The sequence below is a fragment of the Ruminiclostridium cellobioparum subsp. termitidis CT1112 genome (assembly GCF_000350485.1).
Classification (GTDB): domain Bacteria; phylum Bacillota; class Clostridia; order Acetivibrionales; family DSM-1351; genus Ruminiclostridium; species Ruminiclostridium termitidis.
The window spans coordinates 1-115343 of record NZ_AORV01000022.1 but is presented as its reverse complement, the minus strand read 5'-3'; the positions used below and the strand labels follow the sequence as shown (position 1 = coordinate 115343).

The following is a 115343-nucleotide window of genomic DNA, read 5'->3' as shown; positions in this document are numbered from 1 at the left end:
AATTGCGGGAGGGAATTGTGTCATTTTGAAGCCTTCCGAATATTCGGTACATACCAGCCGCCTGTTAAGCAGAATTATAGGTGAAAGTTTTGATGAGAGGCATATTACAGTGCTTGAGGGAGGGACTGAAGTCAACCGCCAGCTGCTTCAGGAAAGCTTTGACTATATATTTTTTACCGGAAGTGCAAGTGTGGGAAGGATAGTCATGGAGGCTGCAGCCAAACAGCTGATACCTGTCACACTGGAACTGGGAGGTAAAAGTCCCTGCATAGTAGACCGGGATGCCAAGGTTGACATAGCTGCCAGAAGAATAATATGGGGTAAATGCCTGAACAGCGGACAGACTTGTGTGGCACCTGATTACCTTTATGTTCACCGGGAGGTAAAAAAGGAATTAATTGAAGCCATGAAAAGGTATATAACCGAATTTTACGGAGAGGACCCCTGCAATAACGGGGAATACCCCAGGATCATAAATGAAAGGCACTTTAACAGGTTAAGAACACTTATGGACAGGGGAACAATACTTGCGGGGGGAAATGTTAATACCGGTACCTTACAAATATCACCCACTATAATTGACCATGTGACCTGGGAGGATCCTGTCATGCAGGAAGAAATATTCGGGCCGGTGCTGCCTGTCCTCGAATATGACAGTATATCCGAAGTTACGGCTGAGATTAACAGGCATCCCAAACCGTTGGCGCTATACCTTTTTACAAAGAACAGGCCGGTGGAGGAGGAGGTCTTAAGAAATGTTTCCTTTGGAGGAGGCTGCGTTAATGATACAATCATACACCTTGCTTCCTCACACCTGCCGTTTGGAGGGGCAGGTGCCAGCGGGATAGGCGGTTATCACGGAAAATGGAGCTTTGATACCTTTACCCGTCAAAAAAGCATATTGAAAAAGTCTACATTGTTTGATATTAAGCTCAGATATGCACCGTATGGAAACAAACTGAAGCTGCTTAAAAAGATCATGAGATAAAGGTAACCTTTGTGGCGGCTGTCTTGTCCAGAAATCCCTTAACTGCTGCATTTGCCTGTTCAGGTCTTTCGAGAGGCAATAAATGTCCTGCGTTCTGAATCAGTTTAAATTCGGCTTCTGCTCCACCGGCAATGGCCAGCTTTACGGCTCTGTCCATTTCATACTGTTTCACCAGAACGCTGTCGGCTCCTCTTAACCAAAGAGAGGGGCATTTGATTTGCGGGATCCGGTCCAAAAGGTTCCATTTCAGGCGGAAAGGTCCTATGCAGTGCAGTAACCAGTCGTCCATGTCATTTTCTCGGTAAATGTATTTACCTTTAACCTCATCACGGATTATGGAAGTTAATCTTTCAGGGTCAGTAGGTTTTGAACCACCTGTAAACAGGGATTCGACAATCTTCTTCATATAGGAATGGTCCTGTTTCATATACTTTTGGCTAAGCCTCCTGAGCATCCCCGGAAAATTTATATATAGCCAGGTTATGAATTCCATATCTACTTTGTCACCCAGTCCGCCAGGCTCGAATAGCACCATTGAATTTACCTTGTCCGGATATAATGCTGCATATCCGATGCTGAGTCCTCCACCCATGGAAAGCCCCACAAGACTGAAGGAGCTAATCTGCAACTGTTCAAAGGTACAATTCAGAATATCCATCAGCCTTGAGTGATCCATACTTCCTTCCCAGGGTCTCGATTTACCGTGCCGTGGTATATCCAGCGCGTATAAATGATAATATGCACTTAAGAAGGGGAACATCTGATCCCATATAAACCTGGATTCATCATACATAGAGCCATGCAGCATCACAACAACCGGTCTATCAGAACGGCCGGCTTCGTAGACCGACATGGGCCCGCCGCAAATATTTAATTCATGATGCTTCAGCCCGGGTACGTTCTCAATCCCGCCGGTTAATTCTTTTGTTTCCAAAGTGTCATTCATTTTTTACACCTGTCCTTCCTTCTTTTTGGTCATAGCTTTTGCTCCTGTCCTTGAGAAGCAGTTCAAGAATGTCTATCCACTTCTCAAAGCCCTGTTCAAGATTGTCCGGATCGGTCTCAGCCTTATATAACTTTTCCTCAAGATATCCCAGTGAGACCCAGAAGATGATTTGCTTCGCCGCTGCCGGTGAAATATCTTCTCTTAATCCCTTAAAATTACCGATTTCATTCAGTAGGTCACTATAATCTGTTTCACTGTTCTTCATGTTTATTTGAATGTTTATCTGTGATTTTTCGTAATTTTCATACTCCTTTTTCACAAGCTCCCTGACGAACGGGTCGGTGTCGAAAGCAGCAGTATATGAGAACCTGTAAATCCACGGATATACCTTGAATAAGGAGAGTCTGAGCCTGGCGCTTCGTCTCATGAATGAAAACATGTCAGTATCGCTCCCTTTCTCTGAACGTGCAATCCCATCTGCTTCGCGAATACTGTCCGATGCAAGCCTGAAGATTTTTATATAAAGGTTTTCTTTATTGGAGAAGTACTTGAACAGCACACTTTTCGATATCCCAGCCGCCTCGGCTATATCTTTCATGGATGCTTTCTTATAACCGTGTTTGGCAAATACTTCACAGGCAGCACTAATAATTTTATTCTGTTTTTCCTTTTCAAGATTATCAAATGCCATAACAACATCTTCCTTTTGATAGTTATAATTTATCCGTGACCGAATCGGTCACGGATAAATTATAACACAGCGAATCTGTATTGTAAATATTTGTTCTATTAACGGCAAAGGCAGACAACCAAAATCTGCTGTCTGCCTCGCCAAACGCCGCGGTTCATATCATATCCCTATAGACCGCTGATTGTTATCTGAATCTTGGTATATCATCCAAATCCTCCATATCGGGATTGTTTGGATCTGCACTCAGATATTCTCCGCCGTTCTTTCCCCTGACGACATTGTAGCCCTCCAGGTTGCCCTGTTTCGCCATCAGAACCGCATAATTAAAAGAGCAGGTGTTACCGTTTTCAAACATAACATCGGTAATAATCCCGTCATCATTTCTTCTGACCCTGGTAATTCTGGTTCCCAGTCTCATACGGTTTCTCCTTTCTCAAATAATTAATTTATCAAAAGAACTGCATTATTAGTTTTTCATTATAATAAAACATTAAACTGACAAAAATATGAACGACATAAAATTATCAGCATGGATTGTTTATATAATTGCTTCAAATTTTAATAAATGGTAAAATTAAGTAAATTGTCAGGCAAAAGCATGAATTACCATAAATAAATAGTTATGTATCAAGGGGGAGCTTATATGTATTTGAGGGATAATAGCAGTTTTTTTACAGGTACATCTTTATTAGTGATATTCAGTTCACTGATGTACCTGTGTATAATAGCAATGATTGTTGTTGGTTTTGTTTTTCTGGTTAAATTCCTTCGGGCCGGCACAAAAGCATTTAACCTGTATGTCCAAAACAATGCACAAACCAATGAAAGAAAGCAGCAGCAACCATAGAAATATTGAGGTATTATAAATATTTTTATGGCATTAAAGGAACAATTTTCTTCATGCGTCAGTCTAATTCTACATAGCTGGCTTAATATCAAACATATAAGAAGGAGGTTGATTATGAAGATAAGAGTTTCAGGAATTATACTGGCAGGCGCAATATTATTGTCAGGTTCGTCTGCATTTGCACAAACAATGGTCGAAAAAGATACCACGGTTAAGATTGATTTCAATGATATAAAAACTCACTGGTCAGGAGGAGCGATACAATATCTTATGAAGAAGGACGCAATACCTTTCAGCCAGGATAAGCTGGTTCTGGGAAAAGCTGTGTCGAGGAGCGAGTTTGCAGTGATGCTCCGCAATGGGCTGGATATCAAAATTGAATATTTTAAGGAGCCTGATATCAAGGATTACTTTGATGATATCAGGCAGGATGCACCATATGCATCGGCAGTGATTGATCTTGTAACAGCAGGTATCTTTGAGGGAAAGGGAAGTTTCAAGCCAGACGCGTCAATAACGCGGGAAGAGATGGTGCATTACATCATGCAGGCATACAGGTACAAGATGGGTGACAGATATGCACTGATTAATATAAGCCCGGCAAGCTTCAAGGATGTTGATGCCATTACTCCGGAATATGGCGGGGATGTTGCCAGAGCGCAGCACTACAAGCTTATTGCGGGAACCGGCAACAATATGTTCCAGCCTAAAAAAGCGGCAACCCGTGCAGAAACTGCTGTTGTTATTGATAAACTGATAAAGCTTCTGGCTGTACAAAACCGGCATGTAATCATCAGTCCTGACGCAACAGTAACAAATGATTCCATAGAAATGAAGCTTAATATAACAAATAATTCTGAAAAGGATATAATTTTAAATCATTCATCAGGTCAGAAATTTGACTTTGCACTGCTTGATGCAGACAGGAATGTCATCTACAGGTGGTCTGCCGACAAAATGTTTACAATGGCGCTGACAAGTACAAGGATTGAACCCGGTAAAACTCTTGAATTCAGTGATACATTATCAGGAGATGCGTATGCTGCTGTCAAGGATAAGGTTGTTTACTTGAAGGCTTATCTTATAGGAAGCTCCGATTCCTTCAGCATTGATGACAATGGATATGAAATAAAGGTAAAGTAAATCATTGAATTAAATGAAGAGTTGATTTATATTATAGAATATACACTATAAATTCTATAATAGATCAACTCTTTTTATGTCAGTGGTAATTTGCCGGTTCTATACTATTTTGGAATGGATATCAGAGCCGTCTTTGTCGTGCGAACAATTCAATGACTTTTCTTTCTTTTTTATGGATTCACTATTAAAAATTTTAAAATTTATAAAGGACAGAATTTCATCCTTATCCTTTGAGTTAAGTTTCCTATAGCATTTTAACATTTCGTTCTCATCCTGAGACAATTCTTTTAATGAATTAGCAGACACATTACCGGAAATGTCCATCCGGTCCAGATTATTGAGAAGTTCTTCCTGCTGCGCAGGAGACAGGGTTTGAATTTTTTCAAGTACGCTGATTTGCTGGCTGCTGAGAGGTTCACTTAAAATAGTCTTTTTCTTAAGCAGTCCTTCATTATATTTTTCTCCGGCACCATCCTTTAACCACATTTCATTGACGCAAAATTGGGAGATTATATTTTTAATTACAGATTCAGTTAATCTTCTATTGTTTTTTTCCAGCATCGACACAGCAGAATCTTTTAACCCGATCCTTTCCCCGAATTTTTCCTGGGTTAATGCGTGATCCTTTCTAATCTCCTTAATTCTACTTCCGATATCTGACATAGGATATTTCCCTCCATAATTCCACAGAGTGAATTTTAATGTTGTAATATTTATCATAACCTGTCATAAAATGATTAAAATTGGTTGACAATTCCACATAGTGAGAATATAATAAGGATAGATAAATATATCATAGCATTAATCAATATATCACAATAAGCTAATTCCCACCACAAAAATAGATGTCCGGTTTATAAATTTCCCTTCTTAAAACCGCATCGAAAAATCAGTGCACTGACATTGTATAGTTTATGAACGAAATATTGTTTAAAAAGTTATTTCAGCTTATATTGGAGGTAAAGAATGAGCACAAAAAATAAGTTGAAGGCAAATATTAACGGAAAACAAATAAAGATCAGACTTATAGAGCTGGGAATGTCTCAGGTGGATCTTGCGCGGGCTACGGGAGCCAGCAAGCACTATATAAATCACATAATAAGCGGTTACAGATCCGGCTACAAATACAGAGAAGCAATTGAAAAAGTCTTAGGGATAAAATCCGAATGATGACAATATAATACAGTGATTTAAAAGATAAATATAAATCCGGAGAGACCGTATTAAAATGTAAAATTACGGGCTTATTTAGGAGGGTAATAATGATTTCTTTATCAGCAATTGAGTCATGCAAGATATTGGCTGATGTTTTGTCTCTTATGATCCCTGGAGGAGTTGCATTTTGTATAATTGAGGAGGATACAATTACCTGGTCATTAAAACCTGATACATTTAAATTAAATGTATTCAAAGTCGGTCAAAAGGTCACAGTTAGCCGTTCAACCCTACATACCCCGAATATTCCAGCCGGTATTTACGGTAAAAGATTATCCATTGTATCCGTACCTATTATTAATGATACGGATAATTCCAACAGTTCATTTTCAATCGCATTTCCTGGGCGGCATCCGATTGCGGCGGCTTTTGGAGACTTTGCACCAATTTTGACCGAAATGTTTCCGGAAGGATCATTCATATATATGTCTGAACTGGAGAGGATTGCGCACCGGCGGCCATCCTCAAGGTTTGATATGCCAGGACTGACAGTCGGGCATATTTGGGACGAAACTGATGTTACTTACAAGGTTGTTAAATTAAAGCAGCCCATCCTGGCAGAATTGGATTCATCAAAATATGGAATTCCGGTCTTTGCAGCCGCTTATCCATTGAACGATGAGGAGGAGGATGGTGATGAGGTAGCAGCAACACTTGGAATTATAGCTCCCAAAAAAACCTCCTGTACACTGCGGGATATGTCCGGCAATACCGAAAGCGGATTGTACGGAATTTCGGCGGCAGCAATACAGGAACTTGCGGCTTCGGCGTCAGAAATACAATCGAATGAACGGGACCCAAACGCTAATATTAAAAAGGTAAGGGGTATGGTGGCTATGGCAGAAGAGCTGAACAAAATTTCTAAAATTGTATGATAATCCAGGATATAAAAGCTCTCCGGACAAATAATATTTGTAAGGGGAGCTTTTACGTGGTGCAATTTTTGTAAACAAATGAATTGAAATATATTCCGCGTAATAGTAATATTAATAGGTAACTATTGGGATTAATATTTCAGGAGGATTTTTTTAGTGAATAATATTGAGGAGCTCGAAGTAAATAAAAAATATCCGGGTCCTGTGGCAGCAGGTATATTTTTCTCTCTTACCACATTGTTTCTGACATACGGAGGAGGACTTCTCACCTTTAAAAATAATTATCTGAACAGCGGGATCGGTGAACTGGTATTTGTACTGCTGCCTGTTCTGATTTTTTTGAAAGCAGGCAGGTATAACCTCAAGGACACCTTGAAGCTTAAAAGGACAAAGCCTGTCAACTACCTGATAGTTGTATTCCTTATGATATTCGGCCTGCCGGTGGTGGGAGTGCTCAATGCAATAGTTCTGGGATTGATAAGGCTGATATTTGGCAGGATTCTGCCGGTACCGCAGATGGATATACCAAACGTTCCTACTCTTTTTATAGCGATACTGGTTATCGGTGTTTCGGCAGCCGTGTGTGAAGAAACCCTGTTCAGGGGAATGATCAGTAAGGGTTATGAGAAGCTTGGGCCTGCAGGTTCGCTTATTTTGACCTCCATTTTGTTCGGTATACTGCATAGGGACTTGCAGAAAGGTGTCAGCACCATTCTCCTGGGTGCCCTTATCGGATTTATAGTATACAGAACCAGAAGCATTTACGCCGGCATGACTGCTCACTTTATCAACAATTCAATCGCCGTTTTGCTCACATATGCCTCCGGAAAGCTGGTAAAAAGCATGGATAGCATGGGTGTGCAACAAATCGAAAACTTTGATTTTTCAAACATACCCACCATATCCATAGTAATTGCAGGGGTATTTTATGGGATATTGTTTTTAGGCTGTCTGGGAGGTTTTATAGGATTAATGTACGCCTTTCTCAAAACCACCGAAGGAAATTTCAAAACTCCTTCCCACCTGACGCAGCTTATAAATAACCGTACGGATACGGAAAATGCAGCATACCTCCAACCCTATGAGAAAAAAGGTCTCGGTATTGCTGCAATTATAAGTGTACTGCCGGGTGTACTTTTGATATTCCTGACATTCACAGGGCAAGTACTTGAGCTTATGAATGTTAAAACCGGGATGGTGTATGAGCTGCTGAGAGTTCTTCGGCTGATATAACCTACCGTCCTGCAGGCAAGCCGAAAATCCTTCCCGCTGCGGCAATTTTCCCTTTTGATGGATTCAGGCGTTAAGGCTCCTGATATCTCTTCCGGCCAGCACAAGTCTGTCAAAATGCCCCATGATTCTTGAAGTAATGCGCTCGGTATAGAGATCAAAGAGCTTTTTGGGGCCCAGGTTTGTGGAAATAATGGTTTTGCACGGAGTTATTCCGTTATTGGCCTGACGGGTGTTGAGTATATTGAGCAGCTCGGCATATCTGGCATCACTTAGTGTCTCTGTTCCCAGATCGTCAATAATTAAAAGCTCAACATTAAATATACTCTGGTATTTATCGTCATTATAATTGTCTTCTCTATAAGCCATCATTTTGTGTTCCGTTATAATATCAAATAAAACCGGTGCTGTAACATAGAGCACTGTTCTTCCCTGGTTCAGAAGCTCCCTTGCAATACAAAGAGACAGAAAGGTTTTGCCCACTCCGGTACGGCCGCTGAAAAAAAGGTTTTTATAATCAGGATTATCGATATTCCTGGTGAATTCCAAACAGGTCCTTTTTATACTGATAATATTTTCCCTCGGGGAGACGGCTATTCCATATCTCTCCTGGTCTGTTTCCTCAGGGTATAGTTCTTCGTCAAAGTTTTCAAAACTTTCATTACCATTAAGACTTATATTTGAAATCGCAAACAAATGATTAATTATCTGCTGTTTATAGCAGGAACACCTTTGAGAACCGGATGTGCCGGTAATATAACCCGTATCGCTGCACTTTTCGCATTCATACCGGGGCTTAAAGAATTCGGGACTGATATTGTTTGCCGCAAGAATGCTGTTTTTTTCATCCGAAAGTGCTTTAAGGGTTTGTTCCAATTCGGATAGAAGTTCTGAAGCAGAACCATTTGATGTTAAAATCAGCCGGTTGTACTTTAACCCCATAAAACTGATCTGATTATCAATTTCCAGTAACCGGGGTATTTTTGCGTACAGTTCGGCTTTCCTCTGTTGGGCAAGGTCTGCCGACACCTTCTGTCTTCTTTCATATTCTCTTGCAATAATATTATGTATGTCTCTATTCATATAGACTCCTCTGGATTCAAGGTTCTTTAGGATTTATTGGTATTGGTAAAAAAGTTATCATAATAATCATCGTTATATTTCCGCTGCTCAAAGTTGTCTCTTTGCGATTCTTTTGGAAGCTGCTTCTGCGAAATTTGATTGTTTTTACTGTTTTGATACTGCGTCTTGACGCTTGCTTCGTAGCCCAGAATCTCCTGTGCATTCAGGAGTCCCAGCTCATGCCATTTTGTCAGCAGGTTGTCGAGGAATCTGAAGTCGGGATTAGTCTTGCCAACCGTTTTTTTCAATGCGATTTCAATAACATCCATGTCATATTTGTAATCAATGACCCACTTCTCCACGAACTCATTTTCGTATTCGGTCAGTGCCCTTCTCAGACGCAGTTTTTTAATGATGGTGCCCTTGATACCCCTGACCTGGGACATTTCTTCAAAATATTTTTCAAGATCAAAAAAGTTTTGAATACCCCGTCTGTGCCAGTTGGAGGCCACTGCCTCTATGTAGCTTTTATGGAAGGTGTTGTTGTCATGGCAGTATTTGAAGAGAGTATACATTACATCTTCATCGAATTTATATATGGTAAACCAGTTATCTATGGTCAGGTACCAGTTGGGAGGCATAAGCCCTTGAAAGAACTTGGAGTTGATAGCTGAGAGGGTATTATTCCTGCTCTTGTTCTTTTCAAAGTTTTCATTAGCCTGCTCGGGACTGGATACGGTTTTAAGGCGGTAGATCCGTTTGGTCTCGATATCCTTTAGGTCTGTCAGCTTTATCTTGTCTTCCACCCAGCTGATAACCTCAAGATTATCCAGACTTGTAAGTGCGGCTTTTACTTCCTCAAGAGAAAGATTAAGAGTTTTGGCCAATTCGTCAGTAGTGGCCTTTTTATTGTGCTTGCACAAAAAAAGCATGTAAATATACACCTTTATACAGGTGCTGTCCATAGAAGGCATATACTGGCTGATAAAAATATCTGACACAGCCGTGTCAGAATATAAAAGTGATTTTGAATCCTCAAAAAACATTTAATCTCCCATCTGCGTAAAACAAAATTGTTTTGGGCGCTGTCCCCGTTTATTTCTACTTTTTGGTATTCATTATCTTAAAGATTAAAAGATAAAAGCGATATAAATCATTATATCATAGATAGAAAAAATTTGTTCTGCAGTATCATTAAAAAACGGTATAAAGCCACATAAATGAATATCCAGATAAATTTTTTTATCATGTTTATTATATTAAAGCAAGGGTATAACTATATCATGAAGTTTTACGAAAAAGATAGCCGGAGGTATACATGATTAGTGACAGAATAAATAAACTATTAAATGAACAAGTACAGAAAGAATTTTTCTCAGCATATTTATATTTGGGAATGGAAGCTTATTTTTCAAGCTTGAACCTTGACGGTTTTGCCAACTTCTTCAGGATACAGGTACAGGAAGAACGGGATCACGCTATGAAATTCTTTGATTATATAAATCAAAAGGGCGGTAAAGTAGAACTTCTGCAAATAAACGCTCCTGAATCAAATTTCGAATCTGCCGAAGAAATTTTTGCACTGACCCTGGGACATGAACAATTTGTGACTCAGTCAATCTATAATATTGTTAATGCGGCCCTGGAAGAGAAGGACCACGCAACAAACACCTTCCTGCAGTGGTTTGTCACAGAGCAGGTGGAAGAAGAAGCAACAATGGAGAAATACCTGAAAAAGCTCCAATTGATAAAAAATGATCCAAACGGGTTGTTTATGCTGGACGCCGAGCTTGCACAGAGAGTGTACACTCCTCCCGCAGCAGGAACCATTTAAACCATTATAACACCAAAACATTTTTCAAAACCGGTTTTTTTAACCCGGCCGCAAGCCTATAGCAGCTTTAATGTCTGGCGATTGATTTATCTTGAATCATTCGCGGTGACTAATGAGTTTCACGGTTGTTAATATGCCAGAGCACTATATATCAGCAATCGCCAGACATTAGAGCTGCAGGGGCTGCGGTTTTGCGTACAGGAATTACAGCTGTTCGGGAATAAATTAAAATGTCCGTCTGAATATTAGTTTCAGACGGATTTTTTATTTTTTGAACAAAGTTTCAGCCGGAATAATTCCACTTCTAATATCATGTCCACCTTCAGGGATAATTTTTTACACAAGCTTTACACAGAATAAAAGAAATAATAAATTTTTCTTAGTATAATATGGAAATAATATAGTATAAAGACAAGAACAATAAATTCTGTTGAAGGTTTTCAGAAAGGACGGATGTGATGAAGAGAGCAGGTAAAAGGTGTCTGGCACTATTTCTGGTGCTGGCGGTTTGTCTATCGGTATTTCCCGCGGAGCTGCTTGCTGCCCGGGAGGGAAATAATGTAGTAATCAATCAGGCCTACGGAGGAGGAGGTAATTCCGGAGCCACCTATAAAAATGATTTTATTGAGTTGTACAATCCGACTAATACTGATATTGTCCTGGATGGATGGTCGGTTCAGTACACTTCAGCAACGGGCACTAACTGGCAAACCAGCTCCACAGCATGCACTTTACTCAGCGGGACCATTAAAGCCAAAGGGTATTATCTCATTCAGGAAGCTAATGGTACCGGTGGCACAACAGACTTGCCTGCCCCCGATGCCACGGGAAGTATCGCCATGGGTGCTACAGGTTTCAAAGTGGCATTATCCAGATCAACCGTGGCCATTACGGGAAAGGATGATTCCAATGTAGTAGACTTTGTCGGTGCCGGAGCTGCAAATGCATTTGAGGGTTCGGCACCCACACCGGCTCCCACAAACACCCTGGCCATTATAAGAGCAATTGACGGAATTGATACTGACGACAATAGTAGGGACTTTATAACTTCTGTGCCAAATCCCAGAAACTCCGCCAGCGGAGAGCCTATAGATGAAACAAGGGTTGCGGCGCCCAAGGCCTCCATACCCGAGGGGGCTGTGGTTTCGGGCACCCGGGTGGCACTCACAAGTACCACTAGCGGGGCTGCCATATATTATACTGTTGATGAAAGCATACCGGTTACCACAGGCAGTGGGATAAGCGTGAAGTACTCAGCCCCGATTGCCATTGACGCCGATGTTACCATCACGGCTGTTGCTGTGGATGAAAGCGGTGTACTGGAAGACAGTGAAATTGTCACATTTACATATACAATCAAGGAGGCTTCAAATGTTGACGATCCTATCCCCGATAACAGTTTTCCGGCGGGTTCAAAAAACATAAATGAAGTAACAGGTATTGCCGATTCACCTGCAACAACCGTTACAGTGGTAGGGCAGCTCGCTTACCGGTTTGGCAATTATGATAGTACCGACAGCGCAATTCTCCAGGATGTAATTAACGGGGAAATAGTTGCACTCCAGGTTTATAACTCACTGGATGGTTTCGCCATAGGTGATGTGGTCAAGGTGACGGGGACAAAGGGAAGCTATGGATCAGTTCCCCAGCTTACCGGTGTAACGGCAGGTGTTTTGGTAACTGCTGCAAAGGATACCGCAAGTATTCCACCCCAGGAGTATGAGTCAATCAACGCACTGAAAGCCGAAAAAAACAGCCTTGTTTCTGAAGTGGTCTTACTGAAAGATGTTACTTTGGGAACATATAACAGCAACGGATCTACAAATATTACCGATAAAAACAATGTAACCTTTCCAATTTACCGCGCAGCCACATATCCCATTGGAGTGACGGCAGGAGATAAGGTTGACCTGCTTGCCGTACTTTCAAAATACAATACCACAGACCAGCTCCGTGCCGGTGCTCCCGGTTCCAACGGAGACAGAGCTGTTTACAGCGTTACAAACGACACGAAGCCGCCGGTTATTACACTGCCCTCCACCCTGGCAAATGCCAGGACAGGTGCGGCGTATACTATTTCAGCAGATGTGCAGGACAACAAGGGTGTGGGCAGTGTTACTGTCAGCTATACCCTTGGTGCCGATACGCATGCTGATATGGTAATGTCTAAAAATCCAACCACAGGAAAGTACGAGTTCACTATCCCTGCAGAACAAATTACAGCTGTAATCAGCAGCTTCACTTTTATTATAAAAGCCACTGATGTAAGCGGCTTAAATGCTGAATCTCCGGTAACTGCCGTTACCGTTGAAAATCTGCCCAGAATTATCAATGTAGTACCGGCAGCCGGAAGTGCCACGGGAAATGAAAAGAGGCCCGAGATTTCAGTAACTTTCGAAAATGCCGATGATATCAGTGCCACATTAACACTTATAGATAAAACAGGTGCCGAAATATTAAAGGATGCTGCTATGACCGTCTCGGGAAGCAAGGCGGGGTATAAACCGGCTGCAGACCTTGCTGACGGAAAATATACCGCAGCTGTGAACATAACTAGGACAAGCGATAATGCCAAAACAGAGAAAACCTGGAGCTTCAATGTGGGCGAGTCGGCCTTGAAGGCATACTTCGGGCAGCTGCATTCCCATACGGCAGAGTACTCTGACGGCGCGGGCACACTGCAGAACGGTCTGGATTATATTAGAAACATACCTAAAAATGATAATGTACAGTTTGTGGCCTTTACCGATCATTCCAATTACTTTGATACCACCTCCGCAGCCAATCCTGAAGCTGCGTTGGGGGACATATCAAAGGCAACGCCTGAAAGCCGTGCAAGGTGGGAGACTTATACCGGCACCATGCGTTCCTTTAATGAACAAAACAACGGAGTACTGGCCATACCTGGCTTTGAAATGACCTGGTCAGGCGGACCGGGACATATTAATACTTTTAACACTGAGGGTATTGTCAGCCGGAATAATGCAACCTTGAATAAAAAAGACGGCAATGCAGGTATGAAGTCATATTATGAACTGCTTAAGAATAACCCTGCCAGTATTTCACAGTTCAACCATCCCGGAACTACTTTCGGAACCTTTGCAGACTTTGCATACCTGGATCAGGGAATTGATGAACGTATCAACATGATTGAAGTAGGTAACGGAGAGGGGGCTGTTGGCAGCGGCGGGTATTTCCCCTCTTACGAATACTATATTCAGGCACTTGATAAGGGCTGGCACGTGGCACCAACCAATAATCAGGACAATCACAAGGGCAATTGGGGCAATTCAAATAATGCCCGTTCGGTTGTCATTACTGATGATTTCTCAGAGGCCGGTCTGCTGCAAGGCATAAATAATATGTCCATGTATTCGACTGAGGATAAGAACCTGAACATTATGTATACTGTCAATGATCAGCTCATGGGCTCAATCATAAATGAAGTACCGGAATCCCTGCATATTCAGGCCAGCATAAATGACCCTGATGACTCAAGTATCGGTACTGTTGAGGTTGTGGTAAACGGCGGAAGGGTTATTGAGCAAAGAAAATTTAACAGCAGCAGCGGAGAACTTGATATCAATATCGCTCCTGAATATTCGTACTACTTCCTCAGAGTAATCCAGCCGGATAAGGATATTGCGGTAACGGCACCCGTATGGGTTGGAGAAGTGTCAAAGATAGGGATAACCGGAGTTACCACGGATACCATCATGCCGGTCAAAGGTGAGAAAATGACTTTTGAAACCAGGCTGTACAATTATGAGAACTCCCCGTTAAAGATTGAAAAAATGGAATACAGCATCACTCATCTTAACAATACCCAGGTGATTGATACAGTAACAGGCATAGCCGATATACCTGCTAAAACCGATGCCTCAAGCTACATGTTTGATTATATCCCAGACCTGCTGGGTATTGTCACTCTGACCGTCAGGGTTCAGGCCACGCTGGGGGGGACGGCATATAATTTTGAAATTAAAAAAGAATTTGAAGTGCTTGATCCGTCAAGTATTGTTCCTATTGCAATCGACGGCGGTCACAGCAACTTCTATGTCACCGGCAATTACAACGACAGTGACAAGGCTTTTATAGAGATGTGCAACAGAAGCGGCATTCGTGTGGTAAGACTGGGCAAGGGTGAACTTACATACGATAATCTTAAGGATAAAAAGCTGCTGGTTTTGACTGTCCCGTTTGCGTCTTTCGGAACTCCGGTAACAGAATTTTTGTATACCGATGCTGAAATAGAGGCAATAAAACAGTATGCCGGCAATGGGGGCAATATCATAGTATGCTCAAAGTCGGACAGGGGTGATCCAACGGGGGCAGGAGAACAGGCTGCTGTCATTTCAAATGAGATACTGGAGGCAATCGGTGCAAAGGCGCGGGTTGAACAAGGTATAGTCGTTGATCCTGACAGGGCCTCCAATGAGTCCTACCGTATAACTTTGGGCGGTGAGACGGCGGAAGACCAGAAGGTCTTCAACTACCAGGCAATGTCTGCAGATGTTCTGGCGTCGGCATTTCTTAAAGATGTGAAGGAGGCAACCAATAATACCTTCAGTGCCTACAACAGCGCACCTATTGCTGCAAACGGTGCAACTCCGCTGGTACAGGGCTTCCCTGGCACCACATGGGGAACCAGGTTTGAAGATCTGCTGGGTTCGGCTCAGAAATACGCACCAAAACCCGGAGCGGCCAGGATAACCCCCGAAGGGCAGACATACCTTATGACGGCTGAGACCCTTCCCGGAGGGGGATTTGCCATAGTGGCAGGGGTTACTTTCTTCTCAACCTTTGAAGTCAAAATTGATCTGGATAATGTTACACAGAAGCAGAACAGCAACTATCAGCTGGTTCAGAATATCATTGACAGCATAAAGCCTTCACCTGCCGTCACAGACATTGATGCGGTGCATAGAGCTCCGGAAGGGCAGCGTTTTGTTATAGAAGGCATTGTGACCTCCAACGCCTCGGGCTATGACCGGGATACCGCTTTCTTTGACTGCATCTATGTTCAGGATTCCACAGGAGGTATAAATGTATTCCCTGTATCAGGAGACATCAGAGCAGGCCAGACTGTACGAATTACAGGGTACACCAGCTCGTATCTCGGAGAACGTCAGCTGCAGGCCGGTATAACAGAGGTAGTGGACAGTACCGTTAAGGCTTTGCCTGAACCGAGAAAAATTACCGCAAAAGAGGCAAATGAAGGCACGTACCTGGGAAGCCTGGTCAGGATAGAGGGGACGGTCGCGGGTATCTCAACTTCAAACAATGCGGTTGAAAGCATTATGGTGCATGACGGCAGCGGAACAGACGCACGTATATTTATTGACGGGTATATTACCAGCAGTAAAACTATTAACAACCTGTCTGTAGGAGCAAAAATTTCAGCAGTTGGTTTATCCTCACATGATACTCTTGGCTACCGGATCCGCATCAGAAACAGGGATGACATTATCTGCACAGCGCAGAACAACGGTGGCAACGATGGTGGTAATAACGGCAATAACAATGGCAACGGCAATAATGGCAGTAACAGCGGCAACAGCAGCAATAACAACAACAGCAGTAATAGCAGCAACAACAGTAACAATAACAGCAATCTACCGGTGTTTGATACTTCTGATAAAAGCAGTGTGAAGTTTACACCCGAAGTTACCGTTAACAATGGTGCAGCAAATGTCTCATTAAATGATAAAGATACCCAAGCACTTATTAATACGGCAATACAGAATAAAAAACCGGAAATTGTTATTTCTCCAAGGTATAAGGGAGAAGCGGGTGAGTTAAGGGTGACATTGCCGGTGCATTCTCTGTCGGCCTTGGCCGGTCAGGATAAAATTGCTCTGACGGTTAACTCGGATGCTATTGCCTCAGTGAGGATTACAAATGCAGCAATCAAGGAAATCAGCAAGCTGGAAGGAACAAATATGACTGTTTCCCTCCAGCGGATGCAAGACAGGTCTGTAAATATTGACATAGCCGTTGACAACAAATCTCTGAGCAGGCTCAGCGGAAAAATCACTGCCAGTATTCCGGTATCCAGGCCGGCTGACGGATTGGTTGCAGTTCTGGTAAACAAGGATGGAAGTGAGAGTATCCTTCCTAAATCCGTTTTAACCGGCCAGGGCATGACTCTGCTGCTGGAAGGCTCTGTCACAATCAGGCTGAAAGACAACTCAAAGACATTTACAGATGTTCCTTCAGGTTCTGATGCGGCTGGAGATATTGCCTTCGTTACCTCCCGTAATTTATTTACAGGTACCGGTCCAAATCTGTTCAGTCCGGATAAAAAAATGACCAGGAGTATGCTTGCAGCCGTATTGTACAATCTCGAGAGCAAGCCTGCAAGTGCCGGAATACTCGGCTTTGACGATGTGAAAGCAGATGCCTGGTATGGAGAGCCGCTGGCATGGGCGGTAGAGAAGGGCATTACAGCCGGTGCCGGCAACAATATGTATGAGCCCGACCGGGAGATCACCCGTTCCGAGCTTGCCTGCATGCTCTACAAATATGCCATGGCAGTGGGAATTGATACGGGTAACCCGGCGGATACAAAGTCTTTTGCCGATGGCAGGACCGTACCTGCATGGGCAGCCGATGCAGTGGGCTGGACACTTGGAGCAAAGCTGTTTAATGCCGATGACAACAATCAAATAAATCCAAACGCAAAGGTTTCACGTGCAGAGGTGGCCGGTATTCTCCGGCACCTGGTGGAGCTCAGTGTGAAATAATACAATCAAGCAGGATTTTATAAATATAAATCCGGTGAGGCTGTCGGTAAATTTTCAGACAGCCTTACCGGAAGGTGGGGGCAGAACTTGCGGAAGAATTATAAAGAGGCAGAGTATAAACATAATGTAAAAACTCCTGATAAGATATCGAAGATTTCCCAAAGGGGTATTATTATCAGAGTGCTGGTTTTAATATTGTTTTTGGGCATTTTTATCACTGCTGCAGTAATTATTAACCGGCCTGACCCGACGGATGTTCCAAGCAGTGCAAGCCGGTTTGTGTTTGTGCCGGCACGCGTAACAGATGTACTCTATGATGATGCCGAACCGGATTATGTTAGATCTGAAGGGAGAAGGCTGGGAAAGCAGGAATTGAAAATTGAAATCCTGGGGGGAGTACATAAAGGGGAAATACTGCAATTAACAAATTATCTCAGTGCACTGGCAAATGTGGATGTCCATACCGGCGACCGTATTATTGTCAGGATAGATACAAACGAAAAAGGAATGCTATATGCCGTCATGTACAACTATGACCGGAGTATGGTACTGGGTGTGTTCATCCTTGTATTCATGCTGCTTCTTGTGGCCATTGGCGGAAAGAAGGGTGCAAAAGCGTTATTGGGGCTGATCTTTACATTGGTTTGCATATGGTTTATATTAATGCCCTTGATGATGAGAGGATTTAATTCCATACTTATTACCAGTGTAATTGCAGTGGTAACAACAACCGTGTCGCTGCTTTTGCTGGACGGCTTTACACGAAAGGCTGTTTCGGCTGTTCTTGGCTGTACTGCAGGGGTTGCAGCAGCAGGGATCATTGCAGCTTTAGTCGGATACCTTACCCCATTCAACGGATTTAATATGAGTGATGCAGAAAGCTTGATACTTAATGTCACGGATAAGGGAATGAAGATAAGCGGGCTGCTGGTGAGCGGAGTCCTGATAGCCGCATTGGGTGCCGTAATGGATGTTGCCATGTCTATTGCCTCGTCGGTCAATGAACTGTACATGTTAAATCATGATTTGTCCCTGGGAAAACTGTTTGTATCAGGTATGAATATCGGCCGTGATGCCATGGGTACTATGGCAAATACTTTGATTCTGGCATTTGTGGGATCATCCCTGAACACACTTATTTTGACCAGGGCCTATGATATTCCGTTTATTCAGCTGATTAATTCGGATTATATCGGTGTGGAGGTTATTCAAGGAGTTGCCGGTTCCATTGGAATCATTCTTACTGTGCCCCTGGTGGCTTTTATCAGTTCATGGCTCATGACCCGGAGAAGTTAAAAACAAGAACCCCCCTGCAGACGACGGGTCCGACCCGAATCTACAGGGGGTTATCATATTTTATTTATCCCAATAGTTCACTTTCAGCTTAATAAAATGAATTACAATTATTTAAATGATGCCCAGTTAAAGAGTACAAAACCGAGTTTTGTATTTACTATTCCCTGTAAATCCTTTGATATTACAACAGGTTCGGTGTAGAAATAGAGAGGAGCTATAGGAGCATCCTCCATAAGGATTTTCTCAGCATCGTGGAATAGCTGTATACGTTTTGCAGTGTCGGTTTCTTTTCTTGCTGCCGATATCTTTTCGTCATATTGCTTATTGCTGTACTTGGCGTTGTTCTGTCCGTTTCCGGTGGTAAACATATCCATAAAGGTTGACGGATCCATGTAGTCACCTAACCAACCGTTTCTGTTTATATTGTAAACACCGTCTTTTCTTGACTGCTGGAATACGTTCCATTCCTGAGCGAGGATTTCAACCTCAACACCGAGGTTTTCCTTCCACATCTGCTGTAAAGCTTCAGCTACAGGTTCATGTCCTGAACCGGAATTCAAACCGAAAGTGATTTTCGGCAAGCCTTTTCCGCCGGGGTAGCCTGCCTCGGCAAGTAATTTTTTAGCCTCAGCAACGTTCTTTTCATAATCTTCAGGTTTGGTTGATATAAATTCGCCTGAAGTTGTACGGAAGTCAGGCTCCTGTTTTACGTCTGCGATACCGTAAGGTACAAAGGCTGAAGCAGGAGTTTCTCCTCCTTTTTTAACCTTTTCAACAAGGTAATTACGGTCAATTGCCAGTGAGAAGGCTTTTCTTACCTTTGGATTATCAAAGGGAGCCTTGCTGTTTACAAGGTCAATGTAGTAGGTTCCAAGCAACGGAAGAATTTTAAGGTTTCCGGCGTCTTTTTCAGCTGCCAGTTCATCGGTTGGTATATTTTTTGCATATGCTACCTGACCATTCTTAAATGCACTCAGTATGGCATTCTGGTCATTCATAAGATACCACTCGATTTTAGGAGCGACTATGGAATCCTTACCCCAGTAAGTGTCACTTTTTTCAAAGGTGATCTTGGAGTCATGCTCCCAGCTTGTGAGCTTGTAAGGACCGTTTCCTACATAGGTTGCAGGATCAAGAGCCCATTTGCTTGCATTATTTGCTACGATATCCTCTCTCTGCGGAACCAGTGCAGGGAAGGCAACTATTTCGGTAAAGAACGGGCATGCATTCTCAAGAGTTACCTCAAGAGTTTTATCGTCAAGTGCCTTTACTCCCAATGTGTCCATATCGGCTTCGCCGGCATTGATCTTTTCGCCGTTTTTGATAAAGTATACATAGTAGGCGTAATCTGCTGCAGTATCCTTATTTACGGTTCTTTTCCAGGAATAGATAAAATCATTGGCAGTTACATCTTTACCGTCGGACCATTTTGCATCCTTACGGATATGGAAGGTCCAGACAAGACCGTCGGTGCTGGTTTCCCATTTCTCCGCGGCACCGGCTACAATTGTTCCGTCCTTGCCGATGGTGGTTAAACCTTCAAATGCGCATAAAATATAATTTCCGCCGTCGACTGCATTATTAAGGGACGGATCAAGTGTCTTAGGCTCGGAAGCTATGGTTGCGCTGATAGCCTTTCCGCCGGTGTTCGCCGCGCTTCCGCAGCCGGCGAATACTGTTATAATGGCTGCTAGTGTAAGAATTAGTGCTAATATTCTCTTCATTAATTATTCTCCCTATTATTTTGAATTTTAGTGCGATTACTGGCTCTAACTATTAATTAAGTCCATTATTACAATAAAAATATTCTTCTCTTGAATAAAAGGATATATACCTTTTTTGTTTTAATCCAATGTCGACCTCATCGGATTGCTGAAGAACTTTTATCATCTTGCAATATGGAAAACCTGCACAACTCAAAGTTTGCCTGTAAAGTGACAGGCCACATAATGACCGTTTCCGTAGTCTTTGAATTCGGGTACCTGCTTTGCACAGATATCTTTTGCGTAAGGGCATCTGGTTCTGAATTTGCAGCCTGAAGGAGGATTTACAGGTGAAGGTATTTCACCCTTCAGTATTATCCTGTTTCTTTTCTTTGCAATTTCAGGATCGGGCTCCGGTATAGCAGTGAGCAGTGCCTGAGTGTATGGATGAAGAGGATTCTTATACAATTCCTCGGATTCAACCAGTTCGACAATGTGCCCCAGATACATGACTCCCACCCTGTCGCAGGTATGTCTTACAACTCCAAGGTCGTGAGAGATAAACAGGTATGTCAGATTCAATCTTTCCTGCATCTCTTCAAGAGTATTTATGATCTGCGCTCTTATTGACACGTCAAGTGCCGAAACAGGCTCATCACAGACTATGAATTCGGGCTCTACGGCTATGGCGCGTGCTATACCGATTCTTTGACGCTGACCGCCTGAAAATTCATGGGGATAACGCGAAGAATGTTCGGTATTCAGACCGACCAGCCTTAAGAGTTCTCTTATTTTATCGGCCCTGTCCTTTTTTGAAGTTGCAAGCTTGTGTATGTCCAGTGCTTCACCCACAATATCGGATACTGTCATACGGGGATCAAGGGATGCATACGGATCCTGGAAAATGTACTGCATTTTCTTTCTGTAGGGCAGCAGTTTGCCCTTTTGGAGTTTTGTTATATCCACCCCTGAAAACTTGATCTGTCCGGAAGTAGGATCGTAAACCCGGAGTATGGAGCGGCCGAGGGTGGTTTTACCCGAACCCGACTCACCCACTAGACCCAGAGTTTCCCCTTTGTATATATTGAAGGTAACGTCGTCAACCGCTTTGACGGAGGCTTTTTCCCCTAATTTATTCCTTATGTTGAAATATTGCTTTAGATTATTAACTTCTATAAGAACTTTTTTATCTTCAGCAGAAGTTCCGGTTTCCTTAGCCATTCTTTTTTACCTCCGCATTATTATTTGCTCTACGGTCATAAAGCCAGCAGGCAGTTCTATGCCCGTCCTCCTCAACATGTTCTGCCGGCATGTGGTTTATACAAACCTTAAGGCAGTTTTCACATCTGGGGGCAAACGCACAGCCCTTCGGAAGATTGAGAAGATCAATAGGATTTCCTTTAATAGGAACCAGTTTTTCACCCTTCTTGTTCAGGTCGGGCAGAGAACGTATCAAACCCTTTGTATAAGGGTGGCGCGGATTGTGGAAAATACTGTACACCGTGCCCTGCTCAACAATTTTTCCTCCGTACATGACTATTACATCATCAGCCATATCGGCCACTATTCCAAGATCATGGGTTATAAGCACTATGGCCATGCCGGTTTTTTTCTGGATATCCTTCAGCAGTTCAAGTATCTGAGCCTGTATGGTAACATCAAGCGCAGTTGTGGGCTCGTCTGCTATAAGCAGCTTGGGAGCACCTGCAAGAGCCATGGCTATCATTGCCCTTTGGCGCATACCTCCTGAAAATTCATGTGGATATTGGGAAAGACGTTTTTCGGGCTCATTTATACCCACCAGGGACAACAGCTCTATGGACCTTTTCTTTACTTCTTCCTTTGAAATCTTTCCGTATTTGTGGTAAAGGGATTCGGCTATCTGATTTCCGATAGTAAATACAGGATTCAGACAGGTCATTGGATCCTGAAAAATCATTGCTACTTCGTTACCGGAAAAATTCTGTCTTTCAGCTTTCTTCATTGCTGAAACATCCTTGCCGTCGAAAGTAATGCTGCCCCCAACCATTTTACCGGGCTTGTCTATAAGCCCCATGATTGAATAGGAGGAAACACTTTTTCCGGAACCCGATTCACCAACGATACCCAATACCTTACCGGGTTCAAGGGTGTAACTTACACCGTTAACGGCTTTAACCTCACCGGCCGGTGTAAAAAACGAAACTTTTAAATCATTTATTTTAAGCAATTCTTTACTCATTAGTTAACCTCCCAAGCCATGTTATGGCTTTGAGCCGCTGAGCGGCCTAAAAACAGTAATTGTAATTCTCCCAAAGCTATTTCTTCATTCTTGGATCCAGTGCATCTCTGAGCCCGTCCCCAAAAAGATTCATGGACAATATGATGATACTTATGGTTGCAGCCGGGAAAATAAGCATGTAGGGATATGAATATATACCCTTCAGCGCCGCCTGTGACAGGGACCCCAGTGAAGCCATGGGTATGGATACACCAAGACCTATGAAACTTAAAAATGATTCCACGAATATGGCTTCAGGTATTTTTAGGGTTGCAACAACAATTATTTGACCGATACAGTTAGGAATCAAATGTTTTAATATGATATCCTTACTGCCGGCGCCAAGCACCTTTGCAGCCAGGACATATTCCTGCTCTTTTAAAGCCAGGATTTGTCCGCGGACTATTCTGGCCATATCAACCCAGTAGAGCAGTGCCAGAACAAAGAATATACTTATCAAACCGACTCCCAGGCCTTTGAGAAAACCGGGAGCATTTGCGGAGGACAGGAATTTGTCTATGGGGTTTTTAAGAACTACCTGGAGCAGTATAACGATCAAAATTGTAGGTATGGAATAAACTATATCAACAATTCTCATCATTACAATATCGACCCAGCCTCCGAGAAAACCGGAAATTGCGCCGTACAGTATGCCTATTATGGATATCATTATAGCGGCAACAACACCGACAGAAATAGAGATCCTGGCACCGATCATGGTTCTGGTGAACAAATCTCTTCCAAGGCTGTCGGTACCAAAAATATGCTGGGCATTCGGAGATAAATTCTCACTGCCTTTATTAATCTGGTCATATGCATATGGTGAAAGCATTGGACCTATGATGGCTGCCAATATAACCAGCAATATAACGATCAGTGAACCCATGGCAACCTTGTTGGTCCTGAGCCTTTTCCAGGCATCCTTCCAATACCCCACCGACGGCCGCATAACTTCGACCGTTGCCTTTTCACTCTCTGTGGCAGGCATAAACAATTTATTATCTAAAATTTCGGATTTATTCATCTCTTTCTCCATTCCGCTGCCCCGCAGCAATATTTTGTAATGAAACCCTGCTTATTTTGTAATATTGATTCTCGGATCAACGAATCTGTATATTATATCCACCAAGAAGTTCATAAAAATAAGCACCGCACCGAAGAAGATGGTTACACCCATTACTGTCGGATAATCTTTTGCGGTAATACTGGTTACAAAAGAACTTCCCAATCCGGGAATGGAAAATATGGATTCTATTACGAAGGAACCTGTTAGCACACCTGCAACCATTGGGCCGGCATAGGTGACAACCGGCAGAATTCCATTTCTCAAGCCATGTTTAAAAATAACCATCCTGTCGGAGAGCCCTTTGGCACGTGCAGTCCTGATATAGTCCTGATTAATGACATCCAGCATTGATGAACGCATAAGTCTTGTAATAAAGCTCAGCGGGAAAAAGGAGAGCGCAAAGCCGGGCAGGATATAGCTGGACAGGGTATCCAGATGACTTACCGTCGGGAACAAATGAAATTTGACCCCGAATACCACCATGCTTACCGTGGCTACAACAAAGCTGGGAACAGCTATACCTATAGTTACGATCAGCATTATTGCCCTGTCGGTTCCCGTATTTTTCTTTAGTGCACTGATAGTACCAAGTACAGTACCCACAAGGATGGCAATGGCACTGGAAAAGAGCCCGAGTTTAAGAGAATATGGGAACTTTCTCACTATTATGTCCTTTACATCCTGTCCTGCCAGAGTGATTGATTCGCCAAAGTCTCCGGTAAGGACATTTTTTGCGTATTTTTCGTATTGAACCAGGATTGGCTTATCCAAACCATATTTTGCTTCAAGGTTTGCCAGAATTTCAGGAGTTAATTTTTTATCTCCCAGGAATGGGCTGCCTGGTGTTAAATGCATCAAGAAAAAAGTTAATGTAAACATAATCCATAATGTCAATAATGAAACCAACAATCTCTTAAGTATATATTTTGCCATGTGACCTCCTAGCTGCGACCCTTTTAACGCAGTTTCAAAAAAATAAGCTTGCATTTATCTATATATTTAGCAAACCGATTAAGTTATACTCTTCCATTTTGACACAGTAAAACAATCAGTCCGAATATTAAATGTGACGACAATGTCACCTGAGAGTTAAACAGTAAACTGACGTTGTTGTAGAAAAAAGAAAAAATAGTATTATATTGTCGAATTATACTACAAAATAGATAACGATTCAATATTATATTAATCCCAATAAGTCTGTCAAATACTGCATATATGCGGATTATATGGTTTGGTAGAATATCACCAAAATTCGACAATTAATTTTATGTAAATCGCCCATTATCGAGGAGACACGTTGATTGTTTACCATAATGAATCAATAGTGAACAATTAAATCATAAGGGCAGCCGGGTATGGGATGGTAAAAAAAACATTAGTAAAGTAAAGATTTTATAATAAAACGGGATATCTATCGAAAGCATATATGCAGGTTTATTAGTAACAGAAGGGGAAAGCCGGGTTTTCTCACAGGTTGATATATTTTTTTGCTGCCTGCAGGCATGTAAAAAATGTGTAACAAACCTAAAAACTGTCATGTAGTAATTGCTTCCGGAATTATATAACATTAAATCACTGGACACCGACATATTCAAAGAAATGATAAGGAGCTTTCAGTATGAAAACAAACCCGGCACAATTATCTGTACAAAATTCAATACAAAGCAACCGGAAAAGTGAATTAAAAAGTAAGATTAAGCGGCAGAGAGCAGTACTTTTGCTGCTCATTCCGGGAGTAGTCTGGTACCTCATATTCAAATATGCCCCCATGGCAGGAGCTATTGCGGCTTTTACCGATTATGGGACAAGGGCCGACATTTCCTTTACAGGCCTGGAGAATTTTAAGCAGTTATTCGGTTCGCCCGGCTTCTGGGGAGCCTTCAGAAATACTCTTCTGATAAGCCTGTACAATTTGCTGTTCTATTTTCCGCTGCCCATAATACTTGCGCTTTTAATGAATGAAATAGTAATAACCAGGATCAAGCGGGCAATTCAGTTTGTAGTTTACATACCCCACTTTTTCTCCTGGGTTGTAATAGGCGCTATTTTTTCCATGGTGCTGTCCCCAAGCAATGGTTTTGTAAATCAAATCATCTCGGCTTTCGGTCTGGAGCCCCAGTACTTTATGGTTGATCCCAAATGGTTCAGATCTGTTCTGGTAAGCTCCTATATATGGAGAGATGTGGGTTACGGAACGATTATATATATTGCTACCATATCCTCCATTGACGAGCAGCTGTACGATGCGGCTACTGTGGACGGTTCGGGCTACTGGGGAAAATTGCTGTATGTCACTCTGCCCTCCCTGAAGAGTACCATAGCCACCGTACTGCTTTTGACGGTAGCACGTATACTTCTCATATTCGAACAGGTTCTGGTTATGTATGTCCCGCCGGTTTACAGTGTCAGCGAGGTCTTAACCACATACTCCTTTACCGAAGGACTGCTGAACGGAAATATCGGCTACGCAACGGCAGTAAGTTTATTTACTGCGGTTATAAGCGCCATTCTGGTCATTGGCTGCAATAAGGCAAGCAAGAAATTCCTTGATGAAAGCATTCTATAACAATAAATTACATTGGAGGTGAGAGCTGTGAAAAATGTTGGCCTGGGAAGAAGAATATTTGTGTTGGGAAACGGTTTGTTTTTAATTCTGGTAAGCCTGATAGTTTTAATACCTCTGCTGCTTGTTGTTTCTACGTCAATTTCCCCGGATGAGGTTGTAGCCAGGCAGGGATATGTGCTAATACCCAAAGCCATTACTTTTGCAAACTATTCTGCAATTTTTAACAGCGGATATATGCCCGCCTTCTATAATTCGCTGTTTGTTACAATCAGTGCAACCCTTTTCTCAATGGGTATGACACTTGTAATGGGGTATGCACTGGCTCAGAAAGATTTAATATTTAAAAATTTCCTGTTGAGATTCGTAGTTGCAACCATGGTACTGGATGCGGGAATCATCCCCTTCTACCTTGTAGTTAATAAACTTGGGATGATAGACAGCTATCTCTCTTTGATAATTCCTTCGGCAATTTCCACCTACAACCTGATCCTCATGAAAAATTATATGGCCTCCATTCCCGAAAGCCTGATAGAATCAGCAAGACTGGATGGCTGCACCGAGCTGGGGATTTTGATAAAAATAGTCATCCCCGTTTCAATTCCCATTATAGCGGCAGTGACCCTGTTTTACGCTGTATCTCACTGGAATATCTATCTGAACGTTGTTATGTTCATAAACAGCACCAGTAAGTATACTCTTCAAATACTGCTGCGGCAGTTGATATTCCAGTCGGAATCGGCTATTTCATCGGCATCGGCACTAAATAACTTCAAAATGGCCGTAATGATAATGACCATGCTGCCGGTACTTATACTCTACCCTTTCATACAGAGGTATTTCATATCGGGCATTATGCTTGGATCTGTAAAGGGCTGAGCCAGTACCCGGTACATGGATTGAACAGGGAGAAACAAATGATAGAAGCAAATGTAATTTTTCCAAAACCGGCAAAAAACCGTGGGACTATTTGTCCATTGGTTTTTGATATATAATTTAATAGAAAGGGGTAGAACAAATGGCTAAAATCAGAAAAGTAATTGCGCTGATAATGGTTGCTGTAATGGCAGTGGTAATGTTTGCCGGCTGCGGAGGAGAGAGTGGACAGGCGGGAGCGGGCGACAGCACCAAGGCTGCCGTCGGCACGGCTGCGGTGTCGTCAAATCAACAGATGGATGTTCCCAAGGAAAAGGTCAAATTATCCTTCTTCCTTTCACAGACAGGATGGGGAGGAGAGGCCGTTGATCCTGAACTGATGGCCGAGGTTGAAAAGGTCATTGAGGATAGGACAAATACCGATCTGGAAGTAATCGCACCTCCTCAGAGCAGTTACAATGACAAACTGAATGTTGTTCTTGCTTCAGGGGATATACCTGATATATTTGCGGTAAGAAAAGCAATGGACAATATTCATGTCATGGCATCAAGAGGTTATACAATGCCATTGGATGATCTGATCAAGCAGGCGCCCGAAATAACTTCACTGGTTGACCAGACATACCTGGATTACCTGAAGGCTGACGGAAAGCTGCAGGGAGTGCCCATGTATGTGCCTCTCTCCAAGTTCATATGGATGAGAAAAGACGTAATGGATGCAAACGGAGTAAAACTTTCCGAGACACCTACCACCGACGAATTCTATAATGAGATGAAGAAGCTTGTGGGAAAGGGAGTTATACCGTTTACTTTTGCCAAGTTCCTCGACAATCTTCCCTTCTTCTTTAATCCGTTTGGTGCATATTACGGAATAGGGGAAAAGGACGGCAAGTATATTGACGGGTTCAATACGCCTGAAGCAAAGGAAGCGCTTGCATATGTTGCAAAACTCTATAAGGAAAAGATATGGGATCAGGAATTTCTGACGAATGAGAATACAACAATAAGAGAGAACCTTTTCTCAGGAAAAGCCGCGTCAACACTGGACTATTATAATAGATACATATACTTTATCACGGAGGCCGAAAATGTAAAGGCAGCCACCGAATTTGTACCCATTTATGAGCTGAAAGGGCCAAAAGGCCAGGGCGGCAATCTGTACGAAGCAATTCAGGACGCCCTCTGCATATCTTCAAAATCAAAGAACCCCGACAGAGCACTTGATGTACTTAAGTACTACGTTTATTCCGAAGAGGGTGTCAAGCTCAGGTGCCTTGGGGTTGAAGGCAAACACTACACTCTGGAAAACAATGTGATAACACCCACTGAAAAAGCTAAGAACTCAGGTTATAAATGCGATGTAAATCAGTTCTATCTGTATTATCCCAAGATAACCGATTTTGGCTTTAAGTGGTCCGAAACAATAGAAAAGCTAATACCTCAGCAGGTTAAATTCAATGATGAGACAAACAGGCACCTCGGACCCAAGTACTCTATTCCCAGCAACAAGTCGGATCTCTATAACAAGAATCTGAGCGGATATAAGAAGAAAATTGATGAAATATCCTCTAAGATCATAATGGGATCATGTTCGGTTGATGAGGGATACAAGGAATATGAGGCCTTCTGGAAGAGCATCAACGGGGATGGGATGCTTGCAGAGCTGAATAAATAAGCAGATAGTAAACAGCAAACAAAATAAGACAAATATAAAAATAAAACAAAGTAAAAATAAAACAAGCAAAAAATAGAATAAGCAAACAAAAGTCAGCAGATTCAGAAGAGGGCTAACATTCTGAGTCTGCCGGCTTTTTGGCTGTATGGAAAAAAGTACATTGTTTCAGGCAGGAGGAACTGCAAATGAGAGAAGATCCCAACAGCAGTCAGACCAACACAAACTTTAAAATCTTTGCAACAGAGAAAAAAATCATAGTGTATTTTTTTCTTATTGTCATAGTAATATTTTTTATGTTCAATTCTCTCTTTTACAGGTTGTACGCTTCAAATATAAGGCAGATAGTTATTCAGGAAAGCAGGAGCAATGTCAAGAAAACAGTGGAGTATACCGACATGATTGTGGAAGGCATGGAGTATACCGCAGATGTTATTCAGAACAACCAGCTGATCCAGCAGCAGGTTGACCCGTCCCAGCGGAGCAGCACACCCAGCTACCGCATTAATCCCGATATAATAAGCACTCTTCAGAGCATAGTTACCAATTCGGTCAAAAGTGCCGCCTCAATCGATTTGTATCTGAATGTAAATAATAAACTGTATACCAGTGATTATGGGGTATTTTCCTATTTGAACACTGAAAAAAAGAATTATTTCTATAAACTGCAAATTCAGGATGGCAGATTTGTTCTCACCAATAAATACAGGCAGAATATCAACTTTATAAAGGATAGGAATTATGAACAGATTACCTTTGTAAGACCTATTTATGTATTGTCCAACGGGAACAGGGCCGGTACGCTTGCCGTCAACTTTGACAAATATTATCTGAGCAATATTATAAAAAGTGATTCCGAGGCCGGATCAATGATACTGGACAGCGAAGGGAATATTGTTGCCTCTTCGGTGCCTGAAGGCAAGGGCTATCCGCAGAATATAGAGAAGGAAATAAAAAAGCTGGTGAAGGCTGAAAAGGGAGAAGGTCTGCAAAAGGTTTCAAATGGCGAATACATTATTGTGTATGATACTTCCCAATACACCGGCTGGAAATTTGTTAATTTTGTGCCTGCAAACACGACCATGAAACAGATGGCACAGCTAAGAGACTATATTCTGGTTCTGTTTCTTATAATGAATGTAATTACCGCCTCACTGTTTATTGTGCTGATGTCGGGTAAGATATACAGAAAGCTCAAAAAGCTGATTTATGCAATGAAGGAGGTTGAAAAGGGTAATTTCGGCATTAATATAGAACACCATGAAAAGGATGAATTCGGGTATATGTATACCAGCTTCAATAACATGGTGGGCAGGATAAAAAATCTTTTCGGGGAGCTTTACGAGCAGAAACTGCTGCAAAAGGATGCCGAGCTGAAGCTGCTGCAATCAAAAATCAATCCCCATTTTATCTATAATATTTTTGATAACATGAACTGGCTTATCCAGCTGGAAAGATATCAGGAACTGGAGGTGCTGGTAGGTTCGGTATCGGATTATTTCAAGAAGAGTCTCAATGCAGGGCGGGATTTCATATCTGTCGCCGATATGCTGGAACAGTTGAAAAGCTACGTTCAGATACAGAGGATAAGGTTCAGCAACAGGTTTACCTGTGAGTTTGATTTTGATGATGAAATAATTGATATGAATATTCCAAATTTTATGATGCAGCCGCTGCTTGAAAATGCGATCTGTCATGGTATAGAGCCCAAAGCTGAGGAAAGCCGTATCCAGGTCAAGGGTGTAAGAATAGAAGACAGGGTATTTTTTACGGTAGAGGATGACGGAGTTGGCATTGATCAGGAAAACATTCAAAAAATTATTGTGTTTCTTGAAAGCATGGAGGCCGAGAGTGGCAACTACTTTGCCCTTGCAAATATAAACAAGAGAATAAAGCTGTATTACGGAGCCGAGTATGGCCTGACTGTGAGAAGTACCAGGGGAGCCGGTACAAAGGTGACCATTATAATTCCGTTCAAAAAAATATCAGAAAACTATTAAAGGCCGGGAGGACTTGTCATGTTGAAAATGCTGATTGCAGATGATGAGCAGATCATTGTTGAGGGGATCAGGGAGAGCATAGATTGGAAAAGCTTTGATATCAGCATTGCCGGAACTGCGAAAAACGGGGTGGAAGCCCTGGATATGGCAATAAAGCTGCATCCTGAGATAATAATTACAGACATAAAGATGCCGGGCCTGAACGGACTTGAGCTTGTAAAGGAAATCAGGAAGCTGAACCCCTGTGTAAAAATAATCCTCATCAGTGCTTACGAGCAATTTGATTTTGCCAGGGAGGCCATTGAGCTTGGGGTTTGCTCATATATAACAAAGCCGCTCAAGAAGCAGAAAATCATTGAAGAAGTGATCAAGCTCCGTGACCTGATCCTTCAGGAAAAAACCGAAAAAGAGAAAAACAATAAATATGAGGAATTATATCTTTCAAACCTTCCCATACTCAGGGAACATTACCTGAACAGCCTCATTATCGGAAAAACAAGACTTACGGGGGACTATGGAAAACAATTCACCACCTATGATATAGACATTGATGAAAATGATGTGGGAGTATTTGTCTGTTCAATTGACAATATAGAGGATACCTCAGAGGAATTCTTCGAAAAAAGTGTACAGATCATCCATCTCAGGATATCTGAAATGATACAGGAGCTCATACCTCCGGAATACAGGAAAACTATATTTCAGAGCTATAATAACGAGGTTGTTACCATATTCAACGCCTCCTCCGACCATGCCGCAACCATAAAGGATATTGCGCTGACAGCCGAGACTATAAAGAATACTCTGAAGAGGGAAATAGATATATCGGTCAGTGCCGGCATAGGCAGGATATACCCGCAGTTGAAGGAGGTTGCCGAATCCTATCAGGAAGCGGTCAAAGCTCTCAACTACAGGCTGGTATATGGCAACAACGCAGTTTTGTATATAGACAATGTTGAAATAAAGAATACAAAGCGGGAATATATGATTCCTGATTTAGGTGATATCCTGACTTCAGTCCAGAATATTCTGTGGACCGGCAAGGAGGAAGAGGTCCGGAAACTTGTCAGTAACCGGATAGATGGCCTGCTGAAAGGAAAGAGCATCCCCTATTACTACGTTCAGCAGGTATACTGCCAGCTTCTTTCCACCTTGCTGAGAACTACCTATGAAATCAATATTTTGCCGGAGCAGCTTTACGGCACTCCCGTGCATTTATATGGAGAAATTTTTAAAAAGCAGACCATGGAAGAGATGAAGGACTGGTACTGTGATCTTGCTTCAAGGGTCTGCAGTATCATTAACGAGAGAAAAACAGCCAGATCGGGGTATGTTATAAAGATGGTCGTAGACTATATTAAAGAGCACTGCAACAAGGATATTTCCCTTGGAGAGGTGGCCGAGCACGTAAATCTGAATCCCTCCTACCTGAGCAGAATATTCAAGGAAGAGACAGGAACCCAGTTTGTGGAGTACGTGCGAAAGGTAAAAATGGAAATGGCAAAGGAACTGCTCAGGAACACAAACAAAAAAATATACGGAATATGTGAGGAACTGGGCTATCAGAACGTACAGTATTTCTCAACAATTTTCAAGAATACCACAGGAATGACACCCCTTGAATTCAAGAAGACAGGGAAGTGTCAGGAACTTTAGATATCATTAAATGGAAAGTGATGGTGACAGTATGAGATTGGGTGTCAGGGCACATGACTTCGGAAAACAGCCGGTTGAAGAGCTGGCAAAAAAAATAGGCGGCAAGGGTTTCAGCAGTATACAACTGGCGCTTAACAAAGCAATAGACGGGATAGATTATGATAATGGCAGACTTAGTCCCGGACTGGCCAATCATATTTACAGGGCTTTTGACAGGTATGATATTCAGATTGCAGTACTGGGATGCTACATAAACCCCGTACATCCTGACTCTGATATCCGCAGAAGCCAGCTGGACAGGTTTAAGGAACATATAAGATATGCAAGGGACTTCGGCAGCAGTATTGTCGCAACCGAGACAGGTTCACTGAATGCAGATTTTTCCTACAATCCTGAAAACCATGGGGAGAGGGATTTTAAAATGCTGCTGGAAAGCCTGAAGGAACTGGCGGAGGAGGCTGAAAAATTCGGTGTGATTGTGGGATTGGAAGGTGTAAGCCATTATACCATGAACAATACTGAAAAAATTGCAAGGACACTGGACCAACTTGGCTCAAACAACGTACAGGTGGTATTTGACCCCGTTAACCTCCTGACGGCCGATAATTATCGCAGGCAGGAGGAAGTGGTGGAGGAAGCCTTCCGGCTTTTTGGGAACCGAATGGCAGCCTTTCATGCAAAGGACTTCGTTGCAGAGGGTGATAAACTGAAGGTTGTCCAGGCAGGGGAAGGTTCCTTCAACTATGAATATACCTTCGGGCTTTTAAAGGAAAGGAAGCCGTTTATTGATATCCTCATGGAAAATGCAAGGCTGGATATTATGGACAGAGGAATGGAGTTTTTAAGGGAAAGGTACTATCTGCCGTCTCCTGCTTAACCAGAGCAGGCTGGCTGTAACTGTCCAGCCTGCAGTTTGAAAAGGTGACCCCTTCTGCTGAGTTCAGCTGGTAGACAGGGCCTTCAACTCCCCTTACCGACACATTGTTAAAGCTTATATTTTTTACGTTGGCACAAAATACTCCCATTTTTAAGGTTTCTCCAACGCCCTCCATCATGGCAGGTACTCCGGGAACGGCATTTTCCGCCATGGATATGCTGATGCTGTCAAAGGTTATATCCTCTATGGGCATTTCGGGAAGCCCGTAAAGGAAGGCGGCGGCAGCGTGGACATTGACAGCTGTGATGCCGCTGAAATGAATACTCCTGAATGCGGGAGTCTCAGCTGTAACAGGATGGCTTTCCCTGTCCCGGACTTTTTTTTCCTTGCCGCCTTCTCCGCAAAAGTAGAACTGATGCATTACGATGGGACACATAACGTCTTTCATTATCAGGTTGCTCACTCTTATATCGCAGACGGTTCCTCCGCGGCCCCTGCGTGTTTTCAAACGGATGCCCCGGTCGGTGCCCTCAAATATGCAGTTGGATATAACAACATTTCTTATTCCCCCGCTCATTTCACTTCCGATGACGACACCGCCATGGCCGTGGAGCAGTGTGCAGTTGGTCACGCAGACATTTTCACAGGGTATCAGATATTTCCCGTTCTCAACACCGGACTTTATGGCAATACAATCATCCCCAACATCCACCTGGCAGTTTGAAATCCGCACATTTTTGCAGGAATCGGGGTTTATTCCGTCGGTGTTTGGAGAATTGGGAGGATTAACTATCGAGATATTGTCTATGGTAATGTTCCGGCACCGGACAGGATTTACCGTCCAGGCGGGAGAATTGACCAGCAGCACTTTTTCCAGGAGGATTCTGCTGCAGTCCTCAAAATATAAAAGGCGTGGACGGGGATGTAAAAGTTTTCCATCCAGATGGCTTTTCCACCAGAAGCCTCCCTGACCGTCTATTGTTCCGGTGCCTGTTATACATATGTTTTGGGCAGCCCGGGCATAAATCATGGGCATATAGCCCGGCCTTTCGGTGCCCTCCCATCTGACCTCCCTCAAAGGGTAGTCCTCTATCCTGACGCTGAATAATACTCTGGAACCGGCCTCAAGATGAAGGGTCACATTGCTTTTCAACTCAATGGGGCCGGTGAGAAAGGTCCCGGCCGGAACATATACGGTTCCCCCTCCATGCTGCGTACATTTTTCAACGGCAGCAAAAAATGCCTTTGTACACAGCTCTGCACCGCCGGAAACGGCACCAAAATCAATTATATTATTAAAACCGGTTGAGCTTGTCATATCAAATTTTTCCTCCTCAGCTTCTCAATTTCCGTTAAGGCCAGCATCAAAGGGCCATAGCCCTTGTAATCGTTTTCGACCACAGGTTCGCTTATATAATAGGCAAAGGAGCCGTCTCTGTAGGGATTGCCGCCCAGGCCCGCAACACTGCAAACATTTTTGAGGTTCATGCAGCCAAGGTCATCAATGTAGGTCAAGTGCCGGAGTACACCATTATAAGCCTTAAGCAGGGGTGTTTTGAATGTGCCGTCCAGATAGCCGCAGGAAATACTCTTTGCATATGAATATGCAAACATACAGGAGGCGGAGGCCTCAAGGTAATTTCCTTTACGTTCGGGTAAATCGACAACCTGATACCACAGGCCTGTCTCTTCATCCTGAAATTGTACAAGAGCGGTCAGCAGATTCTTAAGGATCTCTAAAATTACACTGCGTTTTGGATGGGTTGAGGGGAAGAAATCCAGAATATCCACAACAGCCATTGCATACCAGCCCATGGCACGTCCCCAGAAATGGGGCGAGCAGCCTGTTATGTCATTTGACCATTTCATACCCCGGCTTTCATCCCAGGCATGGTACAGCAGGCCGGTTGCAGTATCCTTCGCGTTGGAAGCCAGCAGGATGACCTGGTTTGCTATATCGTCAAATGCCTGGACCTCATCAAAAAGCAGGGCATATTGAGCATAAAAGGGAGAGCTCATGTATACACCGTCAAGCCACATCTGATGGGGATACACGGCTTTGTGCCAAAAGCCTCCCTGGCGGTTACGGGGTTGCCTGTCCAATTGCTTTCTCAAGGTGCCGGCAGCCTTCCTGTACCTGATATCCGAGGTTTCGTTATACAATAGCAGCAGTATTTTTCCGGGATTGACCATATCGAGATTTAACTCGTTTATGTCGTAGTCAATTATATTGCCCCCGTTGTCTATAAATCTATCGGCCGAATGCTTTATGTAATCAAAGTATTCACTTTTGCCTGTAAGCCTCCACACACCCTCAACGGCTTTAAGTATAAGGCCCAGCTCATAACACCATTTATCAAGATATTTTGAATGCCTGGACATTGCGGATTTTGCCGCTATTTCAGGTAAATCCTTCTCAAAAGCATTGATTTGCATACTGATCTCCCGTTCTAAAACGTATTATATGTTGCCGTTATTTTTCATTGTATTGACATGTCAATTACCTGATAGTTGCTCCTATGATAATTTTCTGATATTACTCTCTATGATAATTATAGCCTCTTAAATTAACAGTATCTGCGCAAATATGGCCGCTATTTGTTCGAATATAGCAATTATTGCTCTCAGAGTTTATAATGGTGATGAGCAGTAATAAAAATGATAGTTAAAAACGGTAATGAGGATCATGAAGGCATGGTTATGACCGGCAGAGCTATGAGAGACTTGAGATAGGGACGGAGGGTTTTATGAATATACGGAGTTTTACAAGTGAAGATGACAATTTTTCAATATCGAGTTCAAGGGTTAAGGGATATTTTTCCATGCCTTCAAGGCATTTTCACGACAAATATGAAATATATTACCTCAGAGCAGGTGAGAGATATTATTTTGTAAAAGATAAGGTTTTCCATATAAAAAAGGGCCACCTGGTTTTGATAAAGGAAGGGGAGCTCCATAAAACCACCGATGCTGAAAAACCGGATCATGAAAGGCTGCTGATATATTTTAGGAAACCGTTCATTGAGACTGCAAACAAATCCACCGACAGGATTCTGAACCTGCTTAAGGGCAAAAGCTACTGCGTTATGGAACTGTCATTGAAGGAGAGGCAGGAAGTTGAAAGAATATTTTACGAAATGTTTCAGGAGACAGAAGCGCAGGAAGAGTGCTTTGAAATATGTCTGCAGGGCTTGCTGATGAAACTGCTGGTGTATATAGGCAGATATATCCGGCAGACGGATGCCAATGTATTTCTTTCGAGCAGCCCCAGACATGAAAAGGTTTCAGGAATTGTAAAGTATATCAATGAACATTACTCAGAAGAATTGTCCATACCGGGGATAGCCAGGCTGTTTTTTATCAGCCCCTACTATTTGAGCAGGATTTTCAAGGAAACAACGGGGTTTACTCTTTTGGAGTACATTAATACCGTGAGGATAAGGGCAGCCCAGGAGCTCCTGCTGAATAAAAAGTTTAAGGTTATTGAAATTGCCGAAAAGTCCGGTTTCGGAAGTGTGTCCCAATTCAACAGGGTATTCAGGCAGATAGCAGGCTATTCCCCCTTGAGCTACAGGAAGGGTTCGGTTAAATAGTGTCTGTTATATCCAAAACGTACCGCTTTATTCCAACTGGCCAGCGCAGTCCTGCGAAATTTTAAAAGTCGGCATTTCAGCAATTTCTGCATATATTTTTGCAATATACGCCAAGAAATAAGCAATTATTTTTAATAAAATAGGCTTATAAACAAAAACAGTTTATTTTTGAGGAGGCATATATGGAGAATCTAAGCAGAAAACTTATTGAGGAAAAAGGCAAAGCTCTTATAAATATACCGGCGGGCCCAACGGAAAAATATCGCGAAAAGGTGCTTCAATTTGGGGAGGGCAACTTTTTAAGAGGCTTTGTGGACTGGATGATCAATACCTTAAACTCAAAAGGGCTTTTTGAGGGCAATGTTGTTGTGGTTCAGCCTATCAAAAGCGGCCTGGTAGATAAAATAAACGATCAGGGAGGAGCTTATACCCTTATACTCAGAGGTGTCCAGAACGGCAGGATAGTGGACAGCAGGGAGGTCATAACCGCCATCAGCCGGGGGATAGATTTATATGCACATTATGCTGAATACATGAAAATAGCTGAAAGCGACGAGCTGCGATTTATAATATCAAACACTACCGAAGCGGGAATCTCCTATAATCCTGAGGACAGCTTGCAGCAAGAACCTCCGGTATCCTATCCCGGCAAGCTTACGGCACTTCTTTACAGGAGGTTCAAAGCTTTTGGCGGAAACCCGGAAAAAGGACTGATCATAATCCCCTGCGAACTCATTGACAGGAATGGTGACAATCTGAAGAGGATCGTATTGCAGCTTGCGGAGGAATGGAGCCTGGGAGAGGCTTTCATAAAATGGGTAAGGGAAGCAAATCACTTCCTGAATACACTGGTGGACAGAATAGTAACCGGCTATCCCAGAGAAGAGGTCCCGACTCTGGAAGAAGAATTGGGTTACAGGGACGGTTTGCTTGACACCGGAGAAATATTCCACCTGTGGGTTATAGAGGGCGACAGTAAACTGTCCGAAGAGATTCCTTTTGCCAAAGCGGGGCTCAACGTTGTATGGACGGATAATATGAAACCGTATAGAGACCGGAAGGTAAGAATCCTCAACGGTGCTCATACAATGACAGTTCTGGCCGCATACCTGTATGGTCTGGACACCGTTAAGGAATGTATGGATGACAAGCTTATCAGTACTTATATGAAGAAGGGGATATTCGACGAGATAATTCCAACATTGGATCTGAAAGAGGAAGAATTGGTCAAGTTCGCTCATGACGTTCTTGAAAGGTTTTCAAACCCATTTATCAAGCATTATCTTTTGAGTATTTCACTTAATTCGGTATCAAAATTCAAGGCACGGGTACTGCCGTCACTGCTGGAATACATCGAAAGAAAAGGTAAACTGCCTGAAATACTTACATTTTCTCTGGCAAGCCTTATAGCCTTTTATAAAGGAAAAGAGATAAAGGATAATTACCTTTCGGGTGAAAGAAAAGGTGAGGAATATAAAATCTGTGACGATATGCACATTCTCGAAACCTTCAGGGACTGTTGGGAGAACTTTAACGGCAACGGGAAGGAAGTTGATGCCATAGTGGCCCGTATACTCTCGAAGTCAGACTGGTGGGGCAGTGATTTGAACAAAGTACCCGGATTGCCGGAGAAGGTTGCAGAACAGGTTTACTCCATAACGGCAAACGGCATTGAAGCCGCAATAAAAAAACTGTTGTAGGATGGAGGAGCAGTCACCTATTTGAAGATCGGAGAGGTAGAATGAGCCAGTTAAATGCTTTAAAAATTCATACAAAGGATAATGTAGCCGTTTTGCTGCAGGATGTTGAAAAGGGCGGAACTGTTGAGCTTGACGGGCTGGTAATATTGGCGGCCCAGGCTGTTCCGGCCGGGCATAAGATAGCTGTAGCCGACATTCCCGAGGGAGAAAACGTAATAAAGTATGGTTATCCCATAGGTCATGCAACCATGCCCATACAGGCAGGACAGCATGTCCACACCCATAATCTGACCACCAATCTGGGAGAGCTTCTGGAGTATTCCTATATGCCGGAGCTTTCAAGTACCGGCGCCGGCACAGCGGCTGAAAGCTTTTGGGGCTATGAAAGACAGGACGGCAAGGTCGGCATCAGAAATGAGATATGGATCGTAAATACAGTGGGCTGTGTAAATAAAACCTCTGATATGCTTGCCGCAAAGGCAAATGACATGTATAAGGGAATTGTTGACGGAGTGTATGCATTTCCCCATCCCTACGGCTGTTCACAAATGGGTGAGGATCAGGAAAATACACAGAAAATCCTTGCCGGTATGGTGAGACACCCCAACGCAGGGGGAGTACTGGTGCTGGGTCTGGGCTGTGAAAATAACAATGTGGATGTGTTTAAGAAGGTATTGGACCAGTATGACAGCAACAGGGTGAAGTTCCTTGTAACCCAGGAAGCCGGGGACGAAATCGAGGAGGGCTTGAAACTGATTGAAGAACTGGCCCAATATGCCGGCAGCTTCAGAAGGACTCTGCAGCCTGTGTCAAAGCTGACAGTCGGCTTAAAATGCGGAGGTTCCGATGCATTTTCAGGAATAACCGCAAATCCGCTTGTGGGAATGTTTTCCGACAAGCTTCTGAGCCAGGGAGGTACTACCATACTGACAGAAGTACCTGAAATGTTTGGTGCCGAAACCTTGCTTATGAACAGGTGTGTCAATGAAAGTGTTTTTAACGGCACAGTCAGTCTTATAAACGATTTTAAGGAATATTACATCAAGCACGACCAGGTTATCTACGATAACCCGTCCCCCGGCAATAAAAAGGGAGGAATAACCACCCTTGAGGAAAAATCACTGGGCTGTACCCAAAAGGGCGGCACTGCAAATGTAACCAGTGTACTGAATTACGGGGACCAGGTCAGAGAGCCGGGCTTGAACCTGCTCCAGGGTCCGGGCAACGATATTGTTGCAGTAACTACCCTGATGGCGGCAGGAGCGCAAATAATACTGTTTACTACCGGAAGAGGAACTCCTCTGGGGGCTCCGGTGCCCACCGTCAAAATATCCACAAATACTGCACTTTCAGAAAAAAAGAAGAACTGGATCGATTTTGACGCCGGAAGGATACTCAACGGCAGCTCAATGGCTGAAGTGACCGCAGAGCTTTTCCAATATATAATCAGGCTTGCGTCAGGTGAAATAAGTACCAGGAATGAAGAAAACGGATATAGGGAGATTGCCATATTTAAAAACGGGGTGACCTTGTAACAGCAAGTTTATTTGCAAGCTGGATAGATAAGTAGGTATATTTCAGTACTTCCACGCAAAACAAAACAATGTGTCGCACCCAAAAAATATTAGGGGAAGCCATCCAAACGGCTTCCCCTAATATTTTTTTTAACCATGCGTCCACATTGTTTTGTTTTACGCTCACGTACTGAAATATACCTAAAATATACCTGAGTAATAGCTTACAAATAAACTGGTTGGTACTGAGGTATAGCTGATTGCCAGGGTGGTGCTTATACCATGCGTCCACATTGTTTTGTTTTACGCTCGCGTACTGAAATATACCTTATGTAATAGCTTACAAATAAACTGGCTGGTACTGCGGTATAGCTAACTGTAGGAAGGTGCTTCTGCTGCATCAGGCCTCTATTCCGAAATAGCTGGCGGCATTGTTATAGCTGATATCCCTGACCATTTGTCCCAAAAGTGCCATATCATTGGGAATCTCGCCTTTTTCAACCCAATTGCCGAGTATGTTGCAGAGGATTCTTCTGAAGTACTCATGCCTTGTGTAGGATAAAAAGCTTCTGGAATCTGTGAGCATACCGACAAATCTGCTGAGTAAACCCAGGTTGGCCAGCGCTATCATCTGTTTTTCCATCCCGTCCTTCTGATCATTGAACCACCAGGCTGAGCCATACTGCATCTTTCCGGGGATTTTGCCGCTCTGGAAGCAGCCCGTTATTGTTCCGAGAATTTCGTTCTCCCTTGGATTCAAGTGGTATAAAATTGTTTTAGGAAGCTCATCGGTCTGATCCAATGTATCCAGCAATGCTGACAGAGATGAGGCAAAGCTCCAGTCTCCAATGGAATCAAAACCTGTATCCGGGCCCAACTCCTTCATCAATCTTGTATTGTTGTTACGCAGAACTCCCATATGAAGCTGCATTACCCAGTCAAGTCTTGCGTACTGCTTTCCAAGGAAAACAAGTACCTGGGTTTTATATACTTCAATTTCACTCTGTGTCAATGCTTTGCCTGACAATGCTTTTTGCAGGATTATGGAGGCTTCTTCCTCAGTACCTTTCCGGAATACCAGGGGATCCAGACCGTGGTCTGATATTCTGCAGCCGGCCTGATGGAAAAATTCCAGCCTTGATACAAAGGCAGCTTTTAAATCCTGGAAACTTGCTATTTTGGAACCTGTTACTTTTTCCAGCTTTAGAAGCCAGGGAATAAAACCTTCCTTATCGATATTGATACCCTTATCAGGACGGAAGGCGGGGAGCACTTTAATATCAAATGTTTTATCTTCGGCAATTGCCTTATGATATTCAAGTGAGTCAACAGGATCATCAGTGGTACAAACAACTTTAACATTAGAACGTTTTATCAGATTTCTTGCAGTAAATCCGTCCTGCTGAAGCATGGCATTGCAGCGCTCCCAAATACTTTCGGCAGTTGCGGGAGATAGAAGTTCATTTATCCCGAAGTAACGTCTTAATTCCAAATGGGTCCAGTGGTAAAGCGGATTGCCGATGCAGTTGGGCATTGTTTCGGCCCACTTCAGAAACTTCTCCTTATCATCTCCGTCCCCGGTTACATACTTTTCTTCCACCCCATTGCTTCTTATGGCTCTCCATTTGTAATGATCGCCCCCAAGCCAAAGCTCGGTAATATTACGGTATTTCTTATTCTCTGCTATTTCTTTGGGACTTAAGTGGCAGTGATAATCAAAAATGGGCATTCCTTCAGCATATTCGTGATATAGTTTAACGGCTGTTGGATTGTCCAATAAAAAGTCTTCATTCATAAATTCTTTCATGTCGGGCCCCCTTATAAATTTACTGTGAATTTGCCGATCCGGTAAAACTTGAATTCTTCAGTAATTCAGTTCATAATACAATTATAATACTTCCGATTTGCCATAAACATATCATATATTGCTGGTTTTGATGCAAAAGTTGCTCTATAACCTGAGCTGCTTTGTTAAGCCCTTTTATGGCAGGGTCTGTCAGCATTAATTAAATTAAATGGGGGATTAGAATGGAACATAAGTTTACGCCGAGACAGTACATGGTTAAAAATGACTTTGAGTTCTTTCATACCAAAGAGGAGCTGCCTCCGAATATAGAGTATCATAATCATGACTTCTATGAAATTTTCTTCTACATTTCGGGAAAAGTGACATACGTCATTGAGGGTAAATCTTATAAACTGAAGCCCGGGGATATAATTCTGATCAACAACAGGGAACTGCACAGAACAATCATTGAGAGCGGTGAGGACTACGAAAGGATAGTCATATGGATCAAGCCGGACTATATAATAAATCTGAATACTGACAGCACCGATCTGACCATGTGTTTTGAGTCCTCTGCAAAGAAAAAGTATAATCTGCTGAGACCGGACACCGAGACTTTGGCGTATCTTAAAACAATTGTTCAAAAACTTGAAAAAGCCTATTATAACAGCGGATTTGGCAGTGAGGTTCTAAAATATGCATATGTAAATGAGCTTGTAGTGTATCTGAACAAGGCATATTTGTACACCAAGGACGAAGAAATAGAAGTGGATATAGAATATAACCAGAAAATCAGCAATATCATAAAATACATTAACGCAAACCTGGACAGCCAATTATCCCTTGAAAATATTTCTGCCCAATTTTACATCAGCAAATATCATTTATTAAGGGAGTTCAAGAAATATACCGGGTTTACCATCCATAGATTTATCCAGAAAAAAAGACTCATAATGGCAAGAATGCTGCTGAAGGAGAACGTTAAGGTAAGTGAAGTCAGTCTGGTATGCGGGTTTGGCGATTATTCAAATTTTATCAGAACTTTTAAAAGGGAATATGGAATATCACCTAAGGTTTTTGCCAGGGAAATAATTCAGGGGAGGGATATTTAATAAGCCAATCCCTTTTTTCCAGAAGAAATAATGAACCGGTAAAATCAATAGGGGTTCCGTCAGGAGTTTTTCTAAAGGAGGCAATTCCCTCATGAGTCTTTTTAAAACCAAGTTTGTTCAACAAATTGTATGAAGGGTAATTCTTGTTGGCAGTACCGCTTGTAATCCTTTCCAGCCCCAATACCGAAAAAGCATAGCCAATAACTGCCGTACAGGCCTCTGTGGCATATCCCTTGCGCTGGAAGGGAGAATAAATGCAAAATCCCATGTCCGTTTCGCCAGGAGCGGTACCATTCAGAGAAACAAAGCCGATAATCCTGCGGTTGACTGTTTCATAAACGGCCAGATAATTGCTGCCGTCTGCAAACCACCTGATAATTTCCTGTATTTCCTGCTCTGATGTGGGAAATTGGTAGTCATAAATTGCAAACTCAGATGCTTCCTTATCAACTATTATGTCCTGCAGAGCTTTCCAATCCTCGGCAAAAAAATTCCGTATGATCAGCCGCCCGGTTTGTATGCTTACCATTTCTACAACCTCCTGGACAAACCTGTCTCAATATGGGAAGTTCAGTTCCGTGCTTTTCAGCTAATAATATAATTTTGGAATTTAAAAGTCAATAATCATAAAGGAGTTTGAAGAGGTCATTTGTATTATGGAATATTCTCAGTATTTCAAACAAATAATATGTGTAGGACTAAAAGACGACGGAAATAAAGGAATGGAAATGAATATAGGGTGGAATATTGAAACTTATATAACCATAGCAGCCTTAATAATAACCCTGATACTGCTGTACTTATTAATAAAAATCGATTGGAAAAGTTATGGTCTTTTATTTTTAATAAGCTCCGCAGTGGGTGTAATATTATGTTATATTTTTATCGGCCTCAATTTATATGAATTTCCTTATAGACTTTTCCCCGCAATATCAAAAATACCTTTTACGGTTATTTTAACTGTATTTCCCTTCTATGTTTTACTTGGAGTCCGCTACAGTCCCGCAGAATGGCACAGGAAGATATTTTTTTACTGGGTTATGGTCCATATCGGTATGCTTGGTGAGGTCCTTGCCGAAAGCCGGACCCAGCTGATCAAATACATGTCGGGATGGGATGTCTGGGATTCCTATACCTGGTGGTGGATATACCTGCTGGTTTTTGAGTGGGTAGGAGGGCTTATTATCCCGCCCGACAAAAGAAAGCCCCTGACAAAAGATGCATTAAGCTTTGGTAAGATTGGATGGTTTATAATGCATTTCATCCTGATCGTCACTATTTTCCTGGCAGGTGTATATACGGGAATGGCGCTGAAATAAGGGCACTTGAACAGTTCCCGGAAGCAAACCTAAAGATCATATTAAATTCAGCCAGTCTCTTCTGCTATAAAGTATCCTGATAATGATCACTGTTCTTAGTTGTTCTGAAACCACATAAAACACAATGTAGTTATCTATCAACAACTTACGGATACCACGTTTGGATAGTTTCTCATCAGTTACCAATGAATTTCTTAGAGGCAGTTCCTCCAAAGTTAATATTGCATCTCCAATTTTTTCAACTACCTTATTAGCTATGGCTGGCTCTAAAAGTTCTCTTGAAATATAATGGCCTATTTCACGCAAATCATTTTCTGCCGGTTCAGTAATATCAATATGATAATTATTCATTGTTCAACTCTTCCTGTATGTCTGCCAATACTGTACGAAAGGGCCTTACTTTTTTTTCAGCCATAGCGTCCATACCTTCATCGAGCAATTTATATAATTCAAATTTGCCTACGAGACGCTCATAGGTTTCGATGCTCATTACTGCCAAATCTCCTTGCCCATTTTTTGTAATATAGACAGGTTCACCGTACTGGTGGCAGAATTGCGATATTTCGTTGTAATTGTTCCTCAAGTCGGAACTTGGTCTTATAGATGGCATGTGTTCCACCTCCTGTTTTCCATATCAATATTATATCATAATATTGATATGTATTCTATACCAATATAAACTAATAATTTGACCTTTTGCCTCTGGGGGCAAATAAAAAATTAAAGCCGGCAAGCTTTAAAAGCTTACCGGCTTTAATCAAACATTTGGCGCGCCCGGCAGAGATCGAATCCACAACCTTTTGGTCCGTAGCCAAACGCTCTATCCAATTGAGCTACGGGCGCACATATGGCACACATATATTAACGGTGCACATAATATATTAATACATATTGATTAAAAAAGCAACAGTTTGTTTTATTTACCATGTAAATTTTAATTACGAAAAACTTATGAAATACTTATTTAAAAGCCTTTAATTGCTGAGAAAATAATTTTACTTGAAGAACAGCTTAAAAATAATATCCCTGCTGTAATTGCCGAAACCCTTTCCAAACAGGGTTACACCGCCTGCATTTACCGCATCGGGGAGAACAGCTATTTTAAAGGACCAGTATTTCTGACGGATATCCAGAGAGGAGAGAGAGACATCAGAAACCTGTATTCCATCAATATAAGTTCCTTCCTGGGTTATCCTTATTGCCTTATAAAGTCCGTATTGCCCCACGTTAAGGCTCCACCATTCAGGGGTGAACTTTCCGCGGCTGTATCCAAAGTCACCCGGGCTGGTCCAGTGGCCGAGCTTTTGTTCATTAAGGAAGAAAGTTATATCGGAGGGCCAGTTGTTATTTACACCCGGTGCCTCAGAACCGAGTTCCATTGATATCTCCAGCTCTTCAGGCTGTTGAGCCGATAGGAGAAAATTCGGGACCTTGTATTCGACATATCCTTCGGTAAACCACAATATACCGGCATTGACTCTTTCAGGATCCCAAAAGTACCTGGGGTCGTCAAACTGTCCGATAACCTTTTCGGGAGTGGCAATTCCGCAGGTTGGGGTTACGCTGAAGTCCGAGTAATGCCCGATGGGCATGGAAAATTCGTGAAAATTGCGGGCCTTTGACTGCTTGCTTGGAAAAATTATTTCTATTGTATCAATGTCCAGGTAACAGAGCTTCTGTACCGACCCATTGACGCTTTTGCGCTCACAGCGGATAATTTCAGCCTTTTCAAGTTTTTTGACATGCATTGTTACAATAGCACTGCTCAGCTCCAATTGCTGGGCCAGTTGTTTTATGTTTAATGGATTTTGAGCCAGCAGGTTAATTATTTTGATTCGCACATCACTGCTTAGAGCTTCATAAACCGGCAGCCATTTCTCAGAGATATCTGTTTTCATTAAAGCTTAATCCTCCAATGCAAGAATTAATACAAGTATAAATTACCTTCTGCCTTTTGTAAATACTGATATTAAATATACATAGAATATACATGGTTATTTTTATTTTTGAAATTTGCAGTATACCGGGTGCGGGGTGAATTGTACCGGCTTTTTTGGGTTTGCTATTGACATGGTAAAGATACAGAGATATCATATAGTTATTAATATTGTGGTTATTTAATTAATAAATTTATTAATCTGACGGGGAGGATTTAATATGAGTAAGGCTAAGATGATACTGAATAAGGATTATGTAATCGGTGAGGTTGACAAAAGAATTTACGGCTCCTTTATAGAACATCTGGGAAGAGCTGTTTACGGAGGGATATATGAACCCGGACATCCCACCGCAGATAAATACGGTTTCCGTCAGGATGTGGCAGCAATGATAAAAGAGCTGCAGGTACCTATTGTAAGATATCCAGGAGGAAACTTTGTATCCGGCTACAACTGGGAAGACGGAGTAGGTCCGGTTGACAAAAGGCCAAAACGTACCGAACTTGCCTGGATGACAACAGAGACCAATGAAGTGGGAACAAATGAATTCTTTACCTGGGCGAAAGAAGCAGGTACTGAAGTAATGATGGCTGTAAACCTTGGAACAAGAGGAGCCGACGCGGCAAGGAACCTGCTGGAATACTGCAATCATCCCGGCGGAACATACTGGAGCGACCTCAGAAAAGCGCACGGATACGCTCAACCTCACAATATAAAAACCTGGTGCCTTGGAAATGAAATGGACGGCCCCTGGCAGATATGTGCAAAAACTGCTGACGAATACGGCAGATTGGCTTGTGAGACGGCCAAGGTCATGAAGTGGGTCGATCCCACCATTGAATTGGTTGCCTGCGGAAGTTCAAACAGTGCAATGCCAACATTTGCACAATGGGAAGCCACCGTACTGGAGCATACATATGAACATGTTGACTATGTCTCTCTTCATACGTATTACGGCAACCGGGACAATGACACGGCTAACTTCCTTGCCAGATCCATGGATATGGATGCATTTATCAAGTCGGTAATATCAACCTGTGATTATGTAAAGGCCAAGAAGCGCAGCAAGAAAAAGATCAACCTCTCCTTTGATGAATGGAATGTCTGGTTCCACTCAAATGAAGCCGACAAAAAGGTTGAAAGATGGTCGGTCGCTCCTCACCAGCTGGAAGACGAGTATAATTTCGAGGACGCGTTGCTGGTGGGAAGCATGCTGATAACTCTGCTTAAGAACGCAGACAGAGTAAAAATGGCATGCCTTGCACAGCTTGTTAACGTTATTGCCCCAATTATGACGGAAAACAACGGGGCTGCATGGAAACAGACTATATACTATCCATACCTTCATGCATCGGTATTCGGAAGAGGAACCGTATTGAACCCGGCAGTAAAATCACCGCTTCACGATACAAAGGATTTTACAGACGTTCCATATATTGATGCTGCAGCTGTTATCGGTGATGATAAAAATGAAATAACCGTATTTGCCGTTAACAGGAATATGGAGGAGAATATCACCCTGGATATTGAACTCAATGGATTTGGACAATTTGAGGTGATTGAACATATTGTACTCGAACATAGTGATGTAAAAGCAGTTAATACAAAATCAAATCCAAATAACGTCGTTCCTAATACAAATGGAAATGCAGCAATTGAAGATGGAAATGTGAAGACCGATCTCAAAAAGCTTTCCTGGAATGTTATAAGACTCAGGAAGGTTAAATAGACCAAAACACCATTGCCTGTCTTAATAGTAAATGACTTATAAGAAAAATTGAATTCCTGAATATGTATGACTGTAAAAGGCTGCTGCTGATAGAAATTATCAGGAGCGGCTTTTTTTGCATATGGGAATATAACTTTTTATTGAAAGTCCAGGCACTTTTAATTCTGAGTGGGGAGTAACGCACTAGAAAATTCCAGCTGGATGAAAGTCAGTAATATTTCGAAGATTTTAGTAATTATACCGTATTTATTATCATATGAAAAAAAGATATAAATTTAGCTATAGGAGTCTTGAACTGAAAATCTTTATAAAAAATCAAGGAGACAGATAATGCGAGAACACATTATTGATATAAGAAATGACACCAAGCCTATATTTTCCCAACATATCAAACTTGGAGGGACAGGTCCGAAGGGACAAAAAATCGGTTTTAACAATTACTATATGGAGCTTGACGGAAAACCCTTTTTCGGGGTTATGGGTGAAATACATTTTTCGCGTTTACCGGCGGCAGATTGGGAAGACCGGATAATAAAAATGAAAATGTGCGGAATTAATATTGTTGCCACATATATTTTCTGGATATTTCACGAAGAAGAAAAAGGTATATTTGAGTGGAGCGGGGATAAAGACATTAAAAGATTTCTGGAACTCTGCAAAAAGTATGAGATGTTTGTTGTTTTAAGAACAGGCCCTTTCGGACATGGAGAAGTCAGAAACGGAGCTCTGCCCGACTGGTTGTACGGCGGCCCCTTTGAGGTGCGTTCAAATGACCCGGGTTATTTGTTTTATGTAAAAAGATTATACGGTGAGATAGGCAAACAGGCAGCAGGCCTTATGTATAAGGATGGAGGCCCTGTAATAGGCGTACAGCTGGAAAATGAATATATGCACTCGGCAGCCGCCTGGGAATTTTCAGTGGGCATCAGCAATGAGTGGATTCCTGCGGGAAGGGATGGGGACTTACATATTCTCAAACTGAAGGAACTTGCTATTGAAGCAGGTATTGATGCACCTATATATACATGCACCGGCTGGGGTGAAGCCTCCGCTCCTGAAGGGGAGGTTCTGGCGCTTTGGGGAGGATATGCCTACAGGCCATGGTTGTTTTTTGATGATATAAAAGAACATCCCGCCACAGAAGAATATATTTTTCAGGATTATCACAACAATAATTTTCCAAGCATGAACTATGAACCAAAGTATGATCCCGAAGAATATCCCTATGCCTGCTGTGAAATGGGAGGCGGTATGCAGGCGGCATACGGCTATAGATTTACAGTACCCCCCGAAAGCGTTGACGCAATGGCCATAATAAAAATAGCCGGCGGCTGCAATATGATAGGATACTATATGTTCTGCGGAGGTACAAATCCGGATGCAAAAGGCGGCATCTATCTAAACGAACACATTTGGCCAAAGAAATCCTATGATTACCAGGCCCCGGTAGGTGAATTCGGCCTGACAGGGGAATCCTACAAAAGACTGAAACGAATTCATTATTTCCTGAATTCATATGAAAAACTGCTGTGTCCCATGAAGACGATACTTCCGCAGGGGGCGGACGATATAACTCCTCAGGATAACGAAATGCTGAGATATGCCGTCCGCACAGGTAATGGTTCAGGTTTTCTGTTTATGAACAACTTTCAGGATCATTGGGAGATGAAAGACCATAAAGATATATCGGTAGGACTCCGGCTTAAGGATGAAATACTAAGAATACCCGAAAACGGCGGCCTTAAGCTTGCTGCAGGGACCAGCTGTATACTGCCCTTTAACCTTGATCTGGGAGGTATAACTTTAAAGTATTCTACTGCACAGATGATAACCGGAATTCAGACCGGGCAGGAGAAGGTATGTTTTTTCTTTGAACCCCAGGGTATGGAGGCAGAGTATTGTTTTGATACCGCCAATATTTCCGGATTCTCAAAAACAGAAAAGCAAACTGAAATAAAAGATGAAAGACTTGTTATAAAGGCACATGAGGATCGGAACAGGACATTCAGTATTATAGGAGCTGACGGGAATAAGCTGACAGTGGTTACGTTAAACCATGAACAAAGCCTGGATTTCTGGAAAGTCAATCTAAACGGAAGTGAAAGAGTGATTATTTCCAACGCCGCATTAATATGTGACGGTAAAACTCTAAAATTGGACTGGACCGGTAACAGGAAGATTAGCATTGATGTATTTCCGGCTTTTGATAAGGATATCCCGGTAACCGGACTGGAGTTGAAAGCGACCAGGCAAAAGGGTATCTTTACATCATACGAGATAGAGAATAAACATAAAGAAATTTCCATAAGTGTAAAAAATATAAGCAGTAACAGGGCCTCCCTCAGTTTGACAAAAGGTAGTTTTGAAGGTTTAAAGAATATAATGCTGAATATTGATTATTCCGGGGATATCGGGTATGCATTCATTAACGGGAAGCTCATACATGATAATTTTTGTAATAACAACCCCTGGAATATTGGCTTGAAGGAATTTCAAAAAGAGCTTATGGAGTATGAAATTGATATATACATTTCTCCCTTAAAAACCGGATGCCGTATAAGCAGTGATTCACCAATGGCAGCCAGATCCGAAGTATATGATGAAGCTGTTGCAGAAATCTTGAGTATTAAGGCACAACCGGTATTTGAGGTGACATTTTAAACAACTGGAAGCAGATTAGAATAATAATAGTCGAAAGGGGAACAAACAATGAAACAGCCGTTTTTATTCAAAAAGGATAAGATGTTTGGTGGAGCTCTCGATTTCAGCTTTTTACTGGAATCACCTGCCGGAAAGTACGGGTTTGTCAGAATTAAGGACGGGCACTTTTATGTGGGTGACAAACGTATACGCTTCTATGGTTTTAATATACCCTTCGGCAACCTGTGTTCTTCCAGGCAGGACGCTGAAATAATAGCCGAGAGACTTGCAAAGGCAGGTGTCAATTTTGTAAGGCTCCATGCAGCGGATTCCCGGGAATGGGCGGAAGGACACCTTCTGATAGATTATTCAAAAGGAAATTCAAGAAATTTGGACCCTGAACACTGGGACAGGATAGACTATCTATTTTATTGTCTTAAGCAGCGGGGAATATATCTGCAGCTGGATCTATTCTGTTACAGAAGCTTTATGCCGGATGACGGACTTGATTACCCTGATAATATGATGAAATATTTTAAGCAGGTTAATGTATTTAACCGTCGCTTGATTGAACTTCAGAAGGAATATGCAACGAATTATCTCACACATTTGAATCCATATACGGGACTGCGTTATATTGATGATACCGCCGTAGCAATTATACAGGTGATGAATGAGGATGGTATATTCTGGTACGAGGGCAGGGATGAAACAGGACTTCCCTCATACAGAAAGGAGCTTGATTGGAGGTTTAATCATTATCTCCTGGCTAAATACGGTTCCAGAAAAGCTTTAGACGCTGTGTGGACAAAGGAGGACGGGACACGGTGTCTGCTTGAGGATGAAGACCCGGAGCTGGGAACTGTCAGAAGGCTGCCTCATCTTGAGGGAACCCAGATGTATTGTGATTGGAAAGCAAACTACAGAGGAATGAAATCACCGGCCAGGTATGCCGACTATACTGAGTTTCTTACAGGAATTCAGCTTGATTTTTCCAAAGAGATGAGGGACCATCTAATCAGCCTGGGTACAAAGTGTCCGATAAATATCTCAAATCATGCTCAGGGTGCTGCAGATATATACAGTCTGGACCGCTACACCGATGTCAATATGAACAATGGATACTGGAATCATCCGGATACCACAAAAAGCGGGGAGCCAGTATATCACGATATCAATATGGTTGAAAATGATCCCAGGAAAACGGTTGTTGACAGTCCTTTTAAACTTAATCTGGTTACAAGGCTTAACCATGATAGGGTTGCAGGTAAGCCATTTATGGCCTGTGAGTGGAATATTCTTTATGGCACGGATTTCAGAAGCGAGGCACTGCCGATGGTTGCCGCCTATGCATGTCTGCAGGATTGGGACGGAATGGTACTTTATGCATACCATCATGCCGACAGTATGGAAAAGTATGACGATTACAAGCTGGACGGGCCGTTCAATCTGTACAACGATCCTGCCACATGGGGACAGGTGGGACTTTGCTCGTACATGTTCCAGCGAGAGCTGGTAGAACCGGGACGTAACCGGCTGGAAGTATGCTATTCCGAGCGGGATTTGTTCGCGGTACCGCGAAACTGGATTGCGCCATATGGGTATGCAAGCTATGTATCTCAAGTGGCCGCAGGTTTTACAGGCTTGAAGTATTCCGGAGATGCTGACGCAGTACTTTCAAGCGGCAATACGCCTGCCGGTGACTATACTGCTGCAAGGCACGGACTGATTTACTCCAGGAGTCCTTATGCCGACGGAGCTCAGAAATATAGGACATTGGACAGGTTCCTGGACTTGCATCGCAAGGCCGGAGAGAACTTTGAAGTACTTGATCAGGGTGATTGGATTGATGAAGATTATAAAAATTATTCCTACATATTGGATAGAGCCATGAAAAAGTGGGGGTTGTTGTATGAGGGACAGGGGTTGGTCAATAATGGAAAGCTTGTTTCGGATACAGGAGAGTTAACCTTTGATTTTGAAAAGGGTATCTTCCGGATAAACGCACCCCGGGTAAAAACAGTTTCGGGAAATATAAAGGGAAGGACTGAACTGGGAGAATACTGCTTTGATATAGCAAATGACAAAATGACTCTGACTCTCCTTGCGCTTGACGGCAGGGATACTGACAAATCAGAGCATTTACTCCTCATTGCGCTTGGGTGGTGCGGAAATCTTGGAGTAAAGTATGACCGGTTGGAAGAAGGCCGTAATATGTTGGATCATGGCCATGGGCCAGTGTCAATAGATTCCCTGGAAGGTAAATTGGAAACCCGGAACGGTGTAAAAATTTATCCGCTTAATCCAGACGGTACCCGGGAAAAAGCACTTTGCGGAGAAAATACATTTTTATTTAAAGAAGAAGGTACCATGTATTTTGAAATTTTAAAGTAACCGGATTCTGTTATTTTTAATCGGCGTATTCTTGAGTTATTGAAGAATACGCCTTTCCAATCTGAAAAGACCACTGTCAGTCAAAAGGTAATTAATGTAAACTGTAAAGTTATATTACTGCTTTTCGGCAGGGATTCTGACTTCAACAACGGTACCGGCTCCCACAGTACTTGTGTAAAACAGGCCATATTCGCTGCCATATTTGAGCTGCAGTCGTTCGTGAATGTTTCTTACACCGTAGCCGTGAAGCTCTTTCGTGTCAACACATTTCAGCAGGTTTTCAAGTTTTTCTTCCGGAATACCCACTCCATCATCTTCAACATAAATTGAGATTTTATCATCCTTAAGCAAACCACCGATTTTTATTGTTCCTGATTCACTTTCCTTTTCAAAAATACCGTGAAGGATGGAGTTCTCGATCAGCGGCTGGAGCGTAATCTTTAAAATCTTATATTCGAAAAGCTCTTCGGGTATATCTATAACAAAACTGATTTCATTATCAAATCTCATATTTTGTATTTGAACATATGCATTCACCTGATCAATTTCATTCTTTATGGGAACTACGTCCTCGCCCTTGCTCAGGCTTAATCTGTAAAACTTTGAAAGTGAGGTAATTACTTCACCTATTTTAGGAGCATTATATTTTATGGACATCCAGTTTATAAGGTCCAGTGTGTTGTATAAAAAGTGTGGATTTATCTGCGCCTGCAAAGCTTTCAACTCCATACTCTTGACTTCCTGGCCCAGTTGGTACTGCTGTTCCACAAGAATTGCCATGCGTGTCAGCATATAGTTGAAGTTGTGGGTGAGTTCTCCAATCTCATCATTGTTACTGGGCAGGATGCTGATATTAAAGTTTCCGTGAACTACCATCCTCATATGGGAGATCAGATCTCTTATACGCTTTGTGCTGGAAGCGGCCACCCAAAAAGACAATGGTATGGTCAATGGGAGCAGGATAACAAGAATGAGTATCATCTGATTTCTTGATTTGGTATTCAATTCAAGTATATCCTTGTATGGCACCACTAAAACCAGTTTCCAGTCTGTTTTTTCGATTGATTCAACACCCAGCAGAATTTTCTCGTTATCCAGATTGACTGTCTGCCAAAGACGGTTGTGGAGCTTGCCATAATCCATATTAGTCAAGGCTTTGGCATATTTCGATGAGTTGGGCGTATCCGTATTTCCGGCAGAACTTATTATTTCGTTGTTACGGTTGATCAAAATCACTTCTGTATTTTTTGAAAACAAGGCCTGACTCAACACGCCTTTGATGTTTTTCTCAGGTACGTCTGCTTTTATAATTCCGGCAGCATTATTTACATCCAGGGGTCGGGGGATTATCCTTAGAAAGGAAATATATTTTTCCTTTCCGGTTTCGGAGAAATACTGTGATGGAAAACTTCTATAAACTTCGCCGGTGGATTTCATTTCATTGAACCATTTGGAGCCGGCAGCCCTGTCCATATTGAGGAATTCTTCTGTTTCAGAGACTTTTGCCAGACCGTCACTCATATACAATTGAACCTGGCCGGCTGAAAGATCGGGATTACTCTGCAAACTGTACAAAAGTTTAGCAAATTTGTCTCTGTCATTCATCCAGCTTCCGATGTCATCACTGTAACTTGATGAGCTGGTAAAAAGCAACTCCTGGATGGTGTCATTAAGAGAAAGCATATCCAATGCATTTTTTATATAGATGGTTTTATATTCCAAAGAGGATTTAGCTTGCTGAAGCATTTTCCGGGATGAGTCCAGAGCCTGCTTTGCACTATCTTTTGAAGAAACATAGGAGTTAATTCCTATAAATATGCAAAATGGAATGGATATCATTAAAAAAAGGCATATAAACAGTTTGATTCTGATACCCAGATCATTAAAAAATTTAAAAATTTTTCTAATCATGAGTAAACCCTTTCCCGAAATTCAGAGGGAGTATATCCTGTATATTTTTTAAAGAGTGTGGAAAAGTAATTTGCGTCAGTAAAACCAATGCTTGTCGCAATCTCATATAATTTGACATTGCTGTCCTTAAGTAATTCTTTGGATTTCTCTATCCTTACTTCGGTTATAAATTCATTCAATGTCTTACCAGTGGATTTTTTGAAAAATGCACACAGATAAGTTTGACTCAAATATACATTTTCAGCGATAGTTTGAATTGTAAGGCTATTTTCGGCATAGTGTTCATGGACATATTTCATTATTACATGTATTTTGTGATTTACCGAATCCTTGTCATTTGCCTGTACAAGTATGGTTTCAACGTGGGTATGCACATATTTGGATAACGATGCAAGAGTCTTGGTGGCATCAATTTCCTGCCAGATATATTTCTTTTCACTGTCCTGAGCCTTGTTGATGAAATGATTCTCTCTGGCTACCTCAAATATAATAAGCAACAAATTAAAGAATACATTTTTAACACTGTTGATGTCATTATCCATTTCAATTGCCGCTCTATCCGTAATATTTTTTATAATACCGGCAGCACCGGTAAAATCACGTTTTTTGAGAACTGTCTTGAAGTCTGTATATACACTTTTCTCCACTTCGAAATAGGAGCCTGACCATTCCCTGTATTCAAAAATATTTTTTGCTGAATCATAAAATTGATTATGAACAGCAGAACAGGCAGTATAATAGGAATCCTGAAGATTTTTATAATCCGGGGAAGGAGTTCCGATACCTATTGAAAAGGTAAATAATCCACTGGCATTGCTGCTGAGCTCACCGGCAAGTTTCAGTGCTGTTTGAAAAGCCGAAAGTTTGCAATCCTGTGTTTTGGCTGATATTATCGTCATTTGATTATCTTCGGTAAACCCTGCGAGATTATTAAGTTCAATCAGGTCACAGAATATTTTCAGCAGATTTCTTCTGCAATCAATCCTGGTATCATTGTCAACAGAGGAGTCCCAATTTATAGCTATGGAATAAACGACAAAGCTGTGAGCAGAATCAAGCATCTGAAATAAATTTTCATATTTTACCGACAAATCACTAACATCAGGATTTTCCTTTATAAGCTCAAGAGTTACTTCCTGTCTTATAAAGGGTTCATTTTCAGTTAACAGATTATTTAATTTATCGGTTTGAGCCTTTTGCTGCTCTTCTTCTTTACAAAGGGCGACGGTTTTTCTTATTACAGTCTTGATTTCTTCTATCTGTATTGGCTTTTCTATATAACTTACAGCTTTGAGATTAATTGCGGATTTTAAATACTCTTTATCTGAATAGCCGCTTAAAAATATTATTTTACATTGAGGAAAACGGGACCTTATGTTTATTGCCAGTTCAATACCATCCATTTTCGGCATTCTTACATCAGAAAGTACTATATCCGGAGGTGTTTGTTCGGCAAGTTCAAGAGCTGCCAGACCGTTTTTAGCAGTAGCGACAACATCAATACCAAGCTCTTTCCAGGGTATGTAAGCCTCGAGGCTGTCTCTTGTTGTCTTTTCATCATCAACAATAATGAGTTTAAGCATATGGACATCGCTCCTAAGCAAGATAGGTTTGCAAGACATTAATATAGTAACATATATGTGATGTATAAGTAAACATGGAAGGATTTGAGCAAATATTACAATCGCTCTCCTTGTTTTATTTTTATGTAAACATGCTATAATGTACTTAACTTCAATAATTTTTATCCGGCATTGGAGGAATTTTATGAGAAAGAAAAAATCCCTGTGTGCTTATGCAATACCCATAATTTTATCTTTGCTTATACTTTCCGGTTGTGGGGAAGAAGTGCCTAATACCGACATTGCAACCTTTTATAAAGATTCAGAAGCATCAGGAACATTTCAATATAACACAAAAGCTGGAATAGATATGTCTGCAAAAGTTAAAATCACCGGCTATCTTATAGGTGAAAGGCTGCCGGGAATGAACGATGTACTGGAAAAGCTTAATGAAAAGCTTTTAAACGATATCAATACTACAATGGAGATCAATTACATCCGTTGGGGTGATTTACAATCCAAATATGCACTTGTTCTTGCATCAGGAGAAGATCTGGATTGGATTTTTACCGGAAACTGGGCATATTACGGGCAGGAAGCCGCAAAAGGGGCTTTTCTGGAAATAAAACAGGATATGGTCAGGAAGTATATGCCGCGCCATTATAAGGCAACTAATCCTCAGGCCTGGAAGGAAGGGCTTATTGGAGGAAAGCTTTTTATGATACCGACCTCAACTCCCGATATCAAGGTGAATGAGGTGGCTATTAGAGAAGACTTGAGACAAAAATATAATGTGCCTGAAGTTAACAAGTGGCTGGATATAGAGCCCTACCTGGAAGCCATTAAAAAGAATGAACCTGATATGATCCCTATAAGTGTGGACAGTGCCATAGATATTACAAGGCCATTTTTTTATCAATTGGCTGCAACTTCAAAAAGCTACTTTGACCTGTTTTTTGCAACCAGCGGCGGAAGCGGCATAGTGTCCGACACCGACGACCCGGAAGGTAAATTGTTCAAGATAACTGATCCCGAGGTTATAAATGATTATAAAAATGCGGCTTATAAAATAAAGGACTGGTATGACAAAGGTTATATAAATAAAAATGCATTCTCCAACAAAGTCAGGAGTATGGATTCATTTTTATCCGGAAAATCTTCAATAGCCTATGGGAATACAGTTGATATGCAGAATATTTTTAACAAGGTGAATGAACAGGGGTGGAAAGTGAAAATCATACCTGGGCTGAGCAAAAAGGGAACTTACCCTCAGGACTCTCATATTAATAACGGTTTTGCCATTGTTTCCAAATCAAAGAATCCTGAAAGAACCATGATGGCTATGGATTTGATAATGGAGGAGCCTGAATATAATCAGCTTGTATATTACGGGATTGAGGGCAAGAATTATGTGATAAAAAATGGAAAGATTGCACTCCCGGATGGTGTAACCTCTGAAACTAACACATTTCCTCCTGACCTGGCAGGTTTCTGGTTTGTAAATAAAAACCTGCTTAAGTGTCCTGAAAATTGGAATGATGAATATATACAGCTTAGGGAAGCGGCAAAAAAGCAAATAGCGCCATATGCCTATTCAGCTTTTGTACCAGATATATCAAATATAAAAACCGAAGTCTCAAATCTTAATCAGGTAGTTGTGCAATACTTCAATCCCATTAATTTAGGAATGATTAAAGATGTGGACGAGGCTTTTGATGTATTTGATGAAAGGCTCACTTCTGCTGGATTTGATAAAGTAATGGAAGAAATGAAGCACCAAACTGATGAATACAAAAAAGAACTAATGAAATAATCCGTTTCAAAAGGCCTGTTCGGCTGTCCCTGTGGACAACAGCCGAACAGGCCTTTTTGCGTCTGAATACACAAACTTCATAATATTACAAAGATAATAGTAATTCTATGGTGTTTAAATAAAACAGCACTGATACTAAAATAAAAGCTGTAAAGAAACCCATAATCAAAGCTATTCACTAAATACTTTAATGCACTAATAAACAGCGACATGAAGGAGTGGTCAAATTAATGAAATCAAGAATAAACGGAGGTTTCTTCAGTGAGATTTATAAAAATAAAGTTCTGTATCTCATGTTTTTACCGGTAGCACTATATTTTATAATATTTGCATATGTACCAATGGGTGGTATTATACTTGCATTTAAGGAATTCAACATCAGAGGCGGTATATTATTCAGTCCATGGAACGGAATAGAAAATTTCAGATTTTTCTTTGCGTCAGGTAAAGCCTGGCAGGTCACAAAAAATACGTTGGAGTATAACGTGGTGTTTTTGGCATGCTACACATTTTTCTCAATATTAACTGCAATTATGATATCTGAGATATCAAACAAGTGGTTTAAGAAAATAGCACAATCGTTTATGTTTCTGCCGTATTTCATATCCTGGGTTGTAGTAGCTGCTTTCATCTATAACTTTTTTAACTACGATTATGGTCTGGTGAACACCCTAATAAAAAATGTGGGCGGACAACCAATTGATATTTATGCCGAGCCGGCAAACTGGGTAATACTGCTTCCTGTACTGTATGTATGGAAATGGGTGGGGTTTGGAAGTGTACTGTATCTTGCCGCGATTATGGGTATAGACCAGGAATGCTATGAAGCGGCCACAATCGATGGAGCAAACATGTTCCAGAAAATAACGAAGATAACACTTCCTTTGCTGAGGCCGACCATTATAGTACTTGTTCTGATGGGTGTCGGAAGGATATTAAGAGGCGAGTTTGACATGTTCTATAACATTATAGGGAACAACGGTATTCTGATGGATGCCACAGACATTATTGATACCCTTGTATTCAGGTCGCTGATGGGTACCCAGGACTTCGGTATGGCATCTGCAGCTGGTTTCTACCAGTCGGTTCTGTGCTTTGTAATTATCTTAATCGTTAATGGGGTTGTAAGAAAGGTTGATAACGAAAACGCCTTATTCTAAAGTTCAGTTAAAACATTAATTTAAAACAAAAACAATTAGGAAAGCGGGTTGGTAATTTTGAAAAAAACAGCAGACTACATTGCATTAAATATAATTTCATATATCGTAGTCAGTTTATTTGCAATATTTACGGTAGCTCCATTTTTAATATTGATAATGAACTCATTTACCTCTGAGCATTATATTCTAAACCATGGATTTTCACTTCTTCCCAAAGAATTATCAGTTGATGCCTATTCAATGATATTTGCATATCCCGAAAAAATGTTGAGGGCGTACGGCGTAACAATATTTATAACCCTGGTGGGAACGGTTATATCGCTTTTTCTGTCATCAATGGCAGCCTATGTAATGTTTAGAAAAGAAATAAAATACAGAAATACCTTAGCCTTCTTTATATTTTTTACAACCTTGTTCAATGGTGGTTTGGCACCATATTATATAATCGTTTCAAATACGCTGCATCTTCAGGACAATTTACTGGTACTGTTACTGGTACCGATGTTCAGTGCCATGAATATACTCATCCTCAGAAATTTCATAAAAGGATCGATCCCGGATTCCCTGATTGAATCGGCTAAAATTGACGGAGCCGGAGATTTCAGAATATTCATTCAAATGGTACTTCCGTTGTCAAAGGCTGCGCTTGCATCAATAGGATTGTTTACCGCACTCGGATACTGGAACGACTGGTGGACGCCCATGATGTTCATGCAGAATGACAAGCTGTTCCCACTTCAATATGTTTTATATCAAATACTGTCAAGTGCAAACATGGCCTCCAGCATGGTTAATTATGTAAGCAGGCTTGATATGCCCAAGGAAACCTTGAAATTGGCAATGACAGTTGTATCAGCAGGTCCGATAGTTTTCCTCTATCCTTTTGTTCAAAAATATTTTGTAAAGGGTGTAACAATTGGCGCAGTAAAGGGTTAATACTGGGGAATCCCAGATATTGATAAAACAAAGAATAATTATAGGAGGAATTAAAAATGCATGCAAAAAAAACAGCTAGATCACTATGCCTGTCATTGGCAATATTTATGACACTTGCAACAGGTTTGACCGGATGTGGCGGCAGCAAGTCAGCAGGTGAGTCAACAGCTGCAGCATCCGCCTCTGTATCGACAGGTACTGCAAATGATTCAACAGCAGCGGGAGCATCCAAGATCGATACTTCAAATGAGGTTGAGTTGACAGGCTACTTATTGGGTGACCGCCCTCAGGGTATGGATGCTGTATTGGAAAAGCTTAATGAAAAGCTCTTAAAAGACATTAATGCTACTTTGAAGATTAATTACATCGGCTGGGGAGACCTGCAGGCCAAGTATCCTCTGGTATTGGCATCCGGGGATAATGTGGACTGGATATTTACCGCAAACTGGGCATATTATGGACAGGAAGCTGCAAAGGGAGCTTTTTATGAGTTGAATGATGACATGGTCAGGACATATATGCCAAAGCATTATGCAGCAACAGATGCAAGAGCATGGAAAGAAGCTTATATAAACGGAAAAATATTTATGGTTCCTACTGCAACACCGGACAAAAAAGTTGATGAGTGTATAATCAGAGAAGATTTGAGAAAGAAGTACGATGTTCCTGAAGTAAACAGTTGGAAAGATATAGAACCATATCTTGAAGCAATAAAGAAAAACGAACCTGGTATGATTCCATTAAATATTGATAGTGCCATAGATATCGGAAGACCTTTCAACTACACCTTAAAGGCTGAGTCAAAGGGTTACACGGATTTACTTGCGGCGACAAGCGGCGGTTCAGGCATAGTATATGATTCGGATGATCCAAACGGTACACTGATAAAGATGACAGATCCTTCTGTTGTAAACGACTACAAGGTGGCTGCAAAAGTTATCAAGGGTTGGTACGACAAAGGATATTTGAACAGAAATGCCTACTCAAATAAAGTTCGCAGCAAGGATTCCTTTGAACAGGGAAAATCAGGCGTAGCCTTTGGTAATACAGTCGATATTCAGTCAACGTTGACAAAGGCTCAATCAATGGGTTGGGAGACCAAGGTAATATCCGGTCTTACAGCCAAGGGAACATATCCGCAGGATTCATATATAAACAACGGTTTCGCTGTAACTGCAAAGTCAAAGAATCCGGAAAGAACATTGATGGCAATGGATTTGATAATGGAAGATGTTGAATACAATCAAATTGCTTACTATGGAATCGAAGGTGTTAACTTTGTAGTTAAAGACGGAAAGATTGCTCTTCCTGACGGGTTAACTGCAGACAAGAATACTTATCCGCCGGATGCATCAGGTTTCTGGTTCACCAATAAGGATCTGCTCAAGACGCAGGCAGCGTGGAGTGATGAATATGTTCAGTTAAGAGAAGATGCCAAGAAGAAGGTTGCACCGTGTGTATATGCAGCATTCACACCAAATACCGATAAGGTTAAGACTGAAGTTGCCAGCTTGAATCCTGTAATTGTACAATACTTCAATCCTATCAACCTTGGTATGTTTAAGGATATCGATGCGGCATTCGATACACTTGACAAGAAGCTTACCGCTGCCGGTTTTGAAAAGCTTTTTGCAGAGATGAAGACTCAGACAGACGCTTATAAGACAAGCATGAATTAAATTGTTTAATGTTTTAGAATCAAGTCATAAGTGATGAAATCATAAATGCAGTAAAAAGGGTCGTCTCTTGAAGACGCCCTTTTTTATAGAAAGATTCATTTTTAGTTTCATATATTTATATAAGCTAATATGTTTTTATAGAACAGATATATTGCAGGCTGTTATCCATGAGTTGAAATCCATTCCTGACAAGGGGCATGAATGTACAGTTTTTAAATAACATAATATTTCAAAGCAAATAGTAAAATAACCATGTTCAAATTTAAATTATTATTCTGTATAATCCAAGTGTCTAAAAGAATAATCATATTTTTTACCTTTATATAAGGTATGAGGCTAATTACCATTATTCGAATTATGTTGCTATTTTATGTATAGTTTATATATTGTCACTTATCTTTCTTACATTCTTAAATTATTCACTTAAATATTTATCTTAATGGGGACCAACGGTAGTAAGTCGGATATCAGTGATATCTGCATCAGAAATATAACTACAAAAAAATAATTTGGGAGGTAATTTAATGAACGTACAGGCAAGAAAAACGATTGCTAGAATTTTGGTCATCGCGATGCTGTTTGTATCGGTATTTACTTCGGGAGTGGTACCAACGGGCATTACTGCCCATGCGGCTCAAGCCGTAACCGGTTTAACTCTTGACAGAGATACATACTATTTTGCAAGCGATTTCTTTTCTAGTACCAAGACAGGAAGTGCGCCGACAACACAATTGGCTGCGAGTGTGCAGCCAGCCGGCGCAACAACAAGTATTGCATGGCAATCCAGTGATACCGGTGTGGCCACTGTTGACTCCAACGGTGTAGTAACTGCTGTCGGGAAAGGCACGGCACTAATTACCGCAACTACACAGGATGGAGGCTATACAGCCTCATGTGCCGTATATGTTCCTTATGTGAGTGAGAGTTTTGATAACCTGGCATTAGACAATACATGGGGGTGTGTAAAAAGCCTTGCCGGGGCGGCAATGAATAATATAGTCACAACTGTTCCAGGTGTGACCGGCAATGTTTTTCAATTCAGCAGTAATGCCAGCGGAGACAGAGATTCACGCAAGGCATTTACATCTGTGGTAAATAAGAAGATTGTTATAAATTTTGACTGGAATGTAGGTGCTCCCGTAAACAGTACCGGTATGATAAAGATACAGGACAGCTCCAGCAATAACTATATAACTTTTGGTATTACAAATACAGTGAATGGTGTCCTGTACGATACAAAGCCGAATCTTGCAAAATTTGAAGCTATTACCCTGCCGGGGGCAAGCTCGGGATCTCAAACTGCGGCCAGGATAGCTCCTTCCGGTTTTGATATCCCTAATACAACGTATAATGTAAATGTTATACTGGATTTTGTGAATAAAAAAATTAACTTTACATTCACTGATAAAAGCGATTCAACAAAAACTGTAACAGTGAACGACATACCTTTTTCAACAGCGGTAACTTACACAAATAATTTTGGCGGGATTACCTGCTATTGGCAAAGACCAGGTACAGCCTCATGGTCATCCTGGATAGACAATCTTAATGTCTATGGAACCATACCGCCTATAACCTCAGTAAGTCTTGACAAAACTTCATTGAGCTTGTGCAATGTTCCTGAAGCTGCAAGCAATAAAGCTTTCTTGAAGGCAACAGTAAATCCGAATGCACCTGGTATAAACCAGACTGTGATATGGACATCAAGTGACCCCTCCATTGCAACAGTAAACTCCCTGGGGGTTGTAACTGCGGTGACAACCGGTGCAATAACCGTAACAGCAACCTCAGTAGACGATCCTGCCAAAACGGCAAGTTGTGATGTAACTGTGCGGCCTTTAAATCAGGTGACAGATATAGATATTTTTGACGGAAGCAGCAATGTAAAATCAACAACAATGGGTGCAATTACTGCTGATGTACTCCAGCTTTATCCTCAGGTCAATCCTGCAGACGCGGATTTCAGATCTGCAACCTGGACCTCAAGCAATCCAGCGGTTGCACAGGTAAATCCTTCTACCGGGCTTGTCTATGTTAAAGCTCCGGGACAAGCATTAATTGACCTTACGGTTGACGCATTCCCTGAATATGGGGGAAGTACTCAAACAGCCAGCGTCACCATTCAGGCTTCAGGAGCTCCTTTACCATGGATACCTGTAACGGGGGTGACACTGGGTAATTCGATCCTTTCCTTAAATGTAGGAGGAGCCGATGCAGTATTGACACCTGCCATAGAACCTTATAATGCCACTGATACCTACCTCAACTGGTCAACAAGTAATCCGCTGGTGGCAACTGTTTCCGCTAACGGCGCTGTAACTCCGAAAGGGTCGGGAACAGCTGCAATAACCGTGACAACAGATGATGGAGGCTTTACAGCAACCTGTGATGTAACTGTAAAGGTAGGTGTGACAGGAGTGACCTTGAACAAATCAAACCTGTCACTTGTAACGGCACAAGGGCCTGTATCATTATCGGCAATAATATCTCCTGTTAATGCATCCAATCAAAATTTGACCTGGATCAGCAGTAAGCCGGATGTGGCAGCAGTGGCAAATGGTGTTGTAACGCCAGTAGGAGCGGGTACTGCTACAATAACTGTTACAACTGTTGATGGAGGTTTCAATGCCACCTGCAGTGTGGCAGTTACACAGTCTGTAACCGGGCTGACATTGTCAAAGTCAAATCTGGAACTCAGCGTAGGAGGACCAGGTGCTTCAGTGGCCTCTATAGCTCAGCCTGCCACAGCGCTGGATAGAAATGTGACCTGGACTTCCAGTGATCCGGCTGTAGCAACAGTTTCATCAAACGGTATTGTAACTCCTGTAGGAGCAGGGACGGCAACTATTACTGCCACAGCAATAGACGGCGGCTTTACAGCCGACTGTGCAGTGACAGTATTGCCAAATGTTCCTGCAACTGGAGTATCACTTGACAAATCATATATTACATTACCGGCAGGCGGTGCAACCGGCAGCTTGACAGCAGCTTTTGAACCGGTAAACGCATCAAATAAAAATATTGTCTGGACAACTGACAACCCGGCTGCAGCAACAGTTGCAGAAGGTGTTGTGACTTCGGTATCAGCAGGAACAGCGGTTATAACTGCTAAAACAGTTGACGGAGCTTTTGAAGCAACATGTACGGTGGAAGTTGTCCGGCTGAATAAGACAATTACAAATGATACCTTTTATAAGGATATTGACGGTAATCCGATTTATTCGCAGGGTGGCGGAATTTTTAAATTCGGAGATAAATACTATTGGTATGGGGTTAGGTATAAGGAGGCTCCTATTTATTACAATAATCCGCTAAACGGAAAAATTGATACCTGTACCTTTGATGCATTTACATGTTATTCTTCCACAGATTTGGTCAATTGGAAAAATGAAGGGGATGTTATGAACGATCAATCTGCTGGTATGCAAGCTACAGTATGGGTAGGACGTATGGGTGTTGCATATAACCAAAACACTAAAAAGTATGTTCTACTTTCACAGTACGAAGATAATGATAATATGGCTCATAATAATATATTGTTTGCAACCAGTGATTCACCCACAGGGCCATTTGTTTTTGACCATGTTTTAGTGGACATGCCGTTTTTTGTGAATGGCGGAACCGGTGACCAGACTGTATTCGTGGATGATGATGGAAAAGCATATCTCATCTGTTCAAGCGCAAGCGGCCGTACGAATACGTATGTGGTTCCATTGAGAGAATCTGATTATCTGGATCTGGAAGCTCCTACAAAGATTTTTGGTGGTGCTGGACGTGAGGGCAATTGTATGTTTAAGTACAATGGCAGATATTATGTATGTTCTTCTGATTTGCATGGCTGGAATACGTCCAATACCTACATGATATCTGCAAGTAATATTTTAGGACCCTATAGCCCGGAAACAGTAATGACCAATTCTGAAAAAAGCTACAGTCATGTTTCACAGACAGGTTTTTTTGTGACAGTAACAGGTACCTCCCGAACAACTGTCATATACTGTGGAGACAGATGGAGTGATTTTGCAGGGAATGGACTTGGCTACAACCAATGGGTTCCATTATCCTTTGAAGGTGATAACCCCATATTCAATGATTTATCCCAATGGAATCTAAATGCCGAAGAGGGTACATGGACTGTTGGGACAGCCAATAATTACATTCACAATCCTGAATTTGAAGCAGACCGTATCGTAGTACCCAAACCTGTAGGTTGGGACGTATCCGATAATGTAGAGGGTGCAGCTAACGCTAATTTGTCTACAAAAAGTTTCAGACCATATGCTGGAAATTACGTTTGGCAGCAGAAAGCTTCATCTTATTATACAGCATCATTAAAACAGGTCATAACAGACCTGCCCAACGGTTCCTATACATTAAAAGCATGGGTCAGAAGCAGCGGAGGACAGAATATTTGTGATATCTATGCCAAAAACTATGGAGGACCTGAATTGGCTTACTCTGCCAAGACAGCTATTGGAAGCTGGACCCAGGTTACAGTGTCAAATAATATTGCAGTTACTAATGGGCAATGCGAAGTGGGAGTATATTCCGATTCACCGGCAAATAACTGGGTTCAGATTGACAATCTGACCCTCACAAAGAATGCCGAACCTGTAAAAGGTGTATCTTTTGATAAGTCCAAATTGAAATTGAACCTTGGCGGAGCATCGGATAAACTGGAATTAGTCTTTAATCCGCAAGATGCCGCGGTTAAAAATGTTATCTGGTCAACAGGCGATTCCATGGTAGCAACTGTTGATGATAATGGAAATGTAACACCGGTTGGACTTGGAGCTACTGCAATAACCGCCAAAACAGTTGACGGAAATTTTGTTGCAACCTGTGATGTTGAAGTTATAACTGACACAACAGCTCCGGCAGAAGTGACAGGTGCGGTAGTAACTGAGGGTAACGGACAGCTGACAATTACATGGACTGATCCAACAGATGCGGATTTCCACCATGTATTGGTAAGCGGTGATGGAATAACTGAACAAAGCATAAGTGCGGGAATTCAGACGGCAAAAATAATCGGATTATCAAACGGAACAGAGTATACAGTTGTACTTAAGACGGTTGATACTGTAGGAAATATATCAACTGGAGCAAGTGTAAGAGGAACACCGGTCCAAGATGCAGTCCCTGACACAAAAGCTCCGGAGGAAGTAACAGGGGCAGCAGTGAATGCGGGTAACGGTCAGCTGACACTTACGTGGACTGATCCGACAGATGCGGATTTCGACCATGTATTGGTAAGCGGAAACGGGATTGCCGAAAAGAACGTAAGTAAAGGAGTTCAAGCGGCAACTGTTACGGGACTCACCAATGGAACCAATTATACAATAGTACTGAAAACTGTTGATACTACCGGAAATATGTCGTCAGGTACAAGTATAACCGGAAAACCGGTGGCTCCGGCTCCAACAGAGGGAGGCTCAGCAGGAGGTTCATCAGGTAGTTCGGGAGGAGGCTCCTCTGGTTCAACAGTTGAAACACCGAAGACAAAAGTTGAAGGTGACACAATTAAAACAGCCCCGCCGGTATTAAATACATCAACAGGAATTGCAACCGTACCTGTTAAGGAAGAAGATATAAAGAAAGCGGTTGAAAATGCAAAAGCTGATGCTAAAGGTGTCAAGTCAGTTTCAATAGTGATACCTGAAGTCAACGGAGCAAAAGCATATGACACTGAACTTCCAATATCTGCATTTACCGCCGATAAGGCCGGGATTAAATTAGTAATAATTACTCAATTAGGCACTATGGAAGCACCTGCAGGCATGATCAACACAATTGATACTGCCAATGCAAAAAGTATAGTACTCAGTATGGCAGCAGCAGATGCTTCAAGCGCAAAATCCGATACTAAGAGGAAGATAGGTAACAGGCCTGTGGTTGAACTGAATATTAAGGTGGATGGTAAAGTAGTGGCATGGAGTAATACAAATGCAGCGGTTACTGTGAAAATACCGTACAATCCAACTGCTGAAGAGCTTGCAAATAAGCAGTATCTGAAAGTGCTCTATTTGGGGGAAAGCGGAAAAACTGAAATAATCAATGCACAATTCGTTGCTGAAGAAAAAGCCATGGTATTCACAACTACCCACTTCAGCAGGTATGCTGTAGTATTCACCAAGGTGAACTTCTCAGATCTGGAGAAGCATTCCTGGGCAGCAGAGGCTATTAATACACTGGCTTCAAATGGAACTATCGATGGTACTTCTGCAACAGATTACAGCCCGGCAAAGAATGTAACAAGGGGTGAATATCTGGCCTGGCTTGTAAGAACTCTTGGACTTGAGGCGGAATATTCGTCAAACTTCAGTGACATTAAGGCGTCGGAGAAGTACTGCAATGAAATAGGAATTGCAAAAGCCCTTGGTATAACAGTAGGCTATGATGGCAAATTCAGTCCTGATAAGGAAATTTCAAGACAGGATATGGCAGTAATGACCATAAAGGCATTACAGGCAGCAAAGAAGAAGTTGAACCCCGGCAATGCCAGTGATCTGAAAAAGTATGCCGATTCAAATAAAGTTGCCAAATATGCAGTAGAGAATATTGCAACAATGGTTAAAATGGGCTTTATTACAGGACGCAGCAGTACCACGGTAAATCCTGCCGATCCAACCACAAGAGCTGAAGCAGCAGCAATACTTTATAAGATTTATACACAAAAGTAGTGTTAAATTAATTATTAAGAGATGCCTGATTTGGATAATCAGGCATCTCTTGATTTATCATCTGCGCTATTTTGATTTTACCCTCACTTCGAGATCAGACATACCTTCGGTTGAAAATACAACATCTATAGTTCCGGGACCGTCAGCATAAATCATAGCCATTAAATAACCGGAAAACATTTTTCGATCTGGTGAGTTATAAAGTGTATGATCGGATAAATCTCCCGAATCCATGCCAACAAGGTGTGCCGGACCTTTAACTTCACAGTGAATTACGGGGGAAGCATCAGGTACATGTAAACCATTTGAATCAATTGTGGAAATATTAATATGAAAAACGCCATCTACAGCAATCTCCTGCCTGTCGGTAACGGCTCCTAAAGCAACCGGCTTTCCGGTAGACCTCACAACGGTTTCTACTGCAGCTTCACCATTTTTATACCCAACTGCCTTCAATTCTCCAGGTTCATATGGTACGTCCCAAGTCAGATGTAAATCATGTGTTGTTGCTTTAATTTTGGGAAAATCATTCCAGGCTGTCACACATCCGTGTCTGGGGCAATGAAATGATTTTTTGCCAACCAGCCTGCCGTTTAAATAAAGTGCCACCTCATCGCAATTTGTATAAGCGATAACTTGTTTAAAGTCTCCTTCTTCACCTTCCCAATTCCAGTGAGGCAAAAGGTGCAGTGTGATTTTCTCAGTATTCCAAATGCTTCTTAAAAAGTAAAAAGAATCTTTTACAAATCCTGCAGTATCAATATGCCCGGCAGTTGACCCTCTGCTCGGCCACCGGCATTCGCCAAGATAATCAAAACCAGTCCATATGAAGTCCCCGGCAATAAAATCACGGCTTGCGGTGTACCTCCATAACCACTGAAAATCCAAAGTCTGAGTTGCATAGCTCAGGTCAGAACCATAAATACCTCTAACAGCGCCCCAGCCGGCAGAATTCTCAGAACCGCATATACGGCGTTCAGGATAATTAATTCTATCCTCATCATAGAGTGTTTCGGCACGCTGCCTCCAGCGGCCCGTATAATTGTACCCGACAACGTCAAGCTCACTTAAAAAATCATTTCTGGCTATATAGGGCTGTATTGACTCAATATTGTCGCAGGCACAGGTAACCATGCGGCTTGAATCCTCACGGTGGCAAATGTCTCTCAGAAATTTCAATATTTTTACTCCGTCCTGGGAACATTGCTCGGGGATTTCGTTTCCAATACTCCAGACAATAACGGAGGGATGGTTTCTGTCCCGGTGTAACATTCTTAACAAATCTTTTTCAGCATTATTACCGAAAAATTGACTGTAGCCATAAGCGAAACCTTCACTGTAATAGTTATTGTTCTTATCCTTGGTGAGCATCCATTCGTCAAAGGCTTCATCCATTACCAGGAAGCCGAGTTCATCGCACAAATCAAGCAGTTCGGGTGCGGGTGGATTATGAGCGCAGCGGATGCCGTTACATCCCATTTCCTTTAGAGTCTGCAAGCGCCGTTCCAAGGTTTCTCTGTAACCGACAGCACCGCTGGGACCACAGTCATGATGGATGCAGACACCTTTGATTTTTACATTTTCACCATTTAAAAGAAACCCCTTGTCACTGTCAAATGTCGCCGTACGTACACCGATCCTTGTCAGAACTGTATCTACCGGCTCACTGTTTACAACAACAGTACTTTTCAGAGTATATAAATAAGGATCGGTATCTGTCCACAAATGTGGATGCTTTATGCCGGGATATACTAAAGTCTCACCGCCTGCACCGGGCTCCAAGGTCAGCGGTGCTCCCGAAAAACTGACCTGGTTGCCTTCATGATCATATATTCTGTGTATTACGCCGGTATTCACCCGTTTATTACTTTTGTTATTGATTGTTGCTGATATTCTGAGGCTGGCTTGATTTATCTCCTTACATATCTTGTCGGTATAACAGAATACCCCCCACTGAGCAATATGCACGTTCTCATATATATCCATCCAAACGTTGCGGTAAATGCCGGAACCCGTATACCAGCGGGAATTTGGCTGCAGTGAGTTATCAACCCGTACCGCAATCACATTATCTTCTTCTAAACAATCCGAGAGGTCAACTGAAAACGAACTGTATCCGTAGCTGCACCTCCCTATTTCCTTGCCGTTCAGATAAACGGTTGAATCCATATAAACACCGTCAAACATTAATGAAATGTGCTTATTCCTTATGTCTTCAGTGGTTTTAAAATGTTTTCGGTACCAGGCTATGCCGGCTTTGGCAAAACCACCGCCGCTGCCGGTACGATTCCTTTGGTCAACAGGATATTCAATACTCCAATCATGAGGTAAATTTAATTTTCTCCAGCTTTCATCATTTAATGCCGGAGCTTCCCCGTTGATAGTATCTTCAAGTTGGAACAGCCAGTCGTGATTAAAACTTAAGCGTTTCGGTAAATAATTCTTCATACTCTGCCTCCTTTACATTTAAGCATCATATTTTTTATTAATGCATTTTAATTTATAAAAGCCAGAGATATTTTTATTCTCTGGCTTTTAGTCCGATGACAGTTCTTACTTAATCAAAAGTTGTTATTCTCTTGAGCATGTTTCTGTATCTGAAACGTGCCATTTCGTTTTTTTCAAGGACATCCTTTTCATTGCCTGTGTATTGGCACCTAAGACAATAGTATTCATCCCTGTCCTTGTCATAAAACATATCAATATCCAGATCCCTCATAAAGCAGGAGGGGCATCTGTAATTCAGTCTGCCTTTTCCAGATTGAGACATGTGATCATCTCCTCGTTATTAGAAATATTCTTTGTTAATCCAAGGGTAAACATTGGAGAGAAGGCATAACCTTCTCTGAAATATCCTTCAACTCCATCGACCACAGGAGTCATTGAAAGTCTGGTGTCAATCTGGGGAACCACGGCTTCAACCTTCCTTGCATTTAAAACACTTTCTTCACGGCACTTATATTTGTAAACGATTTCCTTGACGTCGTTTTTACCTATACATTTCAGAATAATTCCGTACATATCCTCAGGGTACTCTGTTGTTCCATAGCAGGCTGTAGTATACTCGTTTATGTGAACAACCGCGTCAGGATTGCTCATCTCAATTATTTTTCTGGATATTTTAATTTTACCTGTACCCTCGGTAAAGGTAAAAGTTGATACAAGCTTTATGGTAAGGTCACTGAATTCTATCTCTACAGGATCAAGAGTCAGGATTCTGTCCTTACCTTCCTGTGAAAACCTGGCTTTAGTTCTGCAAAGACACAGGTCGACTTCTTCTCCCTGATAGCTTACCTTGCAGCTCTTAATGGTACCCTCGCCTGCATAATGGGTGAAATAACCTGCTCTGTACATGGATTGGATAAGGAAGGGATATGATGCGTCCTGTACATGCTTTGTACCAATACCCACAGGCCAATCAAGCTTTGAAACATAAGGTCTCAGATCAATAAGCGCTCCGCCCTGATTCATATCCACACAGGTTCTGAGGTAAGGATCAACATACCAAAACAGCTGCTTTTCTGACCCATACAGTATGTCCTTCCATAGAGCACACTCCGGCTCGGTGTAGGTTTTATTTGCCCGGTACCAGCAGGCAAATTCAGTCATGGTCATATCTTCAATTTCGCCCTTGTCACGGAGTTCGGCATAATAAGCCATACCATCTTCATAACTCTTCACAAGCAGTTCATACGGGGCTTCCCAGCGTCCCATTTTGTTCATCCAGCCCGGGCCGACAAACATCATGTTGTAAGCATACCCGTTGTTGTATTTTGCAAGTGATCTGTATTGATCAATGAGATTATAAAGGTAGGGATATTCTCCGTTCTTATAGATCATACCTCTCAATACATTCTGCGGGTGAGTTCCGAAGTTGGAGCCGTTTCCGTCGAAGCAGGCCAGAAGATCTCTTGAAAGGTGCGGGATAGCTACTATGCCGCTGTCTTCCGCTTCATTGGCGGCAGGGGAGTGTGTATTCTGTTTGGATGGTATCCAGGGATTCCACGGGCCTCCGTCAAATAGAGTGTACCAGGAGTTATTACAGGTTCTGTAGGCCTTCGGACCTTCCTCCCAACATGTGGCAACGGCACATGTCACCATGGGATATTGCTGCTTTATATAATTGGTAAGCTCGGCGTCCAAATAGTATGAACCTGTTGAAGTAGGATAGAAACCGAACGCCTGATGGAATTTTTCAAAAACATCCGTAACAATGGATTTTTTATCCTCCATTGAAAACATCCATATGCAGAAATCCTTTGTCTTGTATTTTTCCCTGAATTCCTTGCAGGGTAGACCGAGAAGCGTAAGACTTATTTCATCACCGTATTTCTCATGATGTTCTTTCGCCAATGCAACGGCCTCCTCATTGAAAAGACTTGCATAGGTCATTTGAATGGTTGTTTTAAACCCGTTATCGTGAGCGATTTTTTGCTGAAGCCTGAAGATATCTAATGATTCGGTGAGAAGACTTTTTCTTGAGATATCCTCTTTTTTACCCTGGCCGGTAACTTTTTCGGCATATTCGGGAACCATTTCCGGCCTGTGAATTATATTTAAAATAAACTTACCCATAATTTCTCCCTTCTATAGGATTTTAATGGAATTACGTGTTTTTAGAGACCTTTTATATTGCTGTATATAATTATATTTACATTATAAAATACTATTGTGCATGTTTCTATAATAGTATATTATACTTATATGAATATATGAAACTCGATGGGACGTTCTTAAACTATGAATAATTACCTTTTTGCTTTGATAACCGAAGAGGATAAGTTGCCATACTATGTAAAGGGTGTTGGAGGTCTCAGGAATCAGGACCATATAGAAAGGCCCAATGGCTACACCGACTACCAATGGATACACTGTGTGAGGGGAGCCGGCAAGCTGCTTATAGACAACAAGGAATATATTGTACATAAAAATATCGGATTTTTGCTTTTTCCGGGAGTGCCTCATGAATACTATGCCCTGGAAGAGCCCTGGGAAACACACTGGGTAACCTTTGACGGAGAGGGAGTTCAGCTTCTGATGGCTGCGCTTGGTTTTAACAGTTATGAAGTTTTAAGTTTCGGTGATCTGAAAGTGCTGGATAATCTTATCAACGAAATTTACCTGGCTGCCTCCTCCAAGGGACTGATAATGGGATATGAGTGTTCTGCCAAACTGTACACTCTTCTCATAGAGCTGCGCAGGCACAAAATGAAGGAGGAAGAGGCGACTGGGGTCTCAAAGCTGAGGCAATTGGAGCCTGTTATTAAATTTATTGAGAACAATTACTCTGAAAATCCTTCAATTGAGGAAATGGCCGGCACCATAAATGCTTCTCCGCAGTACCTCTGCAGACTTTTTAACAAAACCTTCAGAATGAGGCCGTTTGTATATATGACCCTGCTGAGAATGCAAAAGGCAAAGGAGCTGCTGATTCGTGAGAGAGATGCCACAGTCGGGGATATCGCAGAAAAGACAGGATATAACGATACAAGCTATTTTTGCTCGGTTTTTAAAAAGCATGAAGGGGTAACACCTTCTGAATTCCGCCAGCTGCACAGACAGAGCTGAGAACGCAGTTTATTTGAAAAATATAATGGAGACCTATCTTATGGATGTTGTAACATATTCTCTAAAGAGGGACCGGGTATCCTCTGATAAATACTATCTCTCAATAGCGGCTTTTACCGACAGGGTACTGCAAAAGGGTGAACAAATGCTGAAATTCCAGGTGTGCTCATTTCACACCTGGAAGCATGCTGCAAAACCTTCTTCCTTTGAAGAAGGACTTTTGGAACTGCTTATTATGGGAGTTTATTGGAACGTATATATAGACGCCTCAAAGGAATTAAAAGGAGTCCCGGGCAGACTGCTGACGACGGTGAATGACTGGAGGGACGGGGCGGACCGTTTCAAGCTCACTCTGAATAAAATTAAAGGTCTTCTGGCCACCCTTTTTATTTCAAAAAAATCATACGAAAAAACTGCTGTAGATACAAATACGAAAAATCTTGAAACTTTGCTGGTATTCCTTAGAGCAACCGGTGAATTCAAGCAGGAGGTAAAACGGCTGGAAGCCTGGCTGGAATACTTGAAGCAGCTCAATAAAAAAGACTCGGCCGGTATCATAGCATCAGCTGCCGCCTTTGCAGAATGGTTCCGGACAGAAGGCATGGCAGCGCTGGATGTGTACACTTCCCGGGTTCAGGACTTTATTGGCTGCAAATGGCCCGAACATCGCTGGAAAGAGGATTATATTTTCTGCGGAAGTCCGGTTGTGGAATACCATCTGAATATGGTGGGGGCCGAGATCATGAACAGGATATACCATGCTGATTTTATTGGAAGGAAAGAGAAGGTATTGCTGCTGCCCCATTGCATAACGAAACCCTCGGCCGGAAAATGCCAGGCCAGATCCACGGGCAGAGGCTACGTTTGCGCAGGCTGCTCGGCCGGCTGTCAGGTAAACAATCTGACCAGGCTCGGTAAAAAGGAAAATTTTCAAGTGAGAATAGTTCCCCACGAATCCTCCATTGCTTCCACAAAAACTGATGAGTCACTGTTCCCGGAAAATGCCGGCGTCATAGGTGTATCCTGTGTATTGAACCTGATTTCCGGCGGCTGGATGCTGGTGGAAAAAGGAGTTGCTCCCCAGTGTGTCCTTTTGGATTACTGCGGTTGTAAAAACCACTGGCATGAGGAGGGGATCTCCACCGCTCTTAACGAAAAGCAGCTGCTGAAAATACTTGAAAGCCAAAATTATCTGCATCTATAAGTAAAAAATTAATTATGATAAAATATAAAACATGGCAGTCAAGCACATTATTTTGGGGGTCTCATGAAACACATCTTTATTATTAATCCCGCGGCGGGAAAAGGCAGATCAATGGAACTGATTCCATTCATACAGGAATGTTTTAAAGACAAGGAAAACGATGAATTTATTATAGAAGTAACAAACTATCCCGGACATGCTGCCGAAATTGCCAGAGCACATTCAGGCACAGGCGATTGCAGGATGTATTCCATCGGCGGAGACGGAACGGTAAATGAGATAGTAAACGGAATAGCGGGAACTTCAGCTTCACTTGGAGTAATACCCACCGGTTCGGGAAATGATTTTATACGCAGCCTGCATTCTGAAACCGATGTAAAAAGCATAATAACCCGAACTATAAATGGAATAGAGAAAGATATCGACCTGGCGAGGGTAAATGATAAATATTTTGTAAATATATCCTCCATAGGCTTTGATGCCAATGTGGTATACAATGCCATAATGTTCAAGAAAAAGCCCGGGATAACAGGAAGTATGGCATACCTGCTTTCAATCATATATACAGTGTTTAAGCACAAGATCTGCACTGTCAAGGTAGACATAGACGGTGAAAAAATAAACATGAAGGCACTTCTGGTGGCAGTTGCCAACGGAAAATACTACGGCGGGGGAATAATTCCCGCACCTGCAGCGGAACTTGACGACGGGCTGCTGGATATATGCCTTGTCGGTGAAGTGAGCCGTTTAAAAATACTCAATCTTTTTCCAAAGTATATGAAGGGGCAGCATGGTGTGATCAGGCAGGTAAGCTTCAGAAGGGGTAAGAGGGTCAAAATTGAGAGCGAAGAGGAACTTTGCCTGAATATCGACGGGGAGATAGTTTCTGCCAAAACAATAGATTTTGAAATAATAAAGGCGGGAATCAAGGTCGTCCTGCCGTCCCCATTTTAAAATGAGGAGGTTAGTATGAAAATAATACATACGGGAGACTGGCATATTGGAAAAATTGTAAATGAGTTCAGTATGCTGGAGGAACAAAAGTATATATTGGAGCAGCTTGTCTCTGTGGTGGAAAGGGAAAAGCCCGATGCGCTTATTCTGGCCGGAGATATATTCGACAGGAGCATTCCCCCTGTTGAGGCGGTTGAACTGGTGGATGAAGTATTCAACATGCTTCTGCTGGAAATGCAGGTACCCGTTCTGGCAATAGCCGGAAACCACGACAGTGCAGAGCGCCTGTCCTTTGCAAGCAGGATACTGACAAACAACGGTCTCCACATTGCCGGCATATTCGACGGAAATGTACCCCGCATATCTCTTGAGGATAAATCAGGACCTGTTAACTTTTATCTTCTGCCTTACACCGATCCCAGAAATATCCGTCACATTTATGATGATAATCAGATTTCCACACATGATGATGCCATGAAGAAAGTCATGGACAGAATTGGACAGGCCTTTAACTCCAGTCAGAGGAATATCATGGTGACCCATGGCTATATTACTCAGATGGGCAGGCCGGCAGAGTACACAAGCGAATCCGAACGGCCTTTGAGCATCGGAGGTACCGAATTTGTTAATTCGGATTATTTTGGCATGTTTGACTATACGGCGCTGGGACATCTGCATGCACCACAGAAGGCCGGTTACGACAATGTCAGGTACTCCGGTTCCCTGCTGAAATACTCATTTTCAGAGGTCAGGCAAAAGAAAGGTGTTACGGTGGTCGAACTGGGTGAAAAGGGAAATGCAATCCACAGACACATAGACCTGATTCCCAGAAGGGACATGAGGATCATAAAGGGACCTGTAAATGAGCTGATCAGCCCGGAAGTCTACAAGAGCGCCAATGCTGAGGACTACATTTATGCCGTACTTACCGACAGGGGAGAGCTGATAGACCCAATCTCCAAGCTGAGAGCGGTTTATCCCAATATCATGGGGCTTTCAAGGGAAAGCGGGAGCCGGAAAGAGGGTTCTAAAACCTCCGCCTCCCAGGGTTATAAATCAAAAACCAAGCTTGAGCTGTTTAGAGAGTTTTATGATTCCATTCAGGGAGAGCCCCTGGGGCAGGAAGCAGAAGAGGTTATGGCAAAAATAATCGGAGAAGTTGAGAAGGAAGGAGGTTAGCTTGAAAGACTTCACTTGCGTTCGTCTTCCAAGCTAACCTGTGAATTTATGGCCGTGCGAAATATTCAAAGTATTTATCAAATACTTTGAAAGCGCACATGGCCAATTAACCTCCTTTATTCGCCTTATAGCGGATGAGGGAGAGAGATTTCATTACAGTTTTTGGCCGCTAAGCGGCTCATGGAGGTTAATATGAGACCGTTAAAACTGACCATAAGTGCCTTTGGACCCTATGCCGGAGAGCAGCATATAGATTTCACCAGGCTCAATGAACAGATATTTGTTATTTCAGGGCCTACAGGTGCCGGCAAAACAACTATTTTCGATGCCATCAGCTTTGCACTTTTCGGGGAGGCTTCGGGCAGCAGCCGTGACAGGGACAGCCTGAGAAGCGATTTTGCCCTGCCTGAAACAGAGACATATATAGAACTGGAGTTCGAACTCAGAGGTAAAAACTATAAAATCAGAAGATCCCCGCAGCAGGAGCAAAAAAAGCTGAGGGGTGAAGGGTATACCGTAAGGAATGCCGATGCGGAACTGCTGCTGCCCGAGGGCTCACTTGTGACCAAAATAGTGAATGTGGATGAGAAAATAAATGAACTTCTGGGGATAAACAAGGCACAGTTCAAGCAGATAGTGATGCTGCCCCAGGGCGAATTCAGAAAGCTGCTTGAAGCCGACAGCAGTGAACGTGAACTGATTTTCAGAAAAATATTCGGAACGGAAGGTTTTGCAGAAATTCAGAGAAGGCTGGATGATGAAAGCAGGGAGCTTTATAAATCAGTCCATGACATAAAGACCCGGATCGACACGCATATTAAACACGTAGATACTGGTGAGTACCCCGGGCTGGAGGAACTGAGAGCTGCCAAAAACATAAATGTGGTGCTTTTCATTGAAAAGCTCGGAGAAACCGCCGGTCATGACCGGACCGCCTTAGATACACTGAATTCCCGGCTTCAGCTCCTTGCCAAAAAACAGGGAAGTGTGAAGGAAGAGATGGCAAAAGCTGCTGAAATCAACAAAAAGCTTGCAAACAAAGAGCAGTTGGGGGCAGAATATAATGCTGACATTAGCCGGCTTGAAGAATTCAGGGAAAAGGAAATTAATCTGGAGCTTTCCAGAAAAGCTTTGCCCATAGCCGAGGTCGACGGACAGTTAAAGAAAGCGGCCCAGAGCATACTGCTCAAAACCGGCCAGCTTGAGCAGGCAAAGCAAAAGGTTCAGAGCTGTTCCAGGGAGTTTGAAGCGGCTCAGCAGCAGTTTCAGGCTCAAAAGGAAAAAGAGCCTGTCAGGAAGAAGTACGAGACCGAATTGACCTTGCTGAACAATATGTTTCCCAGGGTAATACAATACGAAAAAGATATAAAAGCCCTGGAAGCTGCCACCCGGAAAGACAGCGAAATAAAGCAGGAGCTGGACAGAACCCAATCCCTGCTCGAACATGCCAGAATCAGTTACAGAGAGCAGGAAGAAAAACTGAGAAGCCTATACGCGGCTGAAACGGAAAGTGTCCGCCTGGACAGGGAAATATCAGCCAATAAAAAGCTGTTGGTTGAGCTGGACAGTATAAAAAAGCTGATTGAAGCCTACTTTGAGCAAAACAGCTTATATGAGGAGGGGAAGCTGTCATTTGAAAGCTTTGACCTGGAATATGTCAGCTTCAGAAACAGGCTGGAGCGGGAAGAGGACAATTATTTACGCGGACAGGCAGGTCTTATGGCAAAGACACTGAAGGACAATTGCCCCTGCCCCGTATGCGGTTCCACCGAGCACCCCATGCCGGCTGCCCTGCCGGCAGATATAACCGGACAGGAACAGCTTAAGGGCCTGAAGCAGCAGTTTACGATACTTGGCGAGCAGAGAACGGAGAAATTAAAAGAACTGTCCGAACTTAACGGAAATCTCGAAAGCAAACGGCTTGAAATAATGAACAGGCTTTTGGCACTGGAAGAGGATACTTTGCCCTCAGCAGAGTTTGAGGGTGCCGGTCTGGTTGATACCGATTTGTTATTCCTCAAAATGCGGAAAATCAGGGAGCAGATCAACAAAAAAGGAGCCGCTCTGAAGGCCGAAACCCTGGAGCTTATTTCGGAATATAAGGAGAAAAATGAGTTGGTACAGAATAGGACTGACTTTGAAAATACATATAAGGAAACAGCCGAAGGCATCAAAAAGTTCGAGGAAGCTCTGAAGAAGCTGAACGAGCGTAGAACTGCTATTTCCGGGGAAGTTTCCCGTGCCCGTGCAGCAGTTGCCGCCATAGAGCAGGAGGTGCCCGTGGACATGAGAGCAATATCTAAGCTTAATGCGGCGGCGGAAGCTGTAAAGGGAGCTATAGCGGAAATGGAGACAAATTTCTCAAATGCCGAGCGTGTTCAGGAACAAACCAGACAAGCCTTGAGCAATGCCGAAAGGGAGCTTGCGGTGACTGCCACCTCTCTGAAAGAGAGTGTGAAGGAAAAAGACAGTCTGGAGGAGCTGCTGGTAGAAAAGCTCAAGGCCGCGGACTTTAAGGACTATTCGCACTATGCCTCAATGAGAAAAACCCAGGAGGAATTGGCCTCTTTACAAGAGGATATCAATATTTATCATCAAAAGCTCAAGTCACATAAGGATATGCTGGAGCATCTCGAGGAAGAAACAAAAAATATGAGTATTCAGGAAGTGGGTACTCTGGAACAGGAATATCAGAAGCTGCTTACCAATCAGAACGAAGTACAGGAAAAACTGAATATAGTGTTTTCGAGATATTCCAATAATATTAAAACCCTTGAACAGCTTGAAAAAATTATGGACAGCCTTCAGGAGCTCGAAAAGAAATACAACATAATAGGAGAGCTTTCAAGAATAACAAAGGGGGATAATCCCCAGAGACTGACCTTTGAAAGGTATGTGCTTGCCGCATACTTTGACGAAATAATTACAGCTGCCAACCTTCGCCTGGAGAAAATGACAGGTTCGAGATATTTGCTCCAGAGAAAAGAGGATAAAAGCAAGGGCCGTGCCCAGCAGGGACTTGAACTGGAGGTATTCGACAACTATACCGGCAAGTCAAGGCATGTGAAGACCCTTTCCGGAGGAGAGGGTTTCAAGGCTTCGCTGGCCCTGGCACTTGGATTGGCCGATGTTGTCCAGTCCTATTCGGGTGGTATAAGTCTTGATACACTGTTTGTGGATGAAGGTTTCGGCTCGCTGGACCCCGAATCACTGGACAGCGCCATACAATGCCTGGTGGATATACAGAAAACGGGAAGACTGGTTGGTGTAATATCACATGTTGCTGAATTAAAAGAGAGAATAAAGTCGGTGCTTGAGATAGTTTCAAAAAAAGAGGGGAGTTTTGCCAGTTTTCACATATGATAAGTATAAATTGACTTTAGGGATTTTGTTAGGATATAATTGGTATGGGAATAACCAAATAATATAACTTCAGGTTTCTTGAGAGGTTCAAGAAACCGATTTTATAATTTAGTCATTCCTTAGTAAAATTTAATAATTTTTGAATACTGGTTGCTTAAGAAATTAAGCACTAAGAGGGAAGCCGGGTGAAAATCCCGTACAGTCCTGCTGCCGTGATGACGGAGGAGGTTCTCCGGAAGCTTTGTATTTTTAGTATGAAGCTTCCAAATGCCACTGGGCGATCAGCCTGGGAAGGTGAGAACCGACAAAGATGTCTTAGTCGGAAGACCTGCCTGTATTATCTGCAAATGCCAATATGCGGAGTGCTATGACTTCACAGAGTATGAAGTGTGTAGTTTGTCAAAGAGACGGAATACCATAATACATAAAATTATGTTATTTTTTCTTTTTACAAATAAAACCCTTTTCTTCAAGAACATAGAGGTTTTATTTTTTTTGGCAAATATTATTAAATTATTGGGGGTTTTAAAAATGAATAATGTAAGTCTTAAAAGGATTGCTGTCTGTCTTGCGGCGGCAATAAGTCTCTTTCTGCTGTTCCCTTTAAGCGCAAATGCCATGCACATTATGGAGGGATACCTGGCACCGGTCTGGTGCATAAGCTGGGGCGCACTTTGTATCCCGTTTCTGGTAGCAGGCGTATTTGCCATCAAAAAGAAAATCAGTGCTTCAACTAAAAATCTTACACTGCTGGCCATGTGCGGAGCTTTTGCATTTGTGCTGTCGGCATTGAAAATGCCTTCGGTTACAGGCAGCTGTTCACATCCTACCGGAGTGGGACTGGGAGCGGTATTATTCGGACCCACGGCCATGTCGGTCATTGGAGTTATAATATTATTATTTCAAGCCATTTTACTTGCACATGGAGGTATAACAACTCTTGGCGCGAATACTTTTTCCATGGCAATTGTGGGACCTTTGGTTTCATTTGGAATATTCAAACTCTCTAAAAAAATGGGAGCGAAATCTGGACTTGCCGTTTTCCTTGCCGCTTTTCTCGGGGATCTGATGACCTATGTCACCACCTCGGTGCAGCTGGCTATGGCGTATCCTGATGCCACAGGCGGATTCATGGTTTCCCTTGGAAAGTTTATAAGTATTTTTGCTTTCACTCAGTTACCGCTTGCAGTTTGTGAGGGGCTGCTGACTGTTGTGATCTACAATGTGCTGGTGAAATACAGTTCAAAAGAACTGGAACAGCTTTCTGCCATTTAATAAGAGGAGGATATCGTTATGAAATTATGGAAAAAGAATGTGATATTGATACTGGTTGTAGTTTTATTACTTGCAGCTCCGCCTCTTTTGATGAAGAATGCGGAATTTGCAGGAGCTGATGGCCTGGCTGAGGAACAGATACTGCAAATCAATCCGGATTATGAACCATGGTTTAATTCTCTGCTTGAACCCGCAAGCGGAGAGATAGAATCCCTGTTGTTCGCTCTTCAGGCAGCAGTGGGTGCGGGCCTGGTCGGTTTTGTACTTGGCAGGCTTACGGGCAGGAAAACTGATTCAGGTATAGAAGGATGATGCTGACTGATAAATATGCCTATTCCTCAAGCCTATCAAGGGTGAGTCCCGAGGCAAAAATGTTGTTTTCACTGGTTCCTTTGGCAATATGTCTTTTATTTAATTCAATTGCACTAAGTCTGGTGACCATAGTGATTATGGCGGTAGCCACTGTGAAATTCGGTAAAATGAGCCTGCCCACATATATGGGATTTATTATGGTGCCGCTTGGCTTTATGGTTATCGGAACCTTAACAATACTGATCAACAGATTTGAACAGGGACATGCTCTCCTTATGGGATTGCAGGTAGGACAATATGCATATGGAATTGATGCGGGCTCACTGAACCTGAGTCTGAAATTGGTATTAAGAGCTCTTGGCGCTGTAAGCTGCATGTATTTCCTTTCATTGAATACTCCTTTGTCGGATCTTTTTCAGGTGCTGGGACGTACAAAGCTCCCGCAGATCATCGTGACACTGATGGAATTGATATACCGTTACATATTTGTCCTTTTGGAAGAGGTTGAAAGGATGATAATAGCAAAGGATTCAAGATTGGGCAACATCAATTTTAAAACTTCAATGAGTTCCCTGGGAGAGATCATAAGCATGTTGTTTATCAGGGCATATCAGCGGTCTGAAAGAATTTATGCAGGCCTTGAATCAAGAGGCTATAATGGGCAGTTCAAAACCATAAATGAAGAATATACATACAGCAAAAATATGTATATTGCTTCTGTTGCGGTAATCATACTGCTTTTAAGCGCAGGCATGACTGAAAGGTTTTTTTATATATGAATATAATTGAGACGAAAAATCTAAGCTACTCATATAATGGAGAAAAAGCTGCTCTGGACAAGGTGGATATAAATATTCCCAAAGGTAAGACCACAGCTGTTTTGGGCGGGAACGGAGCAGGCAAATCAACTCTGTTTCTGACTCTTAACGGTGTGTTGACTCCGGAATCGGGTGAGGTTTTTTTCGACGGTAAAAGAGTAAAGTATGATAAAAAAGGCATTACCGATATGAGAAAGCGTATTGGAATAGTATTCCAGGATCCCAATGACCAGTTGTTTTCTTCAAGTGTCAGGAAGGATATTTCATTCGGCGCCATGAATCTGGGACTGGGGCTTGATGAAGTGAGGGCACGGGTCGAGCTGGCCATTACACAGACAGGTATTGCTGAATATATTGACAGCCCGACCCACGCTTTGAGCTTCGGGCAGAAAAAGCGGGTGGCCATAGCAGGAGTGCTGGTAATGCAGCCCGAGGTTATCATACTGGATGAACCTACGGCAGGTCTTGATTCCAGAGGAGCAAGCGAGATATTGCAGCTCTTATCGGAAATAAAGGAAAAAACAGGAATAACGGTCATACTGGCTACTCATGAAATGGATATTATTCCGCTGTACTGTGACTTTGCCTATGTTATGGATCATGGCAGGGTCATAACGGGAGGTGCGGTAAAAGAAATTTTGTCAAAGCCGGAGCTCTTGAGGAGCCATTCTTTAAGACTTCCCAGAATAGCGCACCTGATGGAGATATTGAATAAAGAGGACAAGCTGGAGGTTGATATGACTGCAGCTACAATATCAGCGGCCAGAGCGGCAATTAAAAAAATTGTTTCTGTTAAATCAGCAGGAAATTAAGGATTTGGAGTAAGCTTATTATCATGGAGGATTTTGTTGTAAAAGAAGGCAGGAAATTAAAGTGCGGTTTTACTACCGGGAGCTGTGCGACCGGAGCGGCAAAGGCATGTGCTGAAATGCTTTTAACAGACAAAACTATTGCCGGGATTGCTATAGATACTCCTAAGGGTATTAGGCTGAACCTTCAGGTTGAGGACATAATCAAACAACAGGGGTGGGTCAGCTGCGCCGTAACAAAAGATGCCGGAGATGATCCTGACGTTACACATGGAATAAGGATTTTTGCCAGAGTTGAAAAAATTGAAAATGGTATATTGATCGAGGGCGGAGAAGGTGTGGGACGTGTTACCAAAAAGGGTCTTGCCTGTGCCGTAGGAGAGGCTGCAATTAATCCGGTCCCCAGAAGAATGATAACGGAAGCTTTGATGGAGACTGCCCTGAAGTACAATTACAAGGGCGGTTTCTCTGTTTTTATCTCTGCCGAAAACGGTGAAGAGGTTGCAAAAAAAACCTTCAATCCAAGGCTGGGAATAACCGGTGGGATTTCAATACTGGGAACCAGCGGCATTGTTGAGCCCATGAGTGAAAAGGCATTGATAGATACCATTCATGTTGAAATAAACAGCAGGCTGGCAGAAAATCAGGAGACTCTCCTCATATCACCGGGGAATTACGGAAGAGATTTTGCGTTAAAGCGGTTTGGCCTTGACCTGGAAAAGGGAATTAAATGTTCAAACTTTATAGGTGAGACCATAGATTATTCCGTTTATATGAATGTGAAAAACATCCTGCTGATAGGGCATGCCGGGAAGCTGTGCAAGATTGCCGGAGGTATAATGAATACCCATTCCCGGACAGCAGACTGCAGGTGTGAAATATTTACGGCCCATGCGGCACTTGCGGGGGCATCAGGGGAGCTCATAAGAAGAATGATGGAGGCCATAACCACCGAGGAAATGGATGACATATTGCAGGAGGCAGGGCTGGCCCCAAAAGTGTATGAAAGTATGATGTCAAAGATTGAATACCACTTGAATCAGAGAGCTGCCGGCAAGACCAGGGTGGAAGTAATAATGTTTACAGCCCAGGGTAGCTATTATGGGACAGCCGGAGCAGGTAAGCTGATAGAAATGCTGTCAAGGGAAAATACCAGCAGTTGACATATGGGGTGATATAGTTTGAAAGCGCACATGGCCAATTAACCTCCTTTATTCGCCACATTGCGATAAAGGATAATTGCTTACATAACATTTTATGGCCATAAATGTGGCTCATGGAGGTTAAAATGGATGGAATATTATATGGTGTAGGTGTCGGGCCGGGTGATCCCAGGATGCTTACGTTACAGGCAGTAGAAACACTTCAGTCTGCCGACGTGATTGCAGTACCCGACACAAATGGTGAAAAGACTGCCCTTAAAATAGTCAGGGATTATATAAAAAATAAGGAACTTTTGTTTTGTCCCATGCCTATGAGCAGGGACCGGGAAGTGTTAGACAAGGCACATGGGACAAGCTGTGACATGCTGGAGAAGGAATTGTCCAAAGGCAGGAACGTGGCATTTATAACCCTGGGTGATCCTACAATTTACTCAACGTACATGTATATTAACAGAATTATGTCTGAGAGGGGTTATAGAACAAAGATAATACCCGGAATCACCTCTTTCTGTGCTTCAGCCGGAGCGCTCAATATATCCTTATGTGACAGGGATGAAGCTCTAATGATAATACCTGCCTCCTATGGGATCACAGATGAACTTCTGGCATTGAAAGGTACAAAGGTTTTCATGAAAAGCGGCAGGAGTATGGCTTCAATTAAAGACAGGCTAAAGGAAATGAAGCTGTACGACAGGGCTCTGATGGTGGAATGCTGCAGTATGGAGGATGAGAAAATATACAGGAGTCTTGATGATGTGTCTGATGATTCAAGCTACTTTTCTACTATTATTATAACGAGGCGATAGATGTCCAGGGTGTCCTACAGGACATCTTGCCACGTTGAAACGCGCCTAATGTAAGAAAATTTTTCTACAGCCGAAAAATTTTCTATTAAATCTATGCGTTATAAAGGATAAATGATTATGGTGACATTTGTAGGGGCGGGACCAGGAGCGGCCGACCTGATTACCGTCAGAGGAAGAAACCTGCTTGAAACAGCGGATATTGTTATTTATGCGGGCTCCCTGGTCAATCCCGAACTGCTGAAATATACCGGGGAAGGCTGCAGTATATATAACAGCGCCGAAATGACCCTGGAGCAGGTTATAGAAGTAATGGAAGCAGGAGCAAGGCAAAATAAAAATATTGTAAGACTGCATACAGGTGATCCGAGTATTTACGGTGCTATCCGTGAACAAATGGATTTACTGTCCGAAAAGGGAATAGAATATTCGGTGGTTCCCGGTGTCAGCTCCTTCTGTGGGGCGGCAGCAGCGCTTAAGGCCGAATATACCCTGCCGGAGGTCAGTCAGACCGTAATATTGACCCGGATGGAGGGACGGACTCCGGTGCCTGAGAAGGAGGAAATATCAAAGCTGGCTGCACACCAGGCATCAATGGTTATTTTCCTGAGTTCGTCCATGCTTGAAAAACTCAGTCACAGGCTAATGGCGGGGGGATACAGTCCGGACACACCAGCCGCCATAGTATACAAAGCCAGCTGGGCCGATGAGAAAATCGTGCGGACCAGCATTGACAGATTGAGTACTGCGGCAAAGGAGAATAATATTACAAAAACTGCTCTGATCCTGGTGGGTCATTTTCTCGGAAACGAATATGAAAGATCAAAACTCTATGACCCTGCTTTTACACATGAATTCAGAAAGGGTTCAAAATAGTATGAAAATACAACTGACCTCCTTTACAAAAGCAGGCGGAATATTGTGCAAAAGGCTGCGTCAGGAGCTGCTCAAGCTGGGATATGAAGCAGAAGGCTGCTGCAAATATGCTACGGACGATTTGATGCTTCTGACCGAAGACATAAGGACGCATACAAAAAAAGCCTTTGAAAATTGCAATGCTGTCATATTCATAGGCGCGGCCGGGATAGCGGTTCGGGCCATAGCGCCGTATATCCGTTCAAAGGACAGTGATCCGGCGGTTCTGGTCATCGACGAAAAGGGTAGATATGTGATACCTGTTCTGTCGGGACATATGGGAGGAGCCAACAGCCTTGCAGTCCGCCTTGCAGACATTCTTTCGGCTCAGCCCGTTATAACTACGGCCACGGATATCAACCGGAAATTTGCTGTGGACTCCTGGGCGGAAGAACATGGCTGCTTTATAGCAAATATTGAAAATATTAAGTATATCTCGGCAGCCATATTAAGGGGCGAAACCGTCGGACTGTATTCGGATTTTCCTGTTGACGGCAGTTTGCCCGAGTATATAGACACAAGTGATAATGCCCATGCAGGCATTTATATTTCAAGGGAGTATAAGAAAAAATTTTCTCACACGCTACACCTTATACCAAAACAATATGTAATTGGCATTGGGTGCAGGAAAAATACCGTATACGAAAACCTTTTGGAGGTCATAAACTCAGTCCTGTGCAGTCACGGTATATCAGCCTGTGAGGTCGGTGCCATGGCCTCCATTGATATAAAAGCCGGGGAAAAGGCCCTGATCATGCTTGCAAAGCATTTGAAAATTCCCTTTTATACATATTCGGCACGGGAACTTTCAGAAGTGCAGGGCTCCTTTTCACAATCCGATTTTGTAAGGGAGACTACGGGAGTTGACAATGTATGTGAAAGGGCGGCTGTGAAGGCAGGAAACGGGAGACTGACGGCCTGCAAATACAGCAGAAACGGGATAACTGTCGCCATAGCACAAAAGGAATGGAGATGCAGCTTTGAGGATAATACTGGCATATTTGGATCATAAATCGGCAGATATAAATGTCCGTGAGAAATTCAGTTTTACTGCGGGAAGGATAAGAGAAATACTGAAAGATATTGTACGGGACCGGAACATTTCAGGTGCAGTTCTGTTATCAACCTGTAACAGGACCGAGCTTTACATATCTTCTCAGAATGCTTCCGGAACGGATCCTGTGCAGCTTTTATGCAAATATTCAGATGCAGGAGAAAGAATTGATTCAAATATATTTAATATTAAATATGACAATGATGCAATCTTACATTTGATGGAGGTGGCCTGCGGGCTGGAATCAATGGTACTTTGCGAAGACCAGATCATAACCCAGGTTGGAAACGCTGTGCAGACCGCCCGGGAGGAAAAAGCCACCGATTCGGCGCTTGAGACTATTTTCAGACTTGCGGTTACAGCGGCCAAAAAAGCAAAGACCACGGTCAGAGTAAAGGCTGTTCCGGGATCTGCCGCTGAAAGTGCAGTTAACTTTCTTGCAGCAAAATACAAGCTGGATAAAAAGAAGGTACTTGTTATAGGCAATGGCGAAACAGGAAGGTTGTGCTGCAGGGAACTGCTTGAAAGAGGAGCGGAGGTAACAGTGACCCTTCGGAAATACAAGTATGGTGACACAATTGTCCCTTTTGGCTGCAAGACCATAGCCTATGACGAAAGAGCCGGGTTTATGCCAAATTCGGATATTGTCATAAGTGCCACCCTGAGTCCTCATTACACAATAACCTGTGACATGGTGAGGAGGCTTGAGAGAAAACCTGCATTTTTTGTGGATCTGGCACTGCCAAGAGATATTGACCCGGATATTAAAGGGATAACGGGGATTGAGAGCTTCAATCTGGATGACTTTTGTTCCGATTATGAGAAGTCCAATTTGAAGGAAATAGGAGAAATAAAGCAGATCATCCAGGAGCACCTGCTCAGGTATCTGAAATGGAAGAGCTATACACAGAAGCCAATACAGGAAATTGTGTCCGGAAATGAAATGTATTAATCCACACAGCAAATCATGCAGGAGGTCAACTTGAAAATATATGTTATAGGGACAGGGCCGGGAGAGGCGTCACAGCTGACGGGAAAAGCCCTGAAAGCATTAAATGACAGTGATTTAATCGTTGGGTATCAGGTATATATTGATTTGATAAAGCATCTGGTTCCGGATAAGGAAACTTTTTCAACACCGATGAAAGGGGAGGTTGAACGCTGCAAATACGCTGTAGAGACAGCTTCCACGGGGAAAAAGGTTGCAGTCATATCAAGCGGAGATGCCGGAATTTATGGAATGGCAGGGCTCATATATGAGGTGCTTGAAGCATATGGAAACCTTGAAATACAGGTGGAGATAATTCCGGGAATAACGGCTGCTGCATCTGCGGCAGCTGTGCTGGGAGCACCCCTGACAAATGATTTTGCAGTTATATCTCTCAGCGATTTGCTGACCCGGTGGGAGGATATAGAAATCAGGTTAAGGCTTGCAGCCCGGGCTGGTTTTGCCATATGCATATACAATCCTTCAAGCAGGAGGCGAGGAGATTATCTCAGAAAGGCATGTGAAATAATCATGTCAGAGATAAGCAGCAGCACGCCTTGCGGATATGTGAAAAATATCGGGCGCGAAGGACAGGAGAGTAAAATCCTTACACTTGAAGAACTGGCAGCAGAGCAGGTGGATATGTTTACGACGGTGATTATAGGAAACAGTAATACAAGGGTGATAAATAACAGGCTTGTCACTTCCAGAGGATACAGGGTATAGAATTATATTAACCGGTACTCGCGTACCGGCAAATCAGCATATTATCCAACTGAGAAGTTGAGCGCCAGCTTAGCCGGCACAACGCATTATTTTTCAGAAGTAAGCTATGACAATATCAGGAAACGAAGGGATGCAATTGAGGGTACTGGTTTTTGCAGGAACTACCGAGGGAAGGGAAATTACTGAATTTCTGGCCAGTAATAAGATAGCTGTCACTGCCTGTGTTGCCACGGAATATGGCCGGATGGTGATGCCCTTTAACGAAGGGGTTGAGATCAGGACAGGCAGACTGTCACAGGAGCAGATGGAAGAACTTTTAAAGGACTATTCCTTTGTAGTTGATGCAACCCATCCATATGCGGAAGCAGTTACAAAAAATATTAAGGCTGCATGTTTAAATTCCGGCATGGAATACATCCGGTTACTCAGACCCTCTATAAATACCGGTAATGTCGTTACTGTGGAGGATACAAGGGCAGCAGCGGAATTTTTGAATACTGTTGAGGGAAATGTCCTTCTTACAACAGGCAGCAAGGAATTAGACGCTTTTACGGCTGTGGGAGATTTTCAGAAAAGACTGTATGCCAGAGTTCTTCCGGCTCCTGAAGTGGTTGATAAATGTGTGAAACTGGGCTATAAGGGAAAAAACCTTATCTGCATGCAGGGACCTTTTTCACATGATATGAATCTGGCAATGCTAAAACAAATAGATGCAAGGTTTATGGTTACCAAGGATACCGGAACCGCCGGCGGCTATGAGGAGAAAATATCGGCAGCCCGGGCTGCCGGTGTAACAGTGATTCTCATAGAGAGGCCCTCTGGGCCACAGGGCTTGACCCTTGAACAGTTAAAACCATACCTGGCCCAAAAAACAGGTATAAAGCTGCATGAATAGACACGTATTGCAATAAAACAAAATTCATTACGATTTATGGCCGCTATTGCGGCTCAAAGCCATAAATGGTTTGGGAGGTCAATTATGAAAGCAATATTGATACTGGCTCACGGAAGCAGAGAAAAAACAACACAGGAAACCCTTGAGCGGGTTACTGAAATGACAAAAGCCCAGCTGCCGGAAGTCATGATTGAAACAGCATATATGGAGTTCTGTGAGGTAAATCTGGAAAACGGACTGGATACGCTGATCGAAAAGGGTGCCGATGAGATAGTTGTAATACCCTATTTCCTTTTTGAAGGTATTCATATAAGGGAGGATGTACCGGGAGAAATACATGAATATCAGACAAAACATCCCGAAGTGAAAATTTCCCTGGGCAGTACCCTGGGATCTGATCCCAGGCTGGCCGGAATTCTTGCCGACCGTATCAGAGAGGTGCTATGAAAAAGAAGCTATATATAATAGGTTCCGGGCCCGGAGCCCGGGAACTGTTGACAGAAAGGGCCCTGCAGGTATTAAAAAGCTGTGACCGGATATACAGCACAACACATAGACATAAAACAATTTTGTCTGGTATGGCGGCAAATATTGAGGAGTGCAGGATTCAGGATATCCCTTCGGTCCTGGAAACCTCGGACGGCGTAAACATAGGGCTGCTGGTATCCGGGGATACAGGTTTCTTCAGTGTTGCAGGAAGCTTGCAGCAAAGGCTGGAGGGTATGGCAGACATGGAAATTGTCTGCGGTATCAGCAGTTTGCAGTACTTTTGTGCCAAAGAGGGGATAAGCTATGAGGACATTAAGACAGTAAGTCTTCACGGAAGGCAGGGCTCCATAGCCGGAACAATTTCCTACAACCGTAAGGTATTCGTTCTTACAGGCGGGGACAATAAAGCCCATCTGATATGTAAAAGCCTGATGGAAGCAGGTATGTCCCACATCAAAGCAGTTGCTGGAGAGAACCTGTCAATGGAAAATGAACGTATTGTCAGGGGAACGGTAAAAGAACTGGCCGGGAACACCTTTGAGGACCTTTCGGTATTGCTGCTGGAAAATCCGGATTTTATCAATTGCCATATTCCATTGTATGACAGGGATTTTGTCAGAGGAGAAGTACCCATGACCAAGGAGGAAATACGCGCCGTAACGCTGTCAAAGCTGGCTGTTGAACCGGATGACGTAGTTTACGACATTGGAGCCGGTACGGGTTCAGTGGCAATTGAGATGGCCAGAAAAGCATATAACGGCAGTGTTTTTGCCATAGAAAAAAATGATGCCGCACTGGAGCTTATAAACAGGAATCGTGAAAAACTGGGTGCATTCAATGTAACGGTAGTTCCAGGGACTGCCCCGGGTGTATTTGCCGGAATTCCACGCCCAAACAAGGCTTTTATAGGCGGAAGCAGCGGCAATATGGATAAAATTGTCCGGGAATTGCGGGTTAAAAATCCCCAGGTGGACATAGTTGCAAATACAATTAGCCTTGAAAGCCTTAATGATGCGGTTAGCACCTTTGAAAAGCATGGTCTTGCTACAGAAATTGTGTGCATTAATTCAGCTGTAGCCAAAAAAGCAGGAAATTACCACATGATGATCGCCAACAATCCCGTATATGTTATTTCGGGGAAAAGCAGGCAGTAATGGGGGGAAACATGGAAACAGGCAAATTTAATGCCATACTTTTTGCGGGAACAGGGAGTGGCTGCGGAAAGACCACCGTTACCTGCAGTATTTTGAAAGCACTGATTAACAGAGGCATAAAGACGGCAGCCTTTAAGTGCGGGCCGGATTATATCGATCCCATGTTCCACTCTGAAATAATAGGTACCGGTTCAGGCAATCTTGATACCTTCCTGTGCGGGGAAAACAATGTAAAGTGTCTTTATGCAAAAAATGCAAAGGGGGCCCGGATATCGGTTATTGAAGGGGTAATGGGCTTTTATGACGGGCCGGGCGGTGACGGCAGTCATTCAACATACACTGTGGCAAGGCTTACCGGTGCTCCGGTCATTCTTGTGGTCAACCCGAAAGGGATGTCGCTGTCCATTGCAGCTATTATCAACGGGTTTAGGGATTTTATGCCTGAAAATCACATAAAAGGAGTAGTAATAAACTCTGTAACTCCTGCCCTATATGAGATGTATAAACCAATAATTGAGGAGAAAACCGGAATCAGGGTTTACGGATTTTTACCGGCATTGCCGGAAGCCGTTATTGAGAGCAGACATCTCGGTCTGGTAACTTCGGGTGAAATAGAGGATATAAAGCTAAAGCTGGAGCTTATGGCTGAGAATGCCGGGAAGTATATTGATATTGACGGACTGCTGCAGCTGTCACAGACAGCGCGGTCCATCCAATATGACCCTATGGAGGTACACCGGAGCTGCAGCTGTAATATAGCAGTGGCCATGGACAGAGCCTTTTGCTTTTACTACAGGGACAGCCTTGAGCTGCTTGAGCAACTGGGCGCGAAACTAACCTTGTTTTCACCGCTAAAGGATGAAGCCATTCCGGAAAATGCCCATGGACTGATCCTTGGGGGCGGGTACCCGGAATTATATACACAAGAGCTGAGTGAGAACAAGAGCATGCTCTCAAGCATAAAATGGGCAATAGAAAAGAAAATGCCCGTCTACGCCGAATGCGGAGGGTTTATGTATCTGCAGAAGTCTATCACTGACGCCGGTAAGGACAGTTATCCAATGGTCGGGGCTTTGAAGGGCAAGAGCTTTATGCAGGACAGGCTGTCAAGATTCGGATATGTCACACTCAAAGCAAAGACCGACAATCTGCTGTGCAGGAAGGGGGAAAGCATCAATGCCCATGAATTCCATTACAGTGACAGTGACAATAACGGCAGTACTTTTGAGGCTCTCAAACCTGACGGAAAGAGAAAATGGGAATGCATTTTTGCAGATGAAACCGTAGCCGCGGGATATCCCCATATGCATTTTTACGGGAATATCAGGTTTGCTGAAAATTTTGTGCAAAAATGCAGTGAATATGGAAAATCAAGAGCTGAAAATATTTAAGCTCTTAAAGATAGATTTAAAGATTCCAGAAATAAAGTAAAGTGAAGTAAAAGGATAAGGATAAAGTTATGACGAAGTCACTAATGATTCAAGGCACAATGTCGAATGCGGGAAAAAGCCTGCTGGTGGCGGGATTGTGCCGTATATTCGTACAGGATGGCTACAGGGTGGCGCCCTTCAAGTCTCAGAATATGGCTCTGAACTCATTTATCACTGCCGACGGATATGAAATGGGCCGGGCCCAGGTGGTCCAGGCAGAAGCTGCAAAAAAGGCTCCTGATATAAGGATGAATCCTATTTTACTTAAACCCACCAGTGACAAGGGCTCACAGGTAATAGTAAACGGCAGCCCCATAGGAAACATGGCTGCCGCCGAGTACTTTAAATATAAACAACAGCTGATACCCGGTATAATGGAGGCTTATGAAAGCCTTTCCCGGGAAAATGACATAATTGTGATCGAAGGAGCGGGCAGTCCTGCGGAAATTAATCTGAAACAGGCGGATATTGTCAATATGGGTATGGCTCAGATGGTGAAGGCCCCTGTGTTGATTGCAGGTGACATAGACAGGGGAGGCGTGTTTGCCTCCTTGTTCGGCACGGTTATGCTGCTGGACGAATCGGAAAGAAAGTATGTAAAGGGGACCATAATAAATAAATTCAGAGGTGATCCGGAAATCCTCAGACCTGGCCTGGATATGCTGGAGGAACTCATACATATACCTGTGATAGGTGTCGTGCCTTATCTTTCGGTTGATATAGATGATGAGGACAGCCTCACTGAGAGGTTCAAAAACCGTCAATCCCCCGGACTTATTGACATTGCAGTTATCAGACTGCCGAGAATCTCAAATTTTACCGATTTTAACTCTCTGGAACATATAGAATGTGCATCTGTGAGATATGCGGCAAGTGTCGGTGAACTTGGCAGCCCCGATTTGATAATTATACCAGGCAGTAAGAACACCATAGCTGATTTAAAATGGATGAGGGAGAACGGAATGGAGTCAAGTATCCTAAAGCATGCTGCCCAAAATAAGCCGGTAATAGGCATCTGCGGGGGTTATCAAATGCTGTGCGACACCATCTCCGACCCGTACGGTGTTGAACAGGGAGGCGAAATCCGCGGCATGGGTCTGCTGAAAGCAAAGACTGTATTTGAACATCAGAAAACCAGATCGAGAGTCACAGGAACTTTTGCAGATGTCAAGGGGATATTTAAAGGATTGACAGGGAAGACCTTCCAGGGTTATGAAATACATATGGGCCAGACCTGTTTGACGGAGGGAGCAGGGGGCAGGGGCGGCAAAAGCGGTGAACCCCATATCATACCGTATCTCTCCCGACTTGTTGAAACTGACGGAGTGATGAAGCCTGACGGAATGTATGGAGGTAATGTATACGGAACGTATGTACATGGAATCTTTGACAGTGAGGATGTGCTTTTTGAAATAGCAGATGCGCTGATGAGGGAAAAAGGACTGAAATATGTTAAAAATAAGACCTTCAATCTAAATGAATATAAGGAAAGACAGTACGATTTGCTTGCCGATGCCTTGCGTCAGGCATTGGATATGAAATATATATACAGAATTATCGAGGAAGGCATATAGAAAGGCAACAGGTATAGGGATGAATATAATGAAACCCATGGAAATTGAAATGAAAAGCTTTGAAATAATAAGCCGGGAACTTGCCGGCAGGATTTTTGACAGGCAGCAGGAACCGGTAATAAAGAGGGTTATTCATACAACTGCTGATTTTGAGTATGCAGATAATTTATGTTTTTCCAAGGATGCGATGGATAAGGCCATTGCCGCTATCAAGAAAGGAATTTGTATTGTTACGGATACGCAGATGGCTATGGCGGGAATAAATAAAGAGGCGCTAAAGAGATGCGGATGTGAGGTAAGGTGCTTCATGTCCGACCAGGATGTGGCAGAAAAGGCAGCAGACCAGGGCATAACAAGGGCAGCCGTTTCAATGAGAAAAGCCGCTGAAATTAAGAAACCTCTAATATTTGCTATCGGTAATGCGCCCACTGCTTTGATGGAACTTGAACAGCTGATAAGGGAAGAAAGGATACTTCCGGCGCTTATAATCGGCGTTCCTGTGGGTTTTGTCAATGTTGTCGAGTCAAAGGAACTGATCCTGCAGCTGGATATTCCGTATATTGTTGCCAGGGGCAGAAAGGGCGGCAGCAATGTGGCGGCTGCCATAGTCAATGCATTATTGTATCTGGTATCACCCAGAGAAAACTGATAAAATGGTATTTTACAGTTTGTTTAAATAAATATCACATAGAGGTCCTGGCAAATGAATTTACTGATCGCCGTCATTATCGGTTTCATATTGGATTTAATATTCGGAGACCCGCAGTGGCTGCCCCATCCGGTAAGGTTTATTGGGTGGATGATATCAAAAGGAGAAAGTTTTCTAAGGAAGCTGCTGCCGGGCACACAAAAGGGTGAATTTCTTGGCGGTATGGCATTGACAATACTGGTAACCGCCATTTCTTTCGCTGTTCCGTTTACTGTATTATATTTTGCAGCAAGGCTCAGTCCAGTGCTGGAAGTTGTCATTTCATCAATATTCTGCTACCAGATATTGGCAACAAAATGCCTGAGGACAGAGAGCATGAGAGTATATTATCAGCTTGAAAACGGGGATTTGCCCAACGCAAGAAAATACCTTTCCTGGATAGTGGGACGGGACACTGAAAACCTGACGGAGGACGGAATTACAAAAGCTGCTGTTGAAACCGTTGCAGAAAACACTTCCGATGGGGTTGTGGCCCCGTTGATATTTCTGATGATTTGGGGAGCCCCTCTGGGCTTTTTATACAAGGCAGTTAACACATTGGATTCAATGATCGGGTACAAAAATGAAAAGTATCTTTATTTCGGGAGGTTTGCGGCAAGGCTTGACGATGTGATGAATTTCATACCGGCTATATTTTCGGCATATGTAATGATCCTGGCAAGTTTCCTGAACAGGCTGGATTTTGTAAATGCCTTTAGAATTTATAAAAGGGACAGAAGAAACCATTCCAGTCCCAACAGCGCCAGGACTGAAGCTGTTTGCGCAGGTGCACTGAAAGTCCGGCTGGCCGGAGATGCATATTATTTCGGTAAGCTTGTAAAGAAGCCTACCATCGGAGATAATATAAGGAATATTCAAATAGATGACATACCAAGAGCCAACAGGCTTATGTACACTACTGCGGTCATATCTGCAGCTGTCCTCAGCCTGCTGAGACTGATTATTATTCTTATTGTGTGAAAGCCGATAATGTTAACCGGAAGCGGTTCAAAGGCTTTAAACCAAGAACGATACCTGACTTGAACGCAAAACTGTGGAGGTAAAATGAGCAGGCAGATTCACGGCGGTGATATATACAGTTATGGAAAAATAGCCGGTAATATAAGACTGATAGACTTTTCGGCAAATATCAACCCTCTGGGCTTACCCGAGGGCGTTAAAAACGCTGTAATCGAAAACCTGGATGATTTCAGCAATTATCCCGATCCCCTGTGCAGGGAGTTGGTAAAAGAAATAGCCCTGCATGAAAATGTACCTGAGAGTTATATACTTTGCGGGAGTGGTGCTGCCGATATAATATACAGGATTGCAGAGGCTGTCAGGCCGGGAATTACTGTGGTTACGGCACCAACCTTTTCGGAGTACGAGGAGGCTGTGAGGGCTGCCGGCAGCAATATCAAATATTATTATCTTCATAAGGGCAACGGCTTTAATGCTGGTAAAGATATTCTTGATGAAGTCGGCCCGGGTATTGATCTTATGTTCCTGTGCAATCCCAACAATCCTACGGGTAATTTGACAGATAAAAAATTGGTTTTAGCTTTGGCTGAAAAGTGCAGGGAGAATAAAACCATATTGGCAGTGGATGAATGCTTTATTGATTTTCTTGAAAATGCAGGTGAATTCAGCATAGTCGATTGTCTCCATGCTTATGATAATGTGATAGTATTAAAAGCCTTTACCAAGATATACGCAATGGCAGGAATACGCCTGGGCTATGCCATGTGCTCCGACAAAGACATAATCCAACGGCTTGGAAGGGCCGGACAGCCCTGGAGTGTATCGTCTGTGGCACAGCTATGCGGAACTGCTGCATTGAAGGAAACGGATTACATACATAGGACTAAGAAGTTGATAAAAGAAAACAGGGAAAAACTTACACTTGAATTGAGATCCCTTGGTTTTGAAGTTTTTGCTTCCTGCGCAAATTTTATATTGTTCAGAACAGAAAATAAAGCTTTAAGCAGGGAACTTTTGAAATATGGAATACTGATCCGCTCCTGTGATAACTTTGTGGGCCTGGATAATTCCTTTTTCAGGATCGCGGTAAAGTCAAAAGAGGATAATGAGTATCTTGTGGAAAGTCTGAAAAAGCTGACTCCTAAAGGGTAAATAACGGATCGTGTCACAAGACTAACACAATTTAAATACCTGCGTTTTGCCTGCAATTTCAGGCACCTACTTTTAATAGAGCTTCTCATTTTTGATGTTGCACTGGCGCACTATTATCAGTAGTACATTATTATCAATTGTCTTGTCCTGAAACAGCCCCTTCACAAACTTCCTCCTTCGCAAACAGCGGCCTAAAAACCAGTACGCTCAAGGGCGGAAGGGTAAGTCTCAATCTGCAGGGTCTTCCGTGCAGAGGTTCCTGTTCTGTTTTGTATATTATATTTTCACAGTCCTGTTCATAACCGCCGTATTTTTCGAAATTGCTGTTCAGCACCAGCTCATAGTCCAGCTCAAAGGGCGCTCCTATGCAGTAGTTGTCATTAACCGCAGGGGTAAAATTACAGACGAAAATCAGCATATCATGAAAGTCTGTACCCTTCCGCATAAAGGAAACCACGCTGTGGTCGTTGTCATTGCAGTCAATCCATTCAAAGCCGTCATAGCTGAAATCAACCTGATAAAGAGCCTTTTCGTTCACATATAAATTATTCAGATCACGGACAAAGGTCTGCATTTTCTTGTGCATTTCATAGTCCAGCAGATGCCAGTCGAGTCCCTGATGATCATTCCACTCGATAAACTGACCGAATTCGCTTCCCATAAAGAGCAGTTTTTTACCCGGGTGCCCAAAGGTATAACCATAGGTTACTCTTAGTCCGGCAAACTTCTGCCAGTAATCACCAGGCATTTTGTTCAGCATGGAGCATTTGCCGTGAACCACTTCGTCATGTGAGAGAACAAGAACATAATTCTCACTGAAGGCATACATTATGGAGAAGGTTATGAGGTTGTGGTGATATTTTCGGTATATGGGGTCCATGCTTACATACTTGAGAAAATCATTCATCCAGCCCATATTCCATTTAAAGGTGAAGCCCAGGCCTCCCATATATGGAGGTTTTGTTATCATGGGCCATGAGGAGGATTCCTCGGCAATCATCATTATGCCCTTAAAGTAGCTGAAAACAGTAGTGTTGAGCTGCTTTAAGAAATCCATGGCCTCCAGGTTCATATTTCCGCCATATTTATTGGGAATCCATTGATCGGGTTTTTTTGCGTAGTCCAGGTAAATCATTGAAGCAACAGCGTCCACTCTCAAACCGTCTATATGATATTTTTCAAACCAGAAAACGGCATTGGATATCAAAAAGTTTCTGACTTCGTTTCTCCCATGGTTGAATACCAGGGTTCCCCACTCGGGATGCTCTCCCTGCCGTGGGTCTTCATGTTCGTATACCGCCGTACCGTCAAAACGGGCCAGGCCGTGTGCATCCTTTGGGAAATGGGCAGGTACCCAGTCCAGAATTACTCCTATGCCGTTTTGATGGCATAAATCCACCAGATACATAAAGTCTTCCGGTGTGCCATATCGGCTTGTAGCAGCGTAATACCCAGTGACCTGATAGCCCCAGGAACCGTCAAAGGGGTGTTCTGTCACGGGCAGCAGCTCTATATGCGTATAGCCCATATATTCTATATAAGGAATCAGCCTGTTGGCAAGAGTCCTGTAGTCAAGAAAAATATCGCCGTTTTGGTCAGGTTCGGACAGGGTGGACCAGGTTCCAAGATGCAGTTCATATATTGAAACCGGTGAAGAAAAAACATTGGTGTCCGCCCTGTGTTCCAGCCAGGCGGAATCATTCCACGAGTAGTTATCTATGTCATATACAATGGATGCCTTTGCAGGCCGTTTTTCCGCATAATAGGCATAGGGGTCTGCCTTGGCCAATACTTGCCCTGTCTGGGTTTTTATTTCGAATTTATACATGTCACCGCGGCCCACAAGGGGTATGAACAGCTCCCAGATGCCTGAGGCACCCAACTGTCTCATTTGATGCCGCCGCCCGTCCCACTGGTTGAAGCTGCCTATGACGCTTACTCTTCCGGCACAGGGGGCCCATACTGAAAAGAGTGTGCCTGATACATTTCCAATGGTGGTGATGTGGGCACCAAGTTTTTCAAATATTCTATGGTGATTTCCCTGGCTGTAAAGGTAAATATCATATTCCGATATGACCGGCCAGAAGCTGTAGGGATCATGAGTCAGATAACTGTTGCCTGCCCGGTCGGTTATTTTCAGCTGATATTCAAATAAGTCCTTTCTGTTGGGAAAGGTTATTTCAAAAATTCCATTTTCATATTTGGGGGGGACTGGATGGAAGGTGTTTTCAGAGACCTCCAGCAGCTCAATAAGCGCCGCGTCAGGATGATAAACTCTGACTGCAATGTCTTTTTTTCTTCCTTTGCCGTCAACAACATGCATGCCCAGAAAAACGTGAGGATCCTTACAATCACCGCTGATTATGCTGTTAATAATATCCTGGTATCCGTTTCCCATTAAACCACCCCTGATAAAATATTTGCAGGTTACATTAAACAAGCTATATTTACCATACTATAACATTTTGATCAATTCCACAAGGACAAAGGTGGAATGCATTTTTTGGCAGCGTCAATGGGGGGCGCTGTGAGTTCCCATACTAAGGAAAAAAACAAGGGAGCTTTCGCTCCCGCAGACTGGTAGTCTGTGCCAAAAGTGGCAAATAAGGAAGAATGAAAAATTGAAAGAAATAATCTGTGCTATGAGAGTTTAAACCTGTGTATAACTTTATCAAATTCCAGAGACAGTTCCCGGAGCTTTGAGGTACAGCCCGATATTTCCTCGTTGAGGGCCCATTGTTCTTCAATTGATGCCAAAGCTTGGGAAGAGCTTGATGCCAGCTCGTTTGCATAATCAGCAATAGTGTGTGTGGTATCGTCTATATGGGATATTCTATCCTTTGCTTCTGTCAATTTGAAGTTGACTGTTTGTACCTGCTTGTTTACCGTTTCATTCAAGGATATAATTTCACGGAATACCGTCTTTTCATCATCAATGATCCTTGAGCTTTCGCTTATGGCAGAGGTGCTTGTTTCCACACCATTCCGCATTGCGGTGATCTGATGCTGGATTTGTGAAATAATTTTCGTAATCTCATTTGATGAAGCCTTTGACTGTTCGGCCAGAAGCTTGACCTGTTCAGCCACTACAGCAAAACCTTTTCCGGAGTCTCCCGCCCTGGCTGCTTCGATAGCGGCGTTTAAAGCCAGCAAATTGGTTTGTTCCGAAATGCCGTTTATTATGCCGATAATTTTCCCAATCTTGACAGAGTAGGATTCCAGCTCGCCTGCCATTGAATTCAAATCAAACATGGTGCTCTTTACGCTATTGGTGTTATCAATAACATTCTGAAGCTTTGTTTGACCCTGGACAGAGGTGCTAAGCGCCTTCTCGGCACTGGTTACCATTGCGCCCGTCTCCTGGAACATAACTTTGATGGAATCAAAAACCGAACTGATGTCTCCGGAGGTGCCATTTACAAGAGAAGTTTGATTACCGGCCTGTCCGGAGTTACGTTCAATGAGCGCCGACAATTCTTTATTTGCAAGCAGGCTGTCCTTGAAAACTGTATCCAGCTTTTCAAAGGTGCCTGAAATATTCAAGGCACTTGAAGATATGACCAATAACAGCTCTTTAAGACCCTTGTGCATTGAGTAGAATACATTTGACAGGGAGGATATCTCATCCCGGGAATCAACGAATATTTCTTCGGAAGTTAAATCACCTGCCGCAATTTTTTCACTGACCTTGATAAGCTTTTTCAGCGGATTGACTATATTTCTTGCTACTGCCAGTACTGCGGCGATCCCTGCAATAATTATGACTGCCAGCAGTATTATTGAGATTGATAAAGTAATAGAGTAGTTTCTGTCGATGTCGGCTCTGATTTGTTTGCTGTTTTCAAGCTCTGCAAGAATGAGCAGAGAAAAGTTTTCCTTTACATATTCCGCAGTCCTTGAGGTGGAATTAAAGTTTTCTGTTGCCTTAACGTCACCGGATTTAGCAGCCTCCAAGGTTCTGTCGAATTCTTCCAGAAACTTTTTTGTCGTGTTTATAAAGTTGTCTGTTGCCGATTTTGTTGAAGGATATGTATTTGCGAGTATGATATCCAGGTCGGAAGCAGCAGCTTTTCTATATCCGGCCAGTTCATCCAGAATAGCTTCATTGCTTGGGTTCATGATAATTGTACGCAAAGGATCAAGTATGGCAATTGAAGAATTGACAACCTTGTTTTCCCTGGTAAGATTGTCCAGCAAGGAAGTATATTTATTCATATTTTTGGTGTAAACTGCTTGTCCTGCTATGTTTACTGCGATTAATGCCATAACGATGGGTAAAAGGCAAGCTAATATCTTTGTGCGGACATTAAATTTTCTGCGTGATGGGGAAGTCATGTTTCTACCCTCCATGTCCCGCTGCAGTGCGGGAAAACTCATACTAACCATGAGGAAATATTCAAACAGGGGAGGTAACAGAATTTAACCAATCCATATTACGTCCCCCGCCTTTTGGTGAATACTGTAATGAAACCTTGAATTTATGACCTCTTGCTGAACTTAATATCAAACCAAACCGCCAAAAGAAGTATCAAGCCTTTAACGATGTACTGGGCAGATACATTGGCATTCATAAGGCTCATACCGTTGTCGAGGCTTCCCATGACAAGAGCACCTATGATACAACCTGCGATTGTTCCGGCACCGCCAAGGGTACTGGTTCCGCCGATAACCGCCGATGCGATGGCATCCAGTTCCATGTTTGTTCCTGCCGAACCTGTTGCAGCATTAAGCCTTGCAGTATACACGATACCTGCTATAGTGGAGAGCAGTCCCATCAAAACGAAAATGCCCAGGTTTACCTTGTTTATGTTTATACCGGAAAGTCTTGCGGCTTCCTTGTTACCGCCTATGGCATATATGTGACGTCCAAAGGTCGATTTTTCGGCAATTACTGTAAATATTACTATTATTGCGATTAAGAGTAATATTGCATATGGTATACCCATGTAGCTTGCCATTATTCCGATAACCAGGGCAATCAGCAGTGAAAAGCCTACCATTTTTGCGATTTGCAGGGACATTGGAAGCACTTCGAAGCCGTATTTTATTCTGGATCTTCTCTTGTTTATTTCAAAAACCAGGTAACATATAATGAAAACCACACCTATTAAAGCGCTGGTATCGCTAAAGGGGAGGCCTGGATTTATTTTTGGCAGATAACCCTGTCCAATGGCTTTAAAGGTATCATTCATGGGTGCGATGGAGTTACCTCCTGTAATTGCAATGACACCGCCTCTGAAAGCCAGAAGGCCGGCAAGTGTTACTATGAAGGCCGGCACTTTTCCATAGGCGACCCAGAAGCCCTGGAAAAGACCCAGTAGAAGTCCGATACCGATAGTGATGGCAATGGTTTCTATTGTACCCATATGAGCTTTAACCATTAACTGGGCGGCTATTGCTCCTGTCAAACCGACAAAGGAACCGACTGAAAGGTCAATGTGGCCGGCCACCATTACAAGAACCATACCGCAGGCAGCTATGGCGGTTGCGGCACACTGCAAAAACAGGTTGGACAGGTTTCTTGAGGAAATAAATATTCCATCTGTGACAATTGTGAAGAAACCCCAGATGACCAACAGGGCCAGTATCATTGTGTACTGGCGCATATTTCCCTTAAGTGTGCCCACTAATATTTCTCTGATTGATTTGGTATGACCCAAAGCAGTCTGATTATTTTTTGCAATGGTGTTTATTTCTGCATTTCCCATATTACATTCCTCCTGTGGCATAAGTTAAAATATTCTCTTGAGTTGCTTCTTCCCAGTTAAATTCTTTTGTGAGGCGGCCTTCATGCATAACAAGGATTCTGTCACTCATTCCAAGTATTTCAGGGAGCTCGGAGGATATCATGATAATGCACACACCCTCGTCGATCAACTTGTTCATAATGTTATATATTTCAAATTTAGCGCCTACATCTATACCACGAGTAGGTTCATCCATAATCAGAATTTTGGGCTTTGTCATAAGCCATTTTGCAAGTACAACCTTTTGCTGGTTACCGCCGCTGAGATTCGAGGCTTTCTGCTCAATGCTCGGAGTTTTTATCCTCAAGTCATCAACGTATTGATTGGTATTTTTTATTACTTCATTGCTGTTGATCAGTGTTAATTTTGAAATAGCTTCAAGACTTGATAATGTAACATTGTTTTTTATATCCATTCCAAGAACCAGCCCATAGCGTTTTCTGTCCTCAGAGACATAGCTTATACCGGATTTAATGGCCTGTTTTGGGTTTTTTATTGAAACCTTTTTGCCTTCCAGTATCAATTCTCCGCTGACATTGGTCCCATACGCTCCGAAAATACTCATAACCAGTTCTGTCCTGCCGGCTCCCATAAGTCCCGCTATACCCAGTATTTCTCCCTTGCGGACTTTAAAGCTCGCATTGTCAATGAGCTTCAGTTCAGGCAGATCGGGGTTGTGAACATTCCAATTCTTAACTTCCATAACAACCTGTCCGGGTTTGTGCTCTTTTCTTGGAAAACGCTGGGTTAATTCACGTCCGACCATTTTGGCTATGACCTTGTTTTCAGTAATTTCACTTGCAGGTTCAGTTCCGACTGTTTTTCCGTCACGGAGAATGGTAATGTTATCAGCTATTTCAAAGACTTCATTAAGCTTGTGTGAAATATATATGCATGTTACACCCTTGGATTTTAATTCCTTAAGTATTTGTAACAGATTTTCCGTTTCCGACTCTGTCAGCGCAGCAGACGGCTCATCAAGAATAAGGATCTCGGCCTTCTTGGCAATTGCCTTTGCAATTTCAACCAGTTGCTGCTGGCCGATACCAAGATTTAATACCTTGGTATTAGGGTTTATATTAAGTCTTACCTCATTAAGGACTTTCTGGCTTTCCGCATAGGATTTGTCCCAGTCGATAAGACCGGTCTTTTTAACTTTTTCATTGCCGAGGAAAATATTTTCGCATACGCTCATTTGTTTGACGAGAGCAAGTTCCTGATAAATAATAGCTATTCCTGCCCTTTCACTGTCTTTTATACCGGAATAGCTCTGTGTACTGCCTTTCACTATTATTTCACCCGTATAAGTGCCGGTGGGATAAACTCCGCTGAGAACCTTCATAAGAGTTGATTTTCCTGCTCCGTTTTCTCCGCACAGCGCATGAATTTCACCTTTTTTAACCTTGAAGGTAACATCGTCCAGTGCTCTGACCCCCGGAAACTCTTTGGTAATATTCTTCATTTCCAATATATACTCGCTCATAATGACCTCCAGAATGGGCTTCCTTATTTCCACTTTAAAGTTTTTATGGGGGAATAACGTAGCTGCCATTCCCCCATAAAAATTTCAGTGCTTTATATTATTTGCCGTAAACGTCTTCTTTCTTGAGGTAACCACTATCTATAAGGATCTTGTCGATATTGTCCTTGTCAACTGCTTCGGCAGCCAGCAGAATTGATGGTACATCCATCTTTTCATTGTTCACTTTATCGTTGGCTCCCGGATCTTCACCTTTCACCATTTTTATAGCTGCTTCAACAGCTGCTTCACCAAGTTTTCTGGTATCCTTGAACACTGTCATTCCCTGGGTGCCTTCAATAATTCTCTTGGCAGCCGAAAGTTCCGAATCCTGTCCGGTTATGGGTACCTTACCGGCCAGTCCCTGAGCAGCCAAAGCCTGGATACATCCGCCGGCAGTTCCGTCGTTCGGAGCAAGAACTCCCTGAATATTATTGTTATTGGCAGTTAATGCATTTTCCATCAATTTAAGTGCGTTGTCAGGCTTCCAGTCCACAACCGGCTGTTCCATAACGACCTTGTAATCTCCGCTGTCTATCTTGGGCTGCAGATATTTGGCAGCACCCTGTTTGAAGAGTGTTGCGTTATTATCTGTAGGAGCACCGGCCAGCCAGACAATATTACCTTTATCTAAATGTTCGGTTAACCATTTTCCCTGAAGTTCTCCAACCTTTACGTTGTCAAATGACATATAAACGTCAATATCAGTACCTGTTATAAGCCTATCGTAGGCGATAACCTTTATTCCGGCCTTGTGAGCCTTGTCAACTGTGGAAGCGGCCGCCTTGGCATCGTGAGGAGCAAGAATTAATATATCGATACCCTGTGAAATCAGATTTTCAACCTGTGAATCCTGCTTTGCAGCATCCATGTTTGCAACCTGAACAGCAATATCAACCCCTGCTTTTTTAGCAGCTTCTTCCATGGTGGCTTTGTCTCTGACCCATCTTTCCTCCTGTTGCGTAGGAAGAGACAGTCCGATTTTAATTTTCTTGTCGGCCGATGAAGCTGCTGAGTTTCCGCTTGCTGAACCGTTGCTTGCCGAATTGCTGGCACCACAGCCTGCAAAAAGCGAGATTGACATAATACCTGCTAAAGCCATAGCAGCTATACGTACTGATTTTTTCATATACAATCCTCCCGAAATGTAATATTTTCTTTTGCAACAGGCTGCAGCAGGCAGCTGTTGCAGATACACTAACAGGATATATCAGAGGGGGATTAAAGTCGCTAGAGAGAATTACTAAGGTCTTACTATAATTGTGATGGTAAAAATTATACCTGTAAATATTAGCATTTTTTTAATGACAATTTAAGTAAGGCTGAACATTCTTATTACATACTTGTACAAATTTAGGAAAATACTAATACGGTCAATATTTAATATGGAGGGAACAACATGCAGGATAAAACCAGGCTGGATATCTTATCGTCTGAAGTTTCAGGACTTTGGTCAACTTATATGTATGATTCTTTAGCAATTTGTGTATTGGAGCATTTTATAAAAACACTCAATGATACCGAAATACATTTTATTCTTAAATACGCCGAAGATATGTCAAGAGAGCATATAAATCTGATTTCCGGTATATTCGAAAAAGATGGACTTACGGTGCCAGAAGGCTTCACCCGGGAGGACGTTGACCTTGACGCCCCCAAATTGTTCACCGACCCCTTTTATCTTTTCTATTTGCTGAATATGGGCATGATAGGGATGAACAATTATACTTTGATTTTAAATCACAGCTCCAGGATCGATATCAGGAATTTCTTTTCCTCATGTATACGGGAATCGGTTGAATTATACAATATGACGGTGGATACCTTACAGAAGCAGGGGCTTTTTATTAAATCACCAAGGATTGAGTTTACAAAAAATATAGACTTTATCGATACTCAGGATTTCTTTGCGGGAGGTTGGTTTGCTCAAAAAAGAAATCTGCTGGCACAGGAGATAACTACAATATTCGCCAATTTGAGATTTAACAAGGTTGGCGGTGATTTGATCGCTGCCTTCGGCCAGGTGGCAGGTTCTGCCAAACTGAAGGATTATTTCTTCAAGGGAAGGGAGCTCGCAACTAAAAAGACTAAAAAATTGGTGGAGTTTTTTACCGATGAGAATATTCCGGTTCCATCAACATTTGATTCCTTTGTAACCGATTCTACTGTTTCACCGTTTTCAGATAAACTCATGCTATTTCACATAGTAACACTGATAGGGTCAAGTATTATTCAGGACGGGGCAGGTTTAGCCACTGCCATGAGACATGACCTTCAGCTGCATTTTTCCGCATCTGCGATGGACAGTGCCAAATACTCGGAGGACGGCCTGGATATATTGATTGAAAACCGTTGGTTGGAGCAGCCTCCGCAGCATATTAACCATAAAAGGCTGACATAGTTGCTGCAGACCTCCGGTCACAACTTGTATCCTTTAAAAATAATGCTTATTTATCCGGCCATTGATTCCGCGGAACATTGAGATATACATCCTCAAGTCTGTGGAAGCCGTCACTTATTACCGTATCAACCAGATTATCCTTTGTAACCACTATGGGATCAACCTTTGCAAAAGGTATATCATTTTCCCCGTCGCTGATATATGTATTGCACGCATAGTAATTATTTTTGAGCAGGCCAAAGGCCACATCTACTGCTTTCTCAGCCAGTTGATCAATGGGCTTGTATATTGTCAGCAGCTGAGTTCCCTCGGCAACACGCTGACAGCCGGAAATATCGGCATCATGGCCTGCTACCAAAACTTTTCCAGCCAATTGCTGCTCGGCGAGCGCCTCTATGGCAGCACCGGCCAGGCTGTCATTTGCTGCCAGTATGGCATCAATTTTTTTTCCGCTTTGAAGTGCTTTCTCGACACACTTGAAGGAGTCTTCCGGTCTCCAGTCATTTGCCCATATTTCATCAACTATTTTTATCGACTTATCATAGATATATTTATTAAGAATATTTTTGTACCCCTCATTATACATATAACTATTATAGTCGGTTTTTGCACCGTTGATTATAATATAGTCACCGATGGGGACTTTTGAAACCATGAGTGATGCCATGTATTCACCAACCTTTGTATTATCAAAGGATACATAGAAGTCGACATTGGCATTTTTAATAAGGCGGTCATAGCAAATTACCTTGATACCCTTCTTTTTGGCAAGATCCACAGCTTCTGCGGATTTTTCGGAATCCTGGGGTACGATGAAAAGAATATCAATATTTTTATCCAGAAGGTATTTGACCTGTTTGATCTGATCATCGGAGTTGTTATTTGCATTTTGTACGATAACTTCCGCACCTTTGGTTTTAGCCTTTGCAACCAGGATATCCATATCCCGCTGCCAGCGTTCCTCCTGTAAAGTTGCCATGGAAAAGCCCATGGTAATTTTTCCGTTCTTTTCGGCAGGTCTGTCCTGTTCGGACGAGGAAGAACAGCCTGCTGTAAAAAACATGGATAAAATAAGGGCTGAACCTGTCAAAAGGGCTCTTAGTCGAAAATTCTTCATCAAGAAACACCATCCTTATTCATGTATAGAATACTGTCCCTGTACTCAGTGGGTGTAACACCTACCGCTTTTTTAAATATCCTGCTGAAATAATTCGGGTCACCATAACCGATTTCATAACATATTTCCTTAACGCTCATCAGACTGCTCTTCATTATTTCCTTGGCCGCATTGATCCTCAGATTGGTAAGGTAATCAATAAAATTTTCACCCATTTCTTCTTTAAAAAGCTTGCTGAAATAGTGGGGACTGATGTTGACTTCCTTTGATACTTCCTCAAGAGTAATTTCGGTTCTGTAATTTTCCTTTATATATTCAACAGCTTTTATAATAAGCGTATTTGTCTTTTTTTCTCTGGATTCCGAGATACCCTTGGTAATATAATCTATTCTTTCAAGGCACCAGTGCTTTAATTCCGTGAGAGTGTCAAGGGTTTGAAGCTCGGATATAAAGTCAATGCTGCTAAGGTTATCGGTAATATTATAATCATAGGCCAGCCGGGATATGAGAATCATTATTTCCGTGAGCTTGGACCTTATTTTATTGACAGATCCATAGTATTCCACCGCCAACCATTCAAATATATGACAAAAGGCCTGTGTAGATGACTCCCTCTCTCCCAGGGCCACCTTTTCCAATAACAGTTTCTCTTTTGAAATAGGGTATTTCTCAGCCGGAAGCTCTTTCTCAGTGGGTATGTCCATTATATGCAGGATGCCTGTTCCGTTTATAAAGCGTATTGCTCTGAGTGACTCTTCATAGGAGAGGTAAATGTTGTCAAAACCGCTGTAACAGCGTCCTATTCCTATGTAGAAGTCGGCATCCACCTTTTGGGATATCTGGCTATGGATTTGTTCGGCTATATTGACCGCCTCAAGCCTTCTTGAGTACTCGTCGGTCTCGGTTTCGGCGGGTATATAGACAATAATCCTGTTAAGAATGGCAGGGCCCACAAAACACCTGCATCTGGCTTTTAATATATCTCGTAAGTAAGGATAGAAGGATTGGCTTTTAATGCTGAGCCCTATTCTGTTGACCATTTTACCGCAGTCATTGGACTGGGCAAATTCAACGGTCATAATATAACCTCCGGTTTCTTCTATCTCGAAAATATTCCGGTAGCTCTCCAATTCTGCAGAATTATCATCCAAAAAAAGCATGGAGTAGATAAAGCCATTTTCAAGAACGGGGAGGATATTTTCCATTTTTTCCTTAAGATCCAGTTCCTTCTTCCTCTTTATGCGCTCTTTTTTTATATCATCAATACTTTTTTGCAGGGTTGAGATTATTTTCTCCCTGTTAACAGGCTTGAGTAAATATTCCGAAACACCCAATTTGAGTGCATCTTTGGCGAAGTCAAACTGATCGAAGGCGGTAAGGATGATAAATACACAGTCCAGGAGCTTGTTCCGAAGTTCCCTGATGGCCTCTATACCATTTATACCGGGCATGTTTATATCCATGAAAATTATATCCGGTATGAATCTTTCCGCTTTTTCAATAGCTTCCCTGCCGGAACGGGCCGACTCAATGGAAAAAATGCCGGGAAAGATCTTGTTTACTATAAAGAAAAGAGAATCTATTACAATCTGCTCATCGTCGGCAATCAATAACTTATACATTCACATGCTCCTTTACACTGACAGGTATTTTCAGACATACCGAGGTCCCTTCATCAGGACTGCTTTCAATACTGACAATATTGTCCTGGCCATAAAAGATATTAAGCCTGCTGATCACATTCCCCATACCGATACCGGTGGTATGCCCTTTCTTTGCCTCGATACCGCTGGGCTCATCCGGAGATGCTTCTTCAGCCTTACCCAGCAATTGATCAACTTTTTTCCGGTTCATTCCTTTACCGTTATCCGAAACCGTTATTTCTGCATAAGTCTTACTGTTCCTTACCGACAGGGTTATCCTCCCGCCTGACTCCATGTTGCTTATCCCATGAATGAATGCATTTTCAACAATAGGCTGAAGAATCATGCAGGGCATTTGTATATCCAGGTTTTCGGCTTCAATATCCTCAATGAACTCCACTCTGTCGGTGAAGCGGGTCTTGAGTATATAGATGTAGGTTCTGATGTTGTTTATTTCCTCACTCAGGGATACTGCCCTGTCAAGTTTCTTAAGGTTGTACCTGAACAGGTTTGCAACATTTTCAATAAAGTAACAGGTCTTGTCGGCACCCTCCATCATTGCTATCTGTGCGCCGGTATTTAGTGTGTTGAATATGAAGTGAGGATTGATTTGAGATTGCAGAGCCTGAAGTTCGGCTTCCTTCAAATGTGTTTTCATTATCAGGTTCTGAAGCTCCTGCTCCTTCAATTTGTTCTGAAGCAAGGCCCGTTCCTCAATTGTATCAATATGCTCCCGTATGCTGGAGGCCATCTTATTAAAGGCACTGGCCATAACACTTATCTCATCCTCGGTATCAAATTCTACCTGAGGTACATCGAAATTACCTCTTGAAATTTCATCAGCCGCCTGGGATAAAGTTATTATAGGCTTTGTAGTCTTATAAGTAATAAGTACAATAAATACGAGATTAAATAAAATAACTCCCAGAATTATGGCAATATTTATCAGCTGAACAATGTCTATCCTGCTGGCAACCACATGATATCTCTGGGTATTCTCTTTGAGCAGTTCATTGTTAAGCTTGTTGATATACATATCTATATATCCAAAAACTCTGTTTGCATCGTTATAATAGGCGGTATACCTGTTTATATCACGGGCACGCTTTGCCTGAACAGCATTATAGGCAATATCCAGGTAATTGTTTATCATGTTTGCTATGTCTCTTTGCAAAAGTCCGTTGGAACTGTAGTCTGCTTCTTCGGTAATAATTTCAGACAGCTGCTGCAATTTGTTTTTTGAACCTATAAAGCCTCTGAAACTATCTGAATGTTCGGTATCCAAATAACTTTCCAGATACTGCTGAACGTCTGTAACAGCGTCCTGGAGTTCGTTAAGGGATATGTTGCTGATAAACAGGGAGTCCATCTGACTCATTAACATTCTGGCATTATAGTAGGTATAAAAACTTGCTGCGGCCATTAGGATGGTTGTGATCATAAAATATAGAATAAGTTTTTTTCGTATTTTGTTTTTTATTAGAAATCTACTGAAAAATTTTATCATAAATTCATCCTTAATTAAATACCGTTGGCATTATTTACCTGTATCTCCAGTAGAAAGGGCAGCCACATTATCTTTTGTAACAGCATATACCTCAGTACCTACATAGGCCGAAGTCCTTTTGGCAGTCTTCAGTTCAACCAGGGCCCGTATGGCTTTGTAACCCATGTCCTGCGGATCACTCACTACACTTCCGTATATTACATTCTTTTCTATATATCTCAGTATTTCCGGATAACTGCCGGAGCCTACAACTTTTATCTGGCCGACCTTGTTCAAATCCACTACCATCTGTGTAACACCGAGAGTATCCCTGGGGTTTGTACAAAAGATTGCGTTTATCTGGGGATTGTTGGTTATAAGCTCATTGGCTATTTCACCGGCACTGAATATACCCATGCCTGAAATGCGTATTTCTTCTATGTCCACTTTCCCCTTGTAGGATTTGACCGCATCCTTGAAGCCGGTGACGCGAAGGTTCTGGGAAACATCGCCTGCATCAGGGATGTAACCGTTTAAAATGATGGCGACCTTCGATTTTCCGTCGGTGGCATCAGCAACCATTTTACCGCCTACCGTACCCACCTCATAATTGTTATTTCCTATATAGGCCATTCTCCCGCTGTTGTTGGCGTCACTCTCAACAGTTACCACGGGAATATTGTTTTTTATTGCATTGTTTATAACCGGCGTAAACATGGTTTCGTCGGGAACATGTGTTGCAATGCCATCCACGTTTGACGCAATGGCTATATTGAGATATTGAAGTTCTTCATCCAGATTTGTGAATCTGGGACTGTTGAATTCAACTGCAACATTAAATTCCCTGGCGGCCTTGAAGGCTCCCTTTTTTACATCGCTCCAGAAGGGGTCATATGAACTCGGCGCTATCACGGCAAAATGATAGTCTGGTTTTTCAACGCTTTGGGCAAACTTGTCATCAATAGGAGCCGATTCCTCTCTGACGGAATTTATAAGTACGGTTGCAATTGCAATTGTTAGAACCAAGAATAAGGAGATGAATAAGATAACAAACTTTTTCTTTTTGTTCATTTAAACCTCTATTTAACCTCTGTTTTTCTGCCGGGCAGCGATGCAAATAGTGATAAAAGCCATGATACAATTGTTCAATTAGTATAGAATTATACGAATATAGATTATCAAATAAATACAAATAATACAACCTAAAATTAGTGTAAATTTAGTAAAAATAACTAATCGACTGTAATGAGTTTTAAAAAAATTTTAAAAATCCGGGTGTTAAATCAGCTTCGAAATTTACTATTCAATATAGGAATAAATTTATGGAGAATAAATTTTAGGAGTTGAAAAGGATGTACACCAGAGCACCGTATAAATCGGCAGCTGCACAGAATAAAAACCTTCAGAACTCATCATCCAGGCAAAAATCTTTAGTCAAGCAGCCCAACTATATAGAAATAATTCAACGTCTCAAAAGACTGCCCAATTCATTGACACAGCAGGATATAAATATCCTACAGAAAACCATCGGAAACCAGGCAGTTATTAAGCTGCTTACCGATATTAAAAAGATACCTCCAAAAAACAGCCAACCTGGTCAAGACAAAGAAACTACTCCCGGCACTCAGGACAAGCAGACGGATTCTAAAATGCAGCAATCGGAAAAACAACAGTCCGGATTACAGCAGCAGGATGCCGGCAGTAAGACCGTGGAAAAAAGCGGGGAACAAAGTGACTCAGGTGACCTGAACAGCAGGTCGTCAGAGGCATCCGGGCCGGCTGAACAAAAGGTTGAAAAGCAGGAAACAAAGGAAAAGGCTGCTCCGGTAACGGCAGAAAAGTCCAACGCTGAAACTGCTCTAAATAAATCAGATGCAGGGGGAAATACCGGCACTGTTTTAAGTAAATCCGATGCAGGCAGTAATATCGGTAAGCAAGTAAGCCTAAAAGAGAGTGAACCGGCCAAGGAAAACTCTTCGCCGCAGGAGACTTTACAGCAAAATAAAGAGCCCCTTCCAACAAAGCCTGAAACCAAAGGTGAAATAAATCCCCAGACAGATAAAGAATCAAAACCTGCTTCCCCCAAGGAAGACACAGCAACTGCTAATAAAGATGTCCAGGCCAAACAGGAAGCCGTGTCACCTGTGGAAGATGTCCCAACTCCAGCTCCCGCAGGCTCTGAAAAAGCAGACAAGGCTGAAAGCACTGCAAATACTGAGAAGGCTCAAAAGCAGGCAGCTAAGGCACCTGCAGTTAAAATATCGGGCGAAGACCCCTTAAAGATACTGAATCAGCTGGGAAGCATTCCACCTACCGAAGCAGTTAATGCATTCTCCCAGGCCACGGCTGTTTCAGACGGTGCCTTTGAGAAACAGCGGGCAAAGACTCAGGCTGTCATGCCTGAGATTGCCACGCCTACAGGACTTCCCGGAAAGAAGGAGCAGAGCAGGCCCGCTGCCAATAAGGTAAAGGAAATAAAGCATAATGAGCCTGCTGACTTCAGGAGCGAGAAAACAGGGGGCAGGGCACACGAGGGAATACCCGGTGACATTAAATTGAGCTCAGACCCCGAAGCCGACGCAGATGACGTAATGGCCGAGGCCAGACAGTACTCGAAGAATACACCTTCAATTGGAATGACAGGAGAAGCCGATCCAAATCAGATGGAAGGATTTAAAAGTGAGGCAGAACAAAATGTTCTGTCGGCAAAACAGGCTGAGTTAATTCAGACAAACCAGGATTTTGGAGAAAACGGCATAGCACCCAAAGAAGATCCAACAAAATTGAAGGCTGCAAAACCCATAAGCCCAGTCATACCCCTTGGGCTGGAAATCAACAGGACAGCACCCATACCTCCTGATGTGGCTTCCATAGCCAATCCCCAATTGAATTCTGAACTAAAAACCTTTATGAAGGGAAAAG

84 protein-coding genes, 1 tRNA gene, 1 pseudogene and 1 riboswitch (1 of these 87 running past the window's edge) are annotated in these 115343 nt (G+C 42.6%); of the genes and pseudogenes, 53 read left to right on the top strand and 33 right to left on the bottom strand.

Going from position 1 to position 115343, the window contains the following annotated elements:
• Positions 1-988, top strand: partial view of an aldehyde dehydrogenase gene (locus tag CTER_RS06175; protein ID WP_004624381.1) — the 3' portion only. The gene continues 383 nt to the left of window position 1, outside the view; the window shows 988 of its 1371 coding nt (coding positions 384-1371); its start codon lies beyond the left edge, outside the window; it ends in the stop codon at positions 986-988.
• Here CTER_RS06175 and CTER_RS06170 read toward each other — a convergent pair.
• The 3 genes from CTER_RS06170 to CTER_RS06160 all read right to left on the bottom strand — a co-directional run bounded on the left by CTER_RS06170 (position 978) and on the right by CTER_RS06160 (position 3043).
• Complete coding sequence (locus CTER_RS06170) at positions 978-1934, bottom strand: alpha/beta fold hydrolase (RefSeq protein ID WP_004624377.1); 957 nt, start codon at positions 1932-1934, stop codon at positions 978-980. The genes CTER_RS06175 and CTER_RS06170 overlap by 11 nt on opposite strands.
• A complete protein-coding gene (locus CTER_RS26800) occupies positions 1927-2625 on the bottom strand; it encodes a TetR/AcrR family transcriptional regulator (protein ID WP_004624311.1) in 699 nt (232 codons plus the stop codon). Before CTER_RS26800 ends, CTER_RS06170 begins: the two co-directional genes overlap by 8 nt.
• 184 nt (positions 2626-2809) lie before the next feature.
• Positions 2810-3043, bottom strand: coding sequence for a DUF3892 domain-containing protein (locus tag CTER_RS06160; RefSeq protein ID WP_004624469.1), 234 nt, complete (start codon positions 3041-3043; stop codon positions 2810-2812).
• Positions 3044-3268: 225 nt separating this feature from the next.
• On the opposite strand from CTER_RS06160, the gene CTER_RS06155 reads away from it, so the two are divergent.
• Together CTER_RS06155 and CTER_RS06150 are read left to right on the top strand one after the other, a co-directional pair.
• Positions 3269-3472, top strand: coding sequence for a hypothetical protein (locus CTER_RS06155; protein WP_004624409.1), 204 nt, complete (start codon positions 3269-3271; stop codon positions 3470-3472).
• A gap of 114 nt (positions 3473-3586) precedes the next feature.
• Entirely contained in the window at positions 3587-4615 is a 1029-nt protein-coding gene (locus tag CTER_RS06150; protein WP_004624333.1) for an S-layer homology domain-containing protein, read from the top strand.
• Between the two features lie 99 nt (positions 4616-4714).
• On the opposite strand, the gene CTER_RS26795 is transcribed toward CTER_RS06150, so the two are convergent.
• Positions 4715-5278, bottom strand: a complete 564-nt coding sequence (locus CTER_RS26795) for a helix-turn-helix domain-containing protein (protein WP_004624484.1) — start codon at positions 5276-5278, stop codon at positions 4715-4717.
• 303 nt (positions 5279-5581) lie between these two features.
• On the opposite strand from CTER_RS26795, the gene CTER_RS06140 reads away from it, so the two are divergent.
• The 3 genes from CTER_RS06140 (at position 5582) to CTER_RS06130 (ending at position 7938) form a co-directional block, all read left to right on the top strand.
• Complete coding sequence (locus CTER_RS06140) at positions 5582-5785, top strand: helix-turn-helix domain-containing protein (protein WP_004624391.1); 204 nt, start codon at positions 5582-5584, stop codon at positions 5783-5785.
• A gap of 92 nt (positions 5786-5877) precedes the next feature.
• Positions 5878-6705: a hypothetical protein gene (locus CTER_RS06135; protein WP_004624355.1), complete on the top strand. Its 828-nt coding sequence runs from the start codon at positions 5878-5880 to the stop codon at positions 6703-6705.
• A gap of 156 nt (positions 6706-6861) precedes the next feature.
• A complete protein-coding gene (locus CTER_RS06130; protein ID WP_004624421.1) occupies positions 6862-7938 on the top strand; it encodes a type II CAAX endopeptidase family protein in 1077 nt (358 codons plus the stop codon).
• Positions 7939-8001: 63 nt separating this feature from the next.
• Here CTER_RS06130 and CTER_RS06125 read toward each other — a convergent pair whose 3' ends face one another.
• Together CTER_RS06125 and CTER_RS06120 are read right to left on the bottom strand one after the other, a co-directional pair.
• Positions 8002-9018, bottom strand: a complete 1017-nt coding sequence (locus CTER_RS06125) for an ATP-binding protein (protein ID WP_004624432.1) — start codon at positions 9016-9018, stop codon at positions 8002-8004.
• Positions 9019-9044: 26 nt separating this feature from the next.
• Positions 9045-10043 (bottom strand): DnaD domain protein, encoded by a 999-nt coding sequence (locus tag CTER_RS06120; RefSeq protein WP_004624345.1) that lies wholly within the window; start codon positions 10041-10043, stop codon positions 9045-9047.
• A 272-nt stretch (positions 10044-10315) separates the two neighbouring features.
• Between CTER_RS06120 and CTER_RS06115 the strand changes: the two genes are divergently transcribed.
• The 3 genes from CTER_RS06115 to CTER_RS06105 all read left to right on the top strand — a co-directional run bounded on the left by CTER_RS06115 (position 10316) and on the right by CTER_RS06105 (position 18873).
• Positions 10316-10831: a ferritin gene (locus CTER_RS06115; protein WP_004624472.1), complete on the top strand. Its 516-nt coding sequence runs from the start codon at positions 10316-10318 to the stop codon at positions 10829-10831.
• A 458-nt stretch (positions 10832-11289) separates the two neighbouring features.
• Positions 11290-17577: an S-layer homology domain-containing protein gene (locus CTER_RS06110; RefSeq protein ID WP_004624482.1), complete on the top strand. Its 6288-nt coding sequence runs from the start codon at positions 11290-11292 to the stop codon at positions 17575-17577.
• Positions 17578-17664: 87 nt separating this feature from the next.
• Positions 17665-18873, top strand: coding sequence for a YibE/F family protein (locus CTER_RS06105; protein WP_004624462.1), 1209 nt, complete (start codon positions 17665-17667; stop codon positions 18871-18873).
• 107 nt (positions 18874-18980) lie between these two features.
• Here the strand turns inward: CTER_RS06105 and CTER_RS06100 are convergent, their stop codons facing one another.
• The 5 genes from CTER_RS06100 to CTER_RS06080 form a co-directional block, all read right to left on the bottom strand.
• Positions 18981-20597 (bottom strand): peptide ABC transporter substrate-binding protein, encoded by a 1617-nt coding sequence (locus CTER_RS06100; RefSeq protein WP_004624385.1) that lies wholly within the window; start codon positions 20595-20597, stop codon positions 18981-18983.
• A gap of 192 nt (positions 20598-20789) precedes the next feature.
• Entirely contained in the window at positions 20790-21797 is a 1008-nt protein-coding gene (locus CTER_RS06095) for an ABC transporter ATP-binding protein (protein WP_004624347.1), read from the bottom strand.
• The gene (locus CTER_RS06090) at positions 21790-22797 is read right to left on the bottom strand and encodes an ABC transporter ATP-binding protein (protein WP_004624468.1); all 1008 of its coding nucleotides are present in this window, start codon (positions 22795-22797) and stop codon (positions 21790-21792) included. The genes CTER_RS06095 and CTER_RS06090 overlap by 8 nt, the downstream gene beginning before the upstream one ends.
• A gap of 76 nt (positions 22798-22873) precedes the next feature.
• Entirely contained in the window at positions 22874-23860 is a 987-nt protein-coding gene (locus CTER_RS06085; RefSeq protein ID WP_004624379.1) for an ABC transporter permease, read from the bottom strand.
• Between the two features lie 51 nt (positions 23861-23911).
• Positions 23912-24835, bottom strand: coding sequence for an ABC transporter permease (locus CTER_RS06080; protein WP_004624327.1), 924 nt, complete (start codon positions 24833-24835; stop codon positions 23912-23914).
• Positions 24836-25520: 685 nt separating this feature from the next.
• Here CTER_RS06080 and CTER_RS06075 point away from each other — a divergent pair.
• The 6 genes from CTER_RS06075 (at position 25521) to CTER_RS06050 (ending at position 33546) form a co-directional block, all read left to right on the top strand.
• Positions 25521-26468, top strand: a complete 948-nt coding sequence (locus CTER_RS06075; protein ID WP_004624470.1) for an ABC transporter permease — start codon at positions 25521-25523, stop codon at positions 26466-26468.
• A gap of 27 nt (positions 26469-26495) precedes the next feature.
• Positions 26496-27344, top strand: coding sequence for a carbohydrate ABC transporter permease (locus tag CTER_RS06070; protein WP_004624388.1), 849 nt, complete (start codon positions 26496-26498; stop codon positions 27342-27344).
• Between the two features lie 139 nt (positions 27345-27483).
• The gene (locus CTER_RS06065) at positions 27484-29016 is read left to right on the top strand and encodes an extracellular solute-binding protein (protein WP_004624323.1); all 1533 of its coding nucleotides are present in this window, start codon (positions 27484-27486) and stop codon (positions 29014-29016) included.
• A gap of 185 nt (positions 29017-29201) precedes the next feature.
• A complete protein-coding gene (locus tag CTER_RS06060; RefSeq protein WP_004624479.1) occupies positions 29202-31013 on the top strand; it encodes a sensor histidine kinase in 1812 nt (603 codons plus the stop codon).
• Between the two features lie 18 nt (positions 31014-31031).
• Positions 31032-32669, top strand: a complete 1638-nt coding sequence (locus CTER_RS06055) for a response regulator transcription factor (RefSeq protein WP_004624465.1) — start codon at positions 31032-31034, stop codon at positions 32667-32669.
• Positions 32670-32679: 10 nt separating this feature from the next.
• Entirely contained in the window at positions 32680-33546 is an 867-nt protein-coding gene (locus CTER_RS06050) for a sugar phosphate isomerase/epimerase family protein (RefSeq protein ID WP_004624387.1), read from the top strand.
• On the opposite strand, the gene CTER_RS06045 is transcribed toward CTER_RS06050, so the two are convergent.
• On the bottom strand, positions 33488-34864 hold the full coding sequence (locus CTER_RS06045) for a glycoside hydrolase family 28 protein (protein WP_004624407.1): 1377 nt from the start codon (positions 34862-34864) through the stop codon (positions 33488-33490). The two genes, CTER_RS06050 and CTER_RS06045, sit on opposite strands and share 59 nt — an antisense overlap.
• Positions 34861-35982 (bottom strand): glycoside hydrolase family 88/105 protein, encoded by a 1122-nt coding sequence (locus CTER_RS06040; RefSeq protein WP_004624394.1) that lies wholly within the window; start codon positions 35980-35982, stop codon positions 34861-34863. The genes CTER_RS06045 and CTER_RS06040 overlap by 4 nt, the downstream gene beginning before the upstream one ends.
• A gap of 311 nt (positions 35983-36293) precedes the next feature.
• On the opposite strand from CTER_RS06040, the gene CTER_RS06035 reads away from it, so the two are divergent.
• From CTER_RS06035 to CTER_RS06025, 3 genes are all read left to right on the top strand, one after another.
• The gene (locus CTER_RS06035) at positions 36294-37139 is read left to right on the top strand and encodes a helix-turn-helix domain-containing protein (protein WP_004624368.1); all 846 of its coding nucleotides are present in this window, start codon (positions 36294-36296) and stop codon (positions 37137-37139) included.
• 182 nt (positions 37140-37321) lie between these two features.
• Positions 37322-38839: a tagaturonate reductase gene (locus tag CTER_RS06030; protein WP_004624480.1), complete on the top strand. Its 1518-nt coding sequence runs from the start codon at positions 37322-37324 to the stop codon at positions 38837-38839.
• A 41-nt stretch (positions 38840-38880) separates the two neighbouring features.
• The gene (locus CTER_RS06025) at positions 38881-40374 is read left to right on the top strand and encodes a UxaA family hydrolase (RefSeq protein WP_004624433.1); all 1494 of its coding nucleotides are present in this window, start codon (positions 38881-38883) and stop codon (positions 40372-40374) included.
• 379 nt (positions 40375-40753) lie between these two features.
• Here the strand turns inward: CTER_RS06025 and uxaC are convergent, their stop codons facing one another.
• Positions 40754-42160 carry a glucuronate isomerase gene (uxaC, locus tag CTER_RS06020; RefSeq protein WP_004624373.1) on the bottom strand — a complete coding sequence of 469 codons (1407 nt, stop codon included), beginning with the start codon at positions 42158-42160 and terminating at the stop codon, positions 40754-40756.
• Positions 42161-42381: 221 nt separating this feature from the next.
• On the opposite strand from uxaC, the gene CTER_RS06015 reads away from it, so the two are divergent.
• Positions 42382-43251, top strand: coding sequence for an AraC family transcriptional regulator (locus CTER_RS06015; RefSeq protein ID WP_004624392.1), 870 nt, complete (start codon positions 42382-42384; stop codon positions 43249-43251).
• Here CTER_RS06015 and CTER_RS26790 read toward each other — a convergent pair.
• Positions 43208-43780 carry a GNAT family N-acetyltransferase gene (locus CTER_RS26790; RefSeq protein WP_004624386.1) on the bottom strand — a complete coding sequence of 191 codons (573 nt, stop codon included), beginning with the start codon at positions 43778-43780 and terminating at the stop codon, positions 43208-43210. The genes CTER_RS06015 and CTER_RS26790 overlap by 44 nt on opposite strands.
• Positions 43781-43907: 127 nt before the next feature.
• Between CTER_RS26790 and CTER_RS06005 the strand changes: the two genes are divergently transcribed.
• The gene (locus CTER_RS06005; RefSeq protein ID WP_004624337.1) at positions 43908-44570 is read left to right on the top strand and encodes a CBO0543 family protein; all 663 of its coding nucleotides are present in this window, start codon (positions 43908-43910) and stop codon (positions 44568-44570) included.
• Positions 44571-44606: 36 nt separating this feature from the next.
• Here CTER_RS06005 and CTER_RS06000 read toward each other — a convergent pair whose 3' ends face one another.
• The 4 genes from CTER_RS06000 to CTER_RS05985 form a co-directional block, all read right to left on the bottom strand.
• A complete protein-coding gene (locus CTER_RS06000; RefSeq protein WP_004624412.1) occupies positions 44607-44921 on the bottom strand; it encodes a type II toxin-antitoxin system RelE/ParE family toxin in 315 nt (104 codons plus the stop codon).
• The gene (locus CTER_RS05995) at positions 44914-45180 is read right to left on the bottom strand and encodes a type II toxin-antitoxin system Phd/YefM family antitoxin (RefSeq protein WP_004624406.1); all 267 of its coding nucleotides are present in this window, start codon (positions 45178-45180) and stop codon (positions 44914-44916) included. The genes CTER_RS06000 and CTER_RS05995 overlap by 8 nt, the downstream gene beginning before the upstream one ends.
• Positions 45181-45336: 156 nt before the next feature.
• A tRNA-Arg gene (locus CTER_RS05990) sits at positions 45337-45413 on the bottom strand.
• 152 nt (positions 45414-45565) lie between these two features.
• A complete protein-coding gene (locus tag CTER_RS05985; RefSeq protein ID WP_004624318.1) occupies positions 45566-46468 on the bottom strand; it encodes an ArsR/SmtB family transcription factor in 903 nt (300 codons plus the stop codon).
• Positions 46469-46727: 259 nt separating this feature from the next.
• Here CTER_RS05985 and arfA point away from each other — a divergent pair, with 259 nt between their 5' ends.
• The 3 genes from arfA to CTER_RS05970 all read left to right on the top strand — a co-directional run bounded on the left by arfA (position 46728) and on the right by CTER_RS05970 (position 53270).
• Positions 46728-48236, top strand: a complete 1509-nt coding sequence (arfA, locus tag CTER_RS05980; protein WP_004624399.1) for an arabinosylfuranosidase ArfA — start codon at positions 46728-46730, stop codon at positions 48234-48236.
• Positions 48237-48566: 330 nt separating this feature from the next.
• On the top strand, positions 48567-50897 hold the full coding sequence (locus CTER_RS05975; RefSeq protein ID WP_004624336.1) for a beta-galactosidase: 2331 nt from the start codon (positions 48567-48569) through the stop codon (positions 50895-50897).
• A 48-nt stretch (positions 50898-50945) separates the two neighbouring features.
• Positions 50946-53270, top strand: a complete 2325-nt coding sequence (locus CTER_RS05970; protein WP_004624400.1) for a hypothetical protein — start codon at positions 50946-50948, stop codon at positions 53268-53270.
• Between the two features lie 114 nt (positions 53271-53384).
• On the opposite strand, the gene CTER_RS05965 is transcribed toward CTER_RS05970, so the two are convergent.
• On the bottom strand, positions 53385-55181 hold the full coding sequence (locus CTER_RS05965) for a sensor histidine kinase (protein ID WP_004624393.1): 1797 nt from the start codon (positions 55179-55181) through the stop codon (positions 53385-53387).
• Positions 55178-56764, bottom strand: coding sequence for a response regulator transcription factor (locus tag CTER_RS05960; RefSeq protein WP_004624415.1), 1587 nt, complete (start codon positions 56762-56764; stop codon positions 55178-55180). The genes CTER_RS05965 and CTER_RS05960 overlap by 4 nt, the downstream gene beginning before the upstream one ends.
• 184 nt (positions 56765-56948) lie before the next feature.
• Between CTER_RS05960 and CTER_RS05955 the strand changes: the two genes are divergently transcribed.
• The 5 genes from CTER_RS05955 (at position 56949) to CTER_RS27870 (ending at position 69014) form a co-directional block, all read left to right on the top strand.
• Entirely contained in the window at positions 56949-58556 is a 1608-nt protein-coding gene (locus CTER_RS05955) for a DUF3502 domain-containing protein (protein ID WP_004624457.1), read from the top strand.
• A 230-nt stretch (positions 58557-58786) separates the two neighbouring features.
• Positions 58787-59716: an ABC transporter permease gene (locus CTER_RS05950; protein WP_004624410.1), complete on the top strand. Its 930-nt coding sequence runs from the start codon at positions 58787-58789 to the stop codon at positions 59714-59716.
• 57 nt (positions 59717-59773) lie between these two features.
• The gene (locus CTER_RS05945; RefSeq protein ID WP_027628283.1) at positions 59774-60652 is read left to right on the top strand and encodes a carbohydrate ABC transporter permease; all 879 of its coding nucleotides are present in this window, start codon (positions 59774-59776) and stop codon (positions 60650-60652) included.
• A gap of 56 nt (positions 60653-60708) precedes the next feature.
• Complete coding sequence (locus CTER_RS05940) at positions 60709-62331, top strand: ABC transporter substrate-binding protein (protein ID WP_004624324.1); 1623 nt, start codon at positions 60709-60711, stop codon at positions 62329-62331.
• 524 nt (positions 62332-62855) lie between these two features.
• Positions 62856-69014, top strand: a complete 6159-nt coding sequence (locus CTER_RS27870; protein ID WP_004624365.1) for an Ig-like domain-containing protein — start codon at positions 62856-62858, stop codon at positions 69012-69014.
• Positions 69015-69080: 66 nt separating this feature from the next.
• Here CTER_RS27870 and CTER_RS05920 read toward each other — a convergent pair whose 3' ends face one another.
• From CTER_RS05920 to CTER_RS05910, 3 genes are all read right to left on the bottom strand, one after another.
• Positions 69081-71462 (bottom strand): glycoside hydrolase family 2 TIM barrel-domain containing protein, encoded by a 2382-nt coding sequence (locus CTER_RS05920; RefSeq protein ID WP_004624398.1) that lies wholly within the window; start codon positions 71460-71462, stop codon positions 69081-69083.
• Positions 71463-71571: 109 nt separating this feature from the next.
• Positions 71572-71784, bottom strand: a complete 213-nt coding sequence (locus tag CTER_RS05915) for a hypothetical protein (RefSeq protein WP_004624408.1) — start codon at positions 71782-71784, stop codon at positions 71572-71574.
• On the bottom strand, positions 71757-73589 hold the full coding sequence (locus tag CTER_RS05910; protein WP_004624449.1) for a hypothetical protein: 1833 nt from the start codon (positions 73587-73589) through the stop codon (positions 71757-71759). Before CTER_RS05910 ends, CTER_RS05915 begins: the two co-directional genes overlap by 28 nt.
• 165 nt (positions 73590-73754) lie before the next feature.
• Here CTER_RS05910 and CTER_RS05905 point away from each other — a divergent pair, with 165 nt between their 5' ends.
• The 23 genes from CTER_RS05905 (at position 73755) to cobD (ending at position 98508) form a co-directional block, all read left to right on the top strand.
• Positions 73755-74582, top strand: a complete 828-nt coding sequence (locus CTER_RS05905; RefSeq protein ID WP_004624340.1) for an AraC family transcriptional regulator — start codon at positions 73755-73757, stop codon at positions 74580-74582.
• Positions 74583-74622: 40 nt separating this feature from the next.
• Positions 74623-75786, top strand: a complete 1164-nt coding sequence (locus tag CTER_RS05900; RefSeq protein WP_004624328.1) for a DUF116 domain-containing protein — start codon at positions 74623-74625, stop codon at positions 75784-75786.
• A 63-nt stretch (positions 75787-75849) separates the two neighbouring features.
• Positions 75850-76740, top strand: coding sequence for a diacylglycerol/lipid kinase family protein (locus CTER_RS05895; RefSeq protein WP_004624349.1), 891 nt, complete (start codon positions 75850-75852; stop codon positions 76738-76740).
• Positions 76741-76755: 15 nt separating this feature from the next.
• The gene (locus CTER_RS05890; RefSeq protein ID WP_004624361.1) at positions 76756-77919 is read left to right on the top strand and encodes an exonuclease SbcCD subunit D; all 1164 of its coding nucleotides are present in this window, start codon (positions 76756-76758) and stop codon (positions 77917-77919) included.
• Between the two features lie 192 nt (positions 77920-78111).
• Positions 78112-81282 carry an AAA family ATPase gene (locus CTER_RS05885; protein ID WP_004624384.1) on the top strand — a complete coding sequence of 1057 codons (3171 nt, stop codon included), beginning with the start codon at positions 78112-78114 and terminating at the stop codon, positions 81280-81282.
• 130 nt (positions 81283-81412) lie between these two features.
• Positions 81413-81632: riboswitch (cobalamin riboswitch) on the top strand.
• Positions 81633-81813: 181 nt separating this feature from the next.
• Positions 81814-82557: an energy-coupling factor ABC transporter permease gene (locus tag CTER_RS05880; protein ID WP_004624375.1), complete on the top strand. Its 744-nt coding sequence runs from the start codon at positions 81814-81816 to the stop codon at positions 82555-82557.
• An 18-nt stretch (positions 82558-82575) separates the two neighbouring features.
• Entirely contained in the window at positions 82576-82869 is a 294-nt protein-coding gene (locus CTER_RS05875; RefSeq protein WP_004624374.1) for an energy-coupling factor ABC transporter substrate-binding protein, read from the top strand.
• On the top strand, positions 82866-83648 hold the full coding sequence (gene cbiQ, locus CTER_RS05870; protein ID WP_004624383.1) for a cobalt ECF transporter T component CbiQ: 783 nt from the start codon (positions 82866-82868) through the stop codon (positions 83646-83648). The genes CTER_RS05875 and cbiQ overlap by 4 nt, the downstream gene beginning before the upstream one ends.
• Positions 83645-84499, top strand: a complete 855-nt coding sequence (locus CTER_RS05865; RefSeq protein WP_004624358.1) for an ATP-binding cassette domain-containing protein — start codon at positions 83645-83647, stop codon at positions 84497-84499. The genes cbiQ and CTER_RS05865 overlap by 4 nt, the downstream gene beginning before the upstream one ends.
• Before the next feature lie 23 nt (positions 84500-84522).
• Positions 84523-85659, top strand: a complete 1137-nt coding sequence (gene cbiD / locus CTER_RS05860) for a cobalt-precorrin-5B (C(1))-methyltransferase CbiD (protein ID WP_004624455.1) — start codon at positions 84523-84525, stop codon at positions 85657-85659.
• Positions 85660-85784: 125 nt separating this feature from the next.
• Positions 85785-86465 (top strand): precorrin-2 C(20)-methyltransferase, encoded by a 681-nt coding sequence (gene cobI / locus CTER_RS05855; protein ID WP_004624320.1) that lies wholly within the window; start codon positions 85785-85787, stop codon positions 86463-86465.
• A gap of 117 nt (positions 86466-86582) precedes the next feature.
• Positions 86583-87338: a precorrin-4 C(11)-methyltransferase gene (cobM, locus tag CTER_RS05850; protein ID WP_004624447.1), complete on the top strand. Its 756-nt coding sequence runs from the start codon at positions 86583-86585 to the stop codon at positions 87336-87338.
• Position 87339: 1 nt separating this feature from the next.
• Positions 87340-88389, top strand: coding sequence for a cobalt-precorrin 5A hydrolase (locus tag CTER_RS05845; protein WP_004624418.1), 1050 nt, complete (start codon positions 87340-87342; stop codon positions 88387-88389).
• Complete coding sequence (hemA, locus tag CTER_RS05840) at positions 88358-89383, top strand: glutamyl-tRNA reductase (protein WP_004624401.1); 1026 nt, start codon at positions 88358-88360, stop codon at positions 89381-89383. The genes CTER_RS05845 and hemA overlap by 32 nt, the downstream gene beginning before the upstream one ends.
• 30 nt (positions 89384-89413) lie before the next feature.
• Entirely contained in the window at positions 89414-90145 is a 732-nt protein-coding gene (cobJ, locus tag CTER_RS05835; RefSeq protein WP_004624396.1) for a precorrin-3B C(17)-methyltransferase, read from the top strand.
• Positions 90146-90251: 106 nt separating this feature from the next.
• Positions 90252-91040 carry a precorrin-6A reductase gene (cobK, locus tag CTER_RS05830; protein WP_051066531.1) on the top strand — a complete coding sequence of 263 codons (789 nt, stop codon included), beginning with the start codon at positions 90252-90254 and terminating at the stop codon, positions 91038-91040.
• A gap of 84 nt (positions 91041-91124) precedes the next feature.
• Complete coding sequence (locus tag CTER_RS05825) at positions 91125-91487, top strand: sirohydrochlorin chelatase (protein WP_004624440.1); 363 nt, start codon at positions 91125-91127, stop codon at positions 91485-91487.
• Positions 91484-92683 carry a bifunctional cobalt-precorrin-7 (C(5))-methyltransferase/cobalt-precorrin-6B (C(15))-methyltransferase gene (locus tag CTER_RS05820; protein ID WP_004624414.1) on the top strand — a complete coding sequence of 400 codons (1200 nt, stop codon included), beginning with the start codon at positions 91484-91486 and terminating at the stop codon, positions 92681-92683. The genes CTER_RS05825 and CTER_RS05820 overlap by 4 nt, the downstream gene beginning before the upstream one ends.
• 11 nt (positions 92684-92694) lie before the next feature.
• Positions 92695-94074: a cobyrinic acid a,c-diamide synthase CobB gene (locus CTER_RS05815; RefSeq protein WP_040760444.1), complete on the top strand. Its 1380-nt coding sequence runs from the start codon at positions 92695-92697 to the stop codon at positions 94072-94074.
• A 68-nt stretch (positions 94075-94142) separates the two neighbouring features.
• Positions 94143-95687: a cobyric acid synthase gene (locus CTER_RS05810; protein ID WP_004624312.1), complete on the top strand. Its 1545-nt coding sequence runs from the start codon at positions 94143-94145 to the stop codon at positions 95685-95687.
• Positions 95688-95706: 19 nt separating this feature from the next.
• A complete protein-coding gene (locus CTER_RS05805) occupies positions 95707-96336 on the top strand; it encodes a precorrin-8X methylmutase (protein ID WP_004624351.1) in 630 nt (209 codons plus the stop codon).
• A gap of 54 nt (positions 96337-96390) precedes the next feature.
• Entirely contained in the window at positions 96391-97356 is a 966-nt protein-coding gene (gene cbiB, locus CTER_RS05800; RefSeq protein WP_004624331.1) for an adenosylcobinamide-phosphate synthase CbiB, read from the top strand.
• A gap of 84 nt (positions 97357-97440) precedes the next feature.
• Positions 97441-98508, top strand: a complete 1068-nt coding sequence (cobD, locus tag CTER_RS05795) for a threonine-phosphate decarboxylase CobD (protein WP_004624474.1) — start codon at positions 97441-97443, stop codon at positions 98506-98508.
• Positions 98509-98641: 133 nt separating this feature from the next.
• Here cobD and glgB read toward each other — a convergent pair whose 3' ends face one another.
• From glgB to CTER_RS05770, 5 genes are all read right to left on the bottom strand, one after another.
• On the bottom strand, positions 98642-100906 hold the full coding sequence (gene glgB, locus CTER_RS05790) for a 1,4-alpha-glucan branching protein GlgB (protein ID WP_004624477.1): 2265 nt from the start codon (positions 100904-100906) through the stop codon (positions 98642-98644).
• 242 nt (positions 100907-101148) lie between these two features.
• Entirely contained in the window at positions 101149-102843 is a 1695-nt protein-coding gene (locus CTER_RS05785) for a methyl-accepting chemotaxis protein (RefSeq protein ID WP_004624370.1), read from the bottom strand.
• A 143-nt stretch (positions 102844-102986) separates the two neighbouring features.
• Complete coding sequence (locus CTER_RS05780; RefSeq protein WP_004624442.1) at positions 102987-104216, bottom strand: sugar ABC transporter permease; 1230 nt, start codon at positions 104214-104216, stop codon at positions 102987-102989.
• A 1-nt stretch (position 104217) separates the two neighbouring features.
• The gene (locus tag CTER_RS05775; RefSeq protein ID WP_004624395.1) at positions 104218-105738 is read right to left on the bottom strand and encodes a xylose ABC transporter ATP-binding protein; all 1521 of its coding nucleotides are present in this window, start codon (positions 105736-105738) and stop codon (positions 104218-104220) included.
• A 97-nt stretch (positions 105739-105835) separates the two neighbouring features.
• A complete protein-coding gene (locus tag CTER_RS05770; protein WP_004624378.1) occupies positions 105836-106903 on the bottom strand; it encodes a sugar ABC transporter substrate-binding protein in 1068 nt (355 codons plus the stop codon).
• 270 nt (positions 106904-107173) lie between these two features.
• Between CTER_RS05770 and CTER_RS05765 the strand changes: the two genes are divergently transcribed.
• The gene (locus tag CTER_RS05765) at positions 107174-108175 is read left to right on the top strand and encodes a DUF3231 family protein (protein WP_004624314.1); all 1002 of its coding nucleotides are present in this window, start codon (positions 107174-107176) and stop codon (positions 108173-108175) included.
• A 46-nt stretch (positions 108176-108221) separates the two neighbouring features.
• Here the strand turns inward: CTER_RS05765 and CTER_RS05760 are convergent, their stop codons facing one another.
• The 4 genes from CTER_RS05760 to CTER_RS05745 are packed head-to-tail and all read right to left on the bottom strand — an operon-like array spanning position 108222 to position 113492.
• Positions 108222-109292, bottom strand: coding sequence for a sugar ABC transporter substrate-binding protein (locus tag CTER_RS05760; RefSeq protein WP_004624429.1), 1071 nt, complete (start codon positions 109290-109292; stop codon positions 108222-108224).
• A complete protein-coding gene (locus CTER_RS05755) occupies positions 109292-110914 on the bottom strand; it encodes a response regulator (RefSeq protein ID WP_004624403.1) in 1623 nt (540 codons plus the stop codon). Before CTER_RS05755 ends, CTER_RS05760 begins: the two co-directional genes overlap by 1 nt.
• Positions 110907-112442 carry a sensor histidine kinase gene (locus CTER_RS05750; protein WP_004624444.1) on the bottom strand — a complete coding sequence of 512 codons (1536 nt, stop codon included), beginning with the start codon at positions 112440-112442 and terminating at the stop codon, positions 110907-110909. The genes CTER_RS05755 and CTER_RS05750 overlap by 8 nt, the downstream gene beginning before the upstream one ends.
• A 30-nt stretch (positions 112443-112472) precedes the next feature.
• On the bottom strand, positions 112473-113492 hold the full coding sequence (locus tag CTER_RS05745; RefSeq protein WP_004624476.1) for a substrate-binding domain-containing protein: 1020 nt from the start codon (positions 113490-113492) through the stop codon (positions 112473-112475).
• A 281-nt stretch (positions 113493-113773) separates the two neighbouring features.
• Here CTER_RS05745 and CTER_RS05740 point away from each other — a divergent pair.
• A pseudogene (locus tag CTER_RS05740) lies at positions 113774-115343 on the top strand (hypothetical protein); the annotation flags it as partial.

Coding starts and splice junctions, on each gene's coding strand:
- CTER_RS05885 (WP_004624384.1), top strand. CDS start 78,112: ATGAGACCGTTAAAACTGACCATAAGTGCCTTTGGACCCTATGCCGGA.
- CTER_RS05825 (WP_004624440.1), top strand. CDS start 91,125: ATGAAAGCAATATTGATACTGGCTCACGGAAGCAGAGAAAAAACAACA.
- CTER_RS06050 (WP_004624387.1), top strand. CDS start 32,680: ATGGAAAGTGATGGTGACAGTATGAGATTGGGTGTCAGGGCACATGAC.
- CTER_RS05905 (WP_004624340.1), top strand. CDS start 73,755: ATGAATAATTACCTTTTTGCTTTGATAACCGAAGAGGATAAGTTGCCA.
- CTER_RS06170 (WP_004624377.1), bottom strand. CDS start 1,934: ATGAATGACACTTTGGAAACAAAAGAATTAACCGGCGGGATTGAGAAC.
- CTER_RS05895 (WP_004624349.1), top strand. CDS start 75,850: ATGAAACACATCTTTATTATTAATCCCGCGGCGGGAAAAGGCAGATCA.
- cobI (WP_004624320.1), top strand. CDS start 85,785: ATGGATGGAATATTATATGGTGTAGGTGTCGGGCCGGGTGATCCCAGG.
- CTER_RS05880 (WP_004624375.1), top strand. CDS start 81,814: ATGAATAATGTAAGTCTTAAAAGGATTGCTGTCTGTCTTGCGGCGGCA.
- CTER_RS06035 (WP_004624368.1), top strand. CDS start 36,294: ATGAATATACGGAGTTTTACAAGTGAAGATGACAATTTTTCAATATCG.
- CTER_RS05890 (WP_004624361.1), top strand. CDS start 76,756: ATGAAAATAATACATACGGGAGACTGGCATATTGGAAAAATTGTAAAT.
- CTER_RS05765 (WP_004624314.1), top strand. CDS start 107,174: ATGCAGGATAAAACCAGGCTGGATATCTTATCGTCTGAAGTTTCAGGA.
- CTER_RS26795 (WP_004624484.1), bottom strand. CDS start 5,278: ATGTCAGATATCGGAAGTAGAATTAAGGAGATTAGAAAGGATCACGCA.
- CTER_RS05780 (WP_004624442.1), bottom strand. CDS start 104,216: ATGGGAAATGCAGAAATAAACACCATTGCAAAAAATAATCAGACTGCT.
- CTER_RS06080 (WP_004624327.1), bottom strand. CDS start 24,835: ATGGCAAAATATATACTTAAGAGATTGTTGGTTTCATTATTGACATTA.
- CTER_RS06100 (WP_004624385.1), bottom strand. CDS start 20,597: ATGAAGAGAATATTAGCACTAATTCTTACACTAGCAGCCATTATAACA.
- cbiD (WP_004624455.1), top strand. CDS start 84,523: ATGGAGGATTTTGTTGTAAAAGAAGGCAGGAAATTAAAGTGCGGTTTT.
- CTER_RS06040 (WP_004624394.1), bottom strand. CDS start 35,982: ATGCAAATCAATGCTTTTGAGAAGGATTTACCTGAAATAGCGGCAAAA.
- CTER_RS05900 (WP_004624328.1), top strand. CDS start 74,623: ATGGATGTTGTAACATATTCTCTAAAGAGGGACCGGGTATCCTCTGAT.
- CTER_RS06110 (WP_004624482.1), top strand. CDS start 11,290: ATGAAGAGAGCAGGTAAAAGGTGTCTGGCACTATTTCTGGTGCTGGCG.
- CTER_RS05985 (WP_004624318.1), bottom strand. CDS start 46,468: ATGAAAACAGATATCTCTGAGAAATGGCTGCCGGTTTATGAAGCTCTA.
- cobD (WP_004624474.1), top strand. CDS start 97,441: ATGAGCAGGCAGATTCACGGCGGTGATATATACAGTTATGGAAAAATA.
- cbiB (WP_004624331.1), top strand. CDS start 96,391: ATGAATTTACTGATCGCCGTCATTATCGGTTTCATATTGGATTTAATA.
- CTER_RS05955 (WP_004624457.1), top strand. CDS start 56,949: ATGAGAAAGAAAAAATCCCTGTGTGCTTATGCAATACCCATAATTTTA.
- CTER_RS05965 (WP_004624393.1), bottom strand. CDS start 55,181: ATGATTAGAAAAATTTTTAAATTTTTTAATGATCTGGGTATCAGAATC.
- cbiQ (WP_004624383.1), top strand. CDS start 82,866: ATGATGCTGACTGATAAATATGCCTATTCCTCAAGCCTATCAAGGGTG.
- CTER_RS05940 (WP_004624324.1), top strand. CDS start 60,709: ATGCATGCAAAAAAAACAGCTAGATCACTATGCCTGTCATTGGCAATA.
- CTER_RS06045 (WP_004624407.1), bottom strand. CDS start 34,864: ATGACAAGCTCAACCGGTTTTAATAATATAATTGATTTTGGTGCCGTT.
- CTER_RS06155 (WP_004624409.1), top strand. CDS start 3,269: ATGTATTTGAGGGATAATAGCAGTTTTTTTACAGGTACATCTTTATTA.
- CTER_RS06115 (WP_004624472.1), top strand. CDS start 10,316: ATGATTAGTGACAGAATAAATAAACTATTAAATGAACAAGTACAGAAA.
- CTER_RS05960 (WP_004624415.1), bottom strand. CDS start 56,764: ATGCTTAAACTCATTATTGTTGATGATGAAAAGACAACAAGAGACAGC.
- CTER_RS06150 (WP_004624333.1), top strand. CDS start 3,587: ATGAAGATAAGAGTTTCAGGAATTATACTGGCAGGCGCAATATTATTG.
- cobM (WP_004624447.1), top strand. CDS start 86,583: ATGGTGACATTTGTAGGGGCGGGACCAGGAGCGGCCGACCTGATTACC.
- CTER_RS05995 (WP_004624406.1), bottom strand. CDS start 45,180: ATGCCATCTATAAGACCAAGTTCCGACTTGAGGAACAATTACAACGAA.
- CTER_RS05760 (WP_004624429.1), bottom strand. CDS start 109,292: ATGAAGAATTTTCGACTAAGAGCCCTTTTGACAGGTTCAGCCCTTATT.
- CTER_RS05775 (WP_004624395.1), bottom strand. CDS start 105,738: ATGAGCGAGTATATATTGGAAATGAAGAATATTACCAAAGAGTTTCCG.
- CTER_RS05910 (WP_004624449.1), bottom strand. CDS start 73,589: ATGGGTAAGTTTATTTTAAATATAATTCACAGGCCGGAAATGGTTCCC.
- CTER_RS05970 (WP_004624400.1), top strand. CDS start 50,946: ATGAAACAGCCGTTTTTATTCAAAAAGGATAAGATGTTTGGTGGAGCT.
- glgB (WP_004624477.1), bottom strand. CDS start 100,906: ATGGGAAACGGATACCAGGATATTATTAACAGCATAATCAGCGGTGAT.
- CTER_RS06000 (WP_004624412.1), bottom strand. CDS start 44,921: ATGAATAATTATCATATTGATATTACTGAACCGGCAGAAAATGATTTG.
- CTER_RS06055 (WP_004624465.1), top strand. CDS start 31,032: ATGTTGAAAATGCTGATTGCAGATGATGAGCAGATCATTGTTGAGGGG.
- CTER_RS05810 (WP_004624312.1), top strand. CDS start 94,143: ATGACGAAGTCACTAATGATTCAAGGCACAATGTCGAATGCGGGAAAA.
- CTER_RS05975 (WP_004624336.1), top strand. CDS start 48,567: ATGCGAGAACACATTATTGATATAAGAAATGACACCAAGCCTATATTT.
- CTER_RS06160 (WP_004624469.1), bottom strand. CDS start 3,043: ATGAGACTGGGAACCAGAATTACCAGGGTCAGAAGAAATGATGACGGG.
- CTER_RS05755 (WP_004624403.1), bottom strand. CDS start 110,914: ATGTATAAGTTATTGATTGCCGACGATGAGCAGATTGTAATAGATTCT.
- CTER_RS05745 (WP_004624476.1), bottom strand. CDS start 113,492: ATGAACAAAAAGAAAAAGTTTGTTATCTTATTCATCTCCTTATTCTTG.
- arfA (WP_004624399.1), top strand. CDS start 46,728: ATGAGTAAGGCTAAGATGATACTGAATAAGGATTATGTAATCGGTGAG.
- cobK (WP_051066531.1), top strand. CDS start 90,252: ATGACAATATCAGGAAACGAAGGGATGCAATTGAGGGTACTGGTTTTT.
- CTER_RS06140 (WP_004624391.1), top strand. CDS start 5,582: ATGAGCACAAAAAATAAGTTGAAGGCAAATATTAACGGAAAACAAATA.
- CTER_RS06065 (WP_004624323.1), top strand. CDS start 27,484: ATGGCTAAAATCAGAAAAGTAATTGCGCTGATAATGGTTGCTGTAATG.
- CTER_RS05785 (WP_004624370.1), bottom strand. CDS start 102,843: ATGACTTCCCCATCACGCAGAAAATTTAATGTCCGCACAAAGATATTA.
- CTER_RS05805 (WP_004624351.1), top strand. CDS start 95,707: ATGAATATAATGAAACCCATGGAAATTGAAATGAAAAGCTTTGAAATA.
- CTER_RS05845 (WP_004624418.1), top strand. CDS start 87,340: ATGAAAATACAACTGACCTCCTTTACAAAAGCAGGCGGAATATTGTGC.
- CTER_RS05770 (WP_004624378.1), bottom strand. CDS start 106,903: ATGAAAAAATCAGTACGTATAGCTGCTATGGCTTTAGCAGGTATTATG.
- CTER_RS06025 (WP_004624433.1), top strand. CDS start 38,881: ATGAGCCAGTTAAATGCTTTAAAAATTCATACAAAGGATAATGTAGCC.
- CTER_RS05865 (WP_004624358.1), top strand. CDS start 83,645: ATGAATATAATTGAGACGAAAAATCTAAGCTACTCATATAATGGAGAA.
- CTER_RS06085 (WP_004624379.1), bottom strand. CDS start 23,860: ATGAATAAATCCGAAATTTTAGATAATAAATTGTTTATGCCTGCCACA.
- CTER_RS06125 (WP_004624432.1), bottom strand. CDS start 9,018: ATGAATAGAGACATACATAATATTATTGCAAGAGAATATGAAAGAAGA.
- CTER_RS05820 (WP_004624414.1), top strand. CDS start 91,484: ATGAAAAAGAAGCTATATATAATAGGTTCCGGGCCCGGAGCCCGGGAA.
- CTER_RS05875 (WP_004624374.1), top strand. CDS start 82,576: ATGAAATTATGGAAAAAGAATGTGATATTGATACTGGTTGTAGTTTTA.
- CTER_RS06090 (WP_004624468.1), bottom strand. CDS start 22,797: ATGAGTAAAGAATTGCTTAAAATAAATGATTTAAAAGTTTCGTTTTTT.
- CTER_RS05915 (WP_004624408.1), bottom strand. CDS start 71,784: ATGTCTCAATCTGGAAAAGGCAGACTGAATTACAGATGCCCCTCCTGC.
- CTER_RS26790 (WP_004624386.1), bottom strand. CDS start 43,780: ATGGTAAGCATACAAACCGGGCGGCTGATCATACGGAATTTTTTTGCC.
- CTER_RS06095 (WP_004624347.1), bottom strand. CDS start 21,797: ATGGCTAAGGAAACCGGAACTTCTGCTGAAGATAAAAAAGTTCTTATA.
- CTER_RS05950 (WP_004624410.1), top strand. CDS start 58,787: ATGAAATCAAGAATAAACGGAGGTTTCTTCAGTGAGATTTATAAAAAT.
- CTER_RS06060 (WP_004624479.1), top strand. CDS start 29,202: ATGAGAGAAGATCCCAACAGCAGTCAGACCAACACAAACTTTAAAATC.
- CTER_RS27870 (WP_004624365.1), top strand. CDS start 62,856: ATGAACGTACAGGCAAGAAAAACGATTGCTAGAATTTTGGTCATCGCG.
- CTER_RS06005 (WP_004624337.1), top strand. CDS start 43,908: ATGGAATATTCTCAGTATTTCAAACAAATAATATGTGTAGGACTAAAA.
- CTER_RS06030 (WP_004624480.1), top strand. CDS start 37,322: ATGGAGAATCTAAGCAGAAAACTTATTGAGGAAAAAGGCAAAGCTCTT.
- CTER_RS06120 (WP_004624345.1), bottom strand. CDS start 10,043: ATGTTTTTTGAGGATTCAAAATCACTTTTATATTCTGACACGGCTGTG.
- CTER_RS05815 (WP_040760444.1), top strand. CDS start 92,695: ATGGAAACAGGCAAATTTAATGCCATACTTTTTGCGGGAACAGGGAGT.
- uxaC (WP_004624373.1), bottom strand. CDS start 42,160: ATGAAAGAATTTATGAATGAAGACTTTTTATTGGACAATCCAACAGCC.
- CTER_RS06075 (WP_004624470.1), top strand. CDS start 25,521: ATGAAAACAAACCCGGCACAATTATCTGTACAAAATTCAATACAAAGC.
- CTER_RS05750 (WP_004624444.1), bottom strand. CDS start 112,442: ATGATAAAATTTTTCAGTAGATTTCTAATAAAAAACAAAATACGAAAA.
- CTER_RS26800 (WP_004624311.1), bottom strand. CDS start 2,625: ATGGCATTTGATAATCTTGAAAAGGAAAAACAGAATAAAATTATTAGT.
- CTER_RS06135 (WP_004624355.1), top strand. CDS start 5,878: ATGATTTCTTTATCAGCAATTGAGTCATGCAAGATATTGGCTGATGTT.
- CTER_RS05920 (WP_004624398.1), bottom strand. CDS start 71,462: ATGAAGAATTATTTACCGAAACGCTTAAGTTTTAATCACGACTGGCTG.
- CTER_RS06015 (WP_004624392.1), top strand. CDS start 42,382: ATGGAACATAAGTTTACGCCGAGACAGTACATGGTTAAAAATGACTTT.